General features: G+C 70.2%; 110 protein-coding genes, 2 tRNA genes and 4 pseudogenes (1 of these 116 cut by a window edge). 50 read left to right on the top strand and 66 right to left on the bottom strand.

The genetic code is table 11. The features are described 5' to 3' along the window. Positions 1-152, bottom strand: the start of a protein-coding gene (locus AB0O76_RS21790; protein WP_365493605.1) for an ATP-binding cassette domain-containing protein. It extends 802 nt beyond the left edge of the window; the window shows 152 of its 954 coding nt (coding positions 1-152); the start codon lies at positions 150-152; its stop codon lies beyond the left edge, outside the window. Between the two features lie 133 nt (positions 153-285). Then, the gene (locus AB0O76_RS21785; protein WP_365493602.1) at positions 286-927 is read right to left on the bottom strand and encodes a PadR family transcriptional regulator; all 642 of its coding nucleotides are present in this window, start codon (positions 925-927) and stop codon (positions 286-288) included. A 43-nt stretch (positions 928-970) separates the two neighbouring features. Between AB0O76_RS21785 and AB0O76_RS21780 the strand changes: the two genes are divergently transcribed. After that, positions 971-1,579, top strand: a complete 609-nt coding sequence (locus tag AB0O76_RS21780) for a VOC family protein (RefSeq protein ID WP_365493599.1) — start codon at positions 971-973, stop codon at positions 1,577-1,579. 128 nt (positions 1,580-1,707) lie between these two features. On the opposite strand, the gene AB0O76_RS21775 is transcribed toward AB0O76_RS21780, so the two are convergent. Both AB0O76_RS21775 and AB0O76_RS21770 read right to left on the bottom strand, forming a co-directional pair. After that, entirely contained in the window at positions 1,708-3,165 is a 1,458-nt protein-coding gene (locus AB0O76_RS21775) for an aldehyde dehydrogenase family protein (RefSeq protein WP_365493596.1), read from the bottom strand. Positions 3,166-3,222: 57 nt separating this feature from the next. Continuing rightward, on the bottom strand, positions 3,223-4,086 hold the full coding sequence (locus AB0O76_RS21770) for a helix-turn-helix transcriptional regulator (protein WP_365493593.1): 864 nt from the start codon (positions 4,084-4,086) through the stop codon (positions 3,223-3,225). Between the two features lie 287 nt (positions 4,087-4,373). Between AB0O76_RS21770 and AB0O76_RS21765 the strand changes: the two genes are divergently transcribed. Next, positions 4,374-4,859, top strand: a complete 486-nt coding sequence (locus tag AB0O76_RS21765) for an ATP-binding protein (protein ID WP_365493590.1) — start codon at positions 4,374-4,376, stop codon at positions 4,857-4,859. 72 nt (positions 4,860-4,931) lie between these two features. On the opposite strand, the gene AB0O76_RS21760 is transcribed toward AB0O76_RS21765, so the two are convergent. From AB0O76_RS21760 to rpmG, 8 genes and pseudogenes are all read right to left on the bottom strand, one after another. Continuing rightward, complete coding sequence (locus tag AB0O76_RS21760) at positions 4,932-5,171, bottom strand: DUF397 domain-containing protein (RefSeq protein ID WP_360774291.1); 240 nt, start codon at positions 5,169-5,171, stop codon at positions 4,932-4,934. Positions 5,172-5,298: 127 nt separating this feature from the next. Further along, a pseudogene (locus AB0O76_RS21755) lies at positions 5,299-5,517 on the bottom strand (SRPBCC domain-containing protein); the annotation flags it as partial. Beyond that, positions 5,495-5,905, bottom strand: coding sequence for a metalloregulator ArsR/SmtB family transcription factor (locus tag AB0O76_RS21750; RefSeq protein WP_365493586.1), 411 nt, complete (start codon positions 5,903-5,905; stop codon positions 5,495-5,497). The pseudogene AB0O76_RS21755 and the gene AB0O76_RS21750, both read right to left, overlap by 23 nt. Positions 5,906-5,910: 5 nt before the next feature. Then, on the bottom strand, positions 5,911-6,042 hold the full coding sequence (locus tag AB0O76_RS21745) for a hypothetical protein (RefSeq protein ID WP_365493583.1): 132 nt from the start codon (positions 6,040-6,042) through the stop codon (positions 5,911-5,913). A 72-nt stretch (positions 6,043-6,114) separates the two neighbouring features. Continuing rightward, positions 6,115-6,360 (bottom strand): 30S ribosomal protein S18, encoded by a 246-nt coding sequence (rpsR, locus tag AB0O76_RS21740; RefSeq protein WP_365493581.1) that lies wholly within the window; start codon positions 6,358-6,360, stop codon positions 6,115-6,117. Next, positions 6,361-7,506 carry a GTP-binding protein gene (locus tag AB0O76_RS21735; protein WP_365493578.1) on the bottom strand — a complete coding sequence of 382 codons (1,146 nt, stop codon included), beginning with the start codon at positions 7,504-7,506 and terminating at the stop codon, positions 6,361-6,363. Between the two features lie 5 nt (positions 7,507-7,511). Next, a complete protein-coding gene (locus AB0O76_RS21730; RefSeq protein ID WP_365493575.1) occupies positions 7,512-7,757 on the bottom strand; it encodes a type B 50S ribosomal protein L31 in 246 nt (81 codons plus the stop codon). Positions 7,758-7,762: 5 nt separating this feature from the next. Further along, positions 7,763-7,927, bottom strand: coding sequence for a 50S ribosomal protein L33 (rpmG, locus tag AB0O76_RS21725; protein ID WP_003999141.1), 165 nt, complete (start codon positions 7,925-7,927; stop codon positions 7,763-7,765). 82 nt (positions 7,928-8,009) lie between these two features. On the opposite strand from rpmG, the gene rpmB reads away from it, so the two are divergent. From rpmB to AB0O76_RS21710, 3 genes are all read left to right on the top strand, one after another. After that, positions 8,010-8,246 carry a 50S ribosomal protein L28 gene (gene rpmB, locus AB0O76_RS21720; protein ID WP_135330562.1) on the top strand — a complete coding sequence of 79 codons (237 nt, stop codon included), beginning with the start codon at positions 8,010-8,012 and terminating at the stop codon, positions 8,244-8,246. Then, the gene (rpsN, locus tag AB0O76_RS21715; protein ID WP_365493570.1) at positions 8,246-8,551 is read left to right on the top strand and encodes a 30S ribosomal protein S14; all 306 of its coding nucleotides are present in this window, start codon (positions 8,246-8,248) and stop codon (positions 8,549-8,551) included. The genes rpmB and rpsN overlap by 1 nt, the downstream gene beginning before the upstream one ends. Positions 8,552-8,624: 73 nt before the next feature. Further along, positions 8,625-9,107, top strand: coding sequence for a hypothetical protein (locus AB0O76_RS21710; RefSeq protein WP_365493568.1), 483 nt, complete (start codon positions 8,625-8,627; stop codon positions 9,105-9,107). A gap of 60 nt (positions 9,108-9,167) precedes the next feature. Here AB0O76_RS21710 and AB0O76_RS21705 read toward each other — a convergent pair whose 3' ends face one another. Together AB0O76_RS21705 and AB0O76_RS21700 are read right to left on the bottom strand one after the other, a co-directional pair. Further along, entirely contained in the window at positions 9,168-11,369 is a 2,202-nt protein-coding gene (locus AB0O76_RS21705; protein WP_365493566.1) for an FUSC family protein, read from the bottom strand. 139 nt (positions 11,370-11,508) lie between these two features. Next, the gene (locus tag AB0O76_RS21700) at positions 11,509-12,681 is read right to left on the bottom strand and encodes a DUF2786 domain-containing protein (protein ID WP_365493563.1); all 1,173 of its coding nucleotides are present in this window, start codon (positions 12,679-12,681) and stop codon (positions 11,509-11,511) included. A gap of 84 nt (positions 12,682-12,765) precedes the next feature. Here AB0O76_RS21700 and AB0O76_RS21695 point away from each other — a divergent pair, with 84 nt between their 5' ends. Both AB0O76_RS21695 and AB0O76_RS21690 read left to right on the top strand, forming a co-directional pair. Continuing rightward, positions 12,766-13,590: an ABC transporter ATP-binding protein gene (locus tag AB0O76_RS21695; protein ID WP_365493560.1), complete on the top strand. Its 825-nt coding sequence runs from the start codon at positions 12,766-12,768 to the stop codon at positions 13,588-13,590. Beyond that, a complete protein-coding gene (locus AB0O76_RS21690) occupies positions 13,587-15,965 on the top strand; it encodes an FtsX-like permease family protein (protein ID WP_365493557.1) in 2,379 nt (792 codons plus the stop codon). The genes AB0O76_RS21695 and AB0O76_RS21690 overlap by 4 nt, the downstream gene beginning before the upstream one ends. A 251-nt stretch (positions 15,966-16,216) precedes the next feature. Here AB0O76_RS21690 and AB0O76_RS21685 read toward each other — a convergent pair whose 3' ends face one another. Then, complete coding sequence (locus AB0O76_RS21685; protein WP_365493554.1) at positions 16,217-17,056, bottom strand: nitrilase-related carbon-nitrogen hydrolase; 840 nt, start codon at positions 17,054-17,056, stop codon at positions 16,217-16,219. 98 nt (positions 17,057-17,154) lie between these two features. Further along, positions 17,155-17,430, bottom strand: a pseudogene (locus tag AB0O76_RS21680) (zinc-binding dehydrogenase); the annotation flags it as partial. 296 nt (positions 17,431-17,726) lie between these two features. Between AB0O76_RS21680 and AB0O76_RS21675 the strand changes: the two are divergent. Then, on the top strand, positions 17,727-17,822 hold the full coding sequence (locus AB0O76_RS21675) for a LuxR C-terminal-related transcriptional regulator (protein ID WP_365493551.1): 96 nt from the start codon (positions 17,727-17,729) through the stop codon (positions 17,820-17,822). Positions 17,823-17,948: 126 nt separating this feature from the next. Continuing rightward, positions 17,949-19,667: a bifunctional 3'-5' exonuclease/DNA polymerase gene (locus AB0O76_RS21670; protein ID WP_365493548.1), complete on the top strand. Its 1,719-nt coding sequence runs from the start codon at positions 17,949-17,951 to the stop codon at positions 19,665-19,667. 96 nt (positions 19,668-19,763) lie between these two features. Here the strand turns inward: AB0O76_RS21670 and AB0O76_RS21665 are convergent, their stop codons facing one another. The 3 genes from AB0O76_RS21665 to AB0O76_RS21655 all read right to left on the bottom strand — a co-directional run bounded on the left by AB0O76_RS21665 (position 19,764) and on the right by AB0O76_RS21655 (position 25,081). Next, positions 19,764-22,796, bottom strand: coding sequence for a BTAD domain-containing putative transcriptional regulator (locus AB0O76_RS21665; protein WP_365493848.1), 3,033 nt, complete (start codon positions 22,794-22,796; stop codon positions 19,764-19,766). A gap of 471 nt (positions 22,797-23,267) precedes the next feature. Next, entirely contained in the window at positions 23,268-23,684 is a 417-nt protein-coding gene (locus AB0O76_RS21660) for a hypothetical protein (RefSeq protein WP_365493545.1), read from the bottom strand. Further along, positions 23,684-25,081 carry a PLP-dependent aminotransferase family protein gene (locus tag AB0O76_RS21655; protein ID WP_365493542.1) on the bottom strand — a complete coding sequence of 466 codons (1,398 nt, stop codon included), beginning with the start codon at positions 25,079-25,081 and terminating at the stop codon, positions 23,684-23,686. The genes AB0O76_RS21660 and AB0O76_RS21655 overlap by 1 nt, the downstream gene beginning before the upstream one ends. A 175-nt stretch (positions 25,082-25,256) precedes the next feature. On the opposite strand from AB0O76_RS21655, the gene AB0O76_RS21650 reads away from it, so the two are divergent. Continuing rightward, a complete protein-coding gene (locus tag AB0O76_RS21650) occupies positions 25,257-26,072 on the top strand; it encodes an alpha/beta fold hydrolase (protein ID WP_365493539.1) in 816 nt (271 codons plus the stop codon). Between the two features lie 130 nt (positions 26,073-26,202). Further along, positions 26,203-26,670, top strand: coding sequence for an FxLYD domain-containing protein (locus AB0O76_RS21645; protein ID WP_365493536.1), 468 nt, complete (start codon positions 26,203-26,205; stop codon positions 26,668-26,670). 15 nt (positions 26,671-26,685) lie between these two features. Here AB0O76_RS21645 and AB0O76_RS21640 read toward each other — a convergent pair whose 3' ends face one another. Beyond that, positions 26,686-27,351 (bottom strand): DUF1326 domain-containing protein, encoded by a 666-nt coding sequence (locus AB0O76_RS21640; RefSeq protein WP_365493533.1) that lies wholly within the window; start codon positions 27,349-27,351, stop codon positions 26,686-26,688. 156 nt (positions 27,352-27,507) lie between these two features. Here AB0O76_RS21640 and AB0O76_RS21635 point away from each other — a divergent pair, with 156 nt between their 5' ends. Further along, positions 27,508-28,272, top strand: coding sequence for a DUF2182 domain-containing protein (locus tag AB0O76_RS21635; RefSeq protein ID WP_365493530.1), 765 nt, complete (start codon positions 27,508-27,510; stop codon positions 28,270-28,272). Positions 28,273-28,297: 25 nt separating this feature from the next. Here AB0O76_RS21635 and AB0O76_RS21630 read toward each other — a convergent pair whose 3' ends face one another. Continuing rightward, positions 28,298-28,891 (bottom strand): TetR/AcrR family transcriptional regulator, encoded by a 594-nt coding sequence (locus AB0O76_RS21630; RefSeq protein WP_365493527.1) that lies wholly within the window; start codon positions 28,889-28,891, stop codon positions 28,298-28,300. A gap of 89 nt (positions 28,892-28,980) precedes the next feature. Between AB0O76_RS21630 and AB0O76_RS21625 the strand changes: the two genes are divergently transcribed. Further along, complete coding sequence (locus AB0O76_RS21625) at positions 28,981-29,541, top strand: hypothetical protein (protein ID WP_365493524.1); 561 nt, start codon at positions 28,981-28,983, stop codon at positions 29,539-29,541. Between the two features lie 71 nt (positions 29,542-29,612). Here AB0O76_RS21625 and AB0O76_RS21620 read toward each other — a convergent pair whose 3' ends face one another. The 3 genes from AB0O76_RS21620 to AB0O76_RS21610 all read right to left on the bottom strand — a co-directional run bounded on the left by AB0O76_RS21620 (position 29,613) and on the right by AB0O76_RS21610 (position 30,964). After that, complete coding sequence (locus AB0O76_RS21620; protein WP_365493521.1) at positions 29,613-30,179, bottom strand: Uma2 family endonuclease; 567 nt, start codon at positions 30,177-30,179, stop codon at positions 29,613-29,615. 84 nt (positions 30,180-30,263) lie between these two features. Then, complete coding sequence (locus AB0O76_RS21615; protein WP_365493846.1) at positions 30,264-30,602, bottom strand: DUF3224 domain-containing protein; 339 nt, start codon at positions 30,600-30,602, stop codon at positions 30,264-30,266. Between the two features lie 47 nt (positions 30,603-30,649). After that, positions 30,650-30,964: a TetR-like C-terminal domain-containing protein gene (locus AB0O76_RS21610; RefSeq protein ID WP_365493844.1), complete on the bottom strand. Its 315-nt coding sequence runs from the start codon at positions 30,962-30,964 to the stop codon at positions 30,650-30,652. 183 nt (positions 30,965-31,147) lie between these two features. Between AB0O76_RS21610 and AB0O76_RS21605 the strand changes: the two are divergent. Beyond that, positions 31,148-32,557, top strand: a pseudogene (locus tag AB0O76_RS21605) (site-specific integrase); the annotation flags it as partial. 145 nt (positions 32,558-32,702) lie between these two features. On the opposite strand, the gene AB0O76_RS21600 reads toward AB0O76_RS21605, so the two are convergent. The 11 genes from AB0O76_RS21600 to bldG all read right to left on the bottom strand — a co-directional run bounded on the left by AB0O76_RS21600 (position 32,703) and on the right by bldG (position 48,840). After that, a tRNA-Thr gene (locus AB0O76_RS21600) sits at positions 32,703-32,776 on the bottom strand. A gap of 107 nt (positions 32,777-32,883) precedes the next feature. Then, complete coding sequence (locus AB0O76_RS21595; RefSeq protein WP_365493518.1) at positions 32,884-34,425, bottom strand: alpha/beta hydrolase; 1,542 nt, start codon at positions 34,423-34,425, stop codon at positions 32,884-32,886. A gap of 109 nt (positions 34,426-34,534) precedes the next feature. Further along, entirely contained in the window at positions 34,535-35,740 is a 1,206-nt protein-coding gene (locus AB0O76_RS21590) for a DNA polymerase III subunit delta' (protein ID WP_365493515.1), read from the bottom strand. A gap of 102 nt (positions 35,741-35,842) precedes the next feature. Beyond that, on the bottom strand, positions 35,843-38,851 hold the full coding sequence (tmk, locus tag AB0O76_RS21585; RefSeq protein WP_365493512.1) for a dTMP kinase: 3,009 nt from the start codon (positions 38,849-38,851) through the stop codon (positions 35,843-35,845). A 107-nt stretch (positions 38,852-38,958) separates the two neighbouring features. Beyond that, on the bottom strand, positions 38,959-41,775 hold the full coding sequence (gene topA / locus AB0O76_RS21580; protein ID WP_365493509.1) for a type I DNA topoisomerase: 2,817 nt from the start codon (positions 41,773-41,775) through the stop codon (positions 38,959-38,961). 316 nt (positions 41,776-42,091) lie between these two features. Continuing rightward, positions 42,092-42,289 carry a hypothetical protein gene (locus tag AB0O76_RS21575; RefSeq protein ID WP_365493506.1) on the bottom strand — a complete coding sequence of 66 codons (198 nt, stop codon included), beginning with the start codon at positions 42,287-42,289 and terminating at the stop codon, positions 42,092-42,094. A 416-nt stretch (positions 42,290-42,705) separates the two neighbouring features. Beyond that, positions 42,706-44,232, bottom strand: a complete 1,527-nt coding sequence (locus tag AB0O76_RS21570; RefSeq protein WP_365493503.1) for a class I SAM-dependent methyltransferase — start codon at positions 44,230-44,232, stop codon at positions 42,706-42,708. Between the two features lie 153 nt (positions 44,233-44,385). Beyond that, positions 44,386-44,967, bottom strand: coding sequence for a small secreted protein (locus tag AB0O76_RS21565; protein ID WP_365493500.1), 582 nt, complete (start codon positions 44,965-44,967; stop codon positions 44,386-44,388). A gap of 187 nt (positions 44,968-45,154) precedes the next feature. Further along, positions 45,155-47,560: a sodium-translocating pyrophosphatase gene (locus AB0O76_RS21560; RefSeq protein ID WP_365493498.1), complete on the bottom strand. Its 2,406-nt coding sequence runs from the start codon at positions 47,558-47,560 to the stop codon at positions 45,155-45,157. Positions 47,561-47,946: 386 nt separating this feature from the next. After that, positions 47,947-48,384 carry an ATP-binding protein gene (locus tag AB0O76_RS21555; protein WP_365493495.1) on the bottom strand — a complete coding sequence of 146 codons (438 nt, stop codon included), beginning with the start codon at positions 48,382-48,384 and terminating at the stop codon, positions 47,947-47,949. A 114-nt stretch (positions 48,385-48,498) separates the two neighbouring features. Beyond that, positions 48,499-48,840 carry an anti-sigma factor antagonist BldG gene (gene bldG, locus AB0O76_RS21550; protein ID WP_003975386.1) on the bottom strand — a complete coding sequence of 114 codons (342 nt, stop codon included), beginning with the start codon at positions 48,838-48,840 and terminating at the stop codon, positions 48,499-48,501. 80 nt (positions 48,841-48,920) lie between these two features. Between bldG and AB0O76_RS21545 the strand changes: the two genes are divergently transcribed. Then, positions 48,921-51,374, top strand: coding sequence for a DEAD/DEAH box helicase (locus tag AB0O76_RS21545; protein WP_365493492.1), 2,454 nt, complete (start codon positions 48,921-48,923; stop codon positions 51,372-51,374). A 378-nt stretch (positions 51,375-51,752) separates the two neighbouring features. Here the strand turns inward: AB0O76_RS21545 and AB0O76_RS21540 are convergent. The 7 genes and pseudogenes from AB0O76_RS21540 to ssd form a co-directional block, all read right to left on the bottom strand. Continuing rightward, positions 51,753-52,100: pseudogene (locus AB0O76_RS21540) on the bottom strand (Rv3654c family TadE-like protein); the annotation flags it as partial. Continuing rightward, complete coding sequence (locus tag AB0O76_RS21535) at positions 52,097-52,510, bottom strand: TadE family type IV pilus minor pilin (protein WP_365493489.1); 414 nt, start codon at positions 52,508-52,510, stop codon at positions 52,097-52,099. The gene AB0O76_RS21535 and the pseudogene AB0O76_RS21540, both read right to left, overlap by 4 nt. After that, a complete protein-coding gene (locus AB0O76_RS21530; protein ID WP_365493486.1) occupies positions 52,497-52,718 on the bottom strand; it encodes a DUF4244 domain-containing protein in 222 nt (73 codons plus the stop codon). The genes AB0O76_RS21535 and AB0O76_RS21530 overlap by 14 nt, the downstream gene beginning before the upstream one ends. Positions 52,719-52,787: 69 nt before the next feature. Continuing rightward, complete coding sequence (locus AB0O76_RS21525; RefSeq protein ID WP_365493483.1) at positions 52,788-53,573, bottom strand: type II secretion system F family protein; 786 nt, start codon at positions 53,571-53,573, stop codon at positions 52,788-52,790. Further along, positions 53,570-54,445, bottom strand: a complete 876-nt coding sequence (locus AB0O76_RS21520; protein WP_365493480.1) for a type II secretion system F family protein — start codon at positions 54,443-54,445, stop codon at positions 53,570-53,572. Before AB0O76_RS21520 ends, AB0O76_RS21525 begins: the two co-directional genes overlap by 4 nt. Continuing rightward, complete coding sequence (locus AB0O76_RS21515) at positions 54,442-55,626, bottom strand: TadA family conjugal transfer-associated ATPase (RefSeq protein ID WP_365493477.1); 1,185 nt, start codon at positions 55,624-55,626, stop codon at positions 54,442-54,444. Before AB0O76_RS21515 ends, AB0O76_RS21520 begins: the two co-directional genes overlap by 4 nt. Beyond that, positions 55,623-56,765, bottom strand: coding sequence for a septum site-determining protein Ssd (gene ssd / locus AB0O76_RS21510; RefSeq protein ID WP_365493474.1), 1,143 nt, complete (start codon positions 56,763-56,765; stop codon positions 55,623-55,625). Before ssd ends, AB0O76_RS21515 begins: the two co-directional genes overlap by 4 nt. A gap of 520 nt (positions 56,766-57,285) precedes the next feature. On the opposite strand from ssd, the gene AB0O76_RS21505 reads away from it, so the two are divergent. Next, positions 57,286-58,125 carry an HAD-IB family hydrolase gene (locus tag AB0O76_RS21505; protein ID WP_365493471.1) on the top strand — a complete coding sequence of 280 codons (840 nt, stop codon included), beginning with the start codon at positions 57,286-57,288 and terminating at the stop codon, positions 58,123-58,125. Positions 58,126-58,431: 306 nt separating this feature from the next. On the opposite strand, the gene AB0O76_RS21500 is transcribed toward AB0O76_RS21505, so the two are convergent. Continuing rightward, positions 58,432-59,247 (bottom strand): oxidoreductase, encoded by an 816-nt coding sequence (locus AB0O76_RS21500; RefSeq protein ID WP_365493468.1) that lies wholly within the window; start codon positions 59,245-59,247, stop codon positions 58,432-58,434. Positions 59,248-59,348: 101 nt separating this feature from the next. On the opposite strand from AB0O76_RS21500, the gene AB0O76_RS21495 reads away from it, so the two are divergent. Continuing rightward, the gene (locus tag AB0O76_RS21495) at positions 59,349-60,329 is read left to right on the top strand and encodes an ATP-binding protein (RefSeq protein WP_365493465.1); all 981 of its coding nucleotides are present in this window, start codon (positions 59,349-59,351) and stop codon (positions 60,327-60,329) included. A 15-nt stretch (positions 60,330-60,344) separates the two neighbouring features. On the opposite strand, the gene AB0O76_RS21490 is transcribed toward AB0O76_RS21495, so the two are convergent. Further along, on the bottom strand, positions 60,345-61,631 hold the full coding sequence (locus tag AB0O76_RS21490; RefSeq protein ID WP_365493462.1) for a hypothetical protein: 1,287 nt from the start codon (positions 61,629-61,631) through the stop codon (positions 60,345-60,347). Positions 61,632-62,030: 399 nt separating this feature from the next. On the opposite strand from AB0O76_RS21490, the gene AB0O76_RS21485 reads away from it, so the two are divergent. From AB0O76_RS21485 to AB0O76_RS21460, 6 genes are all read left to right on the top strand, one after another. Continuing rightward, positions 62,031-64,379 (top strand): SulP family inorganic anion transporter, encoded by a 2,349-nt coding sequence (locus AB0O76_RS21485; RefSeq protein ID WP_365493460.1) that lies wholly within the window; start codon positions 62,031-62,033, stop codon positions 64,377-64,379. Positions 64,380-64,428: 49 nt separating this feature from the next. Beyond that, a complete protein-coding gene (gene acs / locus AB0O76_RS21480) occupies positions 64,429-66,447 on the top strand; it encodes an acetate--CoA ligase (protein ID WP_365493457.1) in 2,019 nt (672 codons plus the stop codon). 323 nt (positions 66,448-66,770) lie between these two features. After that, positions 66,771-68,168 carry a Na+/H+ antiporter NhaA gene (gene nhaA / locus AB0O76_RS21475; protein WP_365493454.1) on the top strand — a complete coding sequence of 466 codons (1,398 nt, stop codon included), beginning with the start codon at positions 66,771-66,773 and terminating at the stop codon, positions 68,166-68,168. A 143-nt stretch (positions 68,169-68,311) separates the two neighbouring features. Next, positions 68,312-68,809 carry a phage holin family protein gene (locus AB0O76_RS21470; protein ID WP_365493451.1) on the top strand — a complete coding sequence of 166 codons (498 nt, stop codon included), beginning with the start codon at positions 68,312-68,314 and terminating at the stop codon, positions 68,807-68,809. Further along, positions 68,806-69,756, top strand: coding sequence for an alpha/beta hydrolase (locus AB0O76_RS21465; RefSeq protein ID WP_365493448.1), 951 nt, complete (start codon positions 68,806-68,808; stop codon positions 69,754-69,756). Before AB0O76_RS21470 ends, AB0O76_RS21465 begins: the two co-directional genes overlap by 4 nt. A 117-nt stretch (positions 69,757-69,873) precedes the next feature. Next, complete coding sequence (locus AB0O76_RS21460) at positions 69,874-70,062, top strand: hypothetical protein (protein WP_135333949.1); 189 nt, start codon at positions 69,874-69,876, stop codon at positions 70,060-70,062. Between the two features lie 71 nt (positions 70,063-70,133). Here the strand turns inward: AB0O76_RS21460 and AB0O76_RS21455 are convergent, their stop codons facing one another. Genes AB0O76_RS21455 through nth form a run of 3 tightly spaced genes read right to left on the bottom strand, consistent with a single transcriptional unit; the run spans position 70,134 to position 73,273 of the window. Continuing rightward, positions 70,134-71,336: a MarP family serine protease gene (locus tag AB0O76_RS21455; RefSeq protein ID WP_365493445.1), complete on the bottom strand. Its 1,203-nt coding sequence runs from the start codon at positions 71,334-71,336 to the stop codon at positions 70,134-70,136. Between the two features lie 49 nt (positions 71,337-71,385). Further along, positions 71,386-72,183 (bottom strand): CoA pyrophosphatase, encoded by a 798-nt coding sequence (locus AB0O76_RS21450; RefSeq protein WP_365493442.1) that lies wholly within the window; start codon positions 72,181-72,183, stop codon positions 71,386-71,388. Between the two features lie 55 nt (positions 72,184-72,238). Then, positions 72,239-73,273, bottom strand: a complete 1,035-nt coding sequence (gene nth / locus AB0O76_RS21445; RefSeq protein ID WP_365493439.1) for an endonuclease III — start codon at positions 73,271-73,273, stop codon at positions 72,239-72,241. A gap of 182 nt (positions 73,274-73,455) precedes the next feature. On the opposite strand from nth, the gene AB0O76_RS21440 reads away from it, so the two are divergent. Further along, complete coding sequence (locus AB0O76_RS21440; RefSeq protein ID WP_016642758.1) at positions 73,456-74,130, top strand: Crp/Fnr family transcriptional regulator; 675 nt, start codon at positions 73,456-73,458, stop codon at positions 74,128-74,130. A 290-nt stretch (positions 74,131-74,420) separates the two neighbouring features. On the opposite strand, the gene AB0O76_RS21435 is transcribed toward AB0O76_RS21440, so the two are convergent. The 4 genes from AB0O76_RS21435 to AB0O76_RS21420 form a co-directional block, all read right to left on the bottom strand. Continuing rightward, positions 74,421-75,251: an MBL fold metallo-hydrolase gene (locus AB0O76_RS21435; RefSeq protein WP_365493436.1), complete on the bottom strand. Its 831-nt coding sequence runs from the start codon at positions 75,249-75,251 to the stop codon at positions 74,421-74,423. A gap of 78 nt (positions 75,252-75,329) precedes the next feature. Further along, the gene (locus AB0O76_RS21430) at positions 75,330-76,196 is read right to left on the bottom strand and encodes an NUDIX hydrolase (RefSeq protein WP_365493433.1); all 867 of its coding nucleotides are present in this window, start codon (positions 76,194-76,196) and stop codon (positions 75,330-75,332) included. 86 nt (positions 76,197-76,282) lie between these two features. Then, a complete protein-coding gene (locus tag AB0O76_RS21425; RefSeq protein ID WP_365493430.1) occupies positions 76,283-76,753 on the bottom strand; it encodes a RidA family protein in 471 nt (156 codons plus the stop codon). Continuing rightward, positions 76,750-76,911, bottom strand: coding sequence for a DUF4177 domain-containing protein (locus AB0O76_RS21420; protein WP_003975360.1), 162 nt, complete (start codon positions 76,909-76,911; stop codon positions 76,750-76,752). The genes AB0O76_RS21425 and AB0O76_RS21420 overlap by 4 nt, the downstream gene beginning before the upstream one ends. Positions 76,912-76,993: 82 nt before the next feature. Between AB0O76_RS21420 and AB0O76_RS21415 the strand changes: the two genes are divergently transcribed. Both AB0O76_RS21415 and AB0O76_RS21410 read left to right on the top strand, forming a co-directional pair. Beyond that, positions 76,994-77,974, top strand: a complete 981-nt coding sequence (locus AB0O76_RS21415) for an ArsA-related P-loop ATPase (protein ID WP_365493427.1) — start codon at positions 76,994-76,996, stop codon at positions 77,972-77,974. After that, positions 77,971-79,356 (top strand): ArsA family ATPase, encoded by a 1,386-nt coding sequence (locus tag AB0O76_RS21410; RefSeq protein WP_365493424.1) that lies wholly within the window; start codon positions 77,971-77,973, stop codon positions 79,354-79,356. Before AB0O76_RS21415 ends, AB0O76_RS21410 begins: the two co-directional genes overlap by 4 nt. Positions 79,357-79,386: 30 nt before the next feature. On the opposite strand, the gene AB0O76_RS21405 is transcribed toward AB0O76_RS21410, so the two are convergent. Then, positions 79,387-79,731: a WhiB family transcriptional regulator gene (locus AB0O76_RS21405; RefSeq protein ID WP_167828965.1), complete on the bottom strand. Its 345-nt coding sequence runs from the start codon at positions 79,729-79,731 to the stop codon at positions 79,387-79,389. 536 nt (positions 79,732-80,267) lie between these two features. On the opposite strand from AB0O76_RS21405, the gene AB0O76_RS21400 reads away from it, so the two are divergent. Further along, positions 80,268-82,523: a transglycosylase domain-containing protein gene (locus tag AB0O76_RS21400; protein ID WP_365493421.1), complete on the top strand. Its 2,256-nt coding sequence runs from the start codon at positions 80,268-80,270 to the stop codon at positions 82,521-82,523. A gap of 107 nt (positions 82,524-82,630) precedes the next feature. Here AB0O76_RS21400 and AB0O76_RS21395 read toward each other — a convergent pair whose 3' ends face one another. Next, entirely contained in the window at positions 82,631-83,095 is a 465-nt protein-coding gene (locus AB0O76_RS21395) for a GatB/YqeY domain-containing protein (RefSeq protein ID WP_365493418.1), read from the bottom strand. A gap of 75 nt (positions 83,096-83,170) precedes the next feature. Between AB0O76_RS21395 and AB0O76_RS21390 the strand changes: the two genes are divergently transcribed. Both AB0O76_RS21390 and AB0O76_RS21385 read left to right on the top strand, forming a co-directional pair. Then, the gene (locus AB0O76_RS21390; protein ID WP_365493415.1) at positions 83,171-84,097 is read left to right on the top strand and encodes a metallophosphoesterase; all 927 of its coding nucleotides are present in this window, start codon (positions 83,171-83,173) and stop codon (positions 84,095-84,097) included. Between the two features lie 112 nt (positions 84,098-84,209). Next, positions 84,210-84,283 (top strand) — tRNA-Pro (locus AB0O76_RS21385). Between the two features lie 144 nt (positions 84,284-84,427). On the opposite strand, the gene AB0O76_RS21380 is transcribed toward AB0O76_RS21385, so the two are convergent. Then, positions 84,428-84,898, bottom strand: a complete 471-nt coding sequence (locus AB0O76_RS21380; protein ID WP_365493412.1) for a DUF5994 family protein — start codon at positions 84,896-84,898, stop codon at positions 84,428-84,430. A 454-nt stretch (positions 84,899-85,352) separates the two neighbouring features. On the opposite strand from AB0O76_RS21380, the gene AB0O76_RS21375 reads away from it, so the two are divergent. From AB0O76_RS21375 to AB0O76_RS21305, 15 genes are all read left to right on the top strand, one after another. Continuing rightward, positions 85,353-85,928 (top strand): DUF5994 family protein, encoded by a 576-nt coding sequence (locus AB0O76_RS21375; RefSeq protein ID WP_365493409.1) that lies wholly within the window; start codon positions 85,353-85,355, stop codon positions 85,926-85,928. A gap of 6 nt (positions 85,929-85,934) precedes the next feature. After that, complete coding sequence (locus AB0O76_RS21370) at positions 85,935-86,213, top strand: hypothetical protein (RefSeq protein ID WP_365493407.1); 279 nt, start codon at positions 85,935-85,937, stop codon at positions 86,211-86,213. Further along, positions 86,210-86,521 carry a hypothetical protein gene (locus AB0O76_RS21365; RefSeq protein WP_365493404.1) on the top strand — a complete coding sequence of 104 codons (312 nt, stop codon included), beginning with the start codon at positions 86,210-86,212 and terminating at the stop codon, positions 86,519-86,521. Before AB0O76_RS21370 ends, AB0O76_RS21365 begins: the two co-directional genes overlap by 4 nt. Before the next feature lie 78 nt (positions 86,522-86,599). Then, entirely contained in the window at positions 86,600-87,613 is a 1,014-nt protein-coding gene (locus AB0O76_RS21360; protein ID WP_365493401.1) for an acyl-CoA desaturase, read from the top strand. A gap of 214 nt (positions 87,614-87,827) precedes the next feature. Further along, positions 87,828-88,211 carry an STAS domain-containing protein gene (locus tag AB0O76_RS21355; protein ID WP_365493398.1) on the top strand — a complete coding sequence of 128 codons (384 nt, stop codon included), beginning with the start codon at positions 87,828-87,830 and terminating at the stop codon, positions 88,209-88,211. Positions 88,212-88,587: 376 nt separating this feature from the next. Then, a complete protein-coding gene (locus tag AB0O76_RS21350; RefSeq protein WP_365493395.1) occupies positions 88,588-88,863 on the top strand; it encodes a hypothetical protein in 276 nt (91 codons plus the stop codon). A gap of 93 nt (positions 88,864-88,956) precedes the next feature. Beyond that, complete coding sequence (locus tag AB0O76_RS21345) at positions 88,957-89,403, top strand: GAF domain-containing protein (RefSeq protein WP_365493392.1); 447 nt, start codon at positions 88,957-88,959, stop codon at positions 89,401-89,403. A gap of 65 nt (positions 89,404-89,468) precedes the next feature. After that, positions 89,469-90,212, top strand: coding sequence for a GAF and ANTAR domain-containing protein (locus tag AB0O76_RS21340; RefSeq protein ID WP_365493389.1), 744 nt, complete (start codon positions 89,469-89,471; stop codon positions 90,210-90,212). 76 nt (positions 90,213-90,288) lie between these two features. Continuing rightward, complete coding sequence (locus tag AB0O76_RS21335; protein WP_365493386.1) at positions 90,289-91,008, top strand: ANTAR domain-containing protein; 720 nt, start codon at positions 90,289-90,291, stop codon at positions 91,006-91,008. 253 nt (positions 91,009-91,261) lie between these two features. Further along, positions 91,262-91,627 carry an STAS domain-containing protein gene (locus AB0O76_RS21330; RefSeq protein ID WP_365493383.1) on the top strand — a complete coding sequence of 122 codons (366 nt, stop codon included), beginning with the start codon at positions 91,262-91,264 and terminating at the stop codon, positions 91,625-91,627. Positions 91,628-91,766: 139 nt separating this feature from the next. Next, positions 91,767-92,495 carry a class I SAM-dependent methyltransferase gene (locus tag AB0O76_RS21325; protein ID WP_365493841.1) on the top strand — a complete coding sequence of 243 codons (729 nt, stop codon included), beginning with the start codon at positions 91,767-91,769 and terminating at the stop codon, positions 92,493-92,495. After that, complete coding sequence (locus tag AB0O76_RS21320) at positions 92,401-93,087, top strand: winged helix-turn-helix domain-containing protein (protein WP_365493380.1); 687 nt, start codon at positions 92,401-92,403, stop codon at positions 93,085-93,087. The genes AB0O76_RS21325 and AB0O76_RS21320 overlap by 95 nt, the downstream gene beginning before the upstream one ends. A 389-nt stretch (positions 93,088-93,476) precedes the next feature. Continuing rightward, entirely contained in the window at positions 93,477-93,830 is a 354-nt protein-coding gene (locus AB0O76_RS21315) for a PadR family transcriptional regulator (protein WP_365493377.1), read from the top strand. 12 nt (positions 93,831-93,842) lie between these two features. Continuing rightward, the gene (locus AB0O76_RS21310) at positions 93,843-94,406 is read left to right on the top strand and encodes a hypothetical protein (RefSeq protein ID WP_365493374.1); all 564 of its coding nucleotides are present in this window, start codon (positions 93,843-93,845) and stop codon (positions 94,404-94,406) included. A gap of 111 nt (positions 94,407-94,517) precedes the next feature. Next, positions 94,518-94,772 (top strand): PLDc N-terminal domain-containing protein, encoded by a 255-nt coding sequence (locus AB0O76_RS21305; RefSeq protein ID WP_365493371.1) that lies wholly within the window; start codon positions 94,518-94,520, stop codon positions 94,770-94,772. A gap of 308 nt (positions 94,773-95,080) precedes the next feature. Here the strand turns inward: AB0O76_RS21305 and AB0O76_RS21300 are convergent, their stop codons facing one another. Then, entirely contained in the window at positions 95,081-96,934 is a 1,854-nt protein-coding gene (locus tag AB0O76_RS21300) for a serine/threonine-protein kinase (RefSeq protein ID WP_365493366.1), read from the bottom strand. A 215-nt stretch (positions 96,935-97,149) separates the two neighbouring features. Between AB0O76_RS21300 and AB0O76_RS21295 the strand changes: the two genes are divergently transcribed. The 3 genes from AB0O76_RS21295 (at position 97,150) to AB0O76_RS21285 (ending at position 99,237) form a co-directional block, all read left to right on the top strand. Next, complete coding sequence (locus AB0O76_RS21295) at positions 97,150-97,722, top strand: dihydrofolate reductase family protein (protein ID WP_365493363.1); 573 nt, start codon at positions 97,150-97,152, stop codon at positions 97,720-97,722. A gap of 81 nt (positions 97,723-97,803) precedes the next feature. Further along, on the top strand, positions 97,804-98,082 hold the full coding sequence (locus AB0O76_RS21290; protein WP_365493360.1) for a hypothetical protein: 279 nt from the start codon (positions 97,804-97,806) through the stop codon (positions 98,080-98,082). Between the two features lie 555 nt (positions 98,083-98,637). Next, on the top strand, positions 98,638-99,237 hold the full coding sequence (locus AB0O76_RS21285; protein ID WP_365493357.1) for a hypothetical protein: 600 nt from the start codon (positions 98,638-98,640) through the stop codon (positions 99,235-99,237). Between the two features lie 47 nt (positions 99,238-99,284). Here AB0O76_RS21285 and AB0O76_RS21280 read toward each other — a convergent pair whose 3' ends face one another. Next, positions 99,285-100,118, bottom strand: coding sequence for a class I SAM-dependent methyltransferase (locus AB0O76_RS21280; RefSeq protein WP_365493354.1), 834 nt, complete (start codon positions 100,116-100,118; stop codon positions 99,285-99,287). Between the two features lie 135 nt (positions 100,119-100,253). Here AB0O76_RS21280 and AB0O76_RS21275 point away from each other — a divergent pair, with 135 nt between their 5' ends. Both AB0O76_RS21275 and AB0O76_RS21270 read left to right on the top strand, forming a co-directional pair. Further along, a complete protein-coding gene (locus AB0O76_RS21275; protein ID WP_365493838.1) occupies positions 100,254-102,029 on the top strand; it encodes a prolyl oligopeptidase family serine peptidase in 1,776 nt (591 codons plus the stop codon). Positions 102,030-102,083: 54 nt separating this feature from the next. Continuing rightward, complete coding sequence (locus AB0O76_RS21270) at positions 102,084-102,914, top strand: SURF1 family protein (RefSeq protein WP_365493351.1); 831 nt, start codon at positions 102,084-102,086, stop codon at positions 102,912-102,914. A gap of 149 nt (positions 102,915-103,063) precedes the next feature. On the opposite strand, the gene AB0O76_RS21265 is transcribed toward AB0O76_RS21270, so the two are convergent. The 9 genes from AB0O76_RS21265 to AB0O76_RS21225 all read right to left on the bottom strand — a co-directional run bounded on the left by AB0O76_RS21265 (position 103,064) and on the right by AB0O76_RS21225 (position 111,007). Continuing rightward, complete coding sequence (locus AB0O76_RS21265; RefSeq protein WP_365493348.1) at positions 103,064-104,269, bottom strand: hypothetical protein; 1,206 nt, start codon at positions 104,267-104,269, stop codon at positions 103,064-103,066. Then, complete coding sequence (locus AB0O76_RS21260) at positions 104,266-104,925, bottom strand: SigE family RNA polymerase sigma factor (protein WP_365493345.1); 660 nt, start codon at positions 104,923-104,925, stop codon at positions 104,266-104,268. Before AB0O76_RS21260 ends, AB0O76_RS21265 begins: the two co-directional genes overlap by 4 nt. A 327-nt stretch (positions 104,926-105,252) precedes the next feature. Further along, a complete protein-coding gene (locus AB0O76_RS21255; RefSeq protein ID WP_365493342.1) occupies positions 105,253-106,311 on the bottom strand; it encodes an aspartate-semialdehyde dehydrogenase in 1,059 nt (352 codons plus the stop codon). Next, the gene (locus AB0O76_RS21250) at positions 106,308-107,579 is read right to left on the bottom strand and encodes an aspartate kinase (RefSeq protein WP_360773965.1); all 1,272 of its coding nucleotides are present in this window, start codon (positions 107,577-107,579) and stop codon (positions 106,308-106,310) included. Before AB0O76_RS21250 ends, AB0O76_RS21255 begins: the two co-directional genes overlap by 4 nt. Positions 107,580-107,848: 269 nt before the next feature. After that, positions 107,849-108,280: a PIN domain nuclease gene (locus AB0O76_RS21245; protein ID WP_365493339.1), complete on the bottom strand. Its 432-nt coding sequence runs from the start codon at positions 108,278-108,280 to the stop codon at positions 107,849-107,851. Continuing rightward, positions 108,277-108,525 (bottom strand): type II toxin-antitoxin system VapB family antitoxin, encoded by a 249-nt coding sequence (locus AB0O76_RS21240; RefSeq protein WP_365493336.1) that lies wholly within the window; start codon positions 108,523-108,525, stop codon positions 108,277-108,279. The genes AB0O76_RS21245 and AB0O76_RS21240 overlap by 4 nt, the downstream gene beginning before the upstream one ends. Before the next feature lie 78 nt (positions 108,526-108,603). Continuing rightward, entirely contained in the window at positions 108,604-109,668 is a 1,065-nt protein-coding gene (locus tag AB0O76_RS21235) for a hypothetical protein (protein ID WP_365493333.1), read from the bottom strand. Between the two features lie 290 nt (positions 109,669-109,958). Further along, the gene (locus tag AB0O76_RS21230; protein WP_365493330.1) at positions 109,959-110,204 is read right to left on the bottom strand and encodes a DUF397 domain-containing protein; all 246 of its coding nucleotides are present in this window, start codon (positions 110,202-110,204) and stop codon (positions 109,959-109,961) included. Beyond that, entirely contained in the window at positions 110,201-111,007 is an 807-nt protein-coding gene (locus AB0O76_RS21225; protein ID WP_365493327.1) for a helix-turn-helix transcriptional regulator, read from the bottom strand. The genes AB0O76_RS21230 and AB0O76_RS21225 overlap by 4 nt, the downstream gene beginning before the upstream one ends. Before the next feature lie 83 nt (positions 111,008-111,090). Between AB0O76_RS21225 and AB0O76_RS21220 the strand changes: the two genes are divergently transcribed. Continuing rightward, complete coding sequence (locus AB0O76_RS21220; protein WP_365493325.1) at positions 111,091-111,489, top strand: hypothetical protein; 399 nt, start codon at positions 111,091-111,093, stop codon at positions 111,487-111,489. Here the strand turns inward: AB0O76_RS21220 and AB0O76_RS21215 are convergent. Beyond that, a complete protein-coding gene (locus AB0O76_RS21215) occupies positions 111,428-111,997 on the bottom strand; it encodes a tetratricopeptide repeat protein (RefSeq protein WP_365493835.1) in 570 nt (189 codons plus the stop codon). The two genes, AB0O76_RS21220 and AB0O76_RS21215, sit on opposite strands and share 62 nt — an antisense overlap. Positions 111,998-112,081: the final 84 nt, after the last annotated feature.

The raw sequence follows: 112,081 nt of genomic DNA, 5'->3' as shown, positions 1-112,081 counted from the left end.
GCGAGCACCCGCACCGCCGTGGTCTTGCCCGCACCGTTCGGGCCGAGCACGCCGTGCACCGTGCCGCACCCGACGGTCAGGTCCAGGCCGTCCAGGGCCCGCTTCTCCCCGTACCGCTTCCGCGCTCCCTCGACGACGATCGCGTCCGTCATCCGTCTCCCTCCGAGCCCGATCCCCACCCGTAGTCAAACTTGACTACAAGCCCAACGCGAAGGAAGGTACTCCTGGATTCAGGATTCGTCAAACTTGATTAGCGGACCCAGGTACGGACATCCGGGGAGACTCTCAACGCTCGTCCCCCGCATGCCGCTCCCCGGTCGCGTACGGGTTCTCCTGCCCCTCGGAGAGCACCCCGACGAACGGCTCGCCCTCACCCGCGAACGTGTAGGCCCCGCCCTCGATGCGCTCGATCAGGCCGCGCGCCCACTCCGCGCCCCCGTCGGCCGTGTGCACCCAGAGGTTCATGATCTCGCCGATGTGCCCGAGCTGCTCCGGGCCCTCCTCGGGCGTGTAGTACTCGGTGACGGAGCTGCGCCACGCCTCGATGCTGCGCACCCGCTCCTTGAGCAGTTCGACGGCCTCCTCGCGCGGCAGGTCGACGATGAAGCCGAGCCCCGCCGAGAGGATGTCGGGCCGCTGGTCGTACGAGGTGAGGGCGGACCGGAGCAGCGCGAAGTACTCCTCGGTGCCCGCGTCCGTGATCTCGTACTCCGTGCGCGGCGGCCCGCCGGCGGTCGACGGGGCGATCTCGTGCGCGTGCAGCAGGCCTTGCTTCGCCATCTGCTTCAGCGCGTGGTAGATCGAGCCGGGCTTGGCGTTGGACCACTCGTGGGCGCCCCAGTACTCCAGGTCGTTGCGCACCTGATAGCCGTGCGCGCGGCCGTGCTGACGGACGGCACCGAGGACTAGGAGTCGGATCGCCGACATGAAGCCACCTCTCTTTCTAATCAACTTTGATTAGAGTAGCGGTATGGCCGAGACAATGATCCCCTTGTTCCCCTGCCACAAGCTCGACGAGACACTCGACTTCTACAAGGCCATCGGTTTCGAGGTGACCTTCCGCCAGAAGGCGCCCAATCCGTGCGGCGTGGTCCGGCGCGGCGACATGGAACTGCAGTTCTTCCAGATGAAGGACTACGACCCCAAGGCCTCCTACAGCACCTGTTACATCCTGACCGACGACGTGGACGCCCTCCACGCGTCCTTCCGCGCCGGCCTCAAACAGACCCTCGGGCGGATCCCGACCCGCGGCCTGCCCCGGATCGGGACCGTGCGGGACATGAGCTACGGCGTGCGGCAGTTCCTGATGACGGACCCGGCGGGCAACTGCGTCCGCATCGGGCAGCCCATCGCCGATTCCTTCGAGCACGCGCCCGTGCCCAAGGAGCGGTACGCGCGTGCCCTGCACCAGGCCACACTCCTCGGCGCGTCCAAGGAGGACCACGCGGCCGCGGTCCGCATCATCGACCGCGCGCTCGCGGCCGACGGCACCCCCACCCCGGAACAGCTCCGGGAGCTGCACGCCCTGCGGGCGGAGATGGCCGCACACCTCGACGACGAGGGGCAGGAGACCCTCTAGCCAGCCCCTGGCCAGCCCTTAGGGCCTGTCCGAGCCTGTCGAGCCTGCCGGGCTTTCCGACACCACTGACGCTACGGACCCTTGCGGTCAGGTTCTGTCCGCAAGGGTCCGGGAGTTCTACGACGTACTCAGAAGGGGAAGCGCGACCTGCCGTGCTGTACCGAGATCCACTTCTGCGTCGTGAACGCGTCCACCGTCGAATCGCCGTTCAGCCGCCCGACGCCCGAGCTCTTCTCGCCGCCGAAGGGCACGATCGGCTCGTCGTGCACCGTGCCGTCGTTCACGTGGAACATGCCGCTCTTCACCCGCTGCGCGAACCGCACACCGCGCTCCACGTCGGCCGTGTGGACGGCGCCGCTGAGCCCGTAGGGGGTGTCGTTGGTGATGCGCAGGGCGTCGTCCTCGCCGTCGAAGGGCACCAGGATCGCGACGGGGCCGAAGATCTCCTGCTGCAGGACCGGGGAGTCGGCCGGCACGTCAGCAAGGACTGTGGGGTGCACGAGGTTGCCCTCGACGCGGCCGTGGATCAGCGCCTTCGCACCCGAGGCGACCGTCTGCTCGACGGTCTTCATCACCGCGTCGGCCTGCGAGGAGTTGATCAGCGGGCCGATGTGGGTCGCCGGGTCCGCCGGGTCGCCGACCTTCAGGGTCGCGACCTTCTCGACGAACTTCTCGGTGAACTCCGCCTGCAGCGACCGGTCCACGAGGATGCGGTTGGCGGCCATGCAGACCTGCCCCTGGTGGACGAACCGGCTGAAGACCGCCGCGTCCACGGCGTAGTCGATGTCCGCGTCGTCCAGGACGACAAGGGCGCTGTTGCCGCCGAGTTCCAGGACCGAGCGCTTGAAGTTCGATGCGCAGACCGTGCCGACGTGACGGCCGACGCGGTCCGAGCCGGTGAAGGAGATGACGCTCGGCACCGGGTGTTCGATGAACGCGTCACCGATCTCGGCTATGTCGGTGATGACCACGTTCAGCACACCGGCCGGAAGCCCCGCGTCCTCGAACAGCTTGGCAAGGAAGCTGCCTCCCATCACGGGCGTGTTCTGGTGCGGCTTGAGCACCACCGCGTTGCCCAGGGCGAGCGCAGGGGCGACGGTCTTGAGGGAGAGCAGGAGCGGGAAGTTGAAGGGGCTGATGACCCCGACGACGCCCACCGGGACGCGGTAGAGGCGGTTCTCCTTGCCGTCGTCGGGCGACGGCAGGATGCGGCCCTCGGGCTGCAGCGCGACATGGATGGCCTCGCGCAGGAACTCCTTGGTGAGGTGGAGCTCGAAGGCGGCCTTGAGCCGGGTGCCGCCCAGCTCGGCGACTATCGCCTCGGATATCTCGTCCTCGCGGTCCTCGATGATGCGCAGGGCACGCTCGAAGACGGCACGTCTGGCGTAGGGGTTGGTCGCGCCCCACTCCTTCTGCGCACGCTCGGCCGCCCGGTAGGCCTGGTCCACCTCGTCGGCCGTGGCCACGGTGATCGACGCCAGCTTCTCCCCGTTGTACGGGTCGAAGTCGATGATGTCCCAGGAGCCGGATCCGGCCTTCCACTCACCGTCGACGTACTGGTGAGCCAGGTCAGTGAAGAAGGACATGAGACCCCTTGCCGCAGACTGTGCAGACATCTGATTTCACGTCATCGTACTGACGTTTCAGGTCAGTTGGAGTAGACCACGGAGAAGATCCCGGCTATCGGCCGGATTCGGGCTGTCGCTCTGCAACTGGCTCACCACTCGCTCGTACTGGGCCACTTCCTCGGTCTTGTCGAGATACAGGGCTCCGGTCAGCTGCTCCACGTACACGACGTCCGAGAGGTCCGATTCCGGGAAGCGCAGCATCGTGAACGCTCCGCTCTCGCCCGAGTGCCCACCGAAACTGAACGGCATCACCTGAAGGGTGACATTCGGCCGTTCTGAGATGTCGATGAGATGCTGGATCTGACCACGCATCACTTCCCGGTCTCCGTACGGGCGTCGCAGTGCCGCCTCGTCGAGTACGCAGTGGAAGCGCGGAGCGCGCTCGGAGATGAGCAGCTTCTGACGCTCAAGGCGGAGCGCGACACGACGCTCGATCTCGGCCTTGCTCGCGCCCTTCATTCCGCGCGCGACGACCGCGTGGGCGTACGCCTCGGTCTGCAACAGGCCGTTGACGAACTGGACTTCATAGACACGGATGAGCGAAGCGGCGCCTTCGAGACCCACATAGGTCTGGAACCAGCCGGGCAGGACGTCGGAGTAACTGTGCCACCAGCCCGCGAGGTTGGCCTCCTTGGCGAGCGAGAGCAGAGCGACACGCTCGGTCTCTTCGGTGACGCCGTACAGCGTCAGCAGGTCCTCGACGTCCCTGGACTTGAAGCTCACCCGTCCCAACTCCATGCGGCTGATCTTCGATTCGGAAGCGCGGATCGAGTAGCCGGCCGCTTCACGGGTGATGCCGCGCGATTCCCTGAGGCGCCTGAGTTGCGAGCCAAGGAGCATGCGCCGTACGACCGACCCGCTCGACTCCCCTGCGGTCACTTCGCTCAATCCTCCCCATCACTTGGAAGCCAGCAGTCTGCCATTAAACGCTTCAGGCCGTACTCGTTCGGTTACAGAAACGGAAAGCCTTCGGAAGTCCTCCACAAGAAGTCGTAGGAAGAAATAGGCAAGAAGTGGCACGGGAACGGCCAAGTCCGGCGCGTGCACGTGCATCTGCCCTTGCATCTGCTGTACGCATTCGGAACCATGGTCCGCGCGCCACCTCTGTACCACCGACCGCGCCACCGCTCCATCGCTATGTACCGCGAAACCGGGGAGTGCCTCGCATGGGGACGAATGGATCGACCATGCTCGAGCCGTTACGGCAGGGGCTTCCCCCACTCGACCCCTCGGCGGTCTCCAGCGCGGCATCCTGCTCCCTGCCCGCCCGCTACGAAGCGGTGGGCAGCGCACGGCAGTTCACGCGCAAGACGCTGGACCAGTGGGAACTGGAAGAGCGCTTCGACGACATAGCCCTCGTCGTCTCCGAACTCGTCACCAATGCCCTCAGACACGCGCTGCCCTCCGACACCCCGCGTGACACGGCCCCGCCGGTGCGGCTGCATCTGATGCGCTGGACCTCGCGCCTGGTGTGCGCGGTGCGTGATCCCAGCGACGACAGTCCGGTGGCGCGCGAGACGGACGACGACTTCTCCGCCGAGTCGGGCCGCGGCCTGTTCCTGGTGGACTCCTTCAGCGACAGCTGGGGCTGGCACCCGCTCGCGGGCACCCTGCGCGGCAAGGTCGTCTGGGCGCTCTTCCAACTGTCGTAGGCCAGCTGTCGTAGGCGGGCCGGCCGCGCTGTCGTAGGCGGCCCGGCCACCCTTCAGCCGCCATTCAGCGGGCTATCCACCGATCAGGTGGTCGAACTCCCCGTCCTTCATGCCGAGCAGCATCGCCTCTATCTCCGCCCGTGTGTAGACGAGCGCCGGGCCGTCGGGGAACCGCGAGTTGCGCACGGCGACGTCGCCGCCGGGCAGTTTCGCGAACTCCACGCAGGATCCCTGCGAGTTGCTGTGCCTGCTCTTCTGCCAGACCACCCCGTGAAGCTCCGTGGCCGCCATGCCGTTAAACACGTGGTGCACAGGTCGCTCCCCGGTGGTGCAGTGCCTGATGTGGCTCTAGATGCAGTGGTCAACTGTTCCCGGATCATAGCTGTGTTCACATGCCGATGCATGGGCAGATGCACGTGCACGCGGGGTGTTCCCCCGATTACAGCTCTGTCAGCACCTGCCCAAGCCCCCGCATGACATGCGAACGCCAGCCCCCGTCCATGATCTTGCGCGCCATCATCTGTGCCGGGTCGTCCGGGTCGAAGCCTTCATGTACTAGGAAGAGACGTGTACCGCGCCCTTCCTGTTCCAGTGTCCACGTGATGGTCCAGTCCACCGGGTTGGCGGGATCGGCGTCAGCCCACCGGACGCTCAGCATCGGGCATCCGGTCGAGCAGGTCGCCGAGCCCCTTCAGCCTGTCGCGCCAGAAACGCTCGTACGGGGTGAGCCACTCCTGCACCTCGGCGAGCGGCACCGCTTCGAGGCGGTAGATGCGCTGCCGCCCGGCCCGCTCCTCCGACACCAGACCGGCGTCGCGCAGCACCTTCAGATGCTCGGAGAGGCTGGGACGGCGCATGGCGAAATGATCGGCGAGCGCCTGGACGGGCTGCGGGCCCTCGTCGCGCAGGAGGCGGAGTACCTCGCGCCGGGTGCCGTTGGCGAGCGCGGCGAACAGTCGGTCCTCGCGCTGAACCTGAGCAGGGGCCTCGTGCGGGACCTGGCCGGGGGCCTTGTGCGGGGTCCGGCGCTCGCCGGTGGTGACCATGGCCGTCAGAGCATGATCCCCTGCGCGGAGCCGGGCGCGAAACCACCCATCCCCGGACCGGAGAGCGCGTAGAAGCGGAGGGCGGCGTCCTGGTCGGAGACGGGGACGGTGAGGAAGGAGGCGTGGGTGATGTTCATGGGAACGACAATAGGTAGGCTTTTCCCTACGAGTTGAGCGTAGGGAAAAGCCTACCTATTGCGATCCATGCCTCAGCGCGACGAGCCCGAGCCGTACGGCAGCAGCGCCATCTCCCGGGCGTTCTTGATCGCCCGGGCCAGCAGCCGCTGCTGCTGGGCACTGACACGGGTGACCCGACGGGAGCGGATCTTGCCGCGGTCCGAGATGAACTTCCGGAGCAGATCCGTGTCCTTGTAGTCGATGTACGTGATCTTCGCCTGGTCCAGCGGGTTGGGGCGGGGCTTCTGGACGCGAGCGGACTGCTTGCGGGGGGACATTCAGACCTCCAGGAGGGTGTCGAAGGCGGGGGGCAGGTGTTTCCAGGCGTCGCGCCCTGCGGCGTACTCCTCGTCGGTCAACAGGCAGGATTCCAGGACCTCTTCGAGCCCTTCGCGGTCCAGGCCGGGCGAGATGAAGACCAGGTGCTGGCAGCAGTCGCCGTGCTCCGGATGCCAGTCGAGCGCGGCCGCCGCACGCCGCACCGGCGGCACCATCTCCCACGCGGCGTCCGGCAGCGAGGCCAGCCAAGGCCCCGCGCTCTCCACGCACAGCGCACCGCCGGCCGCGTCCCAGCCGAGCAGCGTGTCCGGATGGTCGGCCAGCCAGAAACGGCCGCGGCTGCGCGCCGCCGCGCAGGTCAGATCCTCCAGAGCCTGATAGAGCCGCTCCGGGTGGAAGGGCCGGTCCCGGTGCCATACGAGCGTTGCGACCCCGTGCTCGTCGGCATCGGTCGGCAGCAGCGCACAGGACGGGTGCTGCGCCGCGGCCGCCGCCTCGACGTCGAATCCGGCGAGCGCGGCGCCCGCCAGGTCCCCATGACCGCCGATCGGGACCTGGCGGGCTGTCGGGTGGATCTGGGCGAGGAGCGCGCGGTCCTCGTCGTCGGCTTCGGGAGAGTCGGCGATGGCGAGCACGGGGGCGTACTCGAGCTGGCGGGCCCAGGTGTCGGCGACCGTCCGCTGGTCCGACGCGGCGGCCGCGAGCCCGGCCTCCAGGAGGTCGTCGCCGTTACCGAGGTAGGGCAGGAGCAGCGCCGGGTCGACGGCCGTGATCACGCCGCTCAGGCGCAGGCCCTCGTGCGCCGTGATCACCTCGGCCATCGCCTTGGGCTCGACGGAGTCCCACAGCTCGACGACCGCGAGCCGGGTGAGCCCCGAGTCCGCGAGCCGTTCAAGCTCCGGCACCAGGTCCTCGCGCAGCGCGCAGCACGCGCAGTCGTTGACCAGCGGCGCCTCGCCGGTGGAGAGCACGCCGGTGGCGTCGCGCACCGTGCGTACGACCGTGCCGTGCACGGCCGTCGCCAGGTCGTGGTGGAGCGCGACGCTGCCCGGGACGGTGGTGAGGAGCCGGTCGACGGCCTGCTTGCGGGCGTCGGAGTGCAGGCCTCCGACGATCGCGATGTCCATCGAGTTCGTCGCATCCATGGAGCTCATCGCGCGCCGTAGCGGCGCTCGAACCGCTCCACGCGGCCCGCGGTGTCCAGGACCTTGGCCGTGCCCGTGTAGAAGGGGTGGCTCGCGGACGAGACCTCGACGTCGATGACGGGGTACGTGCGGCCGTCCTCCCACTCGACGGTCTTCTCGCTGGTGGCGGTGGACCGGGTGAGGAAGGCGAAGCCGGAGGACTTGTCGCGGAAGACGACCGGGCCGTACGGCGGGTGGATGTCCTTACGCATGGCGGTCAGCGCTCCTCTCGGAAATCGACGTGACGCCCGACGACGGGGTCGTACTTGCGCAGGGTCATGCGGTCGGGGTCGTTGCGGCGGTTCTTGCGGGTCACGTACGTGTACCCGGTGCCGGCCGTGGACCGGAGCTTGATGACGGGGCGGAGTTCGTTGCGAGCCATGCCGCTAGTGTATGAAAATGACTCCCGTTTTCAAAACGGTTCCACCGGGGATCTCCTCCCCACGACCGAGAGGTGCGTCACCATGTCCGCCCACTGCCAGCTGACCGGCGCGAAGCCGGGCTTCGGCAACCAGATCTCCCATTCGCACCGGCGCACGTCGCGCCGGTTCGACGTCAACGTCCAGAGCAAGCGCTACTGGCTGCCGAGCGAGGGCCGCCATGTGCGGCTGCGGCTCAGCGCCAAGGGCATCAAGACCGTCGACGCCATCGGCGTCGAGGCCGCCGTCGCCCGGATCCGTGCCCGTGGGGTGAGGGTCTGATGGCGAAGAAGAGCAAGATCGCGAAGAACGAGAAGCGGCGCGAGATCGTCGCCCGGTACGCCGCGCGGCGGGCCGAGCTGAAGGAGATCATCCGCAGGCCCGCCACCGGTGATGCCGAACGTGCCGCCGCCCAGGCGGAGTTGGCGCGTCAGCCGCGGGACGCGAGCGCCACGCGCGTACGCAACCGGGACAGCGTCGACGGGCGTCCGCGCGGATACGTGGGCAAGTTCGGGCTTTCGCGGGTGAAGTTGCGTGATCAAGCGCACGCCGGATTCCTCCCCGGGGTGCGCAAGTCGTCCTGGTAGCTTGGCGCGCGTTCATCGACCGAGGCGGCCGATTCGGCGGAGTCGGCCAGTCGCTAGGGGGAATTCAGTGCGCATGCGCGTCCGGAACGTACGTATCGGTGCCGCGGCGGCGGGTCTTGTCGCCGCCCTTGTCCTGACCGGTTGCAGCAGTGACGGTGACGACGGCGGGAGCAAGGGCGAGGACAAGGGCTCGGCGGGTTCGTCCGCCGGGGCCGATGGGTCCGACACGCCGGAGGAGGGCTCCGGCGCCAAGGACGGGAGCGTCGAGGGCAGTTGGGTCACCACCGCCGACGGGAGCCCGCTCGCGCTGGTGATCGCCGACAAGAAGGCGACGCTCCTCGGCGAGGACGTGCTGTGCAGCGGCACCGCGAGCGCCGACACCATCCAGCTCAAGTGCGCCAAGGGCGACTCGGGCCGTACCAAGGGCACGGTCGAGTCCGTCAACGGTACGTCGATGTCGGTCGAGTGGGAGGGCTCCGGAACGGACCAGTTCACGAAGACCGAGGGCGGGAAGCTGCCGGAGGGGCTGCCGACGGCGGGGCTTCCGCAGTCCTGATTTTCGGTACGTCCTGACTTCTCGTACGGCATCTGCCGTACGGCATCTCTCGTACGGCCGTCAGCGGGCGGCAGGGCCTTCCGGGCCCTGCCGCCCGCTGCTTTTGCTCGGGTCGGATGCCGACTCGGAGCCGTCCACCAGCATCGGGGCCGGGCTCGTGTCCAGGGCGTCGGAGACCTCTTCCAGGGTGGTGAGGAGGAGGCCCGCGCCTCTGCGCACGACCCGGTCGGGCACGCCTTCGCCGTCCCACTCCTCCAGGGCGGTGCGGACCGCCTCCCACTTCGGTACGCGGCGTTCGCGCACCGCCTTGGCGCCCTGCTCGGTCGACTTGCGCAGCGCCTTGGCCAGGCGGGCCGCCGCGGGTACGGGGGTCGCGCCGCGCTCGGGCAGATGGGCCTCCATCAGCATGGCCACGCGCCCGAGTTGGGCCAGGGCCTCCTCGGCGTCGGTGGCCGCGGCGCGGGACAGGCCCCGGTGGCGTACCGGCTCGATCTTGGCGCGGTCGGACGCCTCAAGCCAGGCGATGCGGGCGTCGCGGGCGGCGAGCAGCGCCTCGCGGACGTCGGGGCAGGACTTGCCCGCGGGGTCGGCGTAGTGGCCGACGACCGCGGCGGCGTAACGGCCGTCCGCGATCAGCCAGTCGGCGAGGCGGGTGCGCAGCCGTGGCGTCTCCCAGGCCGGGTACACGGCGTACGCGATCATCGCGAGGACGCCGCCCATGAGGGTCAGGACGACGCGTTCCGGCACCGTCTGCGTCCACTGCTCGCCGCCCATGCCGAGCAGGAACACGACGTACGCGGCGACGCAGGCCTGGGCCGCCATCTGGCCCGTGCGCATCAGCAGGTACATCATTCCGGCGCAGAGAACGGCGAGGATCGCGGAGAGTCCGGTGCCGGGGTGCGCCAGCTGGACCAGGCCGGTGGCAAGGGCGACGCCGACCAGGGTGCCGCCGAAGCGGGCGACGGCGCGTGAGTACGTCTGCGAGAAGTCGGGACGCATCACCATGACGGAGGCCATGGGGGCCCAGTAGCCGTGGCCGAAGGGGAGCCAGGTGCCAAGGAGGTAGCCGGCGGCGGCCACCGCGGTGACGCGGATCGCGTGGCGGGTGACGGGGGACTCGTGGCGGAGGTCGGCGCGCATGGCGCGCAGGGCCGCGGGGATCAGGGCGGGGAGGGTGGGGCGGAGGAGGGGGGTGTGGGGCGGTGGTTGTTCGGGGCGGGGGCCGCTTTCGGGGTCTGCGCGGGGGCCGTCCTCGGGGTCGGTGCGGGGGCCCTCCGGGGGCTTGCCCGCTGTCTCCACCACGTCGCGGAGGAGGGCCGCCAGGCGGGTGGCCGCTCTGTCGGCCGGGCCCGTGAGGATCGCTTCGGTGTCCGGGGTCTTGAGGGTGGCCAGGGCCGCGGGCGGGATGCGGACCGGTTCGCCGTGCCGGATCGCCCGCGCCGCGGCGTCGAGCACCGCGGCCGCCGCGTTCAGGAGTTCGCGTACGCGGTCCCGCTCGGGGCCCTCTTCCGGTACGCCCACGGCCGGGTCGGCCAGGGAGGCGAGCACCGGGCGGATGCGCTCGGCGATGCCTCGTGCGCCGTGGAGTTCGGCGGGGCGGGTGCGGGCCTGGCGCGGGGTGATGGTCGCCGCGTCGCGGGCCGCCATGAGGGGTTCCGGGTCGAAGTCGGCCAGCGGGTCGTGGCGCAGCCGGCGGGCGTAGTCGGCCTCCGCCGCGAGGGCGTCCGCGAGTGCGTCGCGCTGGGCGCCCCACCTGCGTACCGGAAAGAGGATCACCAGCGCGGCCTGGACCGCGCCGCCCACCACCATCATCGCGGCGTGGCCCGCCGCGGCGGCCACGGAGGTGGGCAGGGTGACCGTCACCAGCATGATCGCGACGTTGGACGAGGCGATGAGGCCGATGGTGGGTCCTGCGGCCCAGCTGAGGCCCGCGAGGAAGGTCCACAGGGAGAGGAGGGCGAGGAAGAGGAGGGTGTGGGAGCCGGTGAGGTAGCCGAGGAAGGTGGAGACGGCGAGGCTGCTGCCGGAGGCGATGGCCAGCTCGGGGCGGGGGCGCCAGCTGCGCTGGAAGGTGGCGATGGCGGCCTGATACGCACCGAAGGCTGAGCTGGCGGCTACGGCAGGCCCGAAGAGGGTGAGGCTGAGGCCGATGACTACGGCGAGGCCGGCTGCGCCGCGGAGCGCGATGAGGGGTTCGAGCCGCTTCCGCTCGACGCTGAGGCCCGAGCGGGCGGTCAATTTCAGCGCTCGGAGCCAGGTCACTCTGTGATGATACGGGGCATATAGGGCGTAGGGGACTGCGGTGGGGGCGTCTTGGGGCCCAGGGGTCGTCTGCGGGGCAATCGGGCAGGTGGGCGGCTGGGCGGGAAAGGCTTGTTCGTGCAGGCGAGGCTGCGGTGCGTTAAGGGAGGCTTCGGGCGGAGGGGGGCAGGTGGGCCTGGTCCGCTGCTGTAGTGCCTGAATGCCAGCCCTCTGCGTCGGTCGCGCCGCGGACTCTGGTGGTTGTCGTCTCGGGGAACATCCGCTCGGCGGACTCCGTGACGGCCACGTCTCGTGCCGCGAGGACCGGGAGGAGCTCGCCGGCCTCCGGGGCCTCCTCCGTGACGTGTTCGGCGGTGGCGGCCAGGCGGGCGCCGAGGCGGTGCGCGTACGCCAGAAGGAACGCCTGACGGAACGTCTTCGTACGCTTTCGGCCGCCTGCGCGCTGGCCGGCCTCCGCCTTCGCCATCGCCGTGGTTCCTTGCAGGAGGAGCGATGTGTGGAGCAACTCCACCACCTCCAGGTCGGGCTCGAAGCCGACGACCGTGGAGAAGCCGTACGCCTCGTTCCAGACCGCCCGGCAGTGGTTCGCCGTGGCCACCGCGTCAAGGAGGATCGCCTTCGCCGTCTCGTACGGAGCGTCCACGCCGATGCGGCAGGCGCCGGGGGTGTTCTTGGCGTGGGTGCGGGACGCGAGCAGGGCCTCGTCGATGGTGTGCCTGGCCATCAGCTCCTGCGCCTTGGCCGTGAGGGCCTCCGCCTCCTCGGGGAAGCCCGTGGCCTCCGCCTTGGCGAGGAGCGCGCGGATGCGGGTGAGGATGCGGGGTTCTTCGTGGCCGGGGGGCGACGGGATGTGCAGGGGGGTGCCGGGGGCCGGGCCCACCGGCTCGATCGGGGGGAGGCGGAGGAGGAGGCGGTAGAGGGCCAGGGTCGTGGTGGCCGTGGAGAAGCGGTCGGTGGGGCGGCGGCGCGATGCCGGGTCGTCTTCCGGGGCAAGGTCGGCGAGTTGAGCCCTCCAGCGGGGCGGGAGGGTGTCGCCGTAGCGCCGGGTCTCGGCCGTGATCAGTTCGGCGGCCAGGCGGGCCTGATCGGGGTCGCTGTCGGTCTGTGCGCGTCGCACCATGCGGGCGACGTCCGCCGGCTGCCAGCCCCGCTCCCACGCCCGCCGCACCAGCTCCTCGCCCCTGCGGCGCAGCTCCGCGTCGGCCTCGGGGGCGGCCGCCAGGAGGGAGGCGCCGGTGTCGAGGCCGTCGTCGCCATCCGCGTACAGCGCTGCCGCGAGCGCCTTGTCGATCACCTCGGTCACCGGATCCATACGGCAAGGGTATGGCTGGGCCTACCCCCACAACGCCCCCCAGTGGTCGTGCCCGGGCGGCCTCCCGGCGGTTGGCTTGAGGGCATGACAACAACTGCCGTACGCCTTACGGCGGTCCGCCGCCTCTATCGCGATGTGACCGCCCTCGATGGTGTCGACCTCCAGCTGGCGAGCGGGACCTTCACCGCGATCATGGGGCCCTCCGGGTCCGGCAAGTCGACGCTGCTGCAGTGCGCCGCGGGGCTCGACCGGCCGACGTCCGGGACCGTCGAGGTGGGCGGCACCGAACTGACCGGGCTGAGCGAGCGCCGCCTGACGCTGCTGCGGCGCGACCGCATCGGCTTCGTCTTCCAGTCCTTCAACCTCCTGCCGTCGCTGACCGCCGCGCAGAACGTGGCCCTTCCACTGCGGCTCGCGGGGCGCAGGCCTTCGCGTACGGAGATCCGGGACGCGCTCGCCCGCGTCGGCCTCACCGACCGCGCCCGGCACCGGCCGGGCGAGCTGTCCGGAGGTCAGCAGCAGCGGGTCGCCCTTGCGCGTGCGCTGGTCACCCGGCCCGCCGTGCTGTTCGGGGACGAGCCGACCGGTGCGCTCGACACGACGACAAGTCGTGAAGTGCTTGTCCTGTTGCGGGCGTTGGTGGAGGGGGAAGGGCAGGGCGAAGGGCAGACGGTCGTGATGGTGACTCATGATCCGGTCGCCGCGTCGTACGCGGACCGGGTGGTGTTCCTCGTCGACGGGCGGGTCGCCGATGAGGCGGTCGCTCCGGATTCGGGGGAAGTGGCTCGGCGGATGGCTGGGCTTGAGGCCCGCAGTGGGGCCGGGGCTGGGGCTGGGCTTGAGGCCCGGCGTGGGGACGGCTTTGGGGTCGAGGGTGGCCTTCGGCCCGGGGCGGTGACTCGGTCATGATGGTTTTCGCCTTTCTGCGCGCCCGATGGGTAAGTCTCCTCGGGGCCTTTGTCGCCGTCGCGCTCGGCGTCTCGCTCATCGCCGCCATGGGGCTCGGTCTTGCGTCCACGCTGAGCGCGCCGGAGCGCGAACCCGTGCGGTTCGCGAGATCGCCCGTGGTCGTCATGGGGCACGACCGGCTGACCGTACCGGTCGAGCGGGGGCCGAACATCGGGTACGTATCGAAGCCGCTCGCTCATCCACACCCTGTGGATATCGAACTTCTGCGCGAGCTGCGTCGGCTCGGTCCTGTGCGGACGGACGGTTCGAAGCGGGACGCCGTGGGTGTGGACGCGGCGGCGGCGGATGTGCGTGAGGTGGTCGGGAAGCGGGCCCGTGTTCTCACCGGGGATGAGCGGCGGCTCGCCGATCCCGGGACGGCACGGGAAGCCGAGGCGCTCGTGGCCGTGAACTCCTTCCTGGGAACGGCCGGCGGGGTGTCCGCGTTCGTGTCCGTCTTCGTCACCGCGTCCACGTTCGCCTTCGTGGTGGCGCTGCGGCGGCGGGAGTTGGGGCTGCTGCGGATGGCCGGGGCCACGCCGGGGCAGGTGCGCAGGACGCTCCTCGGGGAGGCGCTCGCGGTGGGGGTCGTGGCCTCCGGAGTGGGGTGTGTGCTGGGGAGTTGGGGTGCGCCGGTGCTCGCCGAGCGGCTGGTGGGGGCGGAGATCGCTCCCGAGTGGTTCGGGGTGGGCGAGGCCGTCTGGCCCTACCATCTCGCCTTCTGGGTGGGCGTGTTGGTGGCCGTCTCGGGTGCGTGGATCGCGTCCCGGCGGGCCGGGCGCGTGGGGCCCGTCGAGGCGTTGCGCGACGCTTCGGTGGACAGCGGGGTCATGCCGTGGAGCCGGCGGATCGTGGGAGCGGCGCTACTGGTCACAGGCCTCGGGATGCTGGGGTGGACACTGTGGAGCGATCCGTCCGCGCTGATGAAGCGGAAGACGTACACCACGCAGCCGATGATCCTCATCACGGCAGTGGCCGCGCTGGCTCCCCTTCTCGTACGTCCCGTCGTCCGTGCCGTCCGGCTGCCCGGCGCCGTCGGCCTGCTCGTCCGGGAGAACTCCGCCGCATCGGTCCGCAGGACCGCGGCCGTCGCCGCGCCGGTGCTCGTCACCGTGGCGCTTGCCGGGTCGCTGCTCGGCTCCGCGGAGACGGCGGGGGCGGCGCGGGCCGCGGAGGTGCGGGAGCGCACGGGTGCGGCGTTTGTGGTAACTGGCAATAATTTGAGGCCTGTTGGGCGCGTGGAGGGGGCCACCGTGGCCGCGTCGTCGGCGACTGCGGTGTACGTACGGGAAGGGGGCAGCGCGCTCATCCGGTCGGAGGCGCGGGCACTCGACGATCCCGCGGCATTCGCCTCGGTGTCCCGGCTGCCGGTGGTGGACGGGGACGTACGCGATCTCGACGACCGGTCGATCGTCGTCAACGAGGAGTGGGAGCGGCGGCGGGTTGGCGAGTGGGTCGATGTCTGGTTGGGGGACGGGCGGGCGGCTCGGTTGCGGATTGTGGCGGTGCTTGAGCGGGGGACCGGGGATAACGGGGCTTATGTCACTTCGGCTAATGCGGGGGGTGGTGTGGGGGGCGGGGCGGGGGCTGGTGCGGGAGTTGGCGCGGGCGTAGGGGCCGGTGCAAGGGCTCGCGCAGGGGATGGCGCTAGGGCTGGCGCGGGGGCCGGTGCGGGAATTGGCGCGGGCGTAGGGGCCGGTGCAAGGGCTGGCGCGGGAGTTGATGCAGGGGCCGGTGCGGGAGTAGGCGCGGGCGTAGGGGCCGGTGCAAGGGCTGGCGCGGGAATTGGTGCAGGGGCCGGTGCGCGGGCCGGTGTTGAGGTCGATCGGGTGGATGTGGGGCTGCGGGCGGGGTCGGGGGTGGACCGGGGGGAGGTTGGTGCCGCGCTTCGGGAGCGGGTCGGGGACGGTGGGGTGGTGCGGTCCGGTGAGCAGTGGCTCGACGACACTCATCCGGCCACCAAGGCCCAGACTCGGCTCGGGCTGCTGACGCTGCTCGGTATCGCCCTGGTCTACACGGCGATCTCCCTCGCGGGCACGCTGCTGATGGCCACGTCCGTGCGGGGGCCGGAGCTGCGGGCGCTGCGGATGGCGGGGGCCACGGGGCGGCAGGTGCGGATGGTCATCGCCGGGGAGACGCTGTTGGCCGTGGCGGTGGGAACGGTGCTTGGCGTGGGCGTGACGCTGGTCAATCTGGGCGGCTTGAGCGCGGGTCTTGCACGGTTGTCGGCGCCGGCGGGGGTGGTGGTGCCGTGGGGCGCGGTGGGGGTGTGTGCGGTTGCCTGTGCGGTGGTTGGCGTGGGAGCGGTGCAGGCCGGCGGCCTCGGGCGGCGTTAGGCCGGGCGCTGCCTCGCTGCTGGAAGGGCCGGGGCCGAACCCCGGCTGGAGGTGGGGCGGCCGGTGCAGGCCTGCGGCCCCGGGCAGAGTTAGGCCAGGCGCCGCCTCGCTACCGGAAAGGCCGGAGCCGGACCCCGGCTGGGGGGCCGGGGCCGAACCCCACCTGGGGCGGGGCGGCGTCAGGCCGGGCGCCGCCTCGCCGCCGGAGGGGGCAGGGGCCGGACCCCGGCTGGAGGCGCCGACGCCAGGAGTCAGCTGTCGCCGCCCTCGTCGATCAGGCGGCGTACCTCCCGGTCGATCAGGCCCAGGCGTGCCTCCGCGACCAGAGGGACCGCCCGCCGGTGCCGGCGGGACTCGTGGACGTCGATGTCGACCGTCACCAGCGCCGGCTCCCACTTCGGCGCCTGCGCGACCACCGAACCCCGCGGGTCCACCACCCGCGAACCGCCCCAGAAGGACGCCCCGTTCTCGTTCCCGACACGGTTCACGAAGACCACCCAGCACTGCAGCATGCGGGCCGTGTAGGAGAGGAGCGTGTCCCAGTACAGACCCGTGTCCATCGCCTCGGGATCGAGGCTTGCCGCGCTGTTCGTGGGGACGATGATGACCTCCGCCCCGTCCTGCACCGCCAGCCAGGGGAGTACTGGCTGCCAGGCGTCGTTGCAGACGAGGGTCGCGGCGCGGCCGTGCCCGCCGGGCAGGTCGTACGCGCGCAGATGCTGGCCGGGGCTCACATGCTTGCGTTCCTCCCACGCCAGGTAGTTGGGGAGGTGCAACTTCCGGTGGGTGTGGAGGAGTTGGCCGCTCGCGTAGTACGCAGACGTGTTGTACGCCCGCAGGCTCGTGTGCTCGTGGATGCCGACCATGACGTCAGGGCCGAGCGTCGACAGTTCCAGGAGGCGGGGGTCCTTCGCGTCCAGGGACGTGTCGCGGTGCAGTCCGCCCAAGTGGTAGCCGTGCAGGCTCAGCTCGGGGAAGACGACGAGATCCGCGCCCTGCGCCGCCGACTGGCCGATCTGGTCCCGCGCCACCGCGAGGTTCTCGTCCACCTCGCCGAGGGCACAGTCGGTCTGCGCAAGGGCCACTCTCATGGCTCCGAGCCTCGCAGCGCCGGACGCCCCCCGCATGTCGGGGACGCCCGGCCGTGGCGCCCCGCACCCGCCTCAGCCCTCGCCCTCAGCCCTCGCCCTCAGCCCTCCGTGACCAGTACCAACTTGCCCCGCACATGGCCCGTCTCGCTCGTCTCCTGCGCCTTGGCCGCCGCGCCGAGCGGGAACACCTCCGCGACTGGCACCCGCAGCTCGCCCTCGCCCGCCAGCCGCGCGTGCCGGGCGAGCGCGAGCGCCGGGTCGGCTTCGGAGCCCCGCGAGAAGGGGACACCGTGCTTCGCCGCGTCCGGGTCCGCGATGGTGACGATCCTGTCGGCCGTACCGCCGCGCAGCTCGACGGAGACCGGCAGCGCGCCGTTCCACCTGTCCGAAAGGCCGGCCGTGCGGTTTGTATTCCGTCGTACGCCGCCTCAATGGACCAGGACCAGATGCGGGACCCTGAATCCCTTCTCGGCGTCGCCGCCGACGTCAGCCCGACGGACCTCGAACCGCTGGCCGAGCGGGTACCGGACCTCCACGTGGGCTGGCAGCTCGCCGAGTCCACCCTGTGGGTCACCGTCAGGGACGACGGCCCCGGCTCGCTCTCGTACTGCTCGCTGGGGCACCGCCGACGGCGGATCCGCTGAGCGCCCTCGGCACACGGGAGCTGGAGGTGCTAGGACATCTGGCCCGGGACCACCGCAACCGCGCGATCGCCCGGGAGCTGCACATCAGCGAGTCGACGGTGAAGTTCCACGCGGTGGCGTGAGGGGGTGCTGAGTCATCTCGGAGCAACGGGTGGGCGGGCGGGAAAGGCTTGTTCGGCGACCGACGCTGCGGGGCGACCGCAAAAGGCCCCCGGCCAGTGTCAGTGGTGGCTGGCACACTCGGCGATGTGATCAAAAGGTGGGCCATCGCAGCCACCGAGACCGGCGGAGCCACCCTCGCGCCCCTCGGGGACGACGGGCTGCCCGCAGGCCCCGTCCAGGAGGAGCCGGACCTCGCGAGGGCCGTCCGCGACCGCCCCCACGTGACCCGCTGGGTCTGGCGCTCCACCGCCGAGATCTACCCCCGCCTCCTGGCCACCGGCACCCGCGCCACCCGTTGCTACGACATCGAGGACGCCGAGCAGCTCCTGCTCGGTCACGAGGGCCGCCTCGGCGAACCCCGCTCGGCAGCCGCCGCCTGGGCCCGGCTGCACAACGCCCCGGTGCCGACCGACCCTCCCGCCAGAGCCGCCGAGCCCGGAGCCCAGGACTCCCTCTTCGAGCACTCCCCGGTGACCGCCCTCCCCTTCGAGGCCCTCCTCGATGTGTACGCGGAGCAGCAGCGAAGACACGAGGCCGCCGAGCACCCCGGCCGGATGCGGCTGCTCACCGCTGCCGAGTCGGCGGGCATGCTCGTGGCCGCCGAGATGAACGTCGCGGGCCTCCCCTGGCGCGCCGACGTCCACCACGCCCTGCTCACCGAACTCCTCGGCGAGCGGTACGCGGGCGGCGGGCGGAACGCGGGAGCCGCCGAGCCGCGCCGCCTGGCCGAGCTCGCCGACGAGGTCTCCGCCGCCTTCGGCCGCCGCGTACGCCCCGATCTGCCCGCCGACGTCATCAAGGCCTTCGCACAGGCCGGCATCAAGGTGAAGTCCACCCGGCGCTGGGAGCTCGAAGAGATCGCGCACCCCGCCGTGAAGCCACTCATCCAGTACAAGAAGCTGTACCGGATCTGGACCGCACACGGCTGGAGCTGGCTTCAGGACTGGGTGCGCGACGGCCGCTTCCGCCCCGAGTACACACCGGGCGGCACCGTCAGCGGCCGCTGGACCACGAACGGCGGCGGCGCCCTGCAGATCCCCAAGGTCATCCGGCGCGCGGTCGTCGCCGACCCAGGCTGGCGGCTCGTCGTCGCCGACGCCGACCAGATGGAGCCGCGAGTCCTCGCCGCGATCTCGCGCGACCGTGGCCTGATGGAGGTGGCGGGCAGCGACGAGGACCTCTACACCCGCCTCTCCGACCGCGCGTTCGCCGGCGACCGCGACCACGCCAAGCTGGCACTCCTCGGCGCCGTCTACGGCCAGACCTCCGGCGACGGCCTGAAGAACCTGGCGGCGCTGCGCCGCAGATTCCCCGCCGCCGTCGCGTACGTCGACGATGCGGCGAAGGCCGGTGAGGAAGGCAGGCTCGTACGGACCTGGCTGGGCAGGACGAGCCCGCCGGCGGCCGGCGCGGGCGACTTCGACGAGGCGGGCCTCCCGCAGGCGGCGGACGAGGCCGAACAACCAGCCCAGGACGGCGAGTTCACGCCCGGCTACGCCTCGACGAACGCCCGCGCCCGCGGCCGCTTCACCCGCAACTTCGTCGTCCAGGGCAGCGCGGCCGACTGGGCGCTCCTGATGCTGGCCGCGCTGCGCCAGGCCGTCACCGCGTCCGGGCTCCGCGCCGAGCTGGTCTTCTTCCAGCACGACGAGGTGATCGTGCACTGCCCCGAGCAGGAGGCCGCCGCGGTCGTGACGGCGATCCGGGAGGCCGGGGAGCTCGCGGGACGCATCGCTTTCGGCGAGACGCCGGTGCGCTTTCCGTTCACCACGGCCGTGGTGGAGTGCTACGCAGACGCGAAGTAGGCCCCGTACGCATCAGGCCAAGTCCGGTACGCAACAGGCCCAGTCCCGTACGCAACAGGCCCAGTCCCGTACGCGTCCATGCACGTCACGTACGCCTCAGACCTGTTGAGGCACCGTACCCGCCAGCAGGCCCTTGAGCTCGCTCACCACCTCGCTGCTGTCCGTGCCGTCGAGCGCCGCGAGCGCCGCCTCCCATTCCGCGTACGCCTCTTCGACGTGCCCGTCGGCGTACAGCAGAAGTCCGCGCTGATGGCGGGCGAGCCCCGCCCGATGCTCGTCGGCCCGTGCTTCCGCGCGGTCCAGGAGGTCCTCGCACTCACGCGCCGCGTCGCACGTGCGGGACAGCTCGCGCAGGGCCCGCACCGTTCCGAGGCGCACCCGGGACTCGTTGTGCCAGTCCTCGGCCTCGTCGTGGATGCGCAGGCTCTCCTCGAAGTGCGAGAGCGCGAGGGCCGGTTCGCCCAGGGCCAGATAGGAGTAGCCGATGTCGCAGTGCGCCTCCTGCCGGACACCGTCGTGGCCCTGCGCCTCGCCGATTTCCAGGCTGCGCTGGTGACAGTCGATCGCCGCGCGCGCGTCGGTGTGCTCGTATATGTTGCCGAGGTTGCTGAGGGCGAACGCCTCGCTCAGGGGGTCGTCCAGGCTCTTGGCCAACTCCATGCTCTGCCGCAGCGCGTCCGCCGCCTCCTCGTAGCGGCCGAGGGCTTCGAGCAGCAGGCCGCGGTTGATGACGCCCCGGTGGACGCACGACACGTGGTCGAGCTCCCGCCACAGGACCAGCGCCTCGTCGATCCGCTCAAGCGCCGCGCCACTGTGCCCCGACACATAGTTGAGGCCCGCGAGGTCGGTGAGCGCCTGTGCCTCGCCCTCGCGGTCGCCGCTGCGCCGGGCCGCCGTAATGGCGAGCCGCGTCAGCAGGTCCGCCTCGGCGAGCCTGCCACGGCGTTTGAGGTACGAGAAGATGCAGCGGACAAGGACGGGGAGGAGGGCGGACGAGCGACCGTAGCGGTCGGCGACCGCGATGACGTTCGCGAGCTCCGTGTCACCCCAGGCGAAGGCCTGGTCGGTGGACATCGCCGGCACCGCACCGACCGCCCCACCTTCCGAGCTGTCCCCGGACCGGCTGTCCCCGGACCGGCTGTCCGCGCGCCCGGCGGACAGCCGGTCCGCCACGCCCCGCATCCGGTCGTCGCGGTCAAGGCCCTCCGGCATGATCGCGAGCAGGCTCTGCAGCGCCGACTCGGCGTACCAGTGCAGCGCCGCATCCGCCACCTCCGCGCCCGTCATCCCGCACCCGTTCTGGCGTGCCGCCTCCCTCGCGAAGTCGCGTACGAGATCGTGCGGGGCGTACCGGCCGTAGGCCGTCTCGTCGAGCAACGCGACGTCGACGAGACGGTCGAGAGCGGCCTCGGCACGCCGTTCCGCCACCCCCAACAGCCGGGCGAGGAGCGGCACTCCGTACGTCGGCAGGTCGAGCGCGCCGATCCTGGCGAGGGCCGCGGCGGCGTCCTGATCGGCCTCGCGCTCCGAGCCGCAGAGCGCGTCCAGGGCCACGGCGAGCGAGCGGCGCACGCTCAGGTCGTCGTGTTCGAGGTGGTGAAGGCGTCCGTCGCTCGCGGCGAGGAGTTCGGCGAGCGCGTCCGGGGTGAGCGCGCGGCGGGCGGCGAGCCGGGCCGCGACGATGCGCAGGGCCAGCGGCAGACGCCCGGCGAGTTCGACCAGGGGGTGCCCGGCCTCAAGACCCGCGCGCCCGGAGACGGCACGCAGCAGCGCGTCGCTGTCCCGGCCGGAGAGCGGCTCCAACGGGAAGCGGCCCGCGCCGTCGAGCGCGGCGAGCGGGGAGCGGCTGGTGACGATGACCGCGCAGCCGGACCCTGCGGGAAGGAGCGGCCGCACCTGCGCTGCGGTCGCCGCGTCGTCCAGGACCATCAGGGTCCGGGTGGGCGCGAGCAGCGAGCGGAGCAACGCCGATGCCGCGTCCGGGTGTTGAGGGCTGCGCTGCGGCTCCACGCCCAGGTCGCGAAGGAGCGCGGCGAGCGCCTGGTCCGGGGTGAGGGGCGTCATGCCGGGCGTCGCACCGTGCAGGTTGACGTAGAGCTGCCCGTCCGGGAAGCGCTCGCGCAGCCCGTGCGCCACATGCAGGGCGAGCGCGCTCTTGCCGACACCGGCCATGCCGGAGACGACGGCGACAGGGGGCGTGCCCTCTTCGTCGCCATCTCCTCCTGCGAGCAGTCGAGAAAGGGCGTACGTCACATCGGTACGGCCCGTGAAGTGCGGCGGGGAAGGCGGAAGTTGAGCGGGCGCGGGCGCCGCAGCGGCGGCGGCGGACGGAGCTTCGGTCACGGCGGGTTCGGGCTCGGCGTCCCCCGGCACGGTGGACCCCACCGGCTCCTGCAGGACCACCCGGTGCGCCTCGCGCACCGCGGCCCCCGGCTCCACACCGAGCTCCTCGACCAGCCTGCGCCGCAGCTCCCGGTGCACGGCAAGCGCCTCCGCCTGCCGCCCTGCACGGTGCAGGACCAGCATCAACTGCCGGTGGAAGGCCTCCCGCAGGGGGTACTCGGCGACCAGCTCGGCCAGCTTCGGCACGAGCCCGCCGCTGCTACCCAGGGCGATCTCCGCGTCGTAGCGCAGTTCGAGGGCGAGCAGCCGCGCCTCTTCGAGCCGTGGCACGAGCGCGTGGCCCGCGGCGTCCGGAGGCAGGCCGTCCAGCGGGGTGCCGCGCCACAGGGCGAGCGCGTCGGACGCGGCCTCCGCACAGGCGTCCCAGTCACGCTCCGCGTGCGCCGACCGGGCCCGCGACACGAGCTGCTCGAAGACACGTACGTCGAGTTCGCCGTCGGCCACCCGCAGCCGGTAGCCCGGGGGCACCGCCCGCAGCCGGTCCGGGGCGTCGAGCAGCCGGCGCAGACGCGTGACGTGGTTCTGCAGCGAGGCGTGCGCGGAAGCGGGCGGGTGACCGCCCCACAAGGCGTCCTTGAGGGCGTCCACGGAGACGACCCTGCCCGGTTCGAGGAGGAGTGCAGCAAGGAGAGCGCGCCCCTTGGCGCTCTGGACGGGCTGCGGCTCACCGTCCGCGTCGTACACGGCGGGTGCGCCAAGGAGCCCGAACCGCAACTCACTCCGCATGCCCACGCCATCTCCCGCCAACCGTTGGCCTCATGTTAGCGATCGGTTGGCGGGCCCTGATGGAATCCATGCATCGGAACCGGCCACGGCGGTGCTCGCGCGGATCGCGCAGCTCGGGGGAGTGACGCCGCCGCGGTCGGGTCCGATCACTTTCCGCCGGGAGCGGTCAATTCCCTTGGCTTACTGGCCACTTGAGGACTCTTTACTCCCGCAGCGCGCTTCGCGGCGCCGATGAGCCCGCGGGATCCGCGCACGCGCCACGGCCGTCCGGCGCCCGCGCGGGGGCGGAACCGCCTCGGATACCGGCACCACTTGCTCACCGATTGGTCACCAATCGCTCACGCGTGGACGCTGGTGCGGGGCTTCGGCCGCTCGCGTGGGCGGCTGACCCGGGACGTAACCGCCGGTACGGCAGGCTACCCGATGTACGGCACAACTATCCGCCGTACGGGCGTCGGGCGCGGGGCCCGGTCACGCACCGTACGGAACGACCACGACCTGGAAGTCGTCCTCGTACACGACCCGCCCCGGATCCGACGACCGCAGCATCCGGCACTCGACGCCGTGCGCGTCGAGGATCTCCAGATAGCCCGGCACCCGCTCGATGAGATGCGTGGCGGTGGACTTGAACCAGGCCACGGCTCCCGGGGTGATCTCGGGGTCGTACACGGTCGGGTCGACCTTCGAGGGGGTCGGGTACGCGGCGTCGTACCAGTCGTTGTTGGCCCGCCGGAAGCGCTCCTGCTCCGGGGTGAGCTTCCCCTCCCTGGCAAGGCCGTTGACCAGTACGAACACTCCGGGAAAGTGCCCGCGTTCATGCCGCACCGGGGACTGGAACCGTACGAACTCCGCCGCCTGGGCCGTCTCCACCGTCTCGTCGTCGCGCATCAGGGCATCCTCGCATCCGTGCCCGCACCGGGCCCCGCGCTGCGAACAAGATCGGCCAGCACTCCCAACGCGTCCCCGAGCACGTCCACCGGCGGCGACGCGAGCCCGATCCTGATCGCGCCGGGCGCGGACCGCTCCCCGACCGCGAAGGCGGACCCGGGCGTCACGGCGACACCCCGCTCGGCCGCGGCGGCGACGAAGGCCTCGGCCCGCCAGTGGGCGGGCAGCTCCCACCAGCAGAAATAGGAACGGGGGTCGACACGGACCCGCCCCGAGCGAGCCCCGGACCCCGCGACTGCAACCGCACCCGCACCCACCCCGAGCCGCTCCCGCACGACCCGGTGCCGCACTTCCGCATCGACGCGCTTGGCGGCGACCACCGAGTCCACCGTCCCGTCGCCGCACCACCGCACCACGGCCTCCAGATTCACCCCGCCCGCCGTCCAGGCCCCGGAGCGCAGGGTCCGCGCGAGGACGTCCAGATGGGCGGGCGGCGCGGTCAGCATGCCCACGGTGAGTCCGGGGGCGAGCCGCTTGGAGAGGCTGTCGACGAGGACGGTGCGGTCCGGGGCGTACGCGGCGAGCGGCGCGGGAGCGCCATCGGCGAGAAAGGCCCACGTGGTGTCCTCGACCGCGAACAGATCCAACTCCCCCAGCACGGCGGCCAGTTCGGCCCGCCGCTGCGGACCGGCGGTCAGGGACAGCGGATTGTGCAGCGTCGGCTGTACATACACCGCGCTGAGCGGCGAAGCACTGCGGTGGACGGCGGCCAGCGCGTCCGGCCGCATCCCCTCCTCGTCCACGGCAACCGGCACCAGACTCACCCCGAGCCGCTCGGCAATGGCCTTGACCAGCGGATACGTCAGCTCCTCGACACCGAGACGGCCTCCAGGGCGTACGAGGGACGAGATCGCGGCGGCGATGGCCTGCCGCCCGTTGCCGGCGAAGAGGACATGGGCGGGGTCGGGCCGCCAGCCCGCCCGGGCCAGCACATCGGCGGCGGCAGCCCGCGCCTGGGGAGTGCCGTCGGCAGCGGCCGGGCGGGCGGCCTCCATCAGGACGTCCGGGCGCAGCAGCGGGGCGATGCCGCGGGCCATCAGCTCGGACTGCCCTTGCGTGACGGGGTAGTTGAGCTCCAGGTTCACCGGAGGCGCGTCCGCCCTCCGCGGCTGCTCGGCGAGCGAGGCGGACCCGCCGGGGTGCGGGGGCGCGGCCCTGACGAAGGTGCCACGCCCGACTTCGCCCACCGCGAGACCCCGCCGTACGAGCTCGCCGTACACGCGGATGGCGGTGGAGTTCGCGATCCGCCGCTGCCGGGCGAAGGCGCGCTGCGTGGGCAACTGATCCCCGGGCCGCAGCAATCCGCGCTCGATCTCCCCGGCCACTTCATCGGCCACGAGCCGATAGTCGCTACGCGCCACAGCAAGACCCCCCCCCCAAGAAATCCAGCAGCCGCCATACGGGCGGGAAACAAGCGCCCGCAGGCCCCCCCCCACTCCCCCGGCCAACCACATTGCACCGCGAGCAAAGACACTATTGCACCGCGGAGTTACCCCGACCTAGCCTCCCCCCATGACAACCGCGCACCTCAACGGCATAACCATCGGCTACGACGATGAAGCCCCCGGCGGTGAGGTCCCCGACGGTGAAGGGTCGGCCCCACCCCTCCTCCTCATCCACGGCCACCCTTTCGACCGCACGATGTGGACCCCCCAGCGCACCGCCTTCTCCGCGACCCACCGCGTCATCACCCCAGACCTCCGCGGCTACGGCGAGACGGACGTCATCCCCGGCACCACCCCCTTCGCCACCTTCGCCGCAGACGTCCTCGCCCTGCTCGACCACCTCGGGGTGACCCGCTGCGCACTCGGCGGCCTCTCCATGGGCGGCCAGATCGCGATGGAGTGCCTACGCCTCTTCCCCGAGCGGATCAGCGGCCTGCTCCTGGCCGACACCTTCCCGACCGCCGAGACGGACGAGGGCAGGACCTGGCGCAACGCCATGGCCGACCGGCTCCTCGCCGAGGGCATGAAGCCGTACGCCGATGAAGTACTGGACAAGATGGCGGCCCCGTACAACCCGCGGGCCGCGGCCCATGTGCACCGCATGATGCTGGCAGCCCCGCCGGAAGGCGCCGCGGCAGCCCTCCGGGGCAGGGCCGAACGCCCGGACTACCGGGCCCTGTTGAGCCGCGTAACGGTCCCCGCCCTGATCGTCGTCGGCCGTGACGACACGTACACACCGGTGTCCGGCGCCGAGGCCATGCGCGACGCGATCCCGGGCGCGGAACTGTGCGTGGTGGAGTCGGCGGCCCACATGCCGAACCTGGAGCAGCCAGAGGTGTTCAACGCGGCGGTGCGCGCATGGCTCACCCGGATAAACACCTGATCCTGCCCCCTCTCCCCCCTCTCCCCCCTCTCCCCCCTCTCCCGCCGCTCCCCACCCGCTCCCACCCCCTCCCACCCGTACGGACTGCCCCGCCTCGCGCCCGCCGCCCGTCACCCCGAAGGTGGGCGGCATGAAGCGCACCCGTACCGCATCCGCGGCCTGCATCGCTGTCCTCGCCCTGCTCGCCCTCACGGTCACCGCCTGCTCCGACGAAGACGTCGACAAGGCCAAGGACACCGTCGCATCGGCCACGGCCAAGGCGGGCGAGGCGGTCGCGTCCGCCACGGAGGCGGCGGCCTCAGAGCTGGCGAAGGTCAAGGACGGCGTGAACGCCAAGGGCGACGTGAAGGCCGCGGACACCACAAAGCCCGACGGCGACCGGACCACCGCCGAGATCACCGCCACCAACAGCACGGACAAGAAGGCGGACTACACGATCTCCGTCAACTTCCGTGACGGCGACGGCAACCTCCTCGACACGGTCGTCCTGAACATCAACGGCGTGGCCCCGGGCGCCGCCAAGTCCGGCACGGCCCGCAGCAACCGAAGCCTGTCCGGCACCCCGAAGGCGGAGATCAGCAGGGCGCTGCGCCACTGAGCGGGTCGAGCGGGTTCAGTTCGGCCCGGCCCAGTCGAAGGGGATGTGCTTGCTGGACTGCCCCTGGCGGCTCCAGCTGAAGCCGAAGGCGTCGGCACGGTCGGCCGTCGAGCGGCCCCAGGTCGCGACCTGGCCCGGACCGGTCTCCGATCCCGGCAGGTTGGTCGACTGCACACGCGCGCCCTCGGGCGTCGTCGGTCCGGTGAGCGCCGTCGCACCGGCCTCGACCCGGCCCGGAACGGTGGCCCGCCAGCTACCCAGGTCGTCGTCGACCTGAATGTCGATGGGGGCGAAGTCCATGCCGCGCATCTCGGCCCCGAACATGCTGATCATTTCGGCGGGCCAGCTGCCCGCCTGACCACTGAAGATCATCTGGAGCGCCTCGCGCTGCGCGTCGTCGGCCCTCTCGTCGAAGAAGACGCCCGCGTACGCGTCGGAGTGCTCGGCCCACACATTGCCGACGAACGAGCCGAGCATCAGTACGTTGAGGCCGTCCAGCGGAACATCGCCGTAGCGCCCCTCGCGTACATGCCAGGCCAGGATTCCCTCGCAGTCTCCGAACGTGGGTGGCTCGGCGAACGTGCAGGGGCACGGCACATTGCACTTGCAGGTGTCGAACCAGTCTCCGGACGCATGCCACTTCGGAACAGTAGGAGCTGCCGTCTGAGCTGTCTCAGTCATATCCGCCGCCTCCTCGAGGCCCGCACTTCCATTGTCCTCCCTGCCCTCCTTTGCCGCGCGACCCACCGCTTTCTGTGCTGACCTGGAACTGTGTTCCGTGACCGGGCAGCGCTCTCCGCGCCCCTGAGGCCGGGCAATCTCCTCCCGGCCCGGGAGATGACCATCGCCTGGTCCGTCATGGTGGTGCTCGCGCTGCTCGCGTGGCTGCTCACGGCCGCACAGGCCGGTGACACGGACATGGACATGGAGCCGGGGACGATGGGCCTCGGCCTGCCCCTGTTCCTGCTGCTGTGGGTGACCATGATGGTCGCGATGATGTTCCCGTCCGTGGCGCCGGTGGCCATCACCTGGGTCCGGGCCATCGGCCGTCAGTCCTCCGGAGCCGCCCGCACGGCACGGATCGCCCAGTTCGTGGCCGGGTACCTGATCGCCTGGACGGCATTCGGTCTCTGTGTGTACGGGATTCTCACCGCGACCGGCGACCTGGTCGACGGCCACCCCGAAGCCGGGCGCTGGATCGGCGCCGGCGCCTTCCTGCTCGCCGGACTCCACCAGTTCAGTCCGCTGAAGAACATGTGCCTGCGCCACTGCCGAAGCCCCATCGGCCAACTCGTGCGCTACGCCGGCTACCGGCCGCGCGCCCGTGACCTGCGCGTCGGCGCCCACCATGGGCTCTACTGCGTCGGCTGCTGCTGGGGACTCATGATCGTCCTCATCCCCCTTGGCACGATGAACATCGCGGCGATGGCGGGCGTGGCGGTCATCATCTTCATCGAGAAGCTATGGCGCCTCGGCCCGGTGTTCAGCACCGCGATCGGCGTGCTGTTCCTGGTCCTGGCCGCACTGGCCCCGTTCCAGAGCTGGCTGCTGCCGGGTCTTGAACATCACGGCCCATCGATGGAGCCGATGACGATGCGCTAGGCGCCACGCACGAGGCCCGCACCGCTCAGGGGCTGAGCGACCGCAGAATCCTCTCCGGCAGGACGCGCGCGGCCTCGTCGAGGTCGACATCGTCGATACCGGACAGCCACCGGCGCGCGGTCGCGACGACAGGCCCCAGGACCAGCGCTTCGATCAAGGGCACGGCCAGCGGGGCGACCTCGCCCGACTCGATGTGCTGCCGCATCCACGCGGCCATCGGCGAGAGCCTGGCCTCCTGGGCATCGCGGAGCTGCCTGGCCTGCGCCATCCCGAGCCGGTCGGCGTAGGAGGAGTGCAGGAGCCGGGACGCGTCCGGGTGCTCCTGGATAAACGTCAAGTAGACCCGCACGAGGGCGCGGATGCCGGTCCGGGCGGTCCGGGAACGCTCCACGGCCGCGGCGAGCTCGCCGAGCAGCCGGCCGAGCCAGCGCTGCAGCAGGGCGATCATGAGGCCGTCGATGCTGCCGAAGTGGTGATAGAGGCTGCCGAGGCTGACACCGCTGGCCTTGGTGATGGCGCTGACGGTGACGCCCTGCTCGCCGGAGTCGGCGTACACCCGGAGCGCGGCGTCCAGGAGGCGGTCGGCGGTTTCCTCGCCGCGTTGTTGCTTGGGGCTCATGGTGACACCCAGCGTAAGCCACGGAATTTCTAGAACTATTTTCTAGAAACCCACTCCACAAAAACCGCCCGCTACCCCACACTGATCCGGTGTCCGAACCCATACCCCCCGCACCCCGCCCGGCCGCCGCACCCGGCTCCACCGCCCGAGGCTGCCTGGCCGCGCTCGGCGTCGTCGGCGCGGTACTCCTCGTCATCCTGCTTCTGAACCAGGGCGACGGCGATGACAGCACCGCCACTCCCGACCCGACAACCACCACACCGACGTACTCCAGCGATCCGTACGAGACCGACGATCCATACGGAAGCGACGACCCGTACGACAGCGCGACCGACCCCGCGGCCACACCCACGAGCCCTACGACTCCCACGAGCGAGGCCCCCACCCCGTACGACTCAGGCACCTGCCTCAACGGCACACTGCCCAACTCCGAGACCGCGCAGGAGGTCAGCGACGTCGACGAGGTGTCCTGCTCCGCATCCGACGCCCACTACCGGGTGATCGAGAGCATCCCCATGACGTCGGACCTGAGCGCCTGCAACGACAACTCCCAGACGCAGTACGCCTTCTCCTCCCGCTACACCCTCAACGGAACGACGATCAACGAGTACGTGTACTGCCTGGTCGGCATCGGCTCGTACGCCCGCTGATCCGCCCTCGTGCCGCCCAGTCCGCTCACGCAGCGCTCACGCAAATTGCCGAGGTCTCGCCGACGTAAGACTCAGATCCGACCGAGGTCGACTTCGACTGGGAAGGGCGCCGCGACCTTCACGACACCGGTGAACACGTCCCCGTCCCGGTACGTCCTGATCGCCGGATCGAGCACGTAGGTGTACACGAGCGGGACCCCGGTCGCGGCCTGCTCGACCCGCCAGTAGAAGGCGATGCCGGCCTTGGCGTACTGGTCCGTCTTCACGATCCGGTCGGTGGTCTCCGACCCCGGCGAGACAACCTCCACAACCAGCAGCACGTGCTCCGGCCGGGTGGGCGAGACGTCGATCGTGTCCGCGCGATACACGACAACGTCCGGTCGCCGATTGGTGAGCGGAACATCCTGCAGACGGACGTCGAAGTCGGTGTCGGCGTTCCACTCCGGCCCTGCGGCAGCCTCCAAGGCATTCGCCAGGATCCGGGCAAGCCGGTTGTGGCGCTTGGACGCGCTGGGACTCACGACGACCATCCCGTCCACGATCTCGATCCCCGCACACTGCTCCTCGGACCAGGAGTCGTACTGCTCCGCCGTGATCTGCTCGTGCATCCACGCAGGAGCCACCGTCTCGGCAGTCATGACGCACCTCCTGGACACCATGCGAGCGGGACCGATCGCGCTGAGTTCAGCGTACTGTCCCGACACCCCCGCAGGGGGTAAACATCAGGCGACCTGGCAGAACCTGCGGAAACCGGGCTGGATTGCCGGCGCATCCGCGCGTGGAGAGCACTCACCGTTCCTCCACCACCGGATCACCCCACCGACGGACACACCACGATCCGGCTCTGCCGCGCGCTCAAAGGACTCCATGGCGACATAGGTGCCCGTGTTGGTGGACTGGTCGAACGCGGAGGTGAACAGCGTGGCCGACCGCCCGGCAATCTCCCCCTCGAACTGCTTGTCCATCGTGGCGACACCCACGGGCACCGCGGTCTCGATCGCCGGGCTTGGCACCGGGGCAGGCGTGAAGTCGACAACTTTGAACGTTCCTGAAGCTCGCATCCCCGGAGCGCACTCCGCACCACCGACAACGACGGTGGCCAGGCCGCTCATGATCCGCCAGTCAGCCCGACTGCGGTTAGTCCGGCGATCCGGGCGGCCAGCTCCGGGGACGGCGGCTGCCCCAGCAGGAAGATCCACGCGAAGGTGGTGCCGAGCACTGCGGCATGGACCAGCGCGGGGTCAGCCTGCACGGCCAGTTCACCGCGGGCGAAGGCCCGCTGGAGGATGCCCGACACCTCCGCGCGCTCCGCGGCGATGACCACAGGATCGGAGAACGCCGCGAGGACCACGTTCGCGAGACCGATGAGATCTCCGTGCAGTGATCCGGTGTCCGGCAGTGGATGCGGTTCCCGGCCCTGCACCAGGCCGGCGAAGACCAGCTCGACACGCGAGGCATACCGGCGATAGATGGCGGCCTTGCCCACCCGGGCCCTGGCGGCGACGGCGTCCACGGTCATCCCGGTGTAGCCCACCTCCACGATCAGCTCGCGAACCGCGTCGCGGATGGCGTCGTCGACGCGGCTGTCCCGGGGACGGCCAAGGGGTGCACCTACTCCGTACGCCAGGAGCTGCCCCCGCGCGAGGACGGCAGCCGCCGTTCCTTCGCCCGCGGCGGCTATGACAGCCGCAAGGCCGCCCAGGCCGACCTCGACCACGTCCGCGCCCTCCTCGGGCTGGCCGAGTCGGACGACCTTGAGGGCACGGAGCTGATCGCCGAGATGCTGGCCGAGGTCGGCCGCGAGCGGACACCTCTGCCCGACGTCGAGGAGACGAGGCGACGCCTCAACGCCGGCCAGGACCTCATCGGCAGCCTGACCGTGGCCGAGTGGCTCGACCAGTGGCTGGCGAGCAAGCGCATACGCAAGTCCGGCCTGAACCGCTACGAGACCGACATCCGCGTGCGCTTGAAGCCGCGCATCGGGAACCGTCGCCTGGACCGGCTGCGCGTCAGCCACCTCAGCGAGATGTTCACGGACATCCGCGACGCCAACGCCCAGACCCTGGAGGACAACGCCCAACGGCGTGCCGCGATCGATGCGATGCCGCCCTTCCGCCGCATCACCGGACCCGCCACACGCCAGCACGTGAAGGCGCCCCTGCGCGCCGCCCTGAACGACGCGATCGGGCAGCAGATCATCACGTTCAACCCGGCTGCCCACGTCGAGATCGACCCCGTACGCAAGCCGAAGGCGCTCGTGTGAACGGACGAGCGGATCGCCAAGTGGGAGCAGACGGGCGAGAAGCCGTCGCCCGTGATGGTCTGGACGCCTCAACAGACTGGCGCCTTCCTCGACTTCGTCGCCGAGGACCACCTGTACGCGATGTGGCACCTGATCGCCTTCCGCGGGCTGCGCCGTGGCGAGGCGTGCGGACAGCCGTGGTCGGAGACGAACCTCGACACCCACTCCCTCACCGTCTCCTCCCAACTCGTGCAGGACGGCTGGGAGATCGAGGCATCCGACCCCAAGACGGACAGCGGCTACCGCGTCGTCGCGCTCGACGACGACACCGTCAACGTCCTCAAGCGGCACCGCGAACAACAGGACGCAGACCACTCAGAGTGGGGCTCGGCCTGGGTCGAGACCGGCCATGTCTTCGCTCAGGAGGACGGCTCCTGGCTGCACCCCGGCAAGGTGACCGACCTCTTCGAACGGCTCGTCGCCGCCTCCGGTCTCCCGCCGATCCGTCTCCACGACCTGCGCCACGGCTCGGCCACTCTCATGCTGGCCGCAGACATCGACATCAAGATCGTGTCGGACACTCTCGGGCACAGCGACACCCGCATCACGCGGGACATTTACCAGAGCGTCCTGCCTCAGGTCGGCAAGAACGCCGCCGAGGCGACCGCGAAGTTGGTGCCGCTTCAGCGCAAGGCTGAGGCAGAGAAGGCGGCTCGCAAGGCGGCGAAGGAGGCGAAGGCCAAGAAGAAGGCCAAGCGCCGGAAGCCCGAGAGAAGTAGGTCCCTGAGCGGCTCCGCTCAGGCATCGCTCACGCAAGCCCCTCCACGGCGTCTCAGCCGTGCGCCTCGCCGCGCCCAAAACGACCCCGAAAAAAGCAAAAGCCCCAGATCACGGCGAGTGAGTTCTGGGGCTTCCACAGAGCCGCCTTCGGGATTCGAACCCGAGACCTACGCATTACGAGTGCGTTGCTCTGGCCATCTGAGCTAAGGCGGCGCGCTGCCCGCACCTATGGTGCGATCAGCAACGTCGCCAAGTCTACACAGTTTCCGGGGGTGCTCCGTACACCCCCCGCGAGAGCCCCCTGAGGGCCCCCGGCACCGCTATGAGCAGCGCTTTCCGTCCTTCGGGGCGGTGCCCTCCAGGAGGTAGGCGTTGATCGTCGAGTCGATGCAGTCGCTGCCTCGGCCGTACGCCGTGTGGCCGTCGCCCTCGTAGGTGAGGAGCTTGCCGGATGAGAGCTGGGCGGCCAGGGACTCGGCCCAGTGGTAGGGGGTGGCGGGGTCGCGCGTCGTGCCGGCCACCACGATCGGGGCGGCGCCCTTCGCCTCGATGCGGTGCGGCTCACCCGTGGCCTTCACCGGCCAGTACGCGCAGTTCAGCGAGGCCCAGGCGAGGCCCTCGCCAAAGACCGGCGATGCCTTCTCGAAGTCGGGGAGGGCCTTCTTCACGGCTTCGGGGGACTTGAAGGCCGGGGGGAGGTCCAGGCAGTTCACGGCCGCGTTGGCGAACATGAGGTTCGCGTACGTTCCGTCGCCGTCACGCTCGTAGTAGCTGTCCGAGAGCGAGAGGAGGCCCGCGCCGTCCTTGTCCTTCATCGCCGTGCCCAGCGCCGTGCGCAGCTGGGGCCAGGCCGCCTCGTCGTACATCGCGGCGATCACGCCCGTCGTGGCCAGCGCCTCGCCGAGCTTGCGGCCGTCGGGGTCGCCGGCGGGGATCGGCTTGCCGTCCAGGTCGTCGAAGAAGGACTTCAGGCGCTTGCCCGCGTCCTGCGGGCTCTCCGTGCCCAGCGGGCAGTCCGCCCGCCGCACGCAGGCCTCGGCGAACGACTGGAACGCCGTCTCGAAGCCCGCCGTCTGGTCGCGGTTCATCCGGCGCGCGGGCAGGGACGGGTCCATCGCCCCGTCCAGGACCAGGCGGCCGACGCGGTCGGGGTAGAGCCCGGCGTATGTCGCCCCCAGGAATGTGCCGTACGAGGCGCCCACATACGTCAGCTTCTCGTCGCCGAGCACCTCCCGCAGGAGGTCCATGTCGCGGGCGGCCTCGATCGTGGAGACGTGCGGCAGCATCTCGGCGGACTTCTTCTCGCAGCCGTCCGCGAACTCCTTGAAGGACGAGGTGAGTTCATCCGTCTCGCCCGCGTCGTCGGGGGTGATGTCCGTCTGCGTGTACGTGTCCATCTGCTTGCCGTCGAGGCAGGTGACGGGCTCGCTGCGGGCCACGCCGCGCGGGTCGACCGCGACCATGTCGTAGCGGGCGCGGACCTCTTCGGGGTAACCGAGCGCCGCGTACGACTGGAGATAGCCGATCGCCGAGCCGCCGGGACCGCCCGGGTTGACCTGGAGCGAGCCCAGGCGCTTGCCGGGGCCCGTGGCCTTCTTGCGGGCCACGGCGAGCTTGATCTCGTCGCCGCCCGGCTTGTCGTAGTCCAGCGGCGCTTTCATCGTGGAGCACTCGAAGCCCGGGACGCCGCACTCGCGCCATTTCAGCTTCTGCCCGTAGTAGGGCGCGAGCCCTTCCGGAGTCGCGCGGGGCAGCGCGGCCATGGACGCGTCCGCCGTCGAGCTCCCGGCCGAGCAGCCGGAGATGAGCAGTCCGGCGGCCAGGAACACGGTGGCGGGGGTACGGAGTCCTCTGATGCGCATCAGGCGAGACTAACCGTCCGCGATCACTCGGTCGCCCTCAGTGCTCGTACGGGTGACTCGGTCAACCTCCGGGCCGGAATGTCCCGTTCGCCCCTCCGGAGAGCGCTGGTCAGCCCGCGCGCAGCGCCACCGTCATCGCCTCGACCGCCAGCAACGGGGCCACGTTGCGGTCCAGGGCGGTGCGGCAGGCGCTGATCGCCTCGATGCGGCGGAGCGTGGACTCGGGCGATGTGCCGCGCGCCATGCGCTCCAGCATGTCCTGCACCTCCGTGTTGGCGAGGGCCACGCGGGAGCCGAGCTGGAGTGTCAGCACGTCTCTGTAGACACCGGTCAGGTCGATCAGGGCGAGGTCGAGGCTGTCGCGCTGGGTGCGGGTCCTGCGGCGCTTCTGCCTGTCCTCCAGGTCCTTCATCACGCCCGCCGTGCCGCGCGGCATCCGGCCGCCCTTCTCCGCGCCGAGCGCCGCCTTCAGGTCGTCCGTCTCCTTCACGTCGACCTCTTCGGCGAGCTGCTTCGCGTCCTCTCCCGCCGTGTCGATCAGCTCCTGCGCGGCCTTGAGGCAGCCGCCGATCTCCTCGACCCGAAGCGGCATCTTGAGCACGGCGGCCCGGCGCTCGCGCGCCCGCGGGTCGGTCGCAAGGCGCCGGGCGCGGCCGATGTGCCCCTGCGTGGCCCGGGCGGCGGCCGCTGCGACATCCGGCTCGATGCCGTCACGTCGTACGAGAACATCGGCGACGGCGTCGACAGACGGCGTACGCAGCGTCAGGTGCCGGCAGCGGGAGCGGATCGTGGGCAGCACGTCCTCCAGCGAGGGCGCGCAGAGCAGCCACACGGTGCGGGGCGCGGGCTCCTCGACGGCCTTCAGGAGGACGTTGCCCGCGCCTTCGGTGAGGCGGTCGGCGTCCTCCAGGACGATGACCTGCCAGCGGCCGACGGCGGGCGAGAGCTGGGCCCGCCGCACGAGGTCGCGGGTCTCCTTCACGCCGATGGACAGCAGGTCCGTACGCACCACTTCCACGTCGGCGTGCGTACCGACCAGGCTCGTATGACACCCGTCGCAGAACCCGCAGCCGGGTACGCCGCCCAGCGCGCGGTCCGGGCTCGTGCACTGCAGCGCGGCGGCGAAGGCACGGGCGGCGGTGGACCGCCCGGAGCCGGGCGGCCCGGTGAAGAGCCAGGCGTGCGTCATCTTCGACGCCTCGGGGGGCGCGGTGCCCGTGGCCACGGCGGTGACGAGGGCGTCGGCGTCCCGAGCGGCAGCCCCCAGCTGCTCACTCACCCGCTCCTGGCCCACCAGGTCATCCCATACGGCCATGGGTCACCGCCTCTGCCTTGCACTTTTCGCTGCCGGTTTCATTGTGGGGCAGCCCACTGACAACGCCCGCCGCTCGCGGTGCGGGCACCGGCACCGCAGCGCTCAGCGCCCGTTCCGGCCCCGGTCGTCCTCGTCGTCCCGCGAACCCAGCAACTCGTCCGCCAAGGACGGCAGATCGTCCAGCGGAGTCTCCTCCGCCCAGTCGGAGCGCGGCCGCTGGCGAGGCGCACCCTGCTCGTCGACCTGGGGCAGCTCACGGGTCCGGTCGTTCCCGCCGCCAGGCGCAGGCGCGGGACGCTCGTCCCGGAAGTACCCCGGCGGCACCTTGTCCTCCCGGACGGGCGGCAGCACAGCCGTCTCGTCCGCGGCCCCCGAGGGAACCGGCGGCTGCGGCAGAACCTCGGTGTTCTCCCCCGATGTCTGCGGAGTCACGACAGGCGTGGGCACAGTCGTCTCGTTGTCCGGCGTGGAATCAGCAGGTGCAGGAGCCGCAGCCGCAGAAGCCGCCGCCGTCCGCGCAGCCGCCGCCTCGGCCTGTGCCGCAGCCAGCCGCCGCGCTTCCTCGGCCCGCAGCAACGCCTCCTCGGCCTTGCGCTGCTTCTCGATCCGCCGCGCATCCGCCTCGGCCCGAAGCCGCGCCTCTTCCTCTGCCTCCCGGCGGCGCCGCGCCTCCTCGGCCGCGCGCACCTTCTCCTCGGCGAGCAGCCGCGCCTGCTCCTCCTCGGCCCGGCGCTTCGCCTCCTCGGCGCGCTGCCTGGCCTCCTCCGCCTGCCGTTCGGCCTCCAGGCGCTGCGCCTCCTCGAGCTCGCGGCGCGCCCGCTCCTCCTCCTCGGCACGGAGCTTGGCGATCTGCTCCTGGCGCTCGCGCTCGACCCGCTCCTCCTCGGCCTTCCGCGCGGCCTCTTCCTCGGCCCTGCGGCGCGCCTCTTCCTCGGCGGCCTTGCGGGCCTCCTCCTGCGCCTTCACCTCGGCCTCGGAGAGCGGAAGGACGAGGTCGAGCCGGTGCCGGATCACGGTGGTGACAGCCTCCGGCTCCTGCGCGGCGTCGACCACCAGGTAGCGCCCCGGGTCGGCAGCGGCGAGCGTCAGGAAACCGGACCGCACGCGCGCGTGGAACTCGGCGGGCTCCGACTCGAGCCGGTCGGGCGCCTCCGTGAACCGCTCGCGGGCGGCCTCGGGGGACACGTCGAGCAGGCACGTCAGATGCGGTACGAGACCGCCCGTGGCCCACCGGTTGATCCGGGCGACCTCGGTCGGCGACAGGTCACGGCCCGCGCCCTGGTAGGCGACGGACGAGTCGATGTACCGGTCGGAGATGACCACGGCGCCGCGCTCCAGGGCGGGCCGTACGACGGTGTCCACGTGCTCGGCACGGTCGGCCGCGTACAGCAGCGCCTCGGCCCGGTGCGAAAGACCGGCCGAAGACACGTCCAGGAGGATCGACCGCAGCCGCTTGCCGACGGGCGTCGCCCCCGGCTCACGCGTCACCACGACCTCGTGGCCCTTGGCCCGGATCCACTCGGCGAGCGCCTCGGCCTGCGTGGACTTGCCCGCGCCGTCGCCGCCCTCCAGGGCGATGAAGAAGCCCGTGGCGGCGGGCGCCTGCAGCGGGTCGTCGCCGCCGCGCAGCGCGTCCCTGAGGTCGTGCCGCAGCGGTACGCCCTGCCGGTCGTCGACCTTGGCAAGCACCAGCGCGGCCACCGGCAGGAGCAGCGCGCCCACCAGCATCAGCGTGAAGGCGGCGCCTCCGTGATCGAAGACAAACTTGCCGTTGACGAAGCGGTGCGGGCCGATCGCGGCGGCGACCACGGGGGCCACAAGGGCGCCGAGCGCCACGAAGAGACGTACGACCGCCTGGAGATGCTCGGTCGTGCGGGCCCGCCGGTAGTCCTCGACCTCCTGGTCGAGCAGCGCGTGCCCGGTGTTCGCGGCGATGCCGGCGGCCACCCCGGTGAGCGCGAGGAGCAGCAGCACGGTCGTCACGTCGGGCACGAGGCCCGCGGCGAGCAGGGCGACGCCGGTGACGGCGATGGCGAGCGCGAGCAGCCGGCGGCGCGAGAGCGCGGGCAGCACGGAGGGTGCCGTACGGATGCCGACGGCGGTGCCGCCGGTCAGCGCGAGGACGATCAGGCCGTACGTGACGGGCCCGCCCTCCAGGTCCTTCGCGTGCAGCACGGCGACCGCCACGGCGGCCGCGACGGCCCCGGCGATCGCGGCGCAGGCGGCGACCAGCAGCGGGATCGCGCCGGTGCGGCCCTTGTCGGTGCCGGCGCCGGTGCGGGGCCTGCGGAGCCCTTCGAGGGGGCTACGCGCGCGTGGCGTCTGCGTGGCGGGAAGTTCGAGGAAGTAGACGATCGACAGCGAGGCCGCGAAGAGCCCGGCGGCGACGAACGAGGCGAGCCCCGCCTGGTGCACCTCGAACCATTCGAGACCGGTACCCAGCAGGTTGCCGATCAGGGTGACGGCGACGAGCACGGCGGCCGCGACGGGCAGCGCCACGAATCCCGTGCGCAGCGACAGGCGCCGCAGCGCGTCCATGTGGTCCGGCAGCGGCCGTACCGTCGCGCCCTCAAGCGGCGGCGCGGGCAGCAGCGCGGGCGCCGCGCTCTCCCGGCACACCGTCCAGAAGCGCTCGGCGACGCCGATCACGAAGGCGGTGACGAGCAGCACCGCGAGCGCGTTCTCCGCAGTCCAGTCGATCCACAGCGGCGCGATGATCAGCAGCGCGGCCCGCAGACCGTCCGCCACGACCATCGTCCAGCGCCGGTCCAGCGGCCCGTCGGGTGAGGTGAGCGAGCTCAGCGGCCCGAGAAGCACCGCTCCGAAGAGCAGCGTTGCGAGAACGCGTGCCCCGAAGACAGCGGTTACGGCGAACGCGACCCCTCGGTACCCGCCCCCGAAGGCCGCCTCGGAGATCGCCGCCTGCAGGGCGAGGACCACCAGGACGAGGAGCGCGAGCGCGTCGCCGACACCGCCGACGAGCTGTGCGCTCCACAGCCGCTTCAGCTGCGGTACGCGCAGCAGGGCGCGGACGGCACGCTCTCGGGAATCTGCGACCAGGGCGTCGTCGGGGGCCGGGTTTCCGGCCGTTGGCTGCTCGGCACGCGTCATCCGTCCAGCCTATCCGCACCGTGTGACACCTCGAAGGGGCGCCCGAACAAACGGACGCCCCTTCGATTCACAGATTCACAGATTCACACCGCCGTACGACGCGACCTCTACTCGGCCTCGGACGCCGCGGTCTTCTTCGCGGCGACCTTCTTCGTAGTGGTCTTCTTCGCGGCCGTCGTCTTCTTGGCGGCGGTCTTCTTGGCAGCCGTCTTCTTGGCAGCCGTCTTCTTGGCCGGAGCCTTCTTCGCCGCCTTCTTGGCGGTCTTCTTGGCCGGCCCCTTCGCCCGCTTCTCCGCGAGGAGCTCGTAGCCCCGCTCCGGAGTGATGTCCTCGACGGAATCCGCGGCCCGCAGGGTCGCATTCGTCTCGCCATCAGTGACGTACGCCCCGAAGCGCCCGTCCTTGACGACGACCGGCTTCCCGCTGACCGGGTCCTCGCCGAGCTCCTTCAGCGGCGGCTTGGCCGCGGCCCGCCCCCGCTGCTTGGGCTGCGCGTAGATCGCGAGCGCCTCTTCCAACGTGATGCTGAAGAGCTGCTCCTCGGCCTCCAGGGACCGCGAGTCCGTGCCCTTCTTCAGGTACGGCCCGTAGCGCCCGTTCTGCGCGGTGATCTCGACACCCTCGGCGTCGGCACCCACCACACGGGGCAGGGACATCAGCTTCAGCGCGTCCTCAAGAGTCACCGTGTCGAGCGACATCGACTTGAAGAGCGAGGCCGTCCGCGGCTTGACCGCGTTCTTGCCGGTCTTCGGAGTGCCCTCGGGCAGCACCTCGGTGACGTACGGGCCGTAACGCCCGTCCTTGGCGACGATCTCGTGGCCCGACGCGGGGTCGGTGCCGAGCGCGAAGTCACCGCTCGGCTTGGCGAGCAGCTCCTCGGCGTACTCGACCGTCAGCTCGTCCGGCGGCAGATCGTCGGGTACGTCGGCGCGCTGGTGGCCCTCCGCGTCCTTCTCGCCCCGCTCGATGTACGGGCCGTAGCGGCCGACCCGCAGCACGATGCCCTCGCCGACGGGGAAGGAGGAGATCTCCCTAGCGTCGATCGCGCCCAGGTCGGTCACCAGCTCCTTGAGCCCGCCGAGGTGGTCGCCGTCGCCGTTGCCGGCGCTCGAGGCGGCCCCCGCGTCGTCGCCCTCGCCGAAGTAGAACCGCTTCAGCCACGGCACGGCCTGCGCCTCGCCCCGCGCGATGCGGTCGAGGTCGTCCTCCATGCGTGCGGTGAAGTCGTAGTCGACGAGCCGCCCGAAGTGCTTCTCCAGGAGGTTGACCACGGCGAAGCTCAGGAAGGAGGGCACGAGGGCCGTCCCCTTCTTGAAGACGTATCCGCGGTCGAGGATGGTGCCGATGATCGACGCGTACGTCGACGGGCGGCCGATCTCACGCTCTTCGAGCTCCTTGACCAGCGAGGCCTCGGTGTAGCGGGCCGGGGGCTTGGTCGCGTGGCCGTCGACCGAGATCTCCTCGGCGGAGAGCGCGTCGCCCTCGCTGACCTGCGGAAGCCTGCGCTCGCGGTCGTCGAGCTCCGCGTTCGGGTCGTCGGCGCCCTCGACGTACGCCTTGAGGAAGCCGTGGAAAGTGATGGTCTTGCCGGACGCGCTGAACTCGGCGTCGCGGCCGTCGGAGGCGGTGCCGCCGATCTTCACCGTGACCGAGTTTCCGGTCGCGTCCTTCATCTGGGAGGCGACGGTCCGCTTCCAGATCAGCTCGTAGAGCCGGAACTGGTCGCCGGTCAGGCCGGTCTCGGCGGGCGTGCGGAAACGATCACCCGAGGGGCGGATCGCCTCGTGCGCCTCCTGCGCGTTCTTGACCTTCCCGGCGTACGTGCGGGGCTTGTCCGGCAGGTAGTCGCTGCCGTACAGCTGCGTGACCTGCGCGCGAGCGGCGCCGATCGCCGTGTCGGACAGCGTCGTGGAGTCCGTACGCATGTAGGTGATGAAGCCGTTCTCGTACAGCTTCTGGGCCACCTGCATGGTCGCCTTCGCGCCGAAGCCGAGCTTGCGCGAGGCCTCCTGCTGCATCGTCGTCGTACGGAACGGGGCGTACGGAGAGCGGCGGTAGGGCTTGGACTCGACGGAGCGGACCGAGAACCGGGTGTTCTCCAGGGCCGCGGCGAGCGCGCGGGCGTTCGTCTCGTCCAGGTGCAGGGTGTCGGACTTGAGCTGCCCGACCGAGTTGAAGTCGCGGCCCTGCGCGATGCGCTTGCCGTCGACCGTGGTGAGGCGCGCGACGAGCTGCGAGGGGTCAGACGCGTCACCGGCGCGGCCCGTACCGAAGGTGCCCGTCAGGTCCCAGTACTCGGCGGAGCGGAAGGCGATGCGCTCACGCTCACGCTCGACGACGAGGCGGGTCGCCACGGACTGGACGCGGCCCGCCGACAGGCGCGGCATGACCTTCTTCCACAGGACCGGCGAGACCTCGTAGCCGTAGAGACGGTCGAGGATGCGGCGCGTCTCCTGGGCGTCGACCATGCGCTTGTTGAGCTCGCGCGGGTTGGCGACGGCGCCCTGGATCGCGGCCTTGGTGATCTCGTGGAACACCATGCGCTTGACCGGGACCTTGGGCTTCAGGACCTCGAGGAGGTGCCACGCGATGGCTTCGCCCTCGCGGTCCTCATCGGTGGCGAGGAAGAGTTCGTCGGAGTCCTTCAGCAGGTCCTTGAGCTTCTTGACCTGCGCCTTCTTGTCGGCGTTGACGACATAGATCGGCTGGAAGTCATGCTCGACGTCCACGCCGAGGCGGCGCACCTCGCCGGTGTACTTCTCGGGCACCTCCGCGGCGCCGCTGGGGAGGTCGCGGATGTGCCCGACGCTCGCCTCGACTACGTAGCCGGGGCCGAGGTAACCCTTGATCGTCTTCGCCTTGGCAGGCGACTCGACGATGACGAGTCGGCGGCCGCCCTTTGCGGTCTCGCTGGTCGGGGACAACTTCGCTCTTCTCTCCGGTCGGTACTCGGTGGCCGTACTAGTACTCGGTGGCCGCACTAGGTGGCCTCGCTCGATGCGCTTGAGTTGCGCCGTCGCTGCGGAGTGTGACGGTACATCCCGCCCCCGTGTCAAACGGGAAAAGCCCGCAACGGCCACTCGAACGGTAACCCGAGTACCGCCATTCCTGCCGCCCGGAGTGGCGACCTGCCGTTCGACCACCGGCGGCGGGCCTACGGCCCGGCCCCGCCGCATATCCGCCGACATCGTCCCCGCGGCCACCGCCGCCGTGCCGTCGCAGCCAGGTGAGGCATCCCACTCACAGCCGGGTGAAGCACCACACTCCGAGCACCAGTGCGCCCGCTCCGGCGATCGCGGCGAGCGTCGCCGATGCGACAGGGTTCACACCCTGGGCGACGGGTGCGCGGTGTGCCACGCGTGCCCCGGTCCAGAGCAGCAGCCCGGCTCCGAACAGCGCGAACACCGTGCCCGCGAAGATCGCTGGCCCACTCTCCATGGCATTTCCTCCCCGTACCGACTTCCCGGCTTGGGAAACTGGCACGCCCGGGAAGCCGGGGCGCGAACCCCGGGTGAACGGCGGGCGCCCGGCGCGCGTCACCGCACGGCGCACACCGCTCCGCACGCGCCTTCGGGACCGACGGCAGACCCGACGGCAGACCCGACAGCGCCCAACTCGACCGGAACTCGTCGCCACGGAACCTGTTCGCGCCGTACGCACCTTCTTGTGGACCACTGTGCGGCGCCCCGCCCTCCGGCACCCGCACCGACCCGATGCGGTCCTGTTTTCCGGCGCTCTTCGGCGCGCAAACCGACCCGATGGCCCAGTGCGGGCGCGGTCGCGTACGGGACCTGCCGTACCGGCATCACCCGCGCGCGGCTACGCGTCTGGACGCGCGGCGTGCGTGCTACGCCCTACGCCCCGACCGGCTCCAGGAAGCCCTGCTCCACGAGCAGCCGGATCTGCGCGGGCGTGCGATCCCGCAGCAATACGGGGTCCTCCCCGACCAGTTGGGCGATGGCGTCGAGGATCCGCCCGGCGCTCAGCGACCCGTCGCACACCCCGGCGAAGCCCGCCCCCACCGTGTCCACCTTGGTGGCGCGTCGCATCCCGCGGTGCTGGCGCAGCACGACATGCTCCGGGTCCTCGGCGCCCGGAAGGCCGACCTGCTCCTGCACGACCTCGTCGGCGAGCTTGAAGTGCCCGGCGAGCAGCGCGGCGTCGTCGTGCGCCCGCAGGAAGTCCTGGCGCGCGAAGTGCGCCCGCACCGTCTCGCCGAGCGGCTGCTCGACGGGGTGCGGCCACTCCTCCACCGTCACCGACGGCTCGGCGGCGCCCAATCCGGCAGCAGCCTTGCGCAGGGTGATCCAGCCGAACCCGACGGCGCGCGTCTTACGTGCGTCGAACTCGTCGAGCCAAGCGTCGTACCGCGCGGCGTACTCCTCCGGATCCGCCCGGTGATCCCCCGCGTCCCTCAGCCACAGCTCCGTGTACTGCGTGATGTCCTGCACCTCGCGCTGCACGATCCACGCGTCGCAGCCGCGCGGCACCCAGGAGCGGAGCCGCTCGGTCCACTCCTCGCCGTCCACGTGCTGCCAGTTGGCCAGGAAGTGCGCGTACCCCCCTTCGTTCAGTCTTGCCCCCGCCTGCTGAACGAGCGACCGGCACAGATCGTCCCCGCTCATCCCGCCGTCGCGGTAGGTGAGCCGCGCCCCGGGCGAGATCACGAAGGGCGGATTGGACACGATGAGGTCGTACGTCTCCTCGCCCACCGGTTCGAAGAGCGAGCCCTCGAGCACGGTGGCGACGGGGGCGCCGGACAGTGCGAGGGTGAGCCGGGTGATGTGCAGCGCCCGGGGGTTGAGGTCGGTCGCGGTCACCCGCGTCGCGTGCTGAGCGGCGTGCAGCGCCTGGATCCCGGAGCCGGTGCCGAGGTCGAGCGCGCTCTCCACCGGCGTACGCACGGTGAGCCCCGCGAGCGTGGTGGACGCACCGCCGACCCCGAGCACGACGCCCTCGTCATGGCTGCCGATGCCGCCGGCCCCGCCGACCGCGCACCCGAGGTCCGAGACGATGAACCAGTCCTCGCCGTCAGGACCACCGTAGGGCCGCACGTCCACGGTCGCCGCGAGGCCACCGTCCGCCTCGGCCAGCCAACCGCTCTCCAGGAGTGCGTCGACGGGCAGAACTGCCGCCACGCGCGCGTGCGGCACGGTCCGCTGCAACAGGAAGAGCCGTACGAGCGTCTCCAGCGCCCCGTCGCCACGCGTGGCCCGCAGCGCGGGCACGGTCTCACTGCGCGCGAGCGCGGCATAGGCGGGCGCCCCAAGGAGATCGAGCAGCCCATCAGCGGTGAAGTCGACCGCCAGCAGGGCTTCCCGCAGCTGAGCGGCAACATCAAGACGATCGGACGAGGGCAGGGGGGCGCTAGCGATACTCACCCCCTCATTGTGACCCGCATCCGCCTGTCCCCGCTGTGCGCAGTCGGCCGCCTTGGCTGTGCCCACAGCCGCCGGGCGCCGCTGAACGCAACGCTGCCCCGGAGCCGGGGGGAGTCCCCCAGCTCCGGGGCAGCACAGCAAAAGGGGGCAACCCTAGGACGCGGAAGGCGTAGCGGAAGCGGACTTACAGCTGTCCTGCTTGCTCATCGCCTTCCCCACCTCACCCTCCTGCAGCTTCTCCAACGCCTCGTTCCCGCTCTTGCTCAACTTGTCCAGCTCGCCCGCGACACCCTTGAGCCCATCGGCGAAGTCCGCCTGGTTCTTGGTGTCGAGCCCGTCGACCTTCTTCTTCAGGTCGCCGTACGACTTGGAGATCGCGTTCAGTTCCTTGACCGCGTCATCGGTCTTCTTCTGGCCCCCGTCGACCGGCGGGGCACCCGCGTTCTTCACCGCGGCGCCCATCGCCTTGTAGGCGTCGGACATGTCCTGGAACGCCTTGGAGTCGGTCTTCTGGACGTCCTCCGGCGAGCTGTTGTCCGAGGTCTCCTTCTGGATCGCGGCATTGGCATCAGCGATCTTCTTCGACTGCGGCTGCACCGAGTCGCAGACGTCCTTGGCCCAGGCGTCCAGCTTCTCGTTCCCGTCGTCGCTGCAGCCCGACAGCGCCAGTACCAGTACCGCACCGCCGGACAGTGCGGCAGCAAGCTTCTTGTTCACCGGATTGGTCCCTTCCATGGCTCTCGGCCCCGGAACTTACACGCCAACTGGGCGACAATCGCATGCCGGGGGTCCGGTACGACCCCTATTAAAGCCATTTGCACCACACGGACAGCGCGAGAGAAGGCTCACCACACACACAACGGGCGGACGCCGCGTCAAAACGCGCCGTCCGCCCGCGTGTTGGGCAGAGTCTGACCCGGTGTTACGAAACCACGGCGGGGTCGGCCGAATTCGCCACCCGCTCCTCGCCTCCGTCCTCGTCGCCCACGGCAATGCCGCGGCGCTTGGAGATGTACACCGCGCCAATGATGACCAGGATGGCGAGCACCGCGATCAGTGCCCGCAACCCGGCGCTGGCGTCGTCCCCGTAACTGAACTGGACGACCGCGGGCGCGATGAGCAGCGCCACCAGATTCATCACCTTCAGCAAGGGGTTGATCGCCGGACCCGCGGTGTCCTTGAACGGGTCACCGACGGTGTCACCGATCACCGTCGCGGCATGGGCCTCGCTGCCCTTGCCGCCGTGGTGACCGTCCTCGACGAGCTTCTTCGCGTTGTCCCACGCGCCGCCGGAGTTGGCGAGGAAGACCGCCATCAGCGTGCCCGTGCCGATCGCGCCGGCCAGGAACGAGCCGAGCGCGCCGACACCGAGCGAGAAGCCGACCGCGATCGGCGTCAGCACGGCGAGCAGACCCGGTGTGGCCAGCTCACGCAGCGCGTCCTTGGTGCAGATGTCGACGACCCGCCCGTACTCCGGTTCCTCGGAGTAATCCATGATCCCGGGGTGCTCGCGGAACTGCCGCCGCACCTCGTAGACCACCGCTCCGGCCGACCGCGACACCGCGTTGATCGCGAGCCCCGAGAAGAGGAAGACGACCGCGGCGCCCAGGATCAGGCCCACCAGGTTGTTGGGCTGCGAGATGTCCATCACCAGGTTCATCGGAGCGCCGTCGCCGAGTTTCTCGCCGACGTCCTTGGCCGATTCCGCGATGGCGTCGCGGTACGAGCCGAAGAGCGCCGCGGCCGCGAGAACGGCCGTGGCGATGGCGATGCCCTTGGTGATGGCCTTCGTGGTGTTGCCGACGGCGTCCAGGTCGGTGAGCACCTGCGCGCCCGCGCCCTCGACGTCACCGGACATCTCGGCGATGCCCTGCGCGTTGTCGGAGACGGGCCCGAAGGTGTCCATGGCGACGATGACACCGACGGTGGTCAGCAGCCCGGTACCCGCGAGTGCCACCGCGAAGAGGGCGAGCATGATCGACGTACCGCCGAGCAGGAACGCCCCGTACACACCGAGCCCGATCAACAGCGCGGTGTAGACGGCCGATTCGAGGCCGATCGAGATGCCGGCCAGGACGACGGTGGCAGGACCGGTGAGCGAGGTCTTGCCGATGTCCTTCACCGGACGCCGGGTGGTCTCCGTGAAGTACCCGGTGAGCTGCTGGATCAGCGCGGCCAGGACGATGCCGATGGCCACGGCGACGACCGCGAGGATCCGCGGATCGCCGTCATGGCCCTTGATCGCCGCGTCCGTGACACCGTCGAGCTCCGCGTACGTGGACGGGAGATAGACGAAGACGGCCACCGCGACGAGCGCCAGCGAGATGAACGCGGAGATGAAGAACCCGCGGTTGATGGCACTCATGCCGCTGCGGTCGGAGCGCCGTGGCGCCACCGCGAAGATCCCGATCATCGCTGTCACGACACCGATCGCCGGGACGATCAGCGGGAAGGCGAGTCCGGAGTCACCGAACGCGACCTTCCCGAGGATCAGCGCGGCGACCAGGGTCACGGCGTACGACTCGAAGAGGTCGGCGGCCATGCCCGCACAGTCGCCGACGTTGTCGCCCACGTTGTCGGCGATGGTCGCGGCATTCCTCGGGTCGTCCTCCGGAATGCCCTGCTCGACCTTGCCGACCAGGTCGGCGCCGACGTCGGCGGCCTTGGTGAAGATGCCGCCGCCGACACGCATGAACATCGCGATCAGCGCCGCCCCGAGGCCGAAGCCTTCGAGGACCTTCGGCGCGTCGGCGGCGTAGACGAGCACCACACAGGAGGCGCCCAGAAGACCGAGCCCCACCGTGAACATGCCGACGACGCCGCCCGTGCGGAAAGCGATCTTCATGGCCTTGTGCGATACGGCGGTGAGATCCTTTGCGGGTTCACCTTCCGCGGGAGTGGCCTCTCGGGCGGCGGCCGCCACACGAACATTGCTGCGTACGGCGAGCCACATGCCGATATAGCCGGTGGTCGCCGAGAACGCCGCACCGATCAAGAAGAAGATCGATCGGCCGGCACGCTGATTCCAGTCGTCCGCGGGCAGCAGCATGAGCAGGAAGAACACCACGACGGCGAATACACCGAGAGTGCGCAACTGCCGGCCCAGATAGGCATTGGCGCCCTCCTGGATCGCCTTCGCGATCTTCTTCATACTGTCGGTGCCCTCGTCGGCCGCGAGCACCTGGCGTACGAGCACCCAGGCGACCGCGAGAGCCGCGATCGCGACGGCCGCGATGACCATCACGATGAGGCGGTTGTCGTCGGTCAGTACGGCGGCTGCGAGGGTTGAGGGGTGGTCAAACTGATGAGGGGTAGAAAGCCCCGCCATTCGTCCTCCTTGACGCTGGGGCTGAGCTCAAGATGTGGACGGATTGTAGGGAGCGGAACCTGATCAAAACAGAGCGCCGCAAACAGAATTGGCGCGAGATTGCTCCCCAGCAAATGATCGCGACCACGGATTGCCCTCGAAAGCGGTAATGCCCCAAAACCGTTGACGGGGGTCACTTGACCGGTACGCCATTCAGCGCAAAGCCCTCGGCAAATGACCGGGGCAATCGCCCGGAGAAATGATCAAAGTAAGAAAGGCCCTGCTCGCCTGGTCGGCAGCAAGACCTTGAGACCGCGATCTGGCGGGAAACGATCACCGCGTGCGGGCGTGGTGCGTACGCAGGCGGCCATGGCGCCCCGCATGGGGTCGAGCGGCCGCGCGTGGCGTCAGCGCAGGGTCGCCGGAGTCGTGGGCCAGGTCATCCGAATGAGTCCGCCGGACTCGCCCGCGGTGACCTCCACGTCGTCCACGAGCCCGCTGATGACGGCGAGACCCATCTCGTCCTCACCCTCGGCCTCGAGCTCGTCGGATTCGCCGCCACCTGAGCCGGGCACCCGGTCACCGGGAGCCGAACGGGGGGCTTCGTCGCCGACCTCGATGGAGAACTGCTTCTCGTCCTCGATCAGCGCGACCCGCACCGGCGCCTCGACGCCGTTGCTCTGATGGAGACCGACGGCGCGTGTGCAGGCCTCGCCGACGGCGAGCCTGACCTCGTCGAGGACCGCCTCGTCCACCCCGGCCCTGCGCGCGACGGCCGCCGCCACGAGGCGGGCGGTCCTGACGTGCTCGGGCAGCGCGCTGAAGCGGAGTTCAACGGTGGCCATGCAATCCCCCTCGGGCGTACACGCGTGCTGTCAGAGGGCCGGGCCGAGGGCCCGGTCCCCTGCTTGTACTGCCACCCCGGGGCCGGCCGACGGCCGGCCCGGGACTTCCGACACTCAGTCGGTGGCCGCGACCGCTTCCTCGACCGAGGTGTGAATGGGGAACACCTTGGTCAGGCCGGTGATGCGGAAGATCTTGAGAATGCGCTCCTGGTTGCAGACCAGGCGCAGCGAGCCCTCATGGGCACGCACCCGCTTCAGGCCGCCGACCAGCACGCCGAGTCCGGTGGAGTCGAGGAAGTCCACGCCCTCCATGTCGACGACCAGATGGAAACTGCCGTCGTTCACCAACTCGACCAACTGCTCGCGCAGCTTGGGCGCGGTATACACATCGATTTCGCCACCGACCTCGACGACCGTACGATCGCCGACGGTACGGGTCGACAGGGACAGGTCCACGGATCCTCCAGCACCTTGCTATCGAGCGGTCATCCCTCGGGACACCTCGGCAGAGCCCCCAGGACGGATCGCCAGCCGCGATGGCATTCAATCACTTACCGGCGGGCGTGCACGACGCCTTAGGACCATTGTCCATCCCGCCAGTGACAGACTCGGTGCCGATGGCCAACTTTTCCCCTCCCGGCGAACCCTCCACGGGCGTCCCGGAACGCACGTCTCCACGGACGGTCCTGGACCGGCTCACCGCGGGACCGAGCCGTGCTTCGCGCGTCACTCATACGGAGCACTTGCCCCCGCGCGAGGCCCGCTATGCCGTCTGGCCCGATCGCATCCGTCCCGAGGTCATCTCCGCCGTCCAGGCCGCGGGCATCGAGCACCCCTGGGCCCACCAGGCACAAGCCGCCGAGCACGCCCTGGACGGCGAGTCGGTCATCGTCGCCACCGGCACCGCGTCGGGAAAGTCACTGGCCTATCTCACCCCCGTCCTCTCGGCGCTGCTCGACGGCTCCGAGGCCCCCAACGGCCGCGGCTCGACCGCCCTGTATCTGGCCCCCACCAAGGCCCTTGCCGCCGACCAGCGCCGCGCCGTCCGCGAACTCGCGGCCCCCCTCGGCAACGCGATCCGCCCCGCGGTCTACGACGGCGACACCCCCGTCGAAGAACGCGAATGGGTACGTCAGTACGCCAACTACGTCCTGACCAACCCCGACATGCTGCACCGCGGGATACTCCCCTCCCACCCCCGCTGGTCCGCCTTCCTCCGCGCCCTGCGCTATGTCGTGATCGACGAGTGCCACACCTACCGCGGCGTCTTCGGCTCGCACGTCGCCCAGGTCCTGCGCCGCCTCCGCCGACTCTGTGCCCGCTACGGCTCCGACCCCGTCTTCCTCCTCGCATCCGCCACATCGGCCGAGCCTGCCGTCGCCGCCGAGCGCCTCACCGGACTGCCCGTGAAGGAGGTCGCCGACGACGCCTCGCCCCGCGGCGATCTCGTCTTCGCCCTCTGGGAACCCCCGCTCACCGAGCTCCACGGCGAGAAGGGCGCACCCGTCCGCCGCACCGCCACCGCCGAGACGGCCGACCTGCTGACCGACCTCACCGTCCAGGGCGTCCGCTCGGTCGCCTTCGTACGCTCCCGGCGCGGCGCCGAACTGATCTCGGTCATCGCCCAGGAACGCCTCGCCGAGGTCGACCGCTCCCTCGCCCGCCGCGTCGCCGCCTACCGCGGCGGCTATCTCCCCGAGGAGCGCCGGGCCCTGGAGCGCGCCCTGCACTCCGGCGAACTCCTCGGCCTCGCGGCCACCACCGCCCTCGAACTCGGCGTGGACGTATCGGGGTTGGACGCCGTCGTCATCGCCGGCTATCCCGGGACCCGCGCCTCGCTCTGGCAGCAGGCAGGGCGTGCCGGACGCTCCGGGCAGGGCGCGCTCGCCGTCCTCGTCGCCCGCGACGACCCGCTGGACACGTATCTCGTCCACCACCCCGAGGCGCTGTTCCAGCAGCCCGTGGAGTCCACCGTTCTCGACCCCGACAATCCGTACGTCCTCGCGCCCCACCTCTGCGCGGCGGCCGCGGAACTCCCGCTCACCGACGACGACTTGACCCTCTTCGGCCCGGCCGCCGCGGAACTCCTCCCGCAGCTGGAGGCCGCGAAGCTGCTGCGCCGCCGCACCAAGGCCTGGCACTGGACCCGCCGGGAGCGGGCCGCCGACCTCACCGACATCCGGGGCGGGGGCGGCAGCCCCGTCCAGATCGTCGAGGAGGGCACCGGCCGGCTGCTCGGCACCGTCGACGCCTCCGCCGCGCACACCGCCGTGCACGAGGGTGCGGTCCACCTCCACCAAGGGCGTACGTATCTCGTGCGCCACCTCGATCTGGAGGACTCGGTGGCCCTGGTCGAGCAGGCCGAACCGCCCTACTCCACGACCGCCCGCGACACCACCGCCATCGCCGTCCTGGAGACGGACGTCGAGATCCCCTGGGGCGAGGGCCGCCTCTGCCACGGCTCCGTCGAAGTCACCAACCAGGTCGTCTCCTTCCTGCGCCGCAAGCTGATCACCGGCGAAGTCCTCGGCGAGACCAAGCTGGACCTGCCGCCCCGCACCCTGCGCACCAAGGCGGTGTGGTGGACGGTCACCGAGGACCAACTGGACGCCGCCCGGATCAATCCGGAGATCCTCGGCGGCGCCCTGCACGCCGCCGAGCACGCCTCCATCGGCATGCTGCCGCTCTTCGCGACGTGCGATCGCTGGGACATCGGCGGTGTCTCCGTACCGCTGCACCCGGACACGCTCCTGCCGACCGTCTTCGTGTACGACGGCCATCCCGGCGGCGCGGGCTTCGCCGAGCGGGCGTTCCACACGGCCCGCGAGTGGCTGACGGCCACCCGGCAGGCCATCGCCTCCTGCGAGTGCGACGCCGGCTGCCCGTCCTGCATCCAGTCCCCCAAATGCGGCAACGGCAACGATCCCCTCCACAAACGCGGCGCTGTCCGCCTCCTCTCGATCCTCCTCAGGGACGCGCCGACTGACTGATGGGTGAGGGGCGTTCGGCGCGAGATCCATGCCTGGATCGGGGCCGGTAGCAGGACCGGGGGCGCGACCGGAAGCGCGACCGGAATGTGGATCGGGAGCGGGCTCGGGATCTGGCTCGGACTCGGGAGCGGGCTCGAGATCTGGCTCGGACTTGGGATCTGGCTCGGGAGCCAGCTCTGGCTCGGGCGCGTCGGCCGTGGGTGGCTCCGGAGCGAGTGGCTGCGGGGTGAGTGCCTCCAGAGCATCCGACTGCGGGGCAAGTGCCTCCAGGCCAAGTGACTGCCGGGCCAGTGACTGCCGGGCAGCTGCACCCGGCCCCGGAGCGGCCGGTCCCGGGGCACCCGGCCCCGGAACAGCCGGTCCCGCAGGACCCGCCCGCGACCTGACCTCCGTCACGAACGGCCCGAACTCCGCCGCCGCGGTGACGTCCGAGAGCTCGCCGTGCACCGCGCAGCGCACGATGCGCGTCCCCTGCGCCTCGGCCACCCGCCCCGCCCGCGCGCACGCCCCGGAGCGCCCCTCCATCCAGTGGTCCGCCGCCGCGAGCGCCGCCAAGTCCGCCGCGCCGCCCGCCCGATGGCGGGCAACGATCACCTGCCCCATCGCCAGAACCGCGCCGCAGATCACGCACAACACGGCCATCACGACGACGACCCAGACGGTGGCGGCGCCACGATCCGACGCTGCGGTGGCGGTGACGGCCGACCGCCGGGAATCGCCCCTCACGTCCCCACCCCCACCGTCTCCTCCGCCAACGCCACCGCCTCCGACCGCAGCCGCAGCCCGAGCCCCAGCGCTTCCGGTCCCGGCGAGTTGGCCACCACCGCCACGCGGACCAGGTCTCCGTCCCGCCGCACCTGCACCGCCGCACCTCGCGGTGCCGCCTGGCGGGCCGCCGCCACCGCCGCGCTCCTGGGATCCTGCCGGGCCATCGCGCGAGCCCCGGCCCGCGCCGCGTCCACGCACTGGATCTGCGCGGACGCAGTCAGCAGTGCCCAGACCAGCGCCATCGTGAACAGCACCAGCGTCGGCAGCACCACGGCAGCCTCAGCGGTCACGAATCCCCGGTCCCGCTCGCACTCCCGGAACGGGCGCCGGAATGTCCGCCCGCCTGGAGCCCTCTCAGAACTGGACATCGAGCGCCTTCTCCACGACCGCTTGCAGCGCCGCCCTGACCTGCCCGCTCGTCACCACCTTGTAGAGCAGCCCGGCGAACCCCACCGCCGCGATCAGCCCCATCGCGTACTCCGAAGTGACCATCCCCGAGTCCCCACGCACCGCACGCACCGCACGCACCGCACGCACCCCGCGTCGCAGCACCCGCGCACACAGCTGTCCCCGCATCTCAACCCCCATGAAAATTCGGTCAGTTCAGTACATTCCGCCAGTTCGGCGGCGCACCTCATCGGTTGCTCAGCCGCTCAACAGGCCCTCCGCGAGCCCGATCACCACCGGCAGCACCCCTACCGCGATGAACGCGGGCAGGAAGCACAGCCCCACCGGCGCTGTCATCAGCACGCCGGCCCTGCGCGCCGCCGCCATCGCCGTACGACCCCGTTCCGCTCTGCAGTCAGCGGCGAGGCGCGCCACCGGTTCCGCCGCCGGAGCCCCTGACTCGCCAGCCCGTTCCAGCAGGCCTGCCAGCGCCCCCGCGCCCGGTATCGCGGCCAACATCCGCCAGGCATCGGATGGTTCGCTTCCGAGCCGTACCTCCGCCGCCCCGCGCGCCAACCGCTCACCGACCGGTCCCTTCAGGGCCTCGCCCACAGCTTGAGCGGCCACCACGGGTCCCGCGCCCGCCGCAACACAGGCCGCCAACAGATCAGCAGCCAAGGGCAGTTGCCGAGACGCCTCCGCGGCGTCGAACTCCGGGGCCGCCTCACTCCGCCCGTGCCACCACCGCAACACCCCGTATCCCGCGCCCAACCCCAGCAGAGCCCCCGGAATCCCCCCGACCAGCACCCACCCGGCACTCGCCGCACCGGCCGCCACGAGCCATCTCCTCCGCGCTTCCTGCCGCCAGGGCCACGTCCGCGTCGGCCTGCGAGAAACCGGCACGCCCACCGGCGCGCCAAGGACCACCCCCGTCCGGCACCGCACCGCCCGCTCCCGTCGCGCCGCCAGCACCGTCGACGCCAGCCACAGGACAGCCACGGCTCCCCACACGGCCACCCCCAGCTTGTGGACAACCAAGCTCATCGCTCCTCCGCCCCTCGTACGATCCGCAGCGCCCACCACACGCCCGCGCCCTCCAACGCACCGCCCACCACCAGGCACCCGAGCCCCGCCCCCGTGTGCAGCAGCACCCGCAGCGGTGCCGCGCCAAGTGCGCTGCCCATGAGCAGCCCGATCACCGGCAATCCGGCGAGCATCACCGCAGTGGACCGGGCTCCCGCCAACTGGGTCCGAAGATCGGCGCGTTGGTCGCGCTCCGAACGCAGCGCGCCCTCCAGCCTTTCGAGCCCCGCCGCGAGCCCGGCGCCTCGGTCCACCGCCACCCGCCAGCACGCCGCGAGCCCCAACAGCCCCTGCGCCCCCGGCTCCCGCGCCGCCACCTCAAGCGCCCCCGGCACATCCCCGCCGAACCGCGCCGCCGCGAGCACCGCAGCCCGCGCCTCCCCCAGCCCGACACCGCCCCCGGCATCCGAACCACCGGCCGCGACCTTCAACGCCTCGCCCGGCTGCCGCCCCGCCCGCACCTCTCCCGCGAGCGTTCCGCACAGCGCGATCACCTCCGCGGCCCGCCGCTCCCCCGCGATCCGCGCGTCCCGGGCCCGCCGCACACGCCGTATCAACGGCACCCCCGCCACCCCCACGACCAGCGGCACCACGGACTCCCCCAGGAGCGCGACCGCCACCCCGCCCGCCAGGCACCACCATTCATGCCGCACCCGCCCGCTCACCGCGGCCACCGCCCGCCGCCACGCCGAGCCGTCCGGCGCGGCAGCGCCGCAACCGAGCACCGCCCTCGCCCGCCACAGCGCCCGGTCCCGCCCGGCCAACAGCCAGGCGGCACCTCCCACGCACAGAGCCGCCGCCCAGACCGGCACCGCCACTCCCGCCGCGCTCACCCCGCACCCCCAAGGCCGCCCCGGCCGGCGCCGCCCAGGAGCCCGTCAAGACGCTCCCAGCCGCGCTCCCGGACGAAGGACCGCTCACCCCACCGCAGCGCAGGCACCGTCACCACAAACCCCGACGGGTCCCGCTCCAGGACATGCACCTCGGCGATCCGCCGCCGGCCGGTCCGGTCCCGTACGAGATGAAGGACCACGGACAGCGCGGCCGCCAACTGGCTGTGCAGCGCTGCCCGGTCGAGCCCCGCCGCCGTGCCCAGTGCCTCAAGACGGGCGGGCACATCCCCCGCCGCGTTGGCATGCACCGTGCCGCAGCCGCCTTCATGGCCCGTATTCAGCGCGGCCAGCAGATGGACCACCTCGGCGCCCCGCACCTCGCCCACGACGAGCCGGTCGGGCCGCATCCGCAGGGCCTGCCGCACCAGGTCGTCCAGGCCCACCTGCCCCGTGCCCTCCTGGTTCGCGGGCCTGGCCTCCAGGCGCACCACATGCGGGTGGTCGGGGCGCAGCTCCGCCGAGTCCTCGGCGAGCACGATCCGCTCCCCCGGCCCGACCAGGCCGAGCAGGGCGCTCAGCAGCGTCGTCTTGCCTGAGCCTGTCCCGCCACTGATCAGGTACGAGAGCCTCGCGTCGAGCAGTGCCCGCAGCACCCGGTCCCCGCCCGGCGGCACCGTGCCCGCCGCGACCAGTTCCGCGAGGGTGAAGGCCTTGGGACGTACGACGCGCAAGGAGAGGCAGGTCGAGCCGACGGCGACCGGGGGCAGGACCGCATGGAGGCGGGTGCCGTCCGGGAGCCGTGCGTCCACCCAAGGCCTCGCGTCGTCGAGCCGGCGCCCCGCCACGGCCGCAAGCCGCTGTGCGAGCCGCCGCACGGCCGCCGCATCCTCGAAGGACACGGTGGTCAGCTCAAGGCCGCCGCCCCGGTCCACCCACACCCGGTCGGGAGCGGACACCAGCACATCGGTCACCGAGGCGTCCGCAAGCAAGGACTCCAGCGGCCCGGCGCCCACCAGCTCCGAACGCAACTGCGCGGCCGCGCCCAGGACTTCCGCGTCACCGAGCACCCTGCCCTGCGCCCGGAGCGCCTCGGCGACCCGGGCCGGTGTCGGCTCGGTGCCGCTCTCGGCGAGCCACTGGCGCACTCCGTCCAGCATCCTGGCCCCGACGACGGCGCTCATGAGCCGCCTCCGGTGGCGTCGGCAGAGACCCGCTCCCAGAAGGCCGTACAAAAGCGCGCGAGCGGCCCCCGTGCGACGCCTCCGGGCGGCATGCCCCCGGCCTGCGCCGCCAACAGTCCGGCCTCTCTGGGAAGTTCACCCACCAGTGGCAGCCCGATCAGCCTGGCCACCTCTTCCGCATCGAAGCAGCCGAGGCCACCGAAGCCGCCCGCACCTGCCGGGCCACGGGCACCACCGCCGACCACCACTCTCAGGTCCCGCAGCACCATCCCCACCGCCGACGCGACCCGTCGTGCCCCTGCCACCGCGCGCAGCTCCGCCGGTACCACCAGGAGCCCCAGATCCACCTGGGCCAGCGCCTCGGCCACTCCTTCGTCCACCCGGCGCGGCAGGTCCACGACCACCACCCCGCCCCGGCGGCGGGCGGCCGCGATCACCGCCCTCATGGCATCCGGCGGAATGACCACCGCATCACCCCGGTCCCAGCTGAGGACGCGCAGGGAGTGCAGCTCGGGCAACGACTCCTCGAGGGCGCCACCGCCCACTCGCCCCCTGGACTGGGCGAAGGCGGGCCAGCGCAGCCCGTCGGCCGATTCACCGCCCAGGAGCACATCGAGCCCGCCGCCGAGCGGGTCGGCGTCGACGAGCATCGTGCGCCGCCCCGCACGGGCCGCCGTGACGGCCAGCGCGCAGGCCAGCGTCGACGCGCCGGCGCCGCCGCTCCCGCCGATCACCCCCACGGTGAGCGCGGGCCGCCCCACGCCCTCGGCCACGTCGGCGATGCGGTCCACCAGCCAGCGCTCGCCGTCGGGCAGGACGAGGACATGGTCGGCGCCGATCTCCACCGCACGCCGCCAGACCCCGGAATCGTCCTGGTCCCGGCCGACCAGCACGACCCCGCGTCTGCGCGCGGCCCCCCGCACCCGGTCCACCGCGTCGTCCCCGACCAGCACGAGCGGGGCGGCGTCCCAGCCGCCTCTGCGCTCGGGCACCCCGTGCTGCACCTCGGGTCGCGCGCCCGCCGCGGCGCACAGCCGCAGCAGGTCGTCCAGCAGGTCCACATCTTCCGTGACGATCAGCGGTCCGCTCTGCCGTCCGTCGGACTGCGGCGGCCTGTCGTCCGTAATCACTCCAGCCACGATCTCCTGCCCCCTCTCACTACAAGCCCCGTGAATGCCGCGTTCCACATCGGCGAAGAACCGGCCAAAGCAATCCGGCCATGAACTTCGCGTGCGGAACGAGCGGAATCAGCGTGCAGCGATCCCGGAAATCGTGTGGATCTTGGTCAATTACTGTGGACAAGACGTGGGCTGTGAATATCCCCTTCACCCATACCGGTGACATCCCGAAGACTTCCGCAGAGCAGCCTGACGGCTACGCACAGTGACGGATCTTGGGCAAGCGAAAGGGCCGCCGAATCGGCGGCCCTGACGCGTCACGTGATCGGATCGGAGTCGCACGAAGCCCGTAAAACCCATCCGGACATGCGACGACCCCCGCCGGGGGGGAGAGCGGGGGTCGTCCCCACGGTCCGACTCGGGGGGGGAGGAGCCAGACCGGGTTAGCACGGTCGCGAACGATCCGTGACTTCCATGGTGTACCCGAGAGCCTTCTCAGGCAAACCCACGCGCCTCACCTTACGCCGAATGGTGGGCGCCTATGCTCGGGCTCGTGGAAAACCACTCCTTGCCTCGCACAGCCGCCTTCTTTGACCTGGACAAGACGGTCATTGCGAAGTCGAGCACTCTCACCTTCAGCAAGTCGTTCTACCAAGGCGGCCTGATCAACCGCAGGGCGGTACTCAGGACCGCCTATGCGCAGTTCGTCTTCCTCGCCGGAGGCGCCGATCACGACCAGATGGAGCGGATGCGCGAGTACCTGTCCGCGCTCTGCCGCGGATGGAACGTGCAGCAGGTCAAGGAGATCGTCGCCGAGACGCTGCACGACCTGATCGACCCGATCATTTACGACGAGGCCGCGTCCCTCATCGAGGAGCACCACACCGCGGGCCGCGACGTCGTCATCGTCTCCACCTCGGGCGCCGAGGTCGTCGAGCCGATCGGGGAGCTCCTGGGTGCGGACCGCGTGGTCGCCACCCGAATGGTCGTGGGCGACGACGGATGTTTCACGGGCGAGGTGGAGTACTACGCCTACGGCCCCACCAAGGCGGCCGCCATCAAGGAGCTCGCGGTCTCCGAGGGATACGACCTCGACCGCTGCCACGCCTACAGCGACTCGGTGACCGACGTCCCGATGCTCGAGTCCGTCGGGCATCCGCACGCGGTCAACCCCGATCGCGCGCTGCGTCGCGAGGCCCTCTCGCGCGGGTGGCCGGTTCTCGACTTCCACCGCCCGGTGCGGCTCAAGGAGCGGCGGCGGAAGCCGTCCCGTCCGGCGCTCGTGGCGGTGGCGGCGGTGGGCGCCGCCGCGGCCACCGCGGGCCTCGTCTGGTTCGCCAGCAGGCGCCGGACGACCCGCGCCCGATTCACCCTTATTTGAACCTAAAAGTAAAGAAGTAGGGCCAGGACTTCCGCTTACCCCAGGACAGGAGTACAAAGGAGTCAACGGCCCGCGAGACCAAGGACATCCGAGAGGATTACCTTCAAACGCAACCACGGCCCCACGGACCGGAGCATGGACATCGAGCACCCACGCGACGTCGACCCGTCGATTACGGGCCAGCCGCACCAGGTGACGGGCAATGTTCCCGACCTGATGGGCAACCTTCGAGGACGCTTGGTAACACGGTGAACATGCCAGCGGCGGTACGAGAACTCGTACCGCCGCAACCCTGTGTGGGGTCTTCTACGCCGCGCCGCGCTGCAGCGCCTCGCAGACCGCCGTCGACTCCCTGACCCCCAGCTCGACCGCACGCCCACAGTGGGCGATCCAGGCGGCCATCCCCTCCGGGGTCCCGGACGCATAGCCGTCGAGCGCCGCGACGTACGCAGCCCGGCCCTGCTCGGCGTGCCCCGCCTCAGCCGGACAGATGGACTTCGGGTCGAGCCCGCTGCCCACCAGGACAATGCGCTCGGCCGCGCGCGCGACCAGGCCGTTGTGCGAGCCGAAGGGCCGCAGGCTGAGCAGCTCCCCGTGCACCACGGCCGCCGTCACCAGGGCCGGTGCGGAACTCCCCGCGATGATCAGCTGCGAGAGCCCCTCCAGGCGCCCCGCCACTTCCTCGGAGTCCGGCACCTTCAGCTCGACCAGCGGCTCGTCGACCGGCTCGCCCGCGAGGCGCGGCCGCCCCGCCGACTCGTCGGCCTCCGCCGCCGCGACGAGGTGCAGGCGCGCGAGGACACGCAGCGGCGACTGCCGCCAGATGGACAGGAGTTGCCCCGCCTCGGCGGTCAACCGCAGGGCCGCGCCGACCGTGCGCGCCTCGTCGTCGCCGCTGAAGTCGCTGCGCCGACGCACCTCTTCGAGCGCCCACTCGGCGCCGGAGAGCGCCGCGGAGCCGCGCGCGCCGCGCAGGGCCGCCTCGGACGTGACCTCGTTGCTGCGGCGCCGCATGATCCGGTGGCCGTAGACCCGGTCCACGGCCTTGCGCACGGAGTCCACGGAGTCACTCACTCCGGGCAGCGCGCCCAGAGCGGCGAGCGGATCAGCTGTCGTACTCATGAGTACGACCCTACGCACACCACGCGCCCGCCCCACGAAGGAGTGGTCTTCTTCACGCCGAATGGATACGTCAGGTGATCATCAGGCTACCCTTGGTGAACATGAAGATCGCTTTCGTAGGGAAGGGCGGCAGCGGCAAGACGACGCTGTCCTCGCTCTTCATCCGCCACCTCGCCGCCACCGGCGCACCGGTCCTCGCCGTGGACGCCGACATCAACCAGCACCTGGGCCCCGCGCTCGGCCTCGACGACACGGTCGCCGCCGAACTGCCCGCCATGGGGGCGCGCCTTCCGCTCATCAAGGACTATCTGCGCGGCTCCAACCCGCGGATCTCCTCCGCCGAGACAATGATCAAGACCACGCCGCCCGGCGAGGGCTCGCGGCTGCTTCGGGTGCGCGAGGACAACCCGGTGTACGACGCGTGTGCCCGGACGGTGGAACTCGACGACGCCGCCGTGCGTTTGATGGTCACAGGGCCGTTCACCGAAGCCGACCTCGGTGTCGCCTGCTACCACTCCAAGACGGGGGCGGTGGAGCTGTGTCTGAACCACCTGGTCGACGGGCGCGACGAGTACGCGGTCGTCGACATGACCGCCGGCTCGGACTCCTTCGCTTCCGGCATGTTCACGCGCTTCGACATGACATTCCTGGTGGCCGAGCCGACCCGGAAGGGAGTCTCGGTCTATCACCAGTACAAGGAATACGCACGGGACTTCGGGGTCGCACTCCGGGTCGTCGGCAACAAGGTGCAGGGCCAGGAGGACATCGACTTCCTGCGTGAGCAGGTGGGCGACGACCTCCTGGTGACGGTCGGGCACTCGGACTGGGTGCGCGCCATGGAGAAGGGCCGACCGCCCCGGTTCGAGCGCCTGGAGGCCACCAACCGCCTTGCCCTGCAAGCACTTCAGTCCGCCGCCGACGCCTCGTACGAACGCCGCGACTGGGAGCGCTACACACGCCAGATGGTGCACTTCCACCTGAAGAACGCACAGAGCTGGGGCAACGAACGAACGGGGGCCGACCTGGCGGGCCAGGTCGACCCCGACTTCGTGTTGCGCGAGCGGCTGGCCGCTACGGCCTGAACACCCCTCTGGGCGCTACGGCTTGACCGCCGGGGCGCCCGGGACGCCCTTCGGGGCCGGGGCGGGCCGGGCCGAGAGGTAGGACGGCCAGCCGCCCTTCGGGGCCGTGCCGACCGGCAGCTTGGTGAGGCGCTCCAGGGTCTGCGGGTCCTGGGCGTCGAGCCAGTCGGCGAGCTGCCGGAAGGAGACACAGCGCACTGCGGGCTTGGTGCAGACCGACTCGACCGTCTCCTCGATGGCGCGCATGTACGTGCCGCCGTTCCAGGACTCGAAGTGGTTGCCGATGATCAGCGGGGCGCGGTTGCCCTTGTAGGCGCGGTCGAAGCCCTGGAGCAGGCCGTCGCGCATCTGGTCGCCCCAGTACTCGTGCTTGGACGGATCGCCCTGGGACGTCGAACCCGACTGGTTCACCATGAAGTTGTAGTCCATGGTGAGCGTCTCGAACTTGCGGCCGGGGACCGGGACCAGCTGCATCGACAGGTCCCAGAGGCCGTCCTTCTTCTTGGGCCAGAGCTGGTTGTTGACGCCGCTGGTGTCATAGCGGAAGCCGAGCTCGCGGGCCGCCCGCATGAAGTTCTCCTGGCCTTCGAGACAGGGCGTGCGGGCGCCGATCAGTTCCTTGTCGTAGTCGAAGGGCAGCGGCTGCGCGCCCTTCAGGCCCGTGTTGGTCTTCCAGGCCTTGACGAAGGACTTGGCCTGGCCGATCTCGGACTTCCAGTCGGCGACCGACCACTGGCCCACGCCGCCGTTCGTACCGCAGAAGTGGCCGTTGAAGTGCGTGCCGACCTCGTTGCCCTCGAGCCAGGCGCCGCGGAGCTGGTCCACGGTGTCCTTGATTCCCTTGCGGTCGTTGAAGCCGATGTCCGAGCTGCCGGACAGGTGCTGCGGCGGCTTGTAGAGCTTGCGCTTCTCCTCGGGGAGCAGGTACACGCCGCTGAGGAAGTACGTCATCGTCGCGTTGTTCCGCTTGGCGACCTTGCGGAAGTGCGAGAACAGCTTCTGGCTGTCCTCGCCCGCGCCGTCCCAGGAGAAGACCACGAACTGGGGTGGCTTCTTGCCCGGCTTGAGGCGTGCGGGTCTCGGCAGGTGCGGCTGCTGACCGGTGAAGGCGGTGGAGCCGTCGCCGATCATGCGGACCGCACTCTTGGGCGCCGGGGCGGGAGCCGCCTTCCCGGGGCCGTGCGCGCCCTTCTTGGCAGCGGTGCCGGCGTCGCCGCCCGCACAACCGGCCAGCGCCGCGACGCATGCCACGAGGGCGGTGATGCCCGCGGCGATCCGCTGGATCCTCTGGATGGCGGCCATCTTCCGCCCACCTTCTTCCTTCACATCGGCTTCGAGTCGGGGCAGGGGGCTGCGGGGAGCACCGCAGGGTTCGCTGCAGGGATCACCGCAAGGGGCATCGCAGGCATTAGGCCCTAATTGCGGTGAAATGCCGACGACGTCGCCAACGTCGCACGGGGGCACGGGAGACGGGGTACGACAAGCCGACGAATAGGCTTATTCACTCGCCAGGGTGATTCAATGCCCCATTTGACCCATTTATTCACCCAGGGTCTTTACTCTCCATTACGATTCATTTACCGAGAGTTGAGATATCCCGCCGCTGCAACGCCGTGACCCACGGCCGCGACCCCGCCCTCCGGAGACCGCCGGAGGACCCCTTGTCCCGCGACCGCGCTGCCCCGGAGGAGACGGGAAACCATGACCGCTTGTGCCCCCGCCCACGCCACCGACTCGGCCCACGCCTCACACGACCACGAGCCCCACGGGCCGCCGTCCGGCAAGTCCCACCGCTTCCGCAATTTCCGCATCTCCGGCGCCGACCTCTCCGCGTCGATCGCCGTCTTCCTGATCGCCCTGCCCCTCTCCCTCGGCATCGCGCTCGCCACCGGAGCACCGCTCCAGGCGGGGCTCGTCGCCGCCGCCGTCGGCGGACTCGTCGCCGGGCGGCTCGGCGGATCACCGCTCCAGGTGAGCGGCCCCGCCGCCGGCCTCACGGTCGTCACCGCCGACCTCATCCAGCGCTACGGATGGCGCACCACCTGCGCCATCACCGTCCTCGCCGGATGTGCCCAACTCGGCCTCGGTTGCCTGCGCGTGGCCCGCTCGGCGCTCGCCGTCAGCCCCGCCATCGTGCACGGCATGCTCGCCGGCATCGGTGTCGCCATCGCCGTCGCCCAGCTGCACATCGTGCTCGGCGGCACCCCGCAGAGCTCCGTGCCGGACAATCTCCGTGCGCTGCCCGCCCAGTTGGCCGATCTGCACCCGGCCGCCCTGTCGATCAGTCTTCTGACGCTGGCGATCCTGCTGGTCTGGCCGCGGATTCCCGGACGCCCGGGGAGAGTTCTGCGCGTCGTACCGGCGCCGCTCGTCGCCGTCGCGGTGGCGACCGCCTGTGCCAGCGTCGCCGGACTCAGCCTCGCCAAGGTCGACCTGCCGTCGTGGCGCAGTCACGCGCTGGCCGGGCTCCCGGAAGGACCCGTGCTCGGGCTCGTCGCCGCGGTGCTCACCGTCACGCTGGTGTGCGGGGTGCAGTCGCTGCTCGGGGCGGTCGCCGTGGACAAGCTCACCTCCCGGCGGGCGGCGGGGCAGTCCCGCGTCGGCCGCTCCGATCTCGACCGGGAGCTGCTCGGGCAGGGCGCCGCCAATGTCGTCTCCGGCGCGCTCGGCGGACTGCCGGTCGCCGGGGTCGCGGTGCGCAGCGTGGCCAATGTACGAGCGGGCGCCGTCAGCAGGAACTCCACGATGCTGCACGGCGTTTGGGTAGTAGTAGCCGCCCTGCTGCTCGTCCCCGTCCTGGAGCTGATCCCGCTCGCCGCGCTCGCCGCCCTGGTGATGGCCGTAGGCATCCAGATGGTGAGCCTGAACCACATCCGCACCATCACCCGCCACCGAGAGATCCCCGTCTACGCGATCACCACACTCGGCGTGGTCTTCCTGGGCGTGCTCGAAGGCGTGGCTCTCGGCGTCGCCGTCGCCGTGGCCGTCGCGCTGCACCGCCTCGCCCGGACGCGGATCACGCACGCCCATGAGGACGACGTCCATCACGTCCGTGTGCGCGGGCAGTTGACGTTCCTCGCGGTGCCCAGGCTCAGCAGGGCGCTGCATCTCGTACCCCAAGGGACCGCGACCATCGTCGAGTTGGACGGCTCCTTCATGGACCATGCCGCGTACGAGGCGCTGCAGTGCTGGCAGGACGCGCACACCGCGCAGGGCGGCAGTGTCGAGGTGACCGGGCGCGCGGGGACACGGATCGCCGAGCCCGCGAGCACATCGCACTCCTGCTGCCGACCCTGGACGGCCTGGCGCAACCACCACTGCGACCGCCCCGCGGAGACCCCGCGCGGCGAGCGGCCCAGCGGGCATCAACTGGCGCGCGGCATCAGCGCGTTCCAGCGGAACACGGCCCCGCATGTGCGCGGCGAGCTGGCCCGCCTCGCGCGCGAGGGGCAGCGTCCCTCACAGCTCTTCCTGACCTGCGCCGACTCCCGGCTCGTCACATCGATGATCACGTCGAGCGGCCCCGGCGACCTCTTCGTCGTACGCAATGTCGGCAATCTGGTGCCGCTGCCGGGTGCCGAGAGCGGGGACGACTCGGTGGCCGCGGCGATCGAGTACGCCGTGGACGTGCTGAAGGTGCGGTCCATCACCGTGTGCGGGCACTCCGGGTGCGGGGCGATGCAGGCCCTGCTCAACACGCCGCCCGGCGGCACCCAGACGCCCCTGCGGCGGTGGCTGCGGCACGGCATGCCGAGCCTTGAGCGCATGGCGGCGTACGACGCCGACAAGGCCTGGGCGCGACTGGCGGGGCGGGCACCCGCCGACGCGGTCGAGCAGCTCTGTCTGACCAATGTGGTGCAGCAGTTGGAGCATCTGCGCGGCCATGAGGCGGTGGCCCGGCGGATGGCCGACGGCGCGCTCGAGCTGCACGGGATGTACTTCCACGTCGGTGAGGCGCAGGCCTATCTCCTGACCGAGGCTCAGGAGGAGGTCTTCGACCAGGTGACACCGGCACCGGAGGATGAGCCACCCGCCCAAGTAAAGGTCTAAACCAATTTTCGGCAGGCTCTTGTCACCAGGGGTATCCGTCTGATGAGCTGTGGCTTGGGACACAACGGACACCCTGGGAATGGGAGATGTCGTGAGCAACGAAAGCCTGGCCAACCTTCTTAAAGAAGAGCGAAGGTTCGCGCCGCCGGCCGACCTGGCGGCCAACGCCAACGTCACCGCGGAGGCGTATGAACAGGCCAAGGCTGACAGGCTCGGCTTCTGGGCCGAGCAGGCCCGCCGGCTGACCTGGGCCACCGAACCGACCGAGACGCTCGACTGGTCGAACCCGCCGTTCGCGAAGTGGTTCGCCGACGGCAAGCTCAACGTCGCGTACAACTGCGTGGACCGCCATGTGGAGGCCGGCAACGGCGACCGTGTGGCGATCCACTTCGAGGGTGAGCCCGGCGACAGCCGGGCCATCACCTATGCCGAGCTGAAGGACGAGGTCAGCCGGGCGGCCAACGCGCTGACCGAGCTGGGAGTTCGGCAGGGCGACCGCGTCGCCGTCTATCTGCCGATGATCCCCGAGGCCGTCGTGGCGATGCTGGCCTGTGCCCGCATCGGCGCCGCGCACTCCGTGGTCTTCGGCGGCTTCTCCGCGGACGCCATCGCCACGCGCGTGAAGGACGCCGACGCCAAGGTCGTCATCACCTCCGACGGCGGCTACCGCCGGGGCAAGCCAACCGCGCTCAAGCCCGCCGTCGACGACGCCGTCTCGCGCGAGGGAAGCTCCGTCGAGCACGTCCTCGTCGTACGCCGTACCGGCCAGTCCCTCGAAGAGGCAGGGGGTACGTGGACCGAGGGCCGCGACGTGTGGTGGCACGAGCTCACCGAGCGGCAGTCCACCGAACACACGCCGGAGGCCTTCGACGCGGAGAACCCGCTCTTCATCCTCTACACGTCGGGTACGACGGGTAAGCCGAAGGGCATCCTGCACACGTCGGGCGGTTACCTCACGCAGGCCGCGTACACCCACCACGCCGTCTTCGACCTCAAGCCGGAGACCGACGTCTACTGGTGCACGGCCGACATCGGCTGGGTCACCGGGCACTCGTACATCACGTACGGGCCGCTGGCCAACGGCGCGACGCAGGTCATGTACGAGGGCACGCCCGACACCCCGCACCAGGGGCGCTTCTGGGAGATCGTCCAGAAGTACGGCGTCACGATCCTCTACACGGCGCCGACGGCCATTCGTACGTTCATGAAGTGGGGCGACGACATCCCCGCGAAGTTCGACCTCAGCAGCCTGCGGGTGCTCGGGTCCGTGGGTGAACCGATCAACCCCGAGGCGTGGATCTGGTACCGGAGGAACATCGGCGCCGACACCTGCCCCATCGTGGACACCTGGTGGCAGACCGAGACCGGCGCGATGATGATCTCGCCGCTGCCGGGCGTCACCGAGACCAAGCCGGGCAGCGCCCAGCGCGCGCTGCCGGGCATCTCCGCCACCGTCGTCGACGACGAGGCACGGGAAGTTCCGAACGGCGGCGGTGGCTATCTCGTCCTGACCGAGCCGTGGCCGTCGATGCTGCGCACCATCTGGGGCGACGACCAGCGGTTCATCGACACCTACTGGTCGCGCTTCGAAGGCAAGTACTTCGCCGGTGACGGTGCCAAGAAGGACGAGGACGGCGACATCTGGCTGCTCGGCCGGGTGGACGACGTGATGCTCGTGTCCGGGCACAACATCTCCACCACCGAGGTCGAGTCGGCGCTCGTCTCGCACCCCTCCGTCGCCGAGGCGGCGGTCGTGGGCGCGGCGGACGAGACGACCGGTCAGGCCATCGTGGCCTTCGTGATCCTGCGGGGTTCCGCCGACGCGGAGGCCGAAGGGCTCGTCGCGGACCTTCGTCATCACGTGGGCGCGACGCTCGGCCCGATCGCCAAGCCGAAGCGGATCCTGCCGGTGGCGGAGCTGCCGAAGACGCGGTCCGGGAAGATCATGCGGCGGCTCCTTCGGGACGTCGCGGAGAACCGGGAGCTGGGTGACGTCACGACGTTGACCGACTCCTCGGTCATGGACCTGATCCAGACGAAGCTGCCGGCTGCGCCGAGCGAGGACTGAAACTTCGCTGACCTGCGGGAACTGGGCTGATCGGCTGCGGGTGCATCGGGCTGGTCGCGCCCACGCGGCGGAGCCGCACATGTCACAGCCCCGCGCCCCTTCGGGGCGCCACAGCTGGCGTACATGGGAGGGGCATCCGGCACGCGCCGGATGCCCCTCTCGCGCATAAGGTGAAGATCACCGGATACGTCCGGTCGCATGTTAGGTAAGCTAAGGATCGCGTCAACAACACGACAAGAAGACGCGACAAGAAATACCTAGGTGCGCCGGGAAGTCTGGTCGGCATGTGATTCGTCCTGCCTACCGACCGGAGGTCGACCCCCGTGGCCGCGCCAGCACCCAGCAACAATCGCAAGGTACTCGGACGGCTCTCGCTGCCCGAGCGGAACTTCGTCGCGAACGCGCTGCGTGCCGAGACCGTCGGCGGTGTCCTGCTCCTCGTCGCCGCCGTCACCGCGCTGATCTGGGCGAACACGGCCACGGCCTCGTACAGGTCGGTGAGCGGCTTCCACATAGGTCCGGGCTCGCTCGGCCTCGACCTCTCCATCCAGCACTGGGCCGCCGACGGACTGCTCGCCGTCTTCTTCTTCGTCGCCGGCATCGAGCTCAAGCGTGAGCTGGTCGCCGGCGATCTGCGCGACCCCAAGGCCGCCGCGCTGCCCGTCGTCGCGGCACTCTGCGGCATGGCCGCGCCCGCCCTCGTGTACTTCCTGACCAACACGGTCGGCGGCGGCTCCCTGGACGGCTGGGCGGTGCCGACCGCCACCGACATCGCCTTCGCGCTCGCGGTCCTCGCGGTCATCGGCACGTCCCTGCCGTCCGCGCTGCGCGCCTTCCTGCTCACGCTCGCCGTCGTCGACGACCTCTTCGCGATCCTGATCATCGCGGTCTTCTTCACCAGCGACATCAACTTCGCGGCGCTCGGCGGCGCGGTCGTCGGCCTCGCGGTCTTCTGGCTGCTGCTGCGCAAGGGCGTACGCGGCTGGTACATCTACGTTCCGCTGGCCCTGGTCATCTGGGGCCTGATGTACAACAGCGGCATCCACGCCACCATCGCCGGTGTCGCGATGGGCCTGATGCTGCGCTGCACCCGCCACGACGACGAGGAGCACTCGCCGGGCGAGCACATCGAGCACCTGGTGCGCCCGCTCTCCGCGGGCCTCGCCGTGCCGCTGTTCGCGCTGTTCAGCGCGGGTGTCGCGGTGTCGGGCGGCGCGCTCGGGGACGTATTCACCAAGCCGGAGACGCTCGGTGTGGTGCTCGGTCTCGTGGTCGGCAAGGCGGTCGGCATCTTCGGCGGCACCTGGCTGGCGGCACGTTTCACCAAGGCCGAGCTCAACGACGAACTGGCCTGGCCGGACGTCTTCGCGGTGGCCTCGCTCGCCGGGATCGGCTTCACCGTCTCGCTCCTGATCGGCGAACTCGCCTTCACCGAGGACCCGCTGCTCACCGACGAGATCAAGGCCGCCGTCCTGATCGGCTCGCTCATCGCGGCCGTGCTCTCCGCGATCCTGCTCAAGGTCCGCAACGCCAAGTACCGCGCGATGGTGGCCGACGAGGAGCGCGACGACGACCTCGACGGCATCCCCGACATCTACGAGCAGGACAAGCCCGAGTACCACCTGCGGATGGCCGCGATCTACGAGAAGAAGGCCGCCGAGCACCGCAGGCTTGCCGAAGTGTCGGGCGGGGCACGCGCCGATGACGAGGGTCCGGCATGATCTGAGCAGACTTATCTGCGCAGACTTGGCTGAGCCGACTTGGCTGAGCCGACTTGGCTGAGCAGTCGCATCTGAACTGTCGTAACTGAACAACAGACGTATCCGAGCAGGCTTATGCACGCTTACGGAAGAGGGAGTACGCGATGAGCGCACCCGACGGGCCCGTCGGCACCGAGCGCAGCCTCGGCCAGCTGGTCTCCACGGCGACCAGCGAGATGTCGGCGCTGGTGCACGACGAGATCGCGCTGGCCAAGGCGCAGCTGCGGCAGGACGTCAAGCGCGGTGCGATCGGCGGTGCCGCGTTCATCGCGGCGGTGACGGTGCTGATCTTCTCGCTGCCGATGCTGAGCTTCGCCCTCGCCTATGGCATCCGCACCTGGAGCGGCTGGAACATGGCGATCTGCTTCGTTCTGTCCTTCGCCGCGAATGTGCTGGTCGCGGGGCTCCTCGCGCTCATCGGCGTGATCTTCGCGAAGAAGGCCAAGAAGGGCAGGGGCCCGCAGAAGGCGGCCGCTTCGGCGAAGGAGACGGCTGCCGTACTGGGGAACGTCAAGCCGCACCCCCGCGCGGTGAGCCCCGTGGGTGCCGTCGTCGACCGTGTCGGTGAGAAGGCCCCGGCTGTGGCACGCTCGTCTTCATGACGGACCCCGCCCCTCTTTCGGCCCAGCCGCCCTCGCTCGTACGCGTCGAAGTCCCCGGCGGGAGAAAGGTGGCGCACCGGGATGTCGCCGCCAACGGCGCGCGCTTCCACATCGCCGAGATGGGCGAGGGGCCGCTCGTGCTGCTCCTGCACGGCTTTCCGCAGTTCTGGTGGACCTGGCGGCACCAGATGGTGGCGCTCGCCGACGCGGGCTTCCGTGCGGTCGCGATGGACCTGCGGGGCGTGGGCGGCAGCGACCGTACGCCGCGCGGCTACGACCCGGCGAACCTCGCGCTCGACATCACGGGCGTCGTCCGCTCCCTCGGTGAGCCGGACGCCGCGCTCGTCGGGCACGACCTGGGCGGATATCTGGCGTGGACGGCGGCCGTGATGCGGCCCAAGCTGGTGCGCCGCCTCGCCGTCTCCTCGATGCCGCATCCGCGGCGCTGGCGCTCGGCGATGCTGTCGGACCGCAAGCAGACCGCCGCCGGGTCGTACGTCTGGGGCTTCCAGCGGCCGTGGCTGCCGGAGCGTCAACTCGTCGCGGACGACGGGGCCCTGGTGGGTCGTCTGGTGCGGGACTGGTCGGGGCCGCACCTGCCGGACGACGAGACGGTCGCGACGTACCAGCGGGCCATGACCATCCCATCGACGGCGCACTGCTCGATCGAGCCGTACCGCTGGATGGTGCGCTCGATGGCCCGCCCCGACGGCATCCAGTTCAACCGCCGCATGAAGCGGCCGGTGCAGGTCCCCACGCTGCATCTGCACGGATCCCTGGACCCCGTGATGCGTACGAGGAGCGCGGCGGGCTCCGGCGAATACGTCGAAGCGCCGTACCGCTGGCGCCTGTTCGACGGCCTCGGCCACTTTCCTCACGAAGAGGACCCTGTTGCGTTCTCGACCGAGCTGGTCAACTGGTTGAAGGATCCCGAGCCGGATCGGTGAGCCTCACAAGGGTGGCGGCGAACATCCGTTCCTCGAACGGCCACTTGCCCCCCGCATAGGCCAATTGGGGCCCCTGGGCGCGGTTACCGACCTTGAGGCACGGGCACACGTCGGGGTATGGGCTGGACGCACGACTACAGTGACGCAGCACGCAACCGCCGCTCGGCCACAGCGCTGAACAGTCATGAGGGGGGCGGCCCGCACGATCCGGGCCATGAAGGCCCTGCTCAGGGCATCGGCATTCCACGCATCTTGCGCCGCAGGGCCCGCTGGGTCTCGGCGCGGCTGCGTCATACGCGCGACTGAGGCCGCGGACCAAGGCCCCATCGCGACCGAGGCCCCATGGCGAACCAAGACCCCACGGCGCCCCCGCCCGGCTAGAGCGCGCAGCCCTCGCTGTCGACCTCCTGGTTGGCGGTGCGGCCGGCCTCGATGTCCTCGCGGACCTCGTCGGCCGTGAGCGCGTAACCGGTGTCCGGATCGTCGAGGGACTTCGCGAACACCACGCCGTACACCTTGCCGTCCGGCGTGAGCAGCGGGCCGCCGGAGTTGCCCTGGCGGACGGTCGCGTACAGCGAGTACACATCGCGGCGCACGGTGCCCCGGTGGTAGATGTCCGGGCCGTTGGCCGTGATGCGGCCGCGCACGCGCGCGGGGCGCACGTCGTACGGACCGTTCTCCGGGAAGCCCGCGACGATCGCGTTGTCACCGCTGGCCGCGTCCTTGGACGTGAATTGCAGCGGGGGCGCCTGGAGGGTCGGCACGTCGAGGACGGCGATGTCGCGCTCCCAGTCGTAGAGCACGACCTTCGCGTCGTACGTCCTGCCGTCTCCGCCTATCTGCACCGTCGGCTCGTCCACGCCGCCCACCACGTGGGCGTTCGTCATCACGCGGCGGTCGGAGAAGACGAAGCCGGTGCCTTCAAGGACCTTGCCGCAGCCGCGGGCCTCGCCCTGCACCTTCACGATGGACTGCTTGGCCTTCGTCGCGACCGCGCTCTTGGCGAGCGCCGGGTCGGGGGCCTGCACCTCGGTGATGGGCTCGTTCGAGAACGGGCTGAAGACCTGCGGGAAGCCGTTGCGTGCGAGGACGGACGAGAAGTCCGCGAACCAGGTGTCTGCCTGGTTGGGCAGGGCGCGCGAGACGCCGAGCAGGATCTTGGAGTTACGGACTTCCTTGCCGAGCGTCGGCAGCGTCGTGCCCGCGAGGGCGGAGCCGATCAGCCAGGCGACGAGGAGCATCGCCACCACGTTGACCAGGGCGCCGCCCGTCGCGTCCAGGGCGCGGGCGGGCTGCCAGGTGATGTATCTGCGCAGCTTGTTGCCGAGGTGCGTGGTGAAGGCCTGGCCGATCGAGGCACAGACGATCACGATGACGACGGCGACGACGGCGGCCGTCGTGCCCACCGCCTGCTTGTCGTCCGTGAGGGCGCCCCAGATGATGGGCAGCAGGTACACCGCGACGAGGCCGCCGCCCAGGAAACCGATCACCGACAGGATGCCGACGACGAATCCCTGGCGATAGCCGACGACCGCGAACCACACGGCGGCGACCACCAACAGGATGTCCAGCACGTTCACCGATTCAATCCTCGCCTCGCATCGCGGTCGCCACGTCCCCGCAACCTTGTCATGCGCGCCAGTCGAGCGGGACCTGCTTCGTACGGTCCCAGGGGCGCTCCCAGCCCGCGAAGTGCAGGATCTTGTCGATCACCCCGGCCGTAAATCCCCAGACCAGAGCGGATTCGACGAGGAAGGCGGGGCCTTCGTGGCCGCGCGGATGAACGGCCGTCGCGCGGTTGTCGGGATCCGTGAGATCGGACACGGGAACCGTGAAGACGCGGGCCGTCTCGGCCGGATCGACCACACCTACGGGACTGGGTGAACGCCACCAACCCAGTACGGGCGTGACGACGAAATCGCTCACCGGGATGAAGAGGCGGGGCAGCACGCCGAAGAGCTGGACGCCCCTGGGGTCGAGCCCGGTCTCCTCCTCGGCCTCGCGCAGGGCGGCCCTCAGGGGGCCGTCCGTCTGCGGATCGCCGTCCTCGGGGTCGAGGGAGCCGCCCGGGAAGGACGGCTGGCCGGCGTGCGAGCGGAGGCTCCCGGAGCGCTCCATGAGGAGCAGCTCGGGGCCTTGGGCGCCCTCTCCGAAGAGGATCAGTACGGCGGACTGACGTCCGGCGCCGCTCTCCGGGGGCAGGAAGCGGCTGAGCTGGGTCGGCTTGACGGTCTCCGCGGCGCGGACGACGGGGGCCAGCCAGTCGGGGAGGCCTTCGGTGCTCAGGCGCACGTGGCCGTTGGGGCTGGTTGTGCGGTCGTGCTCGGCGGGGGTGCCCGCGTGGCCGTGCCCCTGGAAGCCGTTCCCGTTCGTCATGTGCGTATCGCTCGTGTCGGTTGTCTCGCCTGTATCGCTCGCGTGCGTCATCGGCACCCCCGTCCAACTGTGGACAACGCCCGTGGCCCCTCGGTTGGTTCCTCGCTCATGCCGCGCCCAGCGGGGGCGCCGCCTTTCCCGGGTAGTCCGGCGGGGGCTTGAGGCGCTGGCCCGGCAGGCCCCCCATCTCGTACTTGAGGAGCTTCTTCGCCTTCTCCGGGTCGGTCTCGCCCTCCCCGTACGACGGGCAGAGGTCGGCGATGGGGCAGGCGCCGCAGGCGGGCTTGCGGGCGTGGCAGATGCGGCGGCCGTGGAAGATCACGCGGTGCGAGAGCATCGTCCACTCGCTCTTCGGGAAGAGGTCGGCGATGGCGGCCTCGACCTTCTCCGGGTCCGTCTCCTCGGTCCACTTCCACCGGCGGACGAGCCGCCCGAAGTGGGTGTCCACGGTGATTCCGGGGACTCCGAAGGCGTTGCCGAGCACGACGAACGCGGTCTTGCGGCCTACGCCGGGCAGCTTGACCAGGTCCTCTATGCGGCCGGGGACCTCACCGCCGTGGTTGTCCCGCAGGGCCGCGGCAAGCCCCATGATCGACTTCGTCTTCGCCCGGAAGAACCCGGTCGGCCTGATCAGTTCCTCGACCTCTTCGGGGTTGGCCGCTGCCAGGTCCTCCGGGGTCGGGTACGCGGCGAAGAGGCGCGGTGTCGTCTGGTTCACCCGCAGGTCGGTGGTCTGCGCGGAGAGGACTGTGGCCACCAGGAGCTCGAAGGGGTTCTCGAAGTCCAGCTCGGGATGCGCGTACGAGTACACCTCGGCGAGCTCGCGGTTGATGCGGCGGGCGCGGCGGACGAGGGCGGTACGGGACTCGGGCTTGGCCTGTTTGGTGGGGGTGGCTTTCTTGATTGGGGTGGGCTTCTTGGTTGGGGTGGGCTTCTTGGTGGAGGTGGGCTTCTTCGCCGCCACCGTCGTCTTCTTTACCGCCGTCGTCTTCTTCGCCGAAGGCTTCCTCACCGGTGGCACCCTTGTCCCTTTTGTCGCATTCTCTGGCTCAGAGGAAGTCTGTTCGCCCACAGCGGAATCACGGCGTGCGGTCACCCTTCCAGCCCCCTTGGCCTGTGCTCTCACCGGCTTTTTGGACACCCGGCCAGCCTAGAGCCCGGCACTGACATCCGCCCCTGACCCCATGGATCGGCCCCCAATTGGCCCCCTCCTGCATGGCATGCGACACCAGTACGGCATCCTTGTGACAGATCACACTGTTTGGACCGTCCGGCAAAATGGGGAGCACGGTCCCCTGATGCAGGTCGACAAGGAGAGAACTCGTGGACGACGTTCTGCGGCGCGCCCCGCTCTTCGCGGCGCTCGATGACGAGCAGGCCGCGGAGCTCCGCGCCTCCATGAGTGAGGTGACGCTCGCGCGCGGAGATGCTCTGTTCCATGAGGGCGACCCCGGAGACCGCCTTTATGTGGTCACCGAGGGCAAGGTGAAGCTCCACCGGACCTCACCCGACGGGCGCGAGAACATGCTCGCGGTGCTCGGTCCCGGCGAGCTCATCGGTGAGCTCTCGCTGTTCGACCCGGGTCCGCGTACGGCAACCGCCTCCGCCCTCACCGAGGTCAAGCTGCTCGGCCTGGGGCACGGCGACCTCCAGCCGTGGCTGAACGCGCGGCCCGAGGTGGCCGCCGCGCTGCTGCGTGCCGTCGCCCGGCGCCTGCGCAAGACCAACGACCAGATGTCCGACCTGGTCTTCTCCGACGTGCCCGGGCGTGTGGCCCGCGCGCTCCTCGACCTGTCGCGCCGCTTCGGTGTGCAGTCCGAGGAGGGCATCCACGTCGTGCACGACCTCACGCAGGAAGAGCTGGCCCAGCTGGTCGGCGCCTCCCGCGAGACGGTCAACAAGGCGCTGGCGGACTTCGCCGGGCGCGGGTGGCTGCGGCTTGAGGCTCGCGCGGTGATTTTGCTGGATGTGGAGCGGTTGGCCAAGCGGTCACGCTGACGCCGGTGCGCTGACGCTTTGTCTTACGCGGATGGGGTTCTGTCTCTTTGAGGCCGGGCCCCATTTGTGCTTGCCGCACAGGCTTTTCCCGCCCACCCACCCGATTACCCGGCGTGGATTGGGTGGGTGGGGGGAAGGCCTGTGCGCGAAGCGTCCGGTGCGGGCGGGTGGGGGCGAAGCGCCCGTACGGGCGGCGGGGCGAAGGCTCCGGTGTGGGCGGCGGGGCGAAGCGTCCGGCGCGGGCGGGGCGCAAAGTGCCCGGCGCGGGCGGGGGCGAAGGGTCCTGGACCCTAGATGAGGCCGTGTTCCCGTAGGTAGTCCAGTTGTGCACGGACCGAGAGTTCCGCCGCCGGCCACAGGGAGCGGTCGACGTCCGCGTATACGTGGGCGACGACGTCCGCAGGCGCCACGTGACCGTTCTCGACCGCCGTCTCCACCTGGGCCAGGCGGGTCGCGCGGTGCGCGAGGTAGAACTCGACGGCGCCCTGCGCGTCGTCCAGGACCGGACCGTGGCCCGGCAGGACCGTGTGCACGCCGTCGTCGACCGTCAGCGACCTGAGGCGACGCAGCGAGTCCAGATAGTCCCCCAGGCGGCCGTCAGGGTGCGCCACGACCGTCGTACCGCGGCCCAGGACCGTATCCCCCGTCAGGACGGACTGATCGGCCGGGAGATGGAAGCACAGGGAGTCCGCGGTGTGGCCGGGCGTCGGCACGACGCGCAGCTCCAGGCCGCCCGTCGTGATCACGTCACCCGCGGCGAGTCCCTCGTCGCCGAGGCGCAGCGCCGGGTCGAGGGCCCGCACGTTGGTGCCGGTCAGCTCTGCGAAGCGTGCGGCGCCTTCCGCGTGGTCGGGGTGGCCGTGGGTGAGGAGGGTCAGGGCTACGCGCTGACCGGCCTTCTCGGCGGTGGCGATGACGTTCTGGAGGTGCGCGTCGTCCAGCGGGCCGGGGTCGATGACGACCGCGAGCCCGGAGTCGGGCTCCGAGACGATCCACGTGTTGGTGCCGTCGAGGGTCATCGCGGACGCGTTCGGCGCGAGCACATTGACGGCGCGGGCCGTTGCGCGACCGCTGAGAACTCCACCCCGGGGCTGTCCGGGAAGGGCGGCGGCTTCGGTCATGCGGGGTTACTCCCGTTCGGGTCGGGTGGGGTGACGGTGCGGGTGGCTGCGGGTGCCGTCACGGGCGAGCCCCGGGGGTCACTTGGGCTCGCCCGTAGGGATGTGTTTGGTGAACTCCTCGTGGCCCGGCCAGGTCAGGGTCAACTCGCCGTTCTGCAGGCGCGCTTGGGCCAGGACCGGGGTCAGGTCGCGCTCCGGGGCGGCAGTCAAGGCGTCCGCCGCGGTCGCGTACGGGCTCAGCTGGCGCAGGGTCGCGATGGTCGGCGGCATCATCAGGAGCTCGCCCTTGTCGTACCCCTCCGTGGCCTTCCCGGGAGCGATCCACACCGTACGGTCCGCCTCCGTAGAGGCGTTGCGCGTGCGCTGCCCCTCCGGAAGCACCGCCACGAAGAAGAACGTGTCGTACCGCTTCGGCTCGAACTCCGGAGTGATCCACCGCGCCCAGGCGCCAAGCAGGTCACTACGGAGGACCAGGCCCCGGCGATCCAGAAACTCCGCGAAGGACAGCTCGCGGGCCACCAGCGCCTCGCGGGCCGCCTCCCAGTCGTCGCCCGTGGTGTCGCCGACGACGGTCGAGGGGGAGGGGCCCGCCAGCAGCACGCCCGCCTCCTCGTACGTCTCGCGGACGGCGGCGCACACGATCGCCTGTGCGCCCGGCTCGTCCACGCCGAGCCGCGCCGCCCACGTCGCGAGGGAGGGGCCCGCCCAGCGCACCAGGTGGTCGTCGTCGCGCGGGTCCACACCGCCGCCCGGATACGCGTACGCGCCTCCGGCGAAGGCCATGGAGGCGCGTCTGCGCAGCATGTGTACGGCGGGGCCCGCCGTGGAGTCCCGGAGGAGCATGACCGTGGCGGCCCGGCGCGGAGTCACCGGCGTCAGTTCGCCGCTGCTCAGCGCCCGGATGCGGTCGGGCCACTCCGGGGGATACCACTGCCCATTAGCCATGGGCGGAGGCTATCCCCTGGCGGGCTGATGTTCGAGAGGCAACTATCGGCTGCTCCAGGGGCGCTCAGAACACCCCCGCGCAGCCCTCACGCCTCGGTCAGTTCCACCTGGATCTCGACCTCGACCGGCGCGTCCAGCGGCAGGACCGCCACGCCCACGGCGCTGCGGGCGTGCACGCCCTTGTCGCCGAGTACCTCGCCGAGCAGCTCGCTCGAGCCGTTGATCACTCCGGGCTGGCCCGTGAAGTCGGGGGCCGAAGCGACAAAGCCGACGACCTTCACGACGCGTGCCACCCGGTCCAGGTCGCCGACGAGGGACTTCACCGCGGCGAGCGCGTTCAGGGCGCAGGTGCGGGCCAGGTCCTTGGCCTCCTCCGGGGTCACCTCGGCGCCGACCTTGCCGGTCACCGGAAGCTTGCCCTCCACCATCGGGAGCTGCCCCGAGGTGTAGACGTACACACCGGACTGGACGGCCGGCTGGTAGGTCGCCAGCGGCGGCACGACCTCCGGCAGGGTCAGTCCGAGCTCGGCAAGGCGAGCATCGACGACGCCGCTCATGCCTGCTTCTCCCGCTTCAGGTAGGCCACGAGCTGCTCAGGGTTGTTCGGCCCGGGCACGACCTGGACGAGCTCCCAGCCGTCCTCGCCCCAGGTGTCCAGAATCTGCTTCGTGGCATGGACGAGCAGCGGCACGGTTGCGTATTCCCACTTGGTCATATGGCCGACTGTAGCCGCTGTGAGGCGCTGCTCACGGTGGCCTCCTGCGTAGTCCGGACGGCGACTGGTTAGGCTCACAAGTGTGAGCAGGCTCCAGGTCGTCAGCGGCAAGGGTGGTACCGGCAAGACCACGGTGGCCGCCGCCCTAGCGCTCGCCCTCGCGACGGAGGGCAAGCGCACCCTCCTCGTGGAGGTCGAGGGCAGACAGGGCATCGCGCAGCTCTTCGAGACCGAAGCGTTGCCCTACGAGGAGCGGAAGATCGCCGTCGCTCCGGGGGGCGGGGAGGTGTACGCCCTCGCCATCGACCCCGAGCTCGCGCTGCTCGACTACCTCCAGATGTTCTACAAGCTGGGGGGCGCAGGACGCGCGCTCAAGAAGCTCGGCGCCATCGACTTCGCCACCACCATCGCGCCGGGCCTGCGGGACGTCCTGCTCACCGGCAAGGCCTGCGAGGCCGTACGCCGCAAGGAGAAGAGCGGGCGTTTCACGTACGACTGTGTGGTGATGGACGCCCCGCCGACCGGGCGCATCACGCGCTTCCTCAACGTGAACGACGAGGTGGCGGGGCTCGCCAAGATCGGGCCGATACACAATCAGGCGCAGGCCGTGATGCGCGTCCTCAAGTCCCCTGAGACGGCTGTGCACTTGGTGACCCTGCTTGAGGAGATGCCCGTCCAGGAGACCGCGGACGGGATCGCGGAGCTGCGAGCGGCCCAACTGCCCGTGGGACGGGTCGTCGTGAACATGGTGCGGCCCGCCCTGCTCGACGAGGCCTCGCTCGAACTGGGCCTCGAGCAGACCCCGCGGACGGCCATCGCCAAGTCCCTGTCGGCCGTGGGCCTCGGCGGCGCCCGGCGCGGCGGCAACGCGGAGCGGCTCGTCGACCCGCTCCTGGAGCAGGCCGCCGAGTACGCCGAGCGGTACGCCCTGGAGCGCGACCAGCGGGCCGTGCTCGGCGATCTCGGCCTGCCCTCGCACGAACTCCCGCTGCTCGCAGGGGGGATGGACCTGGCGGGGCTCTACGACCTCGCGACGGAACTGCGGAAGCAAGGGATCGCATGACGACGCCCGACCCGGCACGCACGCCCGACCCGGCACGCACCGACCCCGTACGCCCCCTCGACCCGGCCCGCATCCTCGACGTGGACGGGCTGCTCGACGACCCGAAGACCCGCATCGTCGTGTGCTGCGGCTCCGGAGGCGTCGGCAAGACGACGACGGCGGCCGCGCTCGGCCTGCGCGCCGCGGAGCGGGGCCGCAAGGTCGTCGTCCTCACCATCGACCCGGCGCGCAGGCTCGCCCAGTCCATGGGGATCGACTCGCTCGACAACGTCCCGCGGCGGGTCAAGGCCGTCGACGGGGACGGCGAGCTGCACGCCATGATGCTCGACATGAAGCGCACCTTCGACGAGATCGTCGAGGCGCACGCGGACAAGGAGCGGGCGAGCGCGATCCTCAACAATCCCTTTTACCAGTCGCTTTCAGCGGGCTTCGCGGGCACGCAGGAGTACATGGCGATGGAGAAGCTGGGGCAGCTGCGCTCCCGCGACGAGTGGGATCTGATCGTCGTCGACACCCCGCCCTCGCGCTCGGCCCTCGACTTCCTCGACGCTCCCAAGCGCCTCGGTTCGTTCCTGGACGGGAAGCTGATCCGGCTGCTCATGGCCCCCGCGAAGGTGGGCGGCCGGGCCGGGATGAAGTTCCTGAACGTGGGGATGTCGATGATGACGGGGGCCCTGGGCAAGCTGCTCGGCGGTCAACTGCTGCGTGACGTGCAGACGTTCGTGGCCGCGATGGACACCATGTTCGGCGGTTTCCGCACCCGCGCGGACGCCACGTACCGGCTGCTTCAGGCGCCCGGCACGGCGTTTCTCGTGGTGGCGTCGCCGGAGCGGGACGCGCTGCGTGAGGCGGCGTACTTCGTGGAGCGCCTGGCCGCCGACGACATGCCGCTCGCCGGGCTCGTACTGAACCGGGTGCACAGCAGCGGCGCCGCCCGGCTTTCGGCCGAGCGGGCGCTTGCCGCCGCAGAGGATCTCGCGCTTGCCGCCACGGAAAATCTTGATGAGAGCCGCATTGTGGATCAGGGGGACGGGAAGGTTGGAGGGCGTAGCTCCCACGAGGCTCTCGCCGACTCCCCCGAGACTCCCGAGACTCCCAAGACTTCCAAGACTTCTGAAAGCTCCGAGAACCCCGCACCTTCTGAACTTCATGACTCGTCCGTCGAGCAGTTGACCGCCGGTCTGCTGCGGCTGCACGCCGAACGTATGCAGTTGCTCGCGCGCGAACAGCGCACACGCGACCGTTTCACCGCGCTCCACCCCGAGGTGGCCGTGGCCGAAGTGACCGCTCTGCCGGGCGATGTGCATGACCTGGCAGGCCTTCGGGCCATCGGGGACCGGCTCGCGACCGGTGCTGATGGTGATCCGGCCGGAGCTGCCTGAGCAGCGGGTCTGTCCCACCGCCGCGGTGGGTTACCCCACCGCCGCGTAGCTCTCGTACGTCTCGTCGTCCTCCAAGTCCACGGGCAGCAGGCCCGCGCCGCGCTCGTACTCGGAGCGCGCCGTCTCAAGCAGCCGGCGCCATGAGGTGACGGTGGGACGCCTGCGCAGCAGTGCGCGGCGCTCCCGCTCCGTCATGCCACCCCACACGCCGAACTCGACGCGGTTGTCCAGCGCGTCGGCCAGGCACTCGGTCCGCACCGGGCAGCCGGTGCACACCGCCTTGGCCCTGTTCTGCGCTGCTCCTTGAACGAACAGTTCATCTGGATCGGTAGTGCGGCAGGCCGCCTGCGCACTCCAGTCGGTTACCCAGCCCATACCGGCGCCGTCCTCTCCCGAATCGAGGCTCCCCCACGGCGGCAGCGGCATATTCACCGCCGCCAGTTGAGGACGTTACGGAAGGTGGCGACAGCGCAACACCCCCTTCGGGCCCAATCTTGAATGGCCCGAACGGACTATGCGTAAGCGGCAGATCACCCGACGGAGTGAGCTGGCGACATGCGTGAGGAACCCGGCATAGGCGGGCATTTCAGTTGAGTCACAACGGGCACCGGATGGCGCATAAGGCGAATTCGGACACTCCCTCAAGCTCTCCAGGAGCCGGAGGTGCCCCCTCGTCAGATTCGGGGATGACGGAGGGGTTGTTGCTGAACCGCACTGCTGTGACAGTTGAGAGCAGCTTAGGCCAAGGCATTGAGGCCTGTCCGGCGAATCAGAACGTGGGCACGAGAGCGGTCCGTTCGCGGTGCGGCAGGAGTAGCGATGCAGCCCCGGATGTCACGATCCAGCACTCGAACATCCCGAGGAACACCCGCTCCCTCGGAACGCCCTTGACTACGGATTAGGCTGCCCTCATGGGAAAGAAGCGCTCGGGCGGTGGTCTGTCACCAACTCAGCAGGCAGCGAAGTTCCTAGGTGTCAGTGTCCTCGCGGGAGCGGTGCTGGCCGGTATCGCCCTGCCCGCGGCCGGAGCGCTGGGCCTCGCGGCGAAGGGGTCGGTGGAGGGGTTCGACGAGATCCCGGCCAACCTGAAGCAGCCGCCGCTGAGTCAGCGCACCACGATCCTGGACGCCAAGGGCGGTGCGATCGCGACGGTCTACTCACGTGACCGCACCGTGGTGCCGCTCAAGGAGATCTCGCCGTACATGCAGAAGGCGATCGTCGCGATCGAGGACGCCCGCTTCTATGAGCACGGCGCGGTCGACGCGAAGGGCATCCTGCGCGCGCTGAACCAGAACGCGCAGAGCGGCGGCGTCTCCCAGGGCGCGTCCACGCTCACCCAGCAGTACGTGAAGAACGTCTTCGTGGAGGAGGCCGGCGACGACCCGACGAAGGTCGCCGAGGCCACCCAGCAGACCCTCGGGCGCAAGATCCGCGAGCTGAAGTACGCGATCCAGATCGAGGACAAGCTCGGCAAGAAGCGCATCCTCAGCAACTACCTGAACATCACGTACTTCGGGCAGCAGGCATACGGAGTCGAGGCGGCATCCCAGCGCTACTTCTCCAAGCCCGCCAAGGACCTGAAGGTCGAGGAAGCCGCACTGCTCGCCGGCATCGTGCAGTCCCCCAGCCGGTACGACCCGGTCAACGACACGCAGGAAGCCACCAAGCGCCGCAATGTCGTCATCCAGCGGATGGCGGAGACGCACGACATCACGCAGGCGGAGGCCGAGGCGGCGAAGAAGAAGCCGCTCGGTCTGAAGGTGAGCAAGCCGAAGAACGGCTGCATCACGGCGGTCAGCGGCGCCGGGTTCTTCTGTGACTACGTACGCGAGGTCTTCCTCTCCGACCCGGTCTTCGGCAAGACGAAGGAGGACCGGGCCAAGGTCTGGAACCAGGGCGGGCTGCAGATCAAGACGACGCTCGACCCGCAGTCACAGCAGTCCGTGCAGGCCTCGATAAAGGATCACGTCAACCAGACCGACGACGTGGCGACGGCGGCCACCATCGTCGAGCCGGGCACCGGCAAGATCCTGGGCATGGGCCAGTCCCGTCCGTACGGCTTCAAGAAGGACGAGACGACGATCAACCTCTCCGTAGACGACGCCATGGGCGGCGGCGCGGGCTACCAGCCGGGTTCGACTTTCAAACCCATCGTCGCGGCGGCCGCCCTCGAAGGCGGCATGCCTCCTACGAAGAGCTACGGCTCGCCGTACGAAATGCCGTACCCGGAGCGTGTCGCGGCGTGCGACGGCAAGGAGTGGGTGAACTCCGGCGGCGCGAAGCTCACCAATGAGAACGAGTCCGAGGTCGGCCCCTACGCCATGAAGGAAGCGACCGCGAAGTCGGTCAACACCTACTACGTGGAGATGATCGGCGACATCGGGATCTGCCCGGTGACGAAGATGGCCAAGAAGATGGGCGCCGAGCGGGCCGACGGCAACAAGATGATGCAGGCGCCGTCGATCGCGCTCGGGACCCAGGAGATGTCGCCGCTGACGATGGCAGGCGCGTACGCGACGTTCGCCTCGCGCGGCACGTACTGCACGCCCATCGCCATCGAGTCGATCTCCGCTCCGGGCGGCAAGTCGCTGCCGGTGCCGAAGTCGTCGTGCTCGCGCGCGATGTCGCAGAAGACCGCCGACACGATCAACACGCTCCTGAAGGGCGTGGTCGAGGACGGCACGGGCCAGCAGGCGGGCCTCGGCTCCCGCCCGAGCGCGGGCAAGACGGGTACGACCGACTTCCGCTACGCCGCCTGGTTCGTCGGCTACACGCCGAACATGTCGGGCGCTGTCTGGGTCGGCGACCCGCAGCACAAGCGGCAGATGGTCGACATCACCATCGGCGGTGTCCCGTACGACAAGGTCTTCGGTGGCGAGGTGCCGGGCCCGATCTGGCGCGACGCGATGAGCGGCGCCCTCGCGGGCAAGCCCGCGCCGGGCTTCAACACCATCCACATCCCGGACGGCGACAAAGACAAGCACAAGGACAGGCCCCACGACGACAACAAGCCCGGCGGCGGTAACGGCGGTGGCGGCAACGACGGCGGAGGGGGCGACGGCGGCGGCGATCCGTGGCCGGACATCTCCCTGCCGCCGGATGTCATCGGCGGCGGTGGGAACGGTGGGAACGGCAATGGGGGCGGGATCGGCGGCTGGGGCCGGTAGCTCCTCGCTTTAGTACGTGAATGAGGGCGCTCCCTGAGGTCAGGAGGCGCCCTCATTCACGTACGCGATCCGTCTTTGCTCAGTCGGCGAGACTGAACCGTCTGTGCTCAGCCGGCGAGCAGCTTCTTGACCACGGCGGCGACGCGGCCGCCCTCGGCGAGGCCCGCGACCTTCGGGTTCACGATCTTCATGACCTGGCCCATGGCGCGCGGCCCCTCGGCGCCGGCGGCCTTGGCCTCCTCGACGGCCTGGGCGACGATCGTCTGGAGCTCGTCCTCGGAGAGCTGCTTCGGCAGGTACTCGGCGAGGATCTCGCCCTCCGCCTTCTCCTTCGCGGCCTGCTCGGCGCGGCCGCCGTCGGCGAAGGCCTCCGCGGCCTCGCGGCGCTTCTTCGCCTCCCGGGCGATCACCTTCTGCACCTCGTCGTCGGAGAGCTCGCGGGCCGTCTTGCCCGAGACCTCCTCCTTCGTGATCGCCGTGAGGGTCAGCCGGAGCGTCGAGGAGCGCAGCTCGTCACGCCCCCTGATCGCGGCGGTGAGGTCTTCCTGGAGCTTCGACTTGAGCTTGGTCATGCGGTGATTGTCGCAGGTGTGTACGGCCCGACGCCCGCTGATTTACCGGGGCTTCGGGTCTGACACGATGGAAGTATGCGCGCGCGATACGCAGTACCCCTGGGCATCACGGCGACGGCCGCGGCAGGTCTCGCCTACTCGGTGGGCTTCGAGGCCCGCTCCTTCCGCCTGAGGCGGGTGACCGTCCCCGTCCTCCCGTCGGGGATGCGCCCTCTGCGGGTCCTCCAGGTGTCGGACATCCACATGGTGTCGGGTCAGCGCAAGAAGCAGCGCTGGCTGCGCTCGCTCGCCGGGCTCCGCCCCGACTTCGTGATCAACACGGGCGACAACCTCTCCGACCCCGAGGGCGTCCCGGAGACCCTTGACGCGCTCGGCCCGCTGATGCGGTTCCCCGGGGCGTACGTCTTCGGCTCGAACGACTACTACGGCCCGAAGCCGCGCAACCCCGCCCGCTACCTGGTCGAGAAGGTGCAGGGCAAGCACGGCCTGAACGGCAACGCACCGGCCGTCGGCGTGATCCACAACCCGTGGGAGGACCTGCGCGACGGCTTCGACGCGGCGGGCTGGGTGAATCTCACCAACACCCGGGGCGCGCTGAAGATCGAGGGCTACGAGATCGGCCTCACCGGCCTGGACGACCCGCACATCAAGCGCGACCGGTACGCGCGCGTGGCGGGCGGTCCGGACGCCGGGGCCGACTTCTCGATGGGCATCGTGCACGCTCCGTACCTGCGCACGCTGGACTCCTTCACCGCGGACGGCTACCCCCTGATCCTGGCGGGCCACACCCACGGCGGCCAGCTCTGCATCCCCTTCTACGGGGCGCTGGTCACCAACTGTGACCTGGACACGGACCGAGTGAAGGGCCTGTCGTCGCACGAGGCGGAGGGCCACAAGTCCTACCTCCACGTCTCGGCGGGCTGCGGCGCCAACCGCTACACCCCGATGCGCTTCGCCTGCCCCCCGGAGGCCACCCTCCTGACCCTGACGCCGAGGCCCTGAGGGCTCTGCGGGCACAGGTCCAGAAAACCGGATTTCGTCTCCGGCCGCCGGTCCGCTAAAGTAATCGATGTCGCCACGGCCTGCAGCAATGCGGGACGCGGAGCAACGACATCGGGGTGTAGCGCAGCTTGGCAGCGCGCTTCGTTCGGGACGAAGAGGTCGTGGGTTCAAATCCCGCCACCCCGACAGAGAAACGCCAGGTCAGGCCCGGTACTGAGAGATCAGGACCGGGCCTGACCTGTGTTGCGGGCCCATTTGGGGAGCCGTTTGGGAGCCAACTTCAAGATCCGGCTCCCGGGGAGCCGCGGAGAGACGCCCTCCGGACGTCCCTCAAGTGGAAGTAATCCCGGTGGCCGACAGGATCTCCGCGGCCGATGCGCTGTTGCCGTCCTGCACGGCCCTGGCCATGGCGGCACGTGCGGCGGAGGCGTCGGTCTGCGGCGGGAGCAGGAGGAAGGAGAAGATGTCTTGCCGCCCGCGGGTGATGAGCATCGTGCTGTCGTCGACGGCGGACCAGTCGATGCGGACCATGTGACCGTCGACGATCACGTGGCGTGTGTGCACGTCCCAGGCGCTTGCGTCCAGGCCGATACGGGCGAGGGGGCCGAGGCGCTCGGTGAGCGCACGTATCAGGTCGGGCAGCTGGGTTTCGAGGTTCCGGGACCGCGGCCACCACGCACCGTCGAAGGTCCCGTCACGGCGGGGCGTCATCTGCATCCTCAGTACGGCCGCGCCGGGCGCCACGAGATGGGTCTGCGTGTCTGCCAGCAGCTTCGCGGAGGACTCGGAATCATCGGTCATGGCGCACCGCCGACCGAGGGCGTGACTGTAGTCGGCGGTCCCGCGCGACGGCCTGCCAAGCCGCCTTCCGCACGTGGCCGTTGGCGGGCGCCTTCTTGAGGTGGGGTGTGTTCGTGTCCATGGCGTGACCTCGCCTCGTGCGGGCCCGGTCTGACAGCTCGCCGAGAGCGGCACGGGGTCCGGGCCCGTGCGCGCGGAGAACACGGGTGTCCGGGCCCGTGCGCGCGGAGAACTCGGCACTTCGAGCCTACTCCCGACCGCTGTCCGTCCGGACGGGTGCGGCCCGCTCAGCAAGCGGTGGCCGGGCAGTCGTGGTCGGGCAGTCGTGGTCGGGGCCGCCGCAGGAGTAGGCTCGGCAGCACTGAGGGAATTTTCTTGATCGGCTTCCTTGCCGGTTTCTCGCTCGGTTCCATCGCACCGGGCCGGCACGACAGCCCGGGGACAGGTCGACGCCATGACGGTGCTCACCGCACGACCCCCGCCGACCGCACCGACCGCAAAGCCCTCCGACTATCCGCCGTTGCGGCTGTCCGTCAAGCCTCCGGGCCCGCCCTCCGGTCTGCTCGGCGGCGCCTGGTGGCCGCGCTCCCGAGACCTCGCTCGTGAACTTCCCGCCCTGACGGACCTGTTGGACCCCCTGTGGGGCCGCATCACGCGCGTCACGGTCAACCCGACGCACTGGCCCGTCGTACCGCGCAAGGTCACCGTCAACGGCCGTGTGGTCAAGGTGAGTTGGTTCCGTGACGAGCAGGACCCGCACCAACTCATGCTGCGCTCCTACCACGTAGGGCGCTGGGACCTGCTGATCATTCCCCCGGAGATTGGTGCGGAGGCCGCCGGGCGCCTCATGGCCGCCGCCTGTGATCCTCGGATCGTCCGTACCGGCAACGCTCTCATCGCTGACGAGCTGGACCGTCACCCCGCGGTTCCGCCCGAGGCGGACCCGCCGGGCCGCACGCAGGCAGAGGCGTGGGAGGCGGAGGGTGGCGCCATGGCCGCGCCCGTCGGCACGGCCGACGGCGGGAGGTGACGGGCCATGGACACCAGCATCACCGTCGCCGTCATCCTCGCGATGATCACTCTGGGGGCGTTCGTGATCCACCTCCTCAACGACCAGCACTCCGAACGGATCGCACTGCACCAGTACAGCCGTCGCCTTCCCTGGCACCGTGGCGCCCACAGCGCCACTCGGCCACAACCTGACGGCACCGCACCACCCGCCGTCCGCGCCCGCCGCGACCACCGGGACGGAGGGCGCGGGCGTCTTAGCCCGCGGCGCAGGACCAACCGAGCCGCGAAGGGGCGCAGGACATGACCGGGCATACGGCGACGTGGCTCGGCCCGACCGGGCCGAGCCGCCAAGAACAGCCGGCCGACGGGCACGTCGAGGTCCGCCTCGTCGCCGCCGACCCCGACGCGGCACGGCAGGTCGCGCTGCTCCTCAGCCGGTTCTTCGTCTGCGACGAGCCCCGCACCTACCCCACAGGCAGCGAAGGAGGCGGCACCCGCCTCCACCTGACAGTGGACACCCTGCCCACCCGAGTGTCCGGCCCGGCACCCAGGTCCTGGCTCGCCGAAGGCCGCTCTCAGGCACGGCGCACCCATGTCGGCGAAACGGACTGAACCCCCGGGCCGCCCACCACCGATTCCCTGGCCCCGGACCCTGGCCATCTTTTCCAGACCGAGGTCAAGGAGCCTTGTATGTCGCCCAGTTCCACCCGTTCCACCCGTTCCCAAGCCCCCGCCCCGCCACAGGACGCCACCACATCCCAGACGTACGACGGGACGGCGCCCTTCTCCACCAACAACCGCCCGGCTTCTGCGCGCAGCGGCGGTGAGCGGCTGTACGTGACGGTGACGGCGGTGATCGTCGTCCTGCCGTTTCTTGCGCTCGGCCTGGTCGGCTGGCTGCTGTGGGGACGTCTCATCCATCCCGCGGACGTGCTGCTCACCCTCTCTCTGTACGTTGTCACGGGGCTCGGGGTCACGGTCGGCTTCCACCGCGGTCTCACCCACGGCGGGTACCGGGCCGCCCGGCCCGTGCGGATCGCCCTCGCGGTGGCCGGGTCGATGAGCTTCCAGGGCGACGTCATCGGCTGGGTCGCCACGCACCGCCGCCACCACGCCTTCACCGACCGCCCCGGCGACCCGCACTCCCCCTACCGCTACGGCACGCACCTGCGCGGCCAGTTGCGCGGCCTGGCCCACTCCCACGTGGGCTGGCTGTTCCACAACGACCCCACCTCCGCCGGGCGTTACGCCCCCGACCTGCTCGCCGACCGCGACATCCGCGCCGTCTCCCGGGCCTTCCCGGCCCTGTGCGTCCTCACCCTGGCCCTCCCCTTCGCCCTCGGCTGGGCGATCGGCGGCACCTGGGTGCACGCCGTCACCGCTCTGCTGTGGGCAGGCCTTGTCCGCATCGCCCTGCTCCACCACGTGACCTGGAGCGTCAACTCCCTGTGCCATGTGATCGGACGGCGCCCGTTCCGCACCCGGCGCCACGACCGGGCCACCAACCTGTGGCCCTTGGCCCTGCTCTCCTTCGGCGAGAGCTGGCACAACCTCCACCATGCCGACCCCACCAGCGCCCGCCACGGCGTGGACCGCGGACAGATCGACCCCTCCGCCGCCGTCATCCGCCTCCTCGAACGCCTCGGCTGGGTACACGACGTACGCTGGCCGACGTCGGACCGCATCGCGGCCCGCCGGACCTGAACTCCTGGTGCAGACAGGGGACTTGAGGGCTCTTTTCCGTCTCCCGCACCGCCGATTTCCGTCTCCCGCACCGCCGAATCCAGGACTACCCTCACATCAGGACGTCGACATTCCAGACCCCAACGGCGCGTTGCTGCTGAGCACGCATACCTGCCGGGCCTCAGCCTGCACCACCGGCTCCGGCCTCGGCCGGTCGCCCGGAACCGGAGGCGCCATGTCCTTGCCCATGTTGACCATCTACCGGCACGACGAGCGGAGCCGGGCGCTGATCACCTTGGCCGGTGAGATCGACCTCGAAACGGCACCTTTGGTCAGCGCTTCCCTGCGGGAGTGTCTGTACGGGGGCGTGCGGTCGATCGACGTCGACCTGACCGCAGTCACCTTCTGCGACATGAGCGGCCTCAACGCCTTCCTGCGCGCTTCCGCACAGGCCACCACGGCAGGCGGAGCCCTGCGGCTGCACCACCCATCGCCCGAGCTGCGGCGGATCCTCGCCCTCACCGGTTGCACCGTCCTGCTCAGCGTGCCCCCGGCACGCCGCACCACGGGCACGCCCGCCCCGCGGCGGTCCGCGCCCCTGTCGGCAGGTGCGCGATGACGGCCGCCGGCTCCGGACCGGGCCATGAGCGCTCCGCCGCAGCTCGGGCGCGGTGCGCCTGCGCCGCCTGAACCGCTGGCAGGCCGAGACGCTCCGGGAGGACCTGGCGGACCTCTACGTCGAGTCCTCGGACAGCGCGACGGGGGGAGACATACCGCCGTAGGGAGAACTTCCTGCACCGTCTCGCGGACTCCGTACGGCGCCCGGGTTTCTCGATGCTGGTCGCCGAGACGACCACCCTGGCCGGCTGTGCCTTCGGCTTCCCCGTAGCGCGCGACGGCGCGACGGGTCCTGGTGGCTCGGCTTCGAGGGCGGCCTGCCCAGGTCGGTCGAACAGCTGACCTCCTCGGGACACGCCTTCGCCGTCACGGAGATCATGGTCCACCCGCACGAGCACACCTCCGGTCTCGCCCGGCTGCTGCAGACACGGCTGCTCGCCGACCACCACGCCTCGCTCGGTGCCACCCTGGTGGACCAGGCCGACCACTCGGCCCATACCGCCTTCCAGTCGTGGGGATGGCAGGACATCGGACAAGTCCGCAGGCCCTCCGATCCCGCGGTGCTGCGCGCCCTGGTACTGCCGCTGGGAGAACGCGCGGCCAGCCGCCAGGACGGCCTCGCGCACAACGCCCGTACTCAGCGGCCCGAGTAGCCGGAGACAGTGAGCAAGCCGTGCGACGGACGGGATGGGAAGCGTGGAGGAGCCGCCCTCCGAGCGGGAGCAGGAACGGGCTTCGACGCCCCTATGGCCACGGTGACGACCGTCGACACCGACCGGGTCTGGTTCAAGGCCGCGTACGGGCTGAAAGGGGTCGCCCAGACCGGCCGGGACGCCTGCCTGAGCACCTCGGCGATCCTCTCCGACGCCCCGCTGGTCATCACCGACACCCGCCACGACGCCCTGACCCGCATCGATCCGATGGCGGCCGAGCCGACCAGCGTCCGTTTCTACGCCGCTGCCCCGATCACCACCCCCGACGGCCACCGGTTCGGCGCCGACGACGTCCTGGACACTCGGCCCAGCGGGATCTGCCCGATGACCCGCGGCCACCTGGCCGCCGACGCCGTCCTCGCGCCTCAGACGGGCTACGGCGCGGCAGCGTCCGGCTTCCGGTGGTGTCCGGCTTCCGGTGGTGTCGGCGCGGCACGTCACAGGCGCCCTGGTAAAGGCGCGCGACCGGGGCGAGACTGAGCGGCAGCAGGAGACAGCAGCCTGTGGGAGGGTGTCCCCGGATCACTCTTGGAGGTGGATGGGGCATGCCTGAGCTGCCACGTGAGGAGCAGTTGGCGGCCGCCTTCGTCGACCTCGCCGACACCTTGGTGCGGGACTTCGACGTCATCGGATTCCTGTACACGCTCACCGAGCACTGCGTGGACCTGTTGGATGTGGCGGCAGCCGGGGTCCTGCTCGCCACTCCCGGGGGCCAACTGGTGGACGCCGCAGCCTCGGACGAGCGCACCCGCCAGCTGGAGCTGGCCAGCATCGAGTGGGACGAGGGCCCCTGCCGGGACTGCGTCCGGACCAGGAAACAGATTCCCGACGTACCACTGGCAACGCAAGCGGCCACGATGCGCTGGCCCCGGTTCGCACCGCGGGCCGTGGAAGCCGGCTTCACCTCAGTCGCGGCGGCACCGCTCCGGTTGCACGACCAGGTGATCGGAGCCCTGAACCTGTTCCGGGACCAGCCCGGCCCCCTCGGCGACTCCCAGTTGCGGCTTGGTCAGGCGCTGGCCGACACCGCCACCATCGGCGTCCTGCAACAGCGGGCGGTGAGTGAGCAGATGACAGTGACCGCACAGCTGCAGGCCGCTCTGGACAGCCGCGTCATCATCGAGCAGGCCAAGGGTTATCTGGCGAACCGCCGCGACACCGACGTCGAGGAGGCGTTCACCCTCATGCGCCGCTATGCACGCGATCACCGGACGCGGCTCACCGACATCGCTCGCCAGGTCTTGCAGGGCACGGCCGACGCGTCTCTCCTCACACGGCGCGATCGGTGAAGCGACGGCCCATCGGCGGTGACTGGTGGGCCGGCCGCCGGATGATCCGCGCTGCGCCGGAAAGGGGGCGACCTCGGTGACCCATCCGGTGATGGCCGACTACCTGCGCACCCTCAGCTCTCACACAGGCACCGGCCTGGCACCGCTGCCACTGGCGGCCTGCGCCGACATGCTGGGCTTGGACGGCCTCGGCCTGCTGCTGGCTCCTGGAGGCGGCAGAGCCGAACTGGTGCAGTCCTTTGGTGAGCGCACAATCGCCCTTGAGGACCTGCAACAGGTGCAGGGCCAGGGGCCGAGTCTGGACGCCGCCCGCCACGGGGCCCTGATGCTGGTGCCCGACGTGGTCGACACCTCCGCCTTCACCACCGATCGCTGGCCCGGCCTGCCAGGCGCCATCGAGACACTGGACATACGCGCAGTGTTCTCCTTCCCGCTGCGCATCGGCGTCATCGCGCTTGGCGCCCTCACCGGCCACCGCACCCAGCCCGGCCCGATGTCCACCGGACAACTCACCGATGCCCTCGGCCTGGCCGACACCATCGCCCAGATCACCATCGCCACCGCCGCCCACGTAGAGCTGCCCCACACTCCACTCCTTGACGAGCCCGGTCTCCACTTCGCCGAGGTCCACCAGGCCACCGGCATGCTCGCGGACCAACTGGACACCACCTGCGACCTCGCCCTCATCTGGCTGCGCGGCCACGCCTTCAGCCACGACCGACCTCTCCTGGACATCGCCCGTGATGTGCTGGCCCGCCGACTGCCTCTGGACGACAACGGAGACATCTCGCCCTGACGCCTCTGACGCCTCTGACGCCTCTGACGCCTCTGACGCCTCTGACGCCTCTGACGCCTCTGACGACGATGCTCTGCCGGGATGCCCGCCCTCCAGAGCGTCCTGCCTCGTCGCCGTTTAGCAGCCCGGCGGGTGCGCCCACAGCTCTTCGGCGAAACCCGTCAAGAGTCGAGTACGACGCGCCATGTTGGAACGCCGACCCAGACCCGTTGGCGACCGGTCCCTATGGACATCCGCCTTCGAGAGGGTCGCCATGACCTCACCCTTTGCAGCAGCCTGTGTTCAGGAAGTCCGCCTCCACGGCGACTGCACCCTGGTGGTCCTGTGCGGTGAAATCGACATCCACACCGCGCCGACCATCACCGACCGCCTCGACGCACTCACCCACACCGGCGACTCCGACTTGCTGATCGACCTGCGCCCCGTCGACTTCATGGACGGCACCGGGGTACGGATCCTCACTCGCACCCGAGCCCGGACCAGCGGCCGCCACGGACGCTTGCGCCTGATCTGCACCCACCCCGTGACCCTCCGCCTGCTCAACCATCCACGACTACGCCTGGAGTTCGACATCCTGAACCGGCTGCCCGCACCCGTACCGCCACAGGCAGCGGCCTGACTGACGCGAAACCACCCTGACCGTGCCCCTGCGGCGCCACTACGCTCACCAAGCGGCCCCCCTGTCGCCGGGGCTGGGGTGCGCTACCGGCCGAGTCGGCAGCCACAGCGACTACTGACCTTTTCGCTTCGGGGTGACGATGGACGCGCGTCCCCCGGGCATGTGGTCGCCTGCGAGGCGCTGGGGGCCCGTGAGCTTGATCCCTTCTCGTTCTGGCTGCTGGTCCGTCGTGCAGGAGCAGTTCAGAGTGGGTGGGATGAAGCAAGGCACCACATCCCACAGGGGACAGCCGGACCCCGCGGCTGAGTCAGTCGCCGTCTACAGTGACCACGCTGACGATTACGCGGCTGTGCATGCTCCGAAGATGGCGGATCGGGTCGAGCGGTTCGCAGACTCCTTGCCTGCGCCTTCACTGATCCTCGACGCCGGGTGTGGCCCGGGCCGTGACCTTGCGAGATTTCGCCGGTACGGGCACGTGGTGCGTGGCGTCGACCTCAACCCGGTGTTCGTGGCAATGGCCAACACTCACGCGCCCACCTTCCAGTGCGACCTGCGCGAGGTCGGGACGCGGTTCCCGGCCGGAACCTTCGACGGGATCTGGGCCTCCGCCTCGCTCGTCCACCTCGGCGCGGCAGACGCGGTGGAGGTGCTGGAGCAGTTCGCCGGACTGCTGCGGCCCGAAGGCAGGATCTACGTATGCCTGAAGGCCAGCGGCCACACGGGCTGGCTCGACGAACCTGACGGCCGACGGTGGTACACGGTCTGGGACCCAGATGAGTTCGCCGCCGCGGTGGCCAGTGCGGGCTTTATGGTCGATGGGGTGGACCGGGGACCCTACGTCGAGGTCTGGGCCACCCGTCGCGACTGATTTTCCAGGACGGGGCCATGCCCTGGAAATTGCCCGGGCGTATCCAGGGTTGATGCGCTCTCCGGATGGCGGCGGCCTGACGGCCCGGCAACGGGCTCAACGTGAGCAAGTACGCTTCGAAGCCGCCGAGTTGTACGCGCGGGGGATACCCGTGCCCGAGATCGCCCGGCGGCTACGGGTCTCCCGGAAGTCCGTCTACGCCTGGCGCGCCCGCTGGAGGGACGGCGGTGTAGAGGACCAACGATGGACGCCGGCGCGGGTGGCCACCGTGATCGCGCGTCGCTTCCACGTCCGCTTCAGCATCGCCCAGACCTGGCGGATCCTGCACCAAATGGGCTTCACCGTACAGGTACCGGTGCGCCGAGCCGCCGAGCCGCCGAACGCAACGAGGAAGCGGTCGCCGCCTGGATCAAGGAGACGTGGCCGCAGGTGGAGGCGCAGGTACGGGAGCGGGACGCATGGCTGTGCTTCGCAGACGAGGCCGGCCAGGTACTGCGGCCGCCGAAGGCCCGTACTTGGTCCCGGCGCGGCCACCCGCCCGTGGCCACAGTCCGCGCCGCCGGGTCGGGCCGCATCTCCCTGGCCGGACTGATCTGCCGCCGGGCTGGTCACCGCACCCACCTGATCTTTCGCATGCTGGTCCACCACGGACACAAGGGCGAGAAGAAGGGCTTCCGGGAACAGGACTTCGCTCGCCTGCTGGACGGCGTGCACCAGCAGCTCGGCAATCTGGCCCCGTGCAGCATCGACGAACTCGACGCACTGGCCCGTACGCGCCTGAAACGGATGCAGTGCCCAGCCCGGCCTGCTCGACCCATGACGTCATCCGGGTGTGGGAGGGCTGGGCAGCACGTTGCTGTCCTTCGATGTTGGTGACCGCCTCTCGCACGGTTCGGACAGGTGCAGACGGACGGGGGCCGCATCCCGGGTGCACCGACATCACCTTTGGACTTCTAGTGATAACCAGGTACTGTGCAATGCATGGAACCTGACATTGCAGGTAAGCCTGTCGCGGGCAAGGCGGAGAGCCAGCTCCGCAAGGGGGTACTGGAGTACTGCGTGCTTGCGATCTTGCGGGATGGCCCGCGCTACGGCGTGGAGCTGCTCGACACCCTCGGCGCGGTGAACGGCATGGTCACGAGCCAAGGGACCATCTACCCCTTGCTGTCGCGGCTGCGCCGTGACGGACTGGTGGAGACCCGCTGGCAGGAGTCTCCCAGCGGCCCCCCGCGGCGCTACTACGAGCTGACACCGCCGGGGCATACGGCGCTGACGGAGTTCACCGCCATCTGGCCGCACTTCCGCGACGCGGTCGACCACTTCATCACCGACTGACAGGAGACCACCGTGACGATCACCGAGCACCCGCTGGTGAAGAGTTACCTGGCCACCGTGGCGCGTGAAACGGCCGGACTCAGCCCGGAACGCCGCAACGAGCTGCTGGCCGACCTGGAGGAGCACATCGCCGTGGCACTCGCGGAAGAGTCCGCATCCGGCGACGACGACATCCGCACCGTGCTCACACGCCTCGGCGACCCGCGCACCATCGCGGCAACCGCACTCGGCGACGAGATCCCCGCTCCGCACGTGAGCCCAGGACGCACCCGCGCCCTGCTGGGACTGCTGGCGTCGACCGGCCCCCTGACGATCTTCCTGCCCCTGCTGGGCGGCCCCGCCCTGATCGGCGCGATCTGGTGGCTGTGGACCGCGCCGCAGTGGCGCAACCGGGACAAGGCGATCGCGACGGCGGCCGCCCTCGTGCCGCCGCTGTTCGCGGTGTCGCAGTGGGTGACCCCCGCGGGCACCCTGAACTTCGGCCTCGGAGCATTCCTCCCGGTCCTCCTGGCCGTCCTGGCGCTCCCGGCCGCCGCCGGCGTCTACCTGCTGCGGTCCGCACGGCGCCCGTCATGACAGGCGCTCACCCATGACGCAGTCGGCAGCCTGGAACAGCCGGACTGCCATCCACCGAGGCTGCCCGACCGGGCGCTCTGAGAATCCCCCCACCAGCAAGAGGAATGAACGATGCAGGCACAGCTCGCACACCAGATGGCCCTCGCCCCTACGGGCGATATCGTGATCGCCTGCGCAGGAGCTGCTGTGCTCGCCGGCGCTCTCGCGTTGTACTTCGGCGCCCTGCTCAGCATCGTGAGGTCCGAACTCACCGGCGGGATGCAGCTGGTCTGGCTGATTTTCGCCCTCATGGCCCCCTTCCTCGGGAGCCTGCTCTGGTTCCGTATCGGTCGCCGCGACGCCCAGCGCCGGGCAGGCATTGCCTGATTCCAGGTGGGCAGATCGGGTGGGAGCGGTCCGTCGGCTCGACGAGTGCCGGGCCCTCCAGCACGCCGATAGAGCCCTGAACAGGGAGATCACGGCCCGGGGCGGGCGAGTCCGACGGGCTGACGGGCTGACGGGCTGACGGGCTGACGGGCTGACGGGCTGACGGGCTGACAGCCGAGCCGACCCACCGCGCGATCGGTCGCCACGCGGCGGCCCGGCCACCAAGATGCGCTTCGCCGTCGGCCCCTCCCTTCCTCGTGCTGCCCAGCCTCATCACATGGGTTCAAATCCCGGTCAGGGAACCGCCGTCAGTACGGCACCGTGTCGCACAAGGTCTCCGCCCAGGCTGAGGCTCCGTATTTGTTGGCCGCGCGCACCGTTACGCAGATCTCGTCACCGGAGTACGGGCCCTTGATCGTGTAGGTGGTGCCGGTGGTGGAGTACGTGGTGTCGACGTTCTTCTCGGTGAAGTTGCTGCCCTTGTTGGTGTAGTGGATGTCGTACCTGGTCGCTCGGGAGACCGCCGGCCAGCTCACCTTCATCGGCATGTCGCACGCGCCGACACAGGAGTTGGTGTACTCAGCCTTGTAGCTCTTCATGGCGGGCGGCGGTGAGCCGGTGGACGAGCCGTCGGAGCCGGACGACGACTCTTCGCCGTCCGAGCCCGCAGAGCCGGAACCGTCCTCGCCGCTGCCGTCCTCGCCGCTGCCGTCGTTGCCGGAGCCGCTGCTGCTGCCGCCGGGTGAGCTGCTGCTGCTTTCCCGGGCTATCGGCTCGTCCTGGCCGTCCTTGTCGTCCCTGCCGTCGCCCTTGCTGTCGTCCTCGTCCTTCCCCTTTTTGCTCTTGGACGGTGAACTGCTCGGTGCGCTCGGCGAGTTGTTGCCGCCCGGCGTGGCGCTCGCGGTGCTGGCCGGGGGACGGGCGTTCGTTCCGTCGCCGTCGCGGTCACCGGCGCCGAAGGGCTGGATCAGGGCGACCGTGCCGCCGCCGACCGTGACCACGGCGACTATGGGCAGCACGATGAGCCTGCGGCGACGGCGAGGCGGCTGACGGTCGTGTTCTCGCTTCCGTGTTGTGGCCTCGTTGTCCGCCGGGGCGGCCTCGGGAGGCGGCTCCTCCTTCGGTCGCAGGCCGACCGTCGGCCGGTCCACGGGGTCCTCCCGCAGCGGCTCCGCCTCGGCGTCGAGCAGTCGCGCGGACTGCTGTGCGAGCCGTGCCACGACAGCTGCGGGCAGCCAGGCGCCGTCTGCGGAGTGGGGACGGGGGCGATCGGGGTCCGCCAACAGCTCGTCGACGGACGGGCGTTGGTTGATGTTCTTCGTCAGGCAGCGGGCGATGAGCGCGCGCAGCGAGGCGTCCCTGACCCGCGTCAGATCGGGCTCGCCCTCCACGATCTGGAACATCACCGCGTGCTGATTGCTCGCCCCCTGCCCGAACGGCAGCTGCCCGGTCGCCGCGTACGTCAGTACGCACCCGAGGGTGAACACATCGCTCTCGACCCCCGCGCGCTGCCCGCGCACCTGCTCCGGCGACATGAAACCCGGAGAGCCGATGGCCATGCCCGTACTGGTCAGCAGGGACTCGACGGACGTCTCGAGCGCCCGCGCGATCCCGAAGTCGATGACCTTCGTGCCGTCCACGGTGAGCATCACGTTGGACGGCTTCAGGTCGCGGTGCACGATCCCGGCGCCGTGGATGTCCTTCAGTGCGTTCAGGAGTCCTTCGGCGAGGGCGTGCAGGGATTCGGGCGGCAGCGGACCGTGACGTCGTACGACTTGTTCGAGGGAGAGTCCGGGAACGTATCCCGTTGCGACCCACGGCGGTTCGTCGGCCGGGCCCGCGTCGAGCACCGGCGCCGTGTACTGCTCGCCGACCTTTCGCGCCGCCTCGATCTCGCGTCGGAACCGCGCCCTGAAGTGCTCGTCGGATACATGTTCCTCATGCACCACCTTCACGGCCACGGTCCGGCCGCTGTCCGACCGCGCGAGGAACACCCGGCCCATGCCGCCGGCGCCGAGCCGCCCGAGCAGCAGATACGGTCCGATGCGCGCTGGATCGCTCACCGCGAGCGGCTTGATGCCCCCATCGATGCGGTCGTCCGGGTCGTCGACCTCGTCCCGCTCGTCGATCTCGTCCCGCTCGTCCCCGTTCGTACCGCTCATGATGGCGTGCTTCCCCCGGCTCTTCTCTTCTCGCCTGGTCAACGGCGTAACTCGGTTGAGAATAGATGTTGTTGATGTGGTTGGTGATTCAAACGCCGTCGCGCGGGCGACTCGTACGACGGCGTCCGATGAGTTTTCGCATGAGCCAGAGTCAATAGACCCGTAACCGCACAGCGGGGAAGCGACCCCGTGACAGCCACCCAGGAGATCTTGAGATGCGTACGTTGATCAGCACTGCTTTCGTCTCGCTCGACGGTGTCGTGGAGGCCCCGGGCGGCGAGCCCGGGTACCGGAACTCCGGCTGGACCTTCAAGGGCATCGAGTTCGTCCCGGAGGCCTACGAGATCAAGGGGCGGGAGCAGAAGGACGCCACGGCGATGCTGTTCGGCCGGGTCAGCTACGAGGTGTTCAGTCCGGTCTGGCCCGGCATGGAGGAGTTCGCCGACTACAAGCCGCTGCCGAAGTACGTCGTCTCCAGCACCCTCTCCGAGGACGCCCTGGTCGACGGCTGGGGCGAGACCACGATCCTGCGTTCCCTCGACGACGTCGCCGCGCTGAAGGAGACCGAGGGCGGCCCGATCATCATGCACGGCAGCGCCACCCTGAACCGGAATCTGTCCGACGCCGGTCTCATCGACCGCTACCACCTGCTCGTCTTCCCGCTGCTGCTCGGCGCGGGCAAGCGGCTCTTCAGCGGCACGGACAAGGACACCCAGCAGCTGAAGCTCATCGAGCACGAGGCGTACTCCAATGGCATCCAGCTGAATGTGTTCGACGTCGTCCACTGAGGACGCGCCACAAGGGAACTTCCCTACACCGTACGGCAGTTGTGTGCTGGACTGCGACGGCGGCGCCTTCACCCGTGGCTCGTGGGCGCGCGGCTGACCGGCAGCGTGAAACTCATCAGCGCGCGGGTCGGCGGGCAGCTGAACTTCACGAAGGCTGTTCTCGACAACAGGGAATCGGCGCAGGAGGACATCGTCGCCCTCGAGGCCTACGGGCTCGACGTTCCTCCGTCAGGGATTCACCGCCCACGGCGAGGTCAGGATGCGGCGGGCGCGGATCGGCGGCGATCTGGACTGTTCGCAGGCCAGATTCGTCAAACAGGGCAGACCATCCGCACCGACCGCGTCGATTTCAGGGCTTGATCTGTACCGCGCAATGGCGCAGGCGCGACCACCCGGTGACCCCGTTCGGATTCTGCTGCCGATCGGAGGGCTCTACTCCTTCGGCTCAACGGGGCGCGCTATACGGCCGATCTGCTGATCCCGGGCGCCAATCCGGGCGAGCGCTCACGCTTCCTGGCCGTCGAGGATGCGGCCACCTGGGCGGCCAGTTACACGCCGGCCGGGTGGGCCCTCGCGGCCATGCTGATCGCGGGGCTCACCGGGGTTTTCAAGCGGTTCTGATCGCGGCTCGCGGAGTACTCGCGGAGTACTCTGGGCTTACCGAGGACGCTTCAAATGCGGCCGCGCTCCCGGAGGAGTGTGAGTGTCATGGAGACCGCCATCGTCATCGCGGCCATCTGCCTCATGATCGTTCTCGGGGTGTTCTTGATCCATCGGATGCGGCCGCGCTGACGCGGCGCCGACTCGACGTGATGGATCCCTCACGCCCCGTTCCGCTCGCCGTTCCGTGGTGTCACCATGCGGAGTCCAGAGGTGTCGAGGGGTGTCCTCGGTGGGGGCGGGCGGGAGGCGCAGATGGCTGAGGTTTTCTTGCGGCGGCTGACGCGGTGGCAGGCGGAGCAGCAGCGGGAAGCGGTGGCCGATGTCTACGTAGAGGCCTACCGGGGCGTGGCCGGTGCCGAGTACGCGGACCGGCAGGGGTTTCTGCAGCGCTTCGAGTACACCGTGCAGCGGCCCGATTTCGACATGGTCGTCGCCGACGCGGGGGGCCTCGTCGGCTGTCTGTACGGGTATCGCGCCGCGCGCACCGGTGACTGGTGGGAGGGGTTCCGCGGCATCCTGCCCACGGAGATCGAGGAACGTACCGCGTCGGGGCGGGTCTTCATCCTGACCGAGCTCATGGTGGTGCCCGCCTACCGGCGGCAGGGCATTTCGGAGCGGCTGCGCACGCTGCTCCTCATGCGGCACACCACCGATCTGGTCGTCGCCGTGATCAAGCGGGACGACGATCTGGGGCGTGAGGTCCTGCGGTCCTGGGGGTGGACGAAGCTCGGGGATTTCGACTCGGGCGACTCGGTCGGCTCGGACTCGGCGGCGTCGGCACGGCGGGCAGGGATCGGAGTGCCGACGCGGGACGAGCTCGCGTGGGAGGGCTGGATGCGGCCCGATGGATGAGTGGGCCCTCTGTCACGTGGATGAGTGGGCCCTCTGCCACGCCGCCTTCAGGGAGTACATGGCTTGCTCGCCTTCAGGGAGTACATGAGGGGCATGCGGGGCCTGGACGCCGGGAACCGGTAGGCGCCGGCCCGGAGTTCGAGGGCGCCGAAGCGCGCGAAGAGCGTGCTGTCGTGCTCGTGGAGGAAGTCGATGCGCAGGCCCGCCGACGCGAGTGCCGTGACGACGTCGCCGATGGGGTGCTGCCACTCCACGCTGCGGTTGTGGACCGTGGGGGTCGTCGTGTCCGCGTAGCCGCCCGGGGTCTCGTCGATCCAGGCGTCGCGGGCGAAGTAGTCGTACGCGATCCGTGAGCCCGTCTCGTCGTCCAGGATGTCCGCGAGCGGGTGGAACTCCGCGAGGTAGAGGAAGCCGCCGGGGGCCACGAGCGCGGCCGCCGTCTCGGCCCACCGCTGGATGTCGGGGAGCCAGCACAGGGCGCCCACTCCGGTGTAGACGATGTCGTACGAGGTGTCGGGCACGGCGGCGGCCGCGTCGTACACGTCGGCTGCGACGAAGGACGCCCGGTCGGCGGTGAGGCCGAGCTCGGCGGCCAGGTCGCGGGCCGCGTCGACGGCGGGCTCGGAGAAGTCGAGCCCGACCACGCGGGAGGCGCCGTGCCGGGCCCAGGACAGGGTGTCGAGGCCGATGTGGCACTGGAGGTGCAGGAGCGAGCGCCCGGTGACGTCGCCGACCTCCGTGAGCTCGAAGTCGCGCAGCGGGTCCTTGCCGGAGCGGAAGGCTTCGAGGTCGTAGTAGTCGCTGGCGAGATGGAGAGGGACTCGCTCGTCCCAGCGTTTTCGGTTGGCCTCGCGCCAGTCGGAGGGGGTCGGGGAGTACATGCCGGAAAAGTTATCCACAGGCTGGGGACCCTCGCCAGCGGATTGTCGGCAGGGGCGTGCACTATGGGGTCCATGAGCAATTCGGGTGCAGGTGTCGGGGCTGTGGGTTCGTCGAGTGCGGACGGGGGTGCGGAGATGCCGGACTGGGAGAAGCGGTTCCGTGCGCCGCGGGTCTCGCTGCCGGACTGGGCGGAGGAGGCTCCGAGCCGCTCCTTGTTCGTGTCGAACGCAACGGGGACGTACGAGCTGTACGCGTGGGACCGGGCGACCGGCGAGCAGCGCCAGGTGACGGACCGGGCGAACGGCACGACGGACGGCGTCCTCACCCCGGACGGCGAGTGGATCTGGTGGTTCAACGACAAGGACGGCGACGAGTTCGGCGTGTGGATGCGCCAACCCTTCGCGGGCGGCGGCCCCGACGAGCCCGCGGTGCCGGGACTCGAAGCGTCGTATCCGGCGGGGCTCGCCCTCGCGCGGGACGGGCGGATGTCCGTCGTCGGGCGCTCCACGGACGAGGACGGTTCGACGATCCATGTCGTACGTTCTCCGGGCGCCGACCCGGTCGAGATCTACCGCCACCGCGAGTCCGCGGGCGTCGGCGACCTCTCCCACGACGGCTCCCTGATCGCCGTCGAGCACACGGAGCACGGCGACGCGATGCACTCGGCACTGCGGGTGGTCAGGCCGGACGGCTCGACGGTCGCCGAGCTCGACGACACCAAGGGCGGCACGGTCGAGCTCGGCCTCGAGGTCCTGGGCTTCGCGCCGGTCGACGGGGACGCGCGGCTCCTCGTCGGGCATCAGCGGCGCGGCCGCTGGGAGCCGATGGTGTGGGACGTCGCCACGGGCGAGGAGACGGACCTGGCCCTCGACCTGCCGGGCGACGTGAGCGCCGAGTGGTATCCGGACGGCTCCGCGCTGCTCATCGCGCACAGCTTCGAGGCCCGCAGCGAGCTGTTCCGGTACGGGTTCGCCTCGCGCGACCTGGTCCGGGTGGAGACGCCCGCGGGGTCGGTTTCGGGGGCGACGGCGCGGCCGGACGGCAGCGTGGAGTACCTGTGGTCGTCGGCCGCCGAGCCGCCGGTGGTGCGCTCGACGGCGGGCGGCGTCGTGCTCGACCCGCCGGGCATGAAGGCCCCGGCGTCCGTGCCGGTGGAGGACGTGTGGGTGGAGGGTCCCGGCGGCCGCGTCCACGCCCTCGTACAGAAGCCGGAGGGCGCGAGCGGACCGCTCCCGACCGTCTTCGAGATCCACGGCGGGCCGACGTGGCACGACAGCGACGCGTTCGCCGCGGGCCCCGCGGCCTGGGTGGACCACGGGTACGCGGTGGTGCGGGTCAACTACCGCGGTTCCACCGGGTACGGGCGTGAGTGGACGGACGCGCTCAAGCACCGGGTCGGCCTGATCGAGCTCGAGGACATCGCGGCGGTGCGGGAGTGGGCGGTGACGTCGGGCCTCGCGGACCCGGACAAGATCGTCCTGGCGGGCGGTTCCTGGGGCGGCTACCTCACCCTCCTCGGCCTCGGCACCCAGCCCGACGCCTGGGCGCTCGGCCTGGCCGCGGTGCCGGTCGCGGACTACGTGACGGCGTACCACGACGAGATGGAGGCCCTGAAGGCGATGGACCGCACGCTCCTGGGCGGTACGCCGGAGGAGGTCCCCGAGCGCTTCGAGGCGTCGTCCCCGCTGACGTACGTGGACGCGGTGAAGGCGCCGGTCTACATCTCGGCGGGCGTCAACGACCCCCGCTGCCCGATCCGCCAGATCGACAACTACGTGGACCGGCTCAAGGCCCGCGAGGCGGTGCATGAGGTGTATCGCTACGACGCGGGGCACGGTTCGCTGGTCGTGGACGAGCGGATCAAGCAGGTGCGGTTGGAACTGGACTTCGCGGCGCGGCACCTTCGCTAGGGGGCGGCGGACCCCCACGGGCCGGGTGCGGCAAGGGCCCCGTACCGTGGGGGTGTGTACCGGTTCCTGCTGACGCCCCGCTGGTGGGGGATCAACGTCTTCGTCCTGCTGGCCATCCCCGTATGCATCTTCATGGGGTCGTGGCAGCTGGGACGCTTCGAGGACCGTGTCGAGGCGCATGACGCCGCGCAGGAGCAGGCCGATCGACAGGCGTCGCCGTCCCGCGACGAGTCGGAGGCCCGGCCGCTGGACTCTCTCCTCCCCGTCGACAAGGAGACGTCCGGGGAGCTGGTGACGGCGACGGGGCGGTACGGCAAGCAACTCCTTGTGCCGGACCGGCAGTTGGACGACAAGTCCGGTTACTACGTCCTGACGCTGCTTCGCACGGACAGCGGCAAGGAGCTGCCGGTCGTGCGGGGGTGGCTGCCGGGGAAGGCGGGCTCGGGCTCGGCGAAGGCACCGGCCGCGCCCTCCGGGGAGGTCACCGTGACGGGGGCGTTGCAGGCCTCCGAGAGCCCTGGGTCGAACGGGGTCAGTGCGGCGGGTGGGCTGCCGGACGGGCAGCTCGGTGCGATCAGTGCGGCGTCGCTCGTGAATCTGGTTCCGGGGGATGTGTACGACGCGTGGGTGACACTGGAGAAGGGCGACTCCGGCATGAAGCCGGTACCGGCGGCCGCTCCGGAGAACTCCGGTCTTGACCTCAAGGCGTTCCAGAACCTCGGCTACACCGGGGAGTGGTTCGTCTTCGCGGGGTTCGTGGTGTTCATGTGGTTCCGCTTGTTCCGGCGAGAGCGGGAGTTCGCGCGGGACGCTGCGCTGGGCTTGCTGCCGGTTGAGACTTCGCCGGGTGCGGAGACTGGGCCTGAAGCAGTTCGCGAGTCCTAGGGGTTTCTTTCCCCAACCCCGCCCCTTCCCGAAATTTTCCGGCTCCGCCGGCCGGCGGCTCCGGGCTGGAAGACCTACCGACGGGGTGGGCGGGCAACGCGGGGCAATCGGGCGGGTGGGCGGGTGGGCGGGAAGAATCCGCCCCCCGGCTAAGAAGCCGACAGCATGCCCGTCCGGTAGACCGTCCCCGCGCACGCATTGCCGATCGTCGCCCCCGCCGTCGGCGACCCCGCCGATGCCGTGAGGGACACCGTCACGCCGCCGTCGGCCACGCCGCCGTCCTCCCGGACCATCTGCGGCTCCGTACCGCCAGGTGCGCCGCCGTCCGTGCCGCCGGCCCCGCCGCCACTGGCGTCCTCCGTCGGAGACGGGTCGGGGGAAGGCTCGCCGCCCTCTGTGGGGCACGCCTCCGACGGGACCCACGCGAAGCGGACCTCGTACGCCGCCCCCGGCTTGAGGACCAGCTGGCTCACCGCCTGCGCGGGATCCGGCAGCGCCGACGCCGCGTCGCCCGCCACATGGTCGACGACGCTGATCTTCGCCGGGTCGGCCGCGCCCGTCACCGCCGTCGAGACGGATCCCGCCGCGCTGACCGTGCAGCTGCTGTCGGAGACATTGGCGACCCGGAAGGAGCCGTACACCTTGCCGTCGGCCTCCGCCGCGCCCGCGGTGCCCGAGGCGTTGCCGAGCTGGTCGATCGTGCAGGCGGGCGAGTCCGTGGGCGCCGTGCCCGAGGGGTCGGGGCCGCCGGTCGCGCCGCTGCTCGCCTCACTCTTCCCCTTGTCGCCCTTCTTGTCTTTCTTATCCTTCTTGTCCTTGGACTTGGAGGGGCCGGAATCGCTGCCCTCGCCCTTCTCGCCCCCGTCCGGACCCTTGCCCTCGCTCGAACCGCCCTGCGTCTGCTCGCTGTTGCCCGCTATCGAAGGACGGTCGTCCGAGCCGCCGCCCGAGTTCGTGACATGCACGAGGGCGGGGATCGCCGTACCGATGAAGAGCGCCGCCGCGGCCATGCCGACCACGGCCTGGCGCTTACGCGCGCGGCGGGCCGGGACCGCGTACCGCAGGCGCTCAAGGGCGCGGTCGCCCGGCTCGATCTCCTGGACGGCCTGCCGCATCATGCGGCGCAGCGCCAGCTCGTCGGACCCGAGCCCGACACCGGATTCGACACCGGAATCGGCACCGGAATCGGCACCGGCCGCGGAACCGACCCCGGTCGATTCCTCGCCCCGGCCCTCACCCCGGTCCTCGCCCTGGTCCTGGCCGTGGCCCTGGCCGTGGTTCACAGTTCCGTCCCCAGCGTGCTGCTCAAACTCGGCGTTCTCATCGTGCTCTCGCCCGTACTCATGGTCACTCATGCCGGCGCCTCCATGGCGATCCGGAGAGCCGCGATCCCGCGCGAACCGTACGCCTTCACCGAGCCGAGCGATATGCCCAACGTCTCGGCGACCTGCGCCTCGGTCATGTCCGCGAAGTACCGCAGGACGAGGACCTCGCGCTGGCGGCGCTGAAGGCCGCGCATCGCCTTGATCAGCTCGTCCCGCTCCAGGAGGTCGTACGCCCCCTCCTCCGCGCTCGCCATGTCCGGCATCGGTTTGGAGAGCAGCTTCAGACCCAGGATCCGGCGCCGCAGCGCGGACCGCGAAAGGTTCACGACGGTCTGGCGGAGGTACGCGAGGGTCTTCTCCGGGTCCCGCACGCGCTTGCGCGCCGAGTGCACCCGGATGAACGCCTCCTGCACGACGTCCTCGCAGGACGCCGTGTCGTCCAGGAGCAGCGCCGCGAGGCCGAGCAGCGACCTGTAGTGGGCGCGGTAGGTCTCGGTCAGGTGGTCGACTGTGGTGCCCGCGCTCATCGTGTCGTCAGCGCCCTCGCGCTGTGCCGGGATGCGGGCGGACCGCGTGGTGGGCATGGGCGCGATCACCGGCATACCGGCGGGCGCACGGGGACGGCGAGGCGGACGAAGGGCCGCGCCCCTCGCCTGAACCGCTGTGAAATCGAGTACCTCTGCCACGCCTGTTGGACACGCTTACTCCCCTGAGGGTTGTACGCATCGCGCAACGCGTTTGCGGCAGGCACCGTCTCCGACGGTGACGAAGCATCGAATGCCCCCATGCGTACCAGCTCTTCCCCTATGCCCATTTTTTGCAGCGCTTCGGGCCGCCCCTCGAGGGCGATCACAGAGACGCGCCCCGCCCTGCTGCCGGTTGCAGTGGACGGGGGCGAATCTTCGAACGCGGCGATGGTCCAGTTCAAGCGGTCCTGGCCACCAAGCTGGACACAGAACTTACACAGATCCCACAGAGACTTCCGCTTCGGGGAGCCCTCAGGGGCCGGCCGGCTAACGCCCGGTGAACTCGGCCGCCACCAGCTCAGCGATCTGCGCGGTGTTCAAAGCGGCACCCTTGCGCAGATTGTCCCCGCAGACAAAAAGTTCAAGTGCGGTCGGATCGTCCAGCGAGCGCCGCACCCGCCCCACCCAGGTCGGGTCGGTCCCCACCACGTCGGCGGGCGTCGGGAACTCACCTGCGGCCGGGTTGTCGAAGAGCACGACGCCCGGGGCGGTGGCGAGGATCTCGCGCGCGCGGTCGACGGTGACCTCGTCCTCGAAACGCGCGTGGACGGTCAGCGAGTGCGTCGTGACGACGGGAACGCGTACGCACGTGGCCGCGACCTTCAGATCGGGCAGCCCCAGGATCTTGCGGGACTCGTCCCGCACCTTCATCTCCTCGGACGACCAGCCTTCGTCCCGCAGAGTCCCGGCCCACGGCACGACATTCAGCGCCACGGGCTCGGGGAAGGGCCCCGTGTCGTCCCCGACGGCACGTCGTACGTCACCGGGGCTGGTACCCAGCTCGGAGCCCGCCACCAACTGCATCTGGCGGCGCAACGTGTCCACACCGTCCCGCCCGGCCCCGCTCACGGCCTGGTACGAGGAGACGATCAGCTCGCGCAACCCGAACTCGGCATGCAGCGCACCAATGGCCACGATCATGGACAGAGTCGTGCAATTGGGGTTGGCGACGATGCCGCGCGGGCGTACGCGCGCGGCATGCGGATTGACCTCGGGGACGACCAGAGGAACGTCCGGGTCCATCCGGAAGGCGGCGGAGTTGTCGACCACGACGACGCCCTTGGAGGCGGCGATCGGCGCCCACTGCGCACTGACCTCGTCAGGCACATCGAACATCGCCACGTCCACACCGTCGAAGACGTCCTCGCTCAGCGCGAGGACCTCGACCTCCTCACCGCGCACGGCGGCCTTCCGGCCTGCCGAACGCGATGAGGCGACGAGTCGGATCTCGCCCCAGATGTCGGCGTGCTGCGACAGGATCTGGAGCATGACCGTGCCGACGGCCCCGGTCGCTCCGACGACCGCGAGCGTCGGCTTACGGGTCATCGGCCGGTGCCTCCATAGACCACGGCCTCGTCGGTGTCCGAGTCGAGCCCGAAGGCGGTGTGCACGGCGCGCACGGACTCGTTCGCGTCGTCGGCACGGGTGACGACCGAGATGCGGATCTCAGAGGTCGAGATCAGCTCAATGTTCACGCCCGCGTCGCTGAGCGCCTCGAAGAAGGCCGCGGTGACGCCGGGGTTCGTCTTCATACCGGCGCCGACCAGCGAGATCTTGGCGATCTGGTCGTCGTACCGAAGAGAGTCGAACCCAATGGCCGACCGCGTCTTCTCAAGCGCGTCGATGGCCTTACGGCCCTCGGCCTTGGGCAGCGTGAACGAGATATCCGTCAGCCCGGTCGAGGCGGCCGACACGTTCTGCACGATCATGTCGATGTTGACCCCGGAGTCCGCGATCGCGCGGAAGATCGAGGCGGCCTCGCCCGGCTTGTCCGGCACGCCGACGACCGTGATCTTGGCCTCCGAGGTGTCGTGCGCGACACCGGAGATGATGGCCTGCTCCACCTTGCGGTCCCCTTGCGGTTCGTTGCTGACCCACGTGCCCTGCAATCCTGAGAAGGACGATCGCACGTGAATCGGGATGTTGTAACGGCGGGCGTACTCCACACAGCGGTGGAGCAGCACCTTGGAGCCGGAGCTTGCGAGCTCCAGCATGTCCTCGAAGCTGATCCAGTCGATCTTCCGGGCCTTCTTCACGACCCGGGGATCGGCGGTGAAGACACCGTCGACATCGGTATAGATCTCGCAGACCTCGGCGTCGAGGGCGGCGGCGAGGGCGACAGCGGTCGTGTCCGACCCACCACGACCCAGCGTGGTGATGTTCTTGCCCTCCTGGCTGACTCCCTGGAACCCGGCGACGATGGCGATGTTGCCCTCGTCGATCGAGGCCCGGATCCGCCCCGGCGTCACATCGATGATCCGCGCTTTGTTGTGGACGGAGTCGGTGATGACACCGGCCTGGCTGCCGGTGAACGACTGGGCCGCATGGCCCAGGTTTTTGATCGCCATGGCAAGGAGGGCCATGGAGATCCGCTCTCCGGCGGTCAGCAGCATGTCGAATTCGCGCCCGGCAGGGATCGGGGATACCTGCCCGGCAAGATCGATCAACTCATCCGTCGTGTCACCCATGGCGGACACCACGACAACGACCTGATGGCCGTTCTTCTTGGCGTCGACAATCCTCTTGGCGACCCGCTTGATGCCTTCGGCATCGGCTACGGAGGAGCCTCCGTACTTCTGCACGACAAGGCTCACGTGCGCTCCTCGCTCAGTCCGTTTCTTACCGCACTGCTGCGGTCGGCTCAGTCTAACGAGCGGCCGAAATTCGCCTCGCAAATACCACATGGTGAGATGTCCCGCTCACTACGTGATCATCCACGGGCATACGCTCCCGCTGCTCGGGAGGTACGTTCCGACCGCTCGGCTTGTCGCATGCCCGCTGTGGAGTGGGGCACTCCGGAAAGTGGGGTGGGTCACAGGTTCGGGCCGGGGAAGCGGGGCGGTGGCCTCCCCGCGGAGGCACCTCAGCTCGCGGCTGCAGCGTCCGCCGTGCCGCGGTCGATCACCCAGCGGCTGGCGTAATCCGTGAGCTCGGCGATCTGGTCGTAGTCCTCGTCGTAGTGGAGGACGGTTACGCGGTTGCGTTGGGCTGTGGCTGCGATGACGAGGTCCGCGGTCGAGAAGGCTCGGTGGTTGCCCTTCTCCACCGCCTTGTCCTGGGTCTCGATCGCCACGTCCCACACCTCGTCCGGGCAGGGCAGATAGTCGAAGCTGCGCAGCAGATGGCCCAGCCGCTCGGCGTCTCTCCCGTTACGCGCCGAGTACATCGACTCGATGTGGACAACACCCGTCATGCACAACAGGCCACGCCTGTGGAGTTGGTCGAGGACCTCCGCGACGGCAGGCTGCCCCCACCGGGCGAGCGCAGACTTGTCGATGAGATACCGCTCGCTCATGCCGCCGACGCCCCCTCGCCGTGCTCATTGCGCACGTCGTACTGGAGGTCGATCTCGCCCGACTTGATGTCGTCGATGAACTCCTGACGGCGTACGTACATGGCCAGGCGCATGGCTGCTTCCCGTACCGCTTCTTCGTCCGTCTCCACGTCGAACACCTTGCGCAGGTCGGCGAGGAAGCCTTCATCCATCTCGATGGTGACGTTGCGGGCCATGTCCGGCTCACTCTCCACGGGACGTGTCACGGGGTTCTCCTTCACGATAGGTCTCCTTCGGGTTGCGGGCCCCGCGTCTGGGCGGGGCCCAAGTCATTGGGTGCGCGGTCAGCGGGGCTTCGCGGGGAGGCCTGCGGCGCGGCGCAGCTCCGCGATGCGTTCGGTTACGTCGACGACTTCCGGTTCCGATTCCGATTCCGGCGCGGGGCGGGGCCTCGCGAGGAACGTGTTCGGGATGGCCCGGCGGGCGTCCGCCGCCGCATCCGCCCTGCAGTGCTCGCAGTCGCAGGGCTCAGTCTCGGTCTCGGCACTGCATTCGACGCAGATGCCGTTGATCAATTGCACGGAGGTCTCGGGCTCTTCGCAGAGGCCGCAGATCATGACGGCGCGGGTGACGCGGGCGCGGGGGCGGGTCTTGGCAGGGGGTTTGGGGGGCATCTTGTTCTCCAGTCGGTTGCGGGCGAGACCGCCCGGGTTGGTGATGGTGGGCGGCAGCCCGGCGGTCAGGGCGCGGGTGATGTCGTCCGGGCTCGCACCACGGGCCAGCCATTCCGCTGCGCTGGGCTCAAGCCGCTTGCAGTCCGCTTCGGAGAGGGCCATGCGGGGGTCGGCGGCGCGGAGTTGGGCGAGGGTGCGGTAGGCGAGGGTGGTCTTGGGGGTGGGGGTCGGCTGGGGTTGGGGCTGCGGCTGAGCGTCGGGCTTTGCTTCCGGTTGCGGCTGCGCTTCCGGCTGCGGCTCGGCGTCCGGCTTTGCTTCCGGCTCGGCATCCGGCGCCGGCTCCGTCACGCGGGCCAGGCCCGGCTGGTACTCGTGCGTGACGTCGCGCCCGTGCCGTGCCCGGACGAACTCGGCCCACCACGCCTCCGACCTGCGCGTACGCGACCAGTACGTGCGGGTCACCCACCGCATCGAGTTGTCCTCGACGGTGAGGTGCTCCTTGATCCAGCGAAGGTGCCCCGCCTCGGTCAACCGCCGCAGCGAAGTGCGGACGGCCTGCTGGCCGTAGTCGGGGTGCTCTGCAGCGATCGCCTTGTACCCCATGGCGGAGCCGTCGGGGAGGTAGTCGATGAGGGTCGCGATTTCGGCGTCCCGGGGGTACAGGTGCCCGAAATCAACCTCGGTGTGCGGGTCTTCGTCACCCGCGAGGCGTTTGCCGTAGCCCGTTTTGGCCATGGGGTGGGACGGGGACGGCAGGACGGGATTAGGGTGGGCGCAAGCCACGGTCGACTGCTTTCGATCCGTAGGACTAGGCCTCGGTTTTCGGTGTTGGCGCACCGGCCGGGGCCGTTCTATTGCCGCGAACGTAGAGCGGCTTTACGTTGCGGCGCAAGCTGACTACGGAATGTCACCCTTGTGAGTGACGGAGGGCTCAACTCCGTTACAGGCTTGGTTAGTTGGTTGATTTAGAACCCAACCAAACCAACCAAAACCAAGGGAAGAGCTCGGGGCCCGAAGCCCGGGGCTCAAGCTCCGGGCTGAACTGCGGCGATGAAGGTGGACCAGGCGGGGGCCTGGAACGTGACTTCGGGGCTCGCGGGGAGTTTTGAGTCGCGGATGTGGATCGTGGCGAGGCAGGCGGCCACCTCGACGCAGGCATCCCCTTCGGGGCCGCTGTACGTGGACTTGCGCCACCCCAGGGCTACTTCGAGGCATGCACCGCCCTCGCCGTCGCTGTAGCTGGACTTGAACCACTTCAGCTCGTCGCTCATAGCTCATCCGCCATCCGCTTGATGAAGCGTGCCGATTCATCAGGGTCGAGGGCCATCGTGCGGATCATGCTAAGTCGTTCGGTCTGATCGCTCATCACCCCTGGGTCGGTGGTCAGTTGACTTGCTGATGGCGCTTCCGTGTAGGCGAGCCGCTCGTGGTCCCGGGTCTCCAACAGCACCATCTGACCGTGGAGCGCTGCGGTCATCGCCCGGCCGAAGGGCAGGAGCTGAATCGATACGTTGTGCCGTCTGCCCACCTCCAAGAGCTGCTGCAACTGCTCCTGGCACACGTAAGGACTGCGCAGAGCAGCCTCGAACAGTACGTAGCTGCAGCCCACGAGCGGCTTGCGCGTATGGATCTCCTGTCGTTCCAGCCTCGCCGCGACCCGCTCATCGATCGTTTCCTCATCCAGCGGCGGGACGTGATTGCCGATCAACTTCCGTGCATACGACTCCGTCTGCAACGGTCCAGGCACCAGCAAGGGCTCGTACCACCAGACGTTGATCGCCTCTCGCTCATGCAGCATGAAGTCCTGCGCGCGAGCGGGGAACTTCTCCGCCTTCAGGTAATCCTTGGCTGCACTTAGCAGCCCCTCCGCATGGCACAGCTCATCCGCAGCGTCGAGCACTCGTGCCGTAGGCATCCGGACGCCCTGCTCCATCGCCTTGATGGTGTCCGGGGCGTAATTGGAGGCAGCGCCCAATTCCTCGCGGCTCACGCTGGCCTTCGTGCGCCAGCGCTTCAACTGGTTACCGCCATAGCGCCAAGTGCCCGGCGATGAGGAGTTGTACTGGACGGACACAGGGCCACCTCCGATGGATACACCTCGACGTGTACCCCCTCAGTCACTACCGAGAGTAGCCCCGCACCCCGCACCGTGTGACCATGACGGACGCAATTCACTGGCCCGAGTGGGTCCCGGTTGCGGGGCACCAACTCCGCGTCTCCGGCGTCCACTTCGACGCCGTACGTATCCAAGGCGTACGAGGGGAACAGGTCGCCGCCCGCCTGATCGCGGAGGCGGAGGGTGACGCCGGCCCCGTCATCTGCGAGGCGACGGGGTTCCGGTGGATGTACTTCCTGGTGGCGCCGGGGACTGCGAAGGACCACCGGTGGCCGCTGGGCGTGCAGCGCTTCGGGACGCCACGGACGGTGACGTACATCGGAATTCCGGCGCTGGAGGGCAATACGTGGCCGCTGTGCTGGTACTCGGAGCCGACGGCTACGGCGCCGTATGTGGAGCCGGGTCAGCTGCTGGTGGCGTTGGGGTTGGTCGGGCCGTAGGAGGCAGCGGACCCGCCGCTCGAACATGGGCCAAGTTCTCACGCACGACCTTCGTCGTCGGGTGATCTTGACCCAGCACTCGAACACAGCCGTCCAGTGTCTGCTCGTACAACGGGATCGCACGACCCACATCACCCGCTGACTCATACGTGCCAGCAAGGTTGTTCCTCGACGCCAGCGTGTCCGGATGATCCCCACCCAACACCCGCAGACGATCGGCCAACGTCTGCTCGAACAACGGGATCGCACGCCCCACATCACCCGCCGCCTCATACGTGCCAGCAAGGTTGTTCCTCGACACCAACGTGGCCGGATGATCCCCACCCAACACCCGCTGGCAATCGGCCAACGTCTGCTCGAACAACGGGATCGCACCACCCACATCACCCGCCGACCAATACGCGTGGGCAAGGTTGTTCCTCGACACCAGCGTGTCCGGATGATCCCCACCCAACACCCGCAGACGATCGGCCAACGTCTGCTCGAACAACGCGATCGCACCACCCACATCACCCGCCGACCAATACGCGTGGGCAAGGTTGTTCCTCGACAACAGCGTGTCCGGATGATCCCCACCCAACACCCGCAGACG

Origin of the sequence: Streptomyces sp. NPDC086554, assembly GCF_040686095.1 — a bacterium.
Taxonomy (GTDB): domain Bacteria; phylum Actinomycetota; class Actinomycetes; order Streptomycetales; family Streptomycetaceae; genus Streptomyces.
The sequence above is the reverse complement of the archived record's forward strand: the minus strand, read 5'-3'. Positions and strand labels throughout refer to the sequence as shown.

Bases quoted from the DNA above. Each gene is read 5' to 3' on its own strand.
- AB0O76_RS21255 (WP_365493342.1), bottom strand. From the start codon at position 106,311: ATGACCCGTAAGCCGACGCTCGCGGTCGTCGGAGCGACCGGGGCCGTC.
- AB0O76_RS21275 (WP_365493838.1), top strand. From the start codon at position 100,254: ATGCCGGACTGGGAGAAGCGGTTCCGTGCGCCGCGGGTCTCGCTGCCG.
- tmk (WP_365493512.1), bottom strand. From the start codon at position 38,851: ATGACGCGTGCCGAGCAGCCAACGGCCGGAAACCCGGCCCCCGACGAC.
- AB0O76_RS21370 (WP_365493407.1), top strand. From the start codon at position 85,935: ATGGACACCAGCATCACCGTCGCCGTCATCCTCGCGATGATCACTCTG.
- AB0O76_RS21530 (WP_365493486.1), bottom strand. From the start codon at position 52,718: ATGCGGGGACAGCTGTGTGCGCGGGTGCTGCGACGCGGGGTGCGTGCG.
- AB0O76_RS21535 (WP_365493489.1), bottom strand. From the start codon at position 52,510: ATGTCCAGTTCTGAGAGGGCTCCAGGCGGGCGGACATTCCGGCGCCCG.
- AB0O76_RS21665 (WP_365493848.1), bottom strand. From the start codon at position 22,796: ATGCGGAGTGAGTTGCGGTTCGGGCTCCTTGGCGCACCCGCCGTGTAC.
- AB0O76_RS21650 (WP_365493539.1), top strand. From the start codon at position 25,257: ATGACAACCGCGCACCTCAACGGCATAACCATCGGCTACGACGATGAA.
- AB0O76_RS21305 (WP_365493371.1), top strand. From the start codon at position 94,518: ATGCAGGCACAGCTCGCACACCAGATGGCCCTCGCCCCTACGGGCGAT.
- AB0O76_RS21575 (WP_365493506.1), bottom strand. From the start codon at position 42,289: ATGGAGAGTGGGCCAGCGATCTTCGCGGGCACGGTGTTCGCGCTGTTC.
- AB0O76_RS21745 (WP_365493583.1), bottom strand. From the start codon at position 6,042: ATGAACATCACCCACGCCTCCTTCCTCACCGTCCCCGTCTCCGACCAG.
- AB0O76_RS21295 (WP_365493363.1), top strand. From the start codon at position 97,150: ATGCGTACGTTGATCAGCACTGCTTTCGTCTCGCTCGACGGTGTCGTG.
- AB0O76_RS21560 (WP_365493498.1), bottom strand. From the start codon at position 47,560: ATGGCGGGGCTTTCTACCCCTCATCAGTTTGACCACCCCTCAACCCTC.
- AB0O76_RS21265 (WP_365493348.1), bottom strand. From the start codon at position 104,269: ATGAGTGACCATGAGTACGGGCGAGAGCACGATGAGAACGCCGAGTTT.
- AB0O76_RS21395 (WP_365493418.1), bottom strand. From the start codon at position 83,095: ATGACCAAGCTCAAGTCGAAGCTCCAGGAAGACCTCACCGCCGCGATC.
- AB0O76_RS21360 (WP_365493401.1), top strand. From the start codon at position 86,600: ATGTCGCCCAGTTCCACCCGTTCCACCCGTTCCCAAGCCCCCGCCCCG.
- AB0O76_RS21750 (WP_365493586.1), bottom strand. From the start codon at position 5,905: ATGGTCACCACCGGCGAGCGCCGGACCCCGCACAAGGCCCCCGGCCAG.
- AB0O76_RS21765 (WP_365493590.1), top strand. From the start codon at position 4,374: ATGGGGACGAATGGATCGACCATGCTCGAGCCGTTACGGCAGGGGCTT.
- AB0O76_RS21700 (WP_365493563.1), bottom strand. From the start codon at position 12,681: ATGGATCCGGTGACCGAGGTGATCGACAAGGCGCTCGCGGCAGCGCTG.
- AB0O76_RS21555 (WP_365493495.1), bottom strand. From the start codon at position 48,384: ATGGCCACCGTTGAACTCCGCTTCAGCGCGCTGCCCGAGCACGTCAGG.
- AB0O76_RS21350 (WP_365493395.1), top strand. From the start codon at position 88,588: ATGGTCCACCCGCACGAGCACACCTCCGGTCTCGCCCGGCTGCTGCAG.
- AB0O76_RS21685 (WP_365493554.1), bottom strand. From the start codon at position 17,056: ATGAGAGTGGCCCTTGCGCAGACCGACTGTGCCCTCGGCGAGGTGGAC.
- AB0O76_RS21365 (WP_365493404.1), top strand. From the start codon at position 86,210: ATGACCGGGCATACGGCGACGTGGCTCGGCCCGACCGGGCCGAGCCGC.
- AB0O76_RS21495 (WP_365493465.1), top strand. From the start codon at position 59,349: ATGAAGATCGCTTTCGTAGGGAAGGGCGGCAGCGGCAAGACGACGCTG.
- AB0O76_RS21300 (WP_365493366.1), bottom strand. From the start codon at position 96,934: ATGAGCGGTACGAACGGGGACGAGCGGGACGAGATCGACGAGCGGGAC.
- AB0O76_RS21340 (WP_365493389.1), top strand. From the start codon at position 89,469: ATGCCTGAGCTGCCACGTGAGGAGCAGTTGGCGGCCGCCTTCGTCGAC.
- AB0O76_RS21590 (WP_365493515.1), bottom strand. From the start codon at position 35,740: ATGGCCGTATGGGATGACCTGGTGGGCCAGGAGCGGGTGAGTGAGCAG.
- AB0O76_RS21315 (WP_365493377.1), top strand. From the start codon at position 93,477: ATGGAACCTGACATTGCAGGTAAGCCTGTCGCGGGCAAGGCGGAGAGC.
- AB0O76_RS21525 (WP_365493483.1), bottom strand. From the start codon at position 53,573: ATGAGCTTGGTTGTCCACAAGCTGGGGGTGGCCGTGTGGGGAGCCGTG.
- AB0O76_RS21285 (WP_365493357.1), top strand. From the start codon at position 98,638: ATGGCTGAGGTTTTCTTGCGGCGGCTGACGCGGTGGCAGGCGGAGCAG.
- AB0O76_RS21565 (WP_365493500.1), bottom strand. From the start codon at position 44,967: ATGGAAGGGACCAATCCGGTGAACAAGAAGCTTGCTGCCGCACTGTCC.
- AB0O76_RS21460 (WP_135333949.1), top strand. From the start codon at position 69,874: ATGGGCTGGACGCACGACTACAGTGACGCAGCACGCAACCGCCGCTCG.
- AB0O76_RS21345 (WP_365493392.1), top strand. From the start codon at position 88,957: ATGGCCACGGTGACGACCGTCGACACCGACCGGGTCTGGTTCAAGGCC.
- AB0O76_RS21425 (WP_365493430.1), bottom strand. From the start codon at position 76,753: ATGAGCGGCGTCGTCGATGCTCGCCTTGCCGAGCTCGGACTGACCCTG.
- AB0O76_RS21645 (WP_365493536.1), top strand. From the start codon at position 26,203: ATGAAGCGCACCCGTACCGCATCCGCGGCCTGCATCGCTGTCCTCGCC.
- AB0O76_RS21450 (WP_365493442.1), bottom strand. From the start codon at position 72,183: ATGACGCACGCGAGCGATACAGGCGAGACAACCGACACGAGCGATACG.
- rpmG (WP_003999141.1), bottom strand. From the start codon at position 7,927: ATGGCTCGCAACGAACTCCGCCCCGTCATCAAGCTCCGGTCCACGGCC.
- AB0O76_RS21410 (WP_365493424.1), top strand. From the start codon at position 77,971: ATGACGACGCCCGACCCGGCACGCACGCCCGACCCGGCACGCACCGAC.
- AB0O76_RS21780 (WP_365493599.1), top strand. From the start codon at position 971: ATGGCCGAGACAATGATCCCCTTGTTCCCCTGCCACAAGCTCGACGAG.
- AB0O76_RS21485 (WP_365493460.1), top strand. From the start codon at position 62,031: ATGACCGCTTGTGCCCCCGCCCACGCCACCGACTCGGCCCACGCCTCA.
- AB0O76_RS21435 (WP_365493436.1), bottom strand. From the start codon at position 75,251: ATGACCGAAGCCGCCGCCCTTCCCGGACAGCCCCGGGGTGGAGTTCTC.
- AB0O76_RS21245 (WP_365493339.1), bottom strand. From the start codon at position 108,280: ATGAGCGAGCGGTATCTCATCGACAAGTCTGCGCTCGCCCGGTGGGGG.
- AB0O76_RS21615 (WP_365493846.1), bottom strand. From the start codon at position 30,602: ATGCGAGCTTCAGGAACGTTCAAAGTTGTCGACTTCACGCCTGCCCCG.
- AB0O76_RS21405 (WP_167828965.1), bottom strand. From the start codon at position 79,731: ATGGGCTGGGTAACCGACTGGAGTGCGCAGGCGGCCTGCCGCACTACC.
- AB0O76_RS21690 (WP_365493557.1), top strand. From the start codon at position 13,587: ATGATGGTTTTCGCCTTTCTGCGCGCCCGATGGGTAAGTCTCCTCGGG.
- AB0O76_RS21470 (WP_365493451.1), top strand. From the start codon at position 68,312: ATGAGCGCACCCGACGGGCCCGTCGGCACCGAGCGCAGCCTCGGCCAG.
- AB0O76_RS21390 (WP_365493415.1), top strand. From the start codon at position 83,171: ATGCGCGCGCGATACGCAGTACCCCTGGGCATCACGGCGACGGCCGCG.
- AB0O76_RS21325 (WP_365493841.1), top strand. From the start codon at position 91,767: ATGGACGCGCGTCCCCCGGGCATGTGGTCGCCTGCGAGGCGCTGGGGG.
- AB0O76_RS21400 (WP_365493421.1), top strand. From the start codon at position 80,268: ATGGGAAAGAAGCGCTCGGGCGGTGGTCTGTCACCAACTCAGCAGGCA.
- AB0O76_RS21500 (WP_365493468.1), bottom strand. From the start codon at position 59,247: ATGAGTACGACAGCTGATCCGCTCGCCGCTCTGGGCGCGCTGCCCGGA.
- AB0O76_RS21230 (WP_365493330.1), bottom strand. From the start codon at position 110,204: ATGAGCGACGAGCTGAAGTGGTTCAAGTCCAGCTACAGCGACGGCGAG.
- AB0O76_RS21695 (WP_365493560.1), top strand. From the start codon at position 12,766: ATGACAACAACTGCCGTACGCCTTACGGCGGTCCGCCGCCTCTATCGC.
- AB0O76_RS21220 (WP_365493325.1), top strand. From the start codon at position 111,091: ATGACGGACGCAATTCACTGGCCCGAGTGGGTCCCGGTTGCGGGGCAC.
- AB0O76_RS21235 (WP_365493333.1), bottom strand. From the start codon at position 109,668: ATGGCCAAAACGGGCTACGGCAAACGCCTCGCGGGTGACGAAGACCCG.
- AB0O76_RS21380 (WP_365493412.1), bottom strand. From the start codon at position 84,898: ATGACCGATGATTCCGAGTCCTCCGCGAAGCTGCTGGCAGACACGCAG.
- AB0O76_RS21465 (WP_365493448.1), top strand. From the start codon at position 68,806: ATGACGGACCCCGCCCCTCTTTCGGCCCAGCCGCCCTCGCTCGTACGC.
- AB0O76_RS21630 (WP_365493527.1), bottom strand. From the start codon at position 28,891: ATGAGCCCCAAGCAACAACGCGGCGAGGAAACCGCCGACCGCCTCCTG.
- rpmB (WP_135330562.1), top strand. From the start codon at position 8,010: ATGTCCGCCCACTGCCAGCTGACCGGCGCGAAGCCGGGCTTCGGCAAC.
- AB0O76_RS21280 (WP_365493354.1), bottom strand. From the start codon at position 100,118: ATGTACTCCCCGACCCCCTCCGACTGGCGCGAGGCCAACCGAAAACGC.
- AB0O76_RS21620 (WP_365493521.1), bottom strand. From the start codon at position 30,179: ATGACTGCCGAGACGGTGGCTCCTGCGTGGATGCACGAGCAGATCACG.
- AB0O76_RS21515 (WP_365493477.1), bottom strand. From the start codon at position 55,626: ATGAGCGCCGTCGTCGGGGCCAGGATGCTGGACGGAGTGCGCCAGTGG.
- AB0O76_RS21355 (WP_365493398.1), top strand. From the start codon at position 87,828: ATGTCCTTGCCCATGTTGACCATCTACCGGCACGACGAGCGGAGCCGG.
- AB0O76_RS21545 (WP_365493492.1), top strand. From the start codon at position 48,921: ATGGCATTCAATCACTTACCGGCGGGCGTGCACGACGCCTTAGGACCA.
- AB0O76_RS21710 (WP_365493568.1), top strand. From the start codon at position 8,625: ATGCGCGTCCGGAACGTACGTATCGGTGCCGCGGCGGCGGGTCTTGTC.
- AB0O76_RS21640 (WP_365493533.1), bottom strand. From the start codon at position 27,351: ATGACTGAGACAGCTCAGACGGCAGCTCCTACTGTTCCGAAGTGGCAT.
- AB0O76_RS21660 (WP_365493545.1), bottom strand. From the start codon at position 23,684: ATGCGCGACGACGAGACGGTGGAGACGGCCCAGGCGGCGGAGTTCGTA.
- AB0O76_RS21775 (WP_365493596.1), bottom strand. From the start codon at position 3,165: ATGTCCTTCTTCACTGACCTGGCTCACCAGTACGTCGACGGTGAGTGG.
- AB0O76_RS21430 (WP_365493433.1), bottom strand. From the start codon at position 76,196: ATGGCTAATGGGCAGTGGTATCCCCCGGAGTGGCCCGACCGCATCCGG.
- AB0O76_RS21320 (WP_365493380.1), top strand. From the start codon at position 92,401: ATGAGTTCGCCGCCGCGGTGGCCAGTGCGGGCTTTATGGTCGATGGGG.
- AB0O76_RS21420 (WP_003975360.1), bottom strand. From the start codon at position 76,911: ATGACCAAGTGGGAATACGCAACCGTGCCGCTGCTCGTCCATGCCACG.
- AB0O76_RS21595 (WP_365493518.1), bottom strand. From the start codon at position 34,425: ATGCGCATCAGAGGACTCCGTACCCCCGCCACCGTGTTCCTGGCCGCC.
- AB0O76_RS21635 (WP_365493530.1), top strand. From the start codon at position 27,508: ATGACCATCGCCTGGTCCGTCATGGTGGTGCTCGCGCTGCTCGCGTGG.
- rpsR (WP_365493581.1), bottom strand. From the start codon at position 6,360: ATGTCCCCCCGCAAGCAGTCCGCTCGCGTCCAGAAGCCCCGCCCCAAC.
- AB0O76_RS21505 (WP_365493471.1), top strand. From the start codon at position 57,286: ATGCTCGGGCTCGTGGAAAACCACTCCTTGCCTCGCACAGCCGCCTTC.
- rpsN (WP_365493570.1), top strand. From the start codon at position 8,246: ATGGCGAAGAAGAGCAAGATCGCGAAGAACGAGAAGCGGCGCGAGATC.
- AB0O76_RS21375 (WP_365493409.1), top strand. From the start codon at position 85,353: ATGACGGTGCTCACCGCACGACCCCCGCCGACCGCACCGACCGCAAAG.
- AB0O76_RS21785 (WP_365493602.1), bottom strand. From the start codon at position 927: ATGTCGGCGATCCGACTCCTAGTCCTCGGTGCCGTCCGTCAGCACGGC.
- AB0O76_RS21490 (WP_365493462.1), bottom strand. From the start codon at position 61,631: ATGGCCGCCATCCAGAGGATCCAGCGGATCGCCGCGGGCATCACCGCC.
- AB0O76_RS21735 (WP_365493578.1), bottom strand. From the start codon at position 7,506: ATGGATGCGACGAACTCGATGGACATCGCGATCGTCGGAGGCCTGCAC.
- AB0O76_RS21730 (WP_365493575.1), bottom strand. From the start codon at position 7,757: ATGCGTAAGGACATCCACCCGCCGTACGGCCCGGTCGTCTTCCGCGAC.
- AB0O76_RS21330 (WP_365493383.1), top strand. From the start codon at position 91,262: ATGACCTCACCCTTTGCAGCAGCCTGTGTTCAGGAAGTCCGCCTCCAC.